Source organism: Streptomyces sp. NPDC005576, assembly GCF_042871745.1.
Classification (GTDB): Bacteria; Actinomycetota; Actinomycetes; order Streptomycetales; family Streptomycetaceae; genus Streptomyces.
In genome coordinates, this window is sequence record NZ_JBIAJC010000004.1 from 334,604 (window position 1) to 444,170 (window position 109,567).

Annotated in this window: 89 protein-coding genes, 1 tRNA gene and 3 pseudogenes; 37 read left to right on the forward strand and 56 right to left on the reverse strand. The window is 71.0% G+C overall.

The window, feature by feature from the left end; all coding sequences use genetic code 11:
• Positions 1 to 26: 26 nt before the first annotated feature.
• The gene (locus ACFYPN_RS09565; protein WP_358758476.1) at positions 27 to 641 is read right to left on the reverse strand and encodes a TetR/AcrR family transcriptional regulator; all 615 of its coding nucleotides are present in this window, start codon (positions 639 to 641) and stop codon (positions 27 to 29) included.
• 179 nt (positions 642 to 820) lie between these two features.
• On the opposite strand from ACFYPN_RS09565, the gene ACFYPN_RS09570 reads away from it, so the two are divergent.
• A complete protein-coding gene (locus tag ACFYPN_RS09570; protein ID WP_358758474.1) occupies positions 821 to 4,444 on the forward strand; it encodes a S41 family peptidase in 3,624 nt (1,207 codons plus the stop codon).
• A gap of 194 nt (positions 4,445 to 4,638) precedes the next feature.
• On the opposite strand, the gene ACFYPN_RS09575 is transcribed toward ACFYPN_RS09570, so the two are convergent.
• The 4 genes from ACFYPN_RS09575 to ACFYPN_RS09590 all read right to left on the reverse strand — a co-directional run bounded on the left by ACFYPN_RS09575 (position 4,639) and on the right by ACFYPN_RS09590 (position 8,530).
• A complete protein-coding gene (locus ACFYPN_RS09575; RefSeq protein WP_358758472.1) occupies positions 4,639 to 4,830 on the reverse strand; it encodes a hypothetical protein in 192 nt (63 codons plus the stop codon).
• Positions 4,831 to 5,043: 213 nt separating this feature from the next.
• Positions 5,044 to 5,928, reverse strand: coding sequence for an SDR family oxidoreductase (locus ACFYPN_RS09580; RefSeq protein WP_358758470.1), 885 nt, complete (start codon positions 5,926 to 5,928; stop codon positions 5,044 to 5,046).
• On the reverse strand, positions 5,925 to 6,890 hold the full coding sequence (locus ACFYPN_RS09585; protein ID WP_358758468.1) for an alpha/beta fold hydrolase: 966 nt from the start codon (positions 6,888 to 6,890) through the stop codon (positions 5,925 to 5,927). Before ACFYPN_RS09585 ends, ACFYPN_RS09580 begins: the two co-directional genes overlap by 4 nt.
• Positions 6,887 to 8,530, reverse strand: a complete 1,644-nt coding sequence (locus tag ACFYPN_RS09590; RefSeq protein ID WP_358758467.1) for an NAD(P)/FAD-dependent oxidoreductase — start codon at positions 8,528 to 8,530, stop codon at positions 6,887 to 6,889. The genes ACFYPN_RS09585 and ACFYPN_RS09590 overlap by 4 nt, the downstream gene beginning before the upstream one ends.
• Positions 8,531 to 8,697: 167 nt before the next feature.
• Here ACFYPN_RS09590 and ACFYPN_RS09595 point away from each other — a divergent pair, with 167 nt between their 5' ends.
• Together ACFYPN_RS09595 and ACFYPN_RS09600 are read left to right on the forward strand one after the other, a co-directional pair.
• Positions 8,698 to 9,348, forward strand: coding sequence for a MerR family transcriptional regulator (locus tag ACFYPN_RS09595; protein WP_358758574.1), 651 nt, complete (start codon positions 8,698 to 8,700; stop codon positions 9,346 to 9,348).
• Positions 9,349 to 9,357: 9 nt separating this feature from the next.
• Positions 9,358 to 10,128, forward strand: coding sequence for an MBL fold metallo-hydrolase (locus ACFYPN_RS09600; protein ID WP_358758465.1), 771 nt, complete (start codon positions 9,358 to 9,360; stop codon positions 10,126 to 10,128).
• Positions 10,129 to 10,139: 11 nt separating this feature from the next.
• On the opposite strand, the gene ACFYPN_RS09605 is transcribed toward ACFYPN_RS09600, so the two are convergent.
• Together ACFYPN_RS09605 and ACFYPN_RS09610 are read right to left on the reverse strand one after the other, a co-directional pair.
• The gene (locus ACFYPN_RS09605) at positions 10,140 to 10,610 is read right to left on the reverse strand and encodes an NUDIX domain-containing protein (RefSeq protein ID WP_358758463.1); all 471 of its coding nucleotides are present in this window, start codon (positions 10,608 to 10,610) and stop codon (positions 10,140 to 10,142) included.
• 13 nt (positions 10,611 to 10,623) lie between these two features.
• Positions 10,624 to 11,439, reverse strand: a complete 816-nt coding sequence (locus ACFYPN_RS09610; protein ID WP_358758461.1) for an exodeoxyribonuclease III — start codon at positions 11,437 to 11,439, stop codon at positions 10,624 to 10,626.
• A gap of 49 nt (positions 11,440 to 11,488) precedes the next feature.
• Between ACFYPN_RS09610 and ACFYPN_RS09615 the strand changes: the two genes are divergently transcribed.
• On the forward strand, positions 11,489 to 11,974 hold the full coding sequence (locus ACFYPN_RS09615) for a GNAT family N-acetyltransferase (protein ID WP_358758459.1): 486 nt from the start codon (positions 11,489 to 11,491) through the stop codon (positions 11,972 to 11,974).
• A 52-nt stretch (positions 11,975 to 12,026) separates the two neighbouring features.
• Here the strand turns inward: ACFYPN_RS09615 and ACFYPN_RS09620 are convergent, their stop codons facing one another.
• On the reverse strand, positions 12,027 to 12,929 hold the full coding sequence (locus ACFYPN_RS09620; RefSeq protein WP_358758457.1) for an RNA polymerase sigma-70 factor: 903 nt from the start codon (positions 12,927 to 12,929) through the stop codon (positions 12,027 to 12,029).
• A 373-nt stretch (positions 12,930 to 13,302) separates the two neighbouring features.
• Positions 13,303 to 13,788, reverse strand: a complete 486-nt coding sequence (locus tag ACFYPN_RS09625) for a very short patch repair endonuclease (RefSeq protein WP_389297523.1) — start codon at positions 13,786 to 13,788, stop codon at positions 13,303 to 13,305.
• A 575-nt stretch (positions 13,789 to 14,363) separates the two neighbouring features.
• Here ACFYPN_RS09625 and ACFYPN_RS09630 point away from each other — a divergent pair.
• Positions 14,364 to 15,755, forward strand: a complete 1,392-nt coding sequence (locus tag ACFYPN_RS09630; RefSeq protein WP_389297524.1) for a hypothetical protein — start codon at positions 14,364 to 14,366, stop codon at positions 15,753 to 15,755.
• A gap of 109 nt (positions 15,756 to 15,864) precedes the next feature.
• A complete protein-coding gene (locus ACFYPN_RS09635; protein WP_389297526.1) occupies positions 15,865 to 18,414 on the forward strand; it encodes a hypothetical protein in 2,550 nt (849 codons plus the stop codon).
• Between the two features lie 46 nt (positions 18,415 to 18,460).
• Here ACFYPN_RS09635 and ACFYPN_RS09640 read toward each other — a convergent pair whose 3' ends face one another.
• On the reverse strand, positions 18,461 to 19,303 hold the full coding sequence (locus ACFYPN_RS09640; RefSeq protein ID WP_389297527.1) for a hypothetical protein: 843 nt from the start codon (positions 19,301 to 19,303) through the stop codon (positions 18,461 to 18,463).
• Between the two features lie 141 nt (positions 19,304 to 19,444).
• A complete protein-coding gene (locus ACFYPN_RS09645; protein WP_389297529.1) occupies positions 19,445 to 19,975 on the reverse strand; it encodes a hypothetical protein in 531 nt (176 codons plus the stop codon).
• Between the two features lie 323 nt (positions 19,976 to 20,298).
• Here ACFYPN_RS09645 and ACFYPN_RS09650 point away from each other — a divergent pair, with 323 nt between their 5' ends.
• Complete coding sequence (locus ACFYPN_RS09650) at positions 20,299 to 20,712, forward strand: hypothetical protein (RefSeq protein WP_389297531.1); 414 nt, start codon at positions 20,299 to 20,301, stop codon at positions 20,710 to 20,712.
• A gap of 24 nt (positions 20,713 to 20,736) precedes the next feature.
• Here ACFYPN_RS09650 and ACFYPN_RS09655 read toward each other — a convergent pair whose 3' ends face one another.
• The 4 genes from ACFYPN_RS09655 to ACFYPN_RS09670 are packed head-to-tail and all read right to left on the reverse strand — an operon-like array spanning position 20,737 to position 30,837.
• On the reverse strand, positions 20,737 to 22,884 hold the full coding sequence (locus ACFYPN_RS09655) for a DEAD/DEAH box helicase (RefSeq protein WP_389297533.1): 2,148 nt from the start codon (positions 22,882 to 22,884) through the stop codon (positions 20,737 to 20,739).
• On the reverse strand, positions 22,881 to 24,218 hold the full coding sequence (brxD, locus tag ACFYPN_RS09660; protein ID WP_389297535.1) for a BREX system ATP-binding protein BrxD: 1,338 nt from the start codon (positions 24,216 to 24,218) through the stop codon (positions 22,881 to 22,883). Before brxD ends, ACFYPN_RS09655 begins: the two co-directional genes overlap by 4 nt.
• Complete coding sequence (gene pglZ / locus ACFYPN_RS09665; protein WP_389297536.1) at positions 24,215 to 26,947, reverse strand: BREX-2 system phosphatase PglZ; 2,733 nt, start codon at positions 26,945 to 26,947, stop codon at positions 24,215 to 24,217. Before pglZ ends, brxD begins: the two co-directional genes overlap by 4 nt.
• On the reverse strand, positions 26,947 to 30,837 hold the full coding sequence (locus tag ACFYPN_RS09670) for a hypothetical protein (protein ID WP_389297538.1): 3,891 nt from the start codon (positions 30,835 to 30,837) through the stop codon (positions 26,947 to 26,949). Before ACFYPN_RS09670 ends, pglZ begins: the two co-directional genes overlap by 1 nt.
• 557 nt (positions 30,838 to 31,394) lie before the next feature.
• On the opposite strand from ACFYPN_RS09670, the gene ACFYPN_RS09675 reads away from it, so the two are divergent.
• Positions 31,395 to 31,517, forward strand: a complete 123-nt coding sequence (locus ACFYPN_RS09675) for a hypothetical protein (RefSeq protein ID WP_389297540.1) — start codon at positions 31,395 to 31,397, stop codon at positions 31,515 to 31,517.
• Between the two features lie 68 nt (positions 31,518 to 31,585).
• On the opposite strand, the gene ACFYPN_RS09680 is transcribed toward ACFYPN_RS09675, so the two are convergent.
• From ACFYPN_RS09680 to ACFYPN_RS09710, 7 genes are all read right to left on the reverse strand, one after another.
• Entirely contained in the window at positions 31,586 to 32,038 is a 453-nt protein-coding gene (locus ACFYPN_RS09680; RefSeq protein WP_389297542.1) for a hypothetical protein, read from the reverse strand.
• A complete protein-coding gene (locus ACFYPN_RS09685; RefSeq protein WP_389297543.1) occupies positions 32,035 to 32,772 on the reverse strand; it encodes a DUF433 domain-containing protein in 738 nt (245 codons plus the stop codon). Before ACFYPN_RS09685 ends, ACFYPN_RS09680 begins: the two co-directional genes overlap by 4 nt.
• A 149-nt stretch (positions 32,773 to 32,921) precedes the next feature.
• The gene (locus ACFYPN_RS09690; protein ID WP_389297545.1) at positions 32,922 to 33,221 is read right to left on the reverse strand and encodes an ATP-binding protein; all 300 of its coding nucleotides are present in this window, start codon (positions 33,219 to 33,221) and stop codon (positions 32,922 to 32,924) included.
• Between the two features lie 586 nt (positions 33,222 to 33,807).
• Entirely contained in the window at positions 33,808 to 34,152 is a 345-nt protein-coding gene (locus ACFYPN_RS09695; protein WP_389297547.1) for a hypothetical protein, read from the reverse strand.
• The gene (locus ACFYPN_RS09700) at positions 34,149 to 35,357 is read right to left on the reverse strand and encodes a hypothetical protein (protein WP_389297549.1); all 1,209 of its coding nucleotides are present in this window, start codon (positions 35,355 to 35,357) and stop codon (positions 34,149 to 34,151) included. Before ACFYPN_RS09700 ends, ACFYPN_RS09695 begins: the two co-directional genes overlap by 4 nt.
• 179 nt (positions 35,358 to 35,536) lie before the next feature.
• On the reverse strand, positions 35,537 to 35,740 hold the full coding sequence (locus ACFYPN_RS09705) for a hypothetical protein (protein ID WP_389297551.1): 204 nt from the start codon (positions 35,738 to 35,740) through the stop codon (positions 35,537 to 35,539).
• On the reverse strand, positions 35,737 to 35,904 hold the full coding sequence (locus tag ACFYPN_RS09710; RefSeq protein ID WP_389297626.1) for a hypothetical protein: 168 nt from the start codon (positions 35,902 to 35,904) through the stop codon (positions 35,737 to 35,739). Before ACFYPN_RS09710 ends, ACFYPN_RS09705 begins: the two co-directional genes overlap by 4 nt.
• Positions 35,905 to 35,912: 8 nt before the next feature.
• Here ACFYPN_RS09710 and ACFYPN_RS09715 point away from each other — a divergent pair, with 8 nt between their 5' ends.
• Positions 35,913 to 36,029, forward strand: a complete 117-nt coding sequence (locus tag ACFYPN_RS09715) for a DUF397 domain-containing protein (protein WP_389297620.1) — start codon at positions 35,913 to 35,915, stop codon at positions 36,027 to 36,029.
• A gap of 63 nt (positions 36,030 to 36,092) precedes the next feature.
• Here the strand turns inward: ACFYPN_RS09715 and pglX are convergent, their stop codons facing one another.
• From pglX to galU, 12 genes are all read right to left on the reverse strand, one after another.
• Positions 36,093 to 39,866 (reverse strand): BREX-2 system adenine-specific DNA-methyltransferase PglX, encoded by a 3,774-nt coding sequence (gene pglX, locus ACFYPN_RS09720; protein WP_389297553.1) that lies wholly within the window; start codon positions 39,864 to 39,866, stop codon positions 36,093 to 36,095.
• Positions 39,867 to 39,989: 123 nt separating this feature from the next.
• Positions 39,990 to 41,456, reverse strand: a complete 1,467-nt coding sequence (locus ACFYPN_RS09725; RefSeq protein WP_389297555.1) for a hypothetical protein — start codon at positions 41,454 to 41,456, stop codon at positions 39,990 to 39,992.
• The gene (locus ACFYPN_RS09730) at positions 41,453 to 42,847 is read right to left on the reverse strand and encodes a KGGVGR-motif variant AAA ATPase (protein ID WP_389297557.1); all 1,395 of its coding nucleotides are present in this window, start codon (positions 42,845 to 42,847) and stop codon (positions 41,453 to 41,455) included. Before ACFYPN_RS09730 ends, ACFYPN_RS09725 begins: the two co-directional genes overlap by 4 nt.
• Positions 42,844 to 43,326, reverse strand: a complete 483-nt coding sequence (locus ACFYPN_RS09735; RefSeq protein WP_267065192.1) for a hypothetical protein — start codon at positions 43,324 to 43,326, stop codon at positions 42,844 to 42,846. Before ACFYPN_RS09735 ends, ACFYPN_RS09730 begins: the two co-directional genes overlap by 4 nt.
• A gap of 259 nt (positions 43,327 to 43,585) precedes the next feature.
• Entirely contained in the window at positions 43,586 to 48,055 is a 4,470-nt protein-coding gene (pglW, locus tag ACFYPN_RS09740; RefSeq protein ID WP_389297560.1) for a BREX system serine/threonine kinase PglW, read from the reverse strand.
• A gap of 469 nt (positions 48,056 to 48,524) precedes the next feature.
• A tRNA-Ala gene (locus ACFYPN_RS09745) sits at positions 48,525 to 48,598 on the reverse strand.
• 97 nt (positions 48,599 to 48,695) lie between these two features.
• A complete protein-coding gene (gene glpR / locus ACFYPN_RS09750; RefSeq protein WP_389297562.1) occupies positions 48,696 to 49,982 on the reverse strand; it encodes a gephyrin-like molybdotransferase receptor GlpR in 1,287 nt (428 codons plus the stop codon).
• A 132-nt stretch (positions 49,983 to 50,114) separates the two neighbouring features.
• Positions 50,115 to 50,726: a GNAT family protein gene (locus ACFYPN_RS09755; RefSeq protein WP_358758453.1), complete on the reverse strand. Its 612-nt coding sequence runs from the start codon at positions 50,724 to 50,726 to the stop codon at positions 50,115 to 50,117.
• Positions 50,727 to 50,743: 17 nt separating this feature from the next.
• Positions 50,744 to 51,217, reverse strand: a complete 474-nt coding sequence (locus ACFYPN_RS09760) for a MogA/MoaB family molybdenum cofactor biosynthesis protein (protein ID WP_358758573.1) — start codon at positions 51,215 to 51,217, stop codon at positions 50,744 to 50,746.
• 77 nt (positions 51,218 to 51,294) lie between these two features.
• Positions 51,295 to 51,795, reverse strand: coding sequence for a cyclic pyranopterin monophosphate synthase MoaC (gene moaC / locus ACFYPN_RS09765; RefSeq protein WP_358758451.1), 501 nt, complete (start codon positions 51,793 to 51,795; stop codon positions 51,295 to 51,297).
• 119 nt (positions 51,796 to 51,914) lie between these two features.
• The gene (glp, locus tag ACFYPN_RS09770; RefSeq protein WP_358758449.1) at positions 51,915 to 53,225 is read right to left on the reverse strand and encodes a gephyrin-like molybdotransferase Glp; all 1,311 of its coding nucleotides are present in this window, start codon (positions 53,223 to 53,225) and stop codon (positions 51,915 to 51,917) included.
• A gap of 4 nt (positions 53,226 to 53,229) precedes the next feature.
• Entirely contained in the window at positions 53,230 to 54,132 is a 903-nt protein-coding gene (galU, locus tag ACFYPN_RS09775) for a UTP--glucose-1-phosphate uridylyltransferase GalU (protein ID WP_358758448.1), read from the reverse strand.
• 94 nt (positions 54,133 to 54,226) lie between these two features.
• Here galU and ACFYPN_RS09780 point away from each other — a divergent pair, with 94 nt between their 5' ends.
• Positions 54,227 to 54,844, forward strand: a complete 618-nt coding sequence (locus ACFYPN_RS09780) for a 5-formyltetrahydrofolate cyclo-ligase (RefSeq protein ID WP_358758446.1) — start codon at positions 54,227 to 54,229, stop codon at positions 54,842 to 54,844.
• Positions 54,845 to 54,871: 27 nt separating this feature from the next.
• On the opposite strand, the gene ACFYPN_RS09785 is transcribed toward ACFYPN_RS09780, so the two are convergent.
• Complete coding sequence (locus ACFYPN_RS09785; RefSeq protein ID WP_358758444.1) at positions 54,872 to 57,631, reverse strand: penicillin acylase family protein; 2,760 nt, start codon at positions 57,629 to 57,631, stop codon at positions 54,872 to 54,874.
• Between the two features lie 277 nt (positions 57,632 to 57,908).
• Here ACFYPN_RS09785 and ACFYPN_RS09790 point away from each other — a divergent pair.
• From ACFYPN_RS09790 to ACFYPN_RS09810, 5 genes and pseudogenes are all read left to right on the forward strand, one after another.
• Positions 57,909 to 59,337, forward strand: a pseudogene (locus tag ACFYPN_RS09790) (potassium/proton antiporter); the annotation flags it as partial.
• Between the two features lie 826 nt (positions 59,338 to 60,163).
• Positions 60,164 to 61,444 (forward strand): MFS transporter, encoded by a 1,281-nt coding sequence (locus tag ACFYPN_RS09795; RefSeq protein WP_358758442.1) that lies wholly within the window; start codon positions 60,164 to 60,166, stop codon positions 61,442 to 61,444.
• A gap of 66 nt (positions 61,445 to 61,510) precedes the next feature.
• Positions 61,511 to 61,870: an FmdB family zinc ribbon protein gene (locus ACFYPN_RS09800; protein WP_358758440.1), complete on the forward strand. Its 360-nt coding sequence runs from the start codon at positions 61,511 to 61,513 to the stop codon at positions 61,868 to 61,870.
• 202 nt (positions 61,871 to 62,072) lie between these two features.
• Positions 62,073 to 62,969 carry an S-methyl-5'-thioadenosine phosphorylase gene (locus ACFYPN_RS09805; protein ID WP_358758438.1) on the forward strand — a complete coding sequence of 299 codons (897 nt, stop codon included), beginning with the start codon at positions 62,073 to 62,075 and terminating at the stop codon, positions 62,967 to 62,969.
• A 413-nt stretch (positions 62,970 to 63,382) separates the two neighbouring features.
• A complete protein-coding gene (locus ACFYPN_RS09810) occupies positions 63,383 to 63,943 on the forward strand; it encodes a hypothetical protein (protein ID WP_389297622.1) in 561 nt (186 codons plus the stop codon).
• Positions 63,944 to 64,008: 65 nt separating this feature from the next.
• Here ACFYPN_RS09810 and ACFYPN_RS09815 read toward each other — a convergent pair whose 3' ends face one another.
• From ACFYPN_RS09815 to ACFYPN_RS09840, 6 genes are read right to left on the reverse strand one after another with little or no spacing between them, the layout of a single operon-like run.
• Positions 64,009 to 64,239, reverse strand: a complete 231-nt coding sequence (locus ACFYPN_RS09815; protein WP_358758435.1) for a hypothetical protein — start codon at positions 64,237 to 64,239, stop codon at positions 64,009 to 64,011.
• Between the two features lie 44 nt (positions 64,240 to 64,283).
• Positions 64,284 to 64,667 carry a hypothetical protein gene (locus ACFYPN_RS09820; RefSeq protein WP_389297566.1) on the reverse strand — a complete coding sequence of 128 codons (384 nt, stop codon included), beginning with the start codon at positions 64,665 to 64,667 and terminating at the stop codon, positions 64,284 to 64,286.
• The gene (locus ACFYPN_RS09825; RefSeq protein WP_389297568.1) at positions 64,664 to 65,401 is read right to left on the reverse strand and encodes a Rieske (2Fe-2S) protein; all 738 of its coding nucleotides are present in this window, start codon (positions 65,399 to 65,401) and stop codon (positions 64,664 to 64,666) included. Before ACFYPN_RS09825 ends, ACFYPN_RS09820 begins: the two co-directional genes overlap by 4 nt.
• A complete protein-coding gene (locus tag ACFYPN_RS09830) occupies positions 65,398 to 66,000 on the reverse strand; it encodes a 4Fe-4S dicluster domain-containing protein (protein ID WP_358758430.1) in 603 nt (200 codons plus the stop codon). Before ACFYPN_RS09830 ends, ACFYPN_RS09825 begins: the two co-directional genes overlap by 4 nt.
• Positions 65,997 to 68,378 carry a molybdopterin oxidoreductase family protein gene (locus ACFYPN_RS09835; RefSeq protein ID WP_358758428.1) on the reverse strand — a complete coding sequence of 794 codons (2,382 nt, stop codon included), beginning with the start codon at positions 68,376 to 68,378 and terminating at the stop codon, positions 65,997 to 65,999. Before ACFYPN_RS09835 ends, ACFYPN_RS09830 begins: the two co-directional genes overlap by 4 nt.
• The gene (locus ACFYPN_RS09840; protein ID WP_358758426.1) at positions 68,375 to 69,550 is read right to left on the reverse strand and encodes an MFS transporter; all 1,176 of its coding nucleotides are present in this window, start codon (positions 69,548 to 69,550) and stop codon (positions 68,375 to 68,377) included. Before ACFYPN_RS09840 ends, ACFYPN_RS09835 begins: the two co-directional genes overlap by 4 nt.
• Before the next feature lie 780 nt (positions 69,551 to 70,330).
• Here ACFYPN_RS09840 and ACFYPN_RS09845 point away from each other — a divergent pair.
• The gene (locus tag ACFYPN_RS09845) at positions 70,331 to 71,077 is read left to right on the forward strand and encodes a DUF6227 family protein (RefSeq protein ID WP_389297571.1); all 747 of its coding nucleotides are present in this window, start codon (positions 70,331 to 70,333) and stop codon (positions 71,075 to 71,077) included.
• A 197-nt stretch (positions 71,078 to 71,274) separates the two neighbouring features.
• Here ACFYPN_RS09845 and ACFYPN_RS09850 read toward each other — a convergent pair whose 3' ends face one another.
• The gene (locus ACFYPN_RS09850) at positions 71,275 to 72,273 is read right to left on the reverse strand and encodes a sigma-70 family RNA polymerase sigma factor (RefSeq protein ID WP_358758423.1); all 999 of its coding nucleotides are present in this window, start codon (positions 72,271 to 72,273) and stop codon (positions 71,275 to 71,277) included.
• A 148-nt stretch (positions 72,274 to 72,421) separates the two neighbouring features.
• Here ACFYPN_RS09850 and ACFYPN_RS09855 point away from each other — a divergent pair, with 148 nt between their 5' ends.
• Entirely contained in the window at positions 72,422 to 72,982 is a 561-nt protein-coding gene (locus ACFYPN_RS09855) for a GNAT family N-acetyltransferase (RefSeq protein WP_389297573.1), read from the forward strand.
• A 22-nt stretch (positions 72,983 to 73,004) separates the two neighbouring features.
• On the opposite strand, the gene ACFYPN_RS09860 is transcribed toward ACFYPN_RS09855, so the two are convergent.
• Entirely contained in the window at positions 73,005 to 73,787 is a 783-nt protein-coding gene (locus ACFYPN_RS09860; RefSeq protein ID WP_358758421.1) for a class III extradiol ring-cleavage dioxygenase, read from the reverse strand.
• A 170-nt stretch (positions 73,788 to 73,957) separates the two neighbouring features.
• Here ACFYPN_RS09860 and ACFYPN_RS09865 point away from each other — a divergent pair, with 170 nt between their 5' ends.
• Positions 73,958 to 74,461 carry a MarR family transcriptional regulator gene (locus tag ACFYPN_RS09865; protein WP_358758419.1) on the forward strand — a complete coding sequence of 168 codons (504 nt, stop codon included), beginning with the start codon at positions 73,958 to 73,960 and terminating at the stop codon, positions 74,459 to 74,461.
• A gap of 127 nt (positions 74,462 to 74,588) precedes the next feature.
• On the opposite strand, the gene ACFYPN_RS09870 is transcribed toward ACFYPN_RS09865, so the two are convergent.
• Positions 74,589 to 76,124 carry an MFS transporter gene (locus tag ACFYPN_RS09870; RefSeq protein WP_358758417.1) on the reverse strand — a complete coding sequence of 512 codons (1,536 nt, stop codon included), beginning with the start codon at positions 76,122 to 76,124 and terminating at the stop codon, positions 74,589 to 74,591.
• A gap of 460 nt (positions 76,125 to 76,584) precedes the next feature.
• On the reverse strand, positions 76,585 to 77,241 hold the full coding sequence (locus tag ACFYPN_RS09875; RefSeq protein ID WP_358758415.1) for a TetR/AcrR family transcriptional regulator: 657 nt from the start codon (positions 77,239 to 77,241) through the stop codon (positions 76,585 to 76,587).
• Between the two features lie 276 nt (positions 77,242 to 77,517).
• On the opposite strand from ACFYPN_RS09875, the gene ACFYPN_RS09880 reads away from it, so the two are divergent.
• Positions 77,518 to 78,795, forward strand: a complete 1,278-nt coding sequence (locus ACFYPN_RS09880) for a M6 family metalloprotease domain-containing protein (RefSeq protein WP_358758414.1) — start codon at positions 77,518 to 77,520, stop codon at positions 78,793 to 78,795.
• A 33-nt stretch (positions 78,796 to 78,828) separates the two neighbouring features.
• On the opposite strand, the gene ACFYPN_RS09885 is transcribed toward ACFYPN_RS09880, so the two are convergent.
• Positions 78,829 to 80,160 (reverse strand): aromatic acid/H+ symport family MFS transporter, encoded by a 1,332-nt coding sequence (locus tag ACFYPN_RS09885; protein WP_358758412.1) that lies wholly within the window; start codon positions 80,158 to 80,160, stop codon positions 78,829 to 78,831.
• Positions 80,161 to 80,593: 433 nt separating this feature from the next.
• Here ACFYPN_RS09885 and ACFYPN_RS09890 point away from each other — a divergent pair.
• The 4 genes and pseudogenes from ACFYPN_RS09890 to ACFYPN_RS09905 form a co-directional block, all read left to right on the forward strand.
• Positions 80,594 to 81,067, forward strand: a pseudogene (locus tag ACFYPN_RS09890) (site-specific integrase); the annotation flags it as partial.
• A gap of 305 nt (positions 81,068 to 81,372) precedes the next feature.
• Positions 81,373 to 82,500 (forward strand): ABC transporter permease, encoded by a 1,128-nt coding sequence (locus tag ACFYPN_RS09895; RefSeq protein ID WP_358758411.1) that lies wholly within the window; start codon positions 81,373 to 81,375, stop codon positions 82,498 to 82,500.
• Positions 82,497 to 83,210 carry an ABC transporter ATP-binding protein gene (locus ACFYPN_RS09900; protein ID WP_389297576.1) on the forward strand — a complete coding sequence of 238 codons (714 nt, stop codon included), beginning with the start codon at positions 82,497 to 82,499 and terminating at the stop codon, positions 83,208 to 83,210. Before ACFYPN_RS09895 ends, ACFYPN_RS09900 begins: the two co-directional genes overlap by 4 nt.
• Before the next feature lie 63 nt (positions 83,211 to 83,273).
• A complete protein-coding gene (locus ACFYPN_RS09905; protein WP_389297578.1) occupies positions 83,274 to 83,885 on the forward strand; it encodes a TetR/AcrR family transcriptional regulator in 612 nt (203 codons plus the stop codon).
• A gap of 51 nt (positions 83,886 to 83,936) precedes the next feature.
• On the opposite strand, the pseudogene ACFYPN_RS09910 reads toward ACFYPN_RS09905, so the two are convergent.
• The 6 genes and pseudogenes from ACFYPN_RS09910 to ACFYPN_RS09935 form a co-directional block, all read right to left on the reverse strand.
• A pseudogene (locus tag ACFYPN_RS09910) lies at positions 83,937 to 86,502 on the reverse strand (Tn3 family transposase).
• 74 nt (positions 86,503 to 86,576) lie between these two features.
• Positions 86,577 to 87,527 (reverse strand): catechol 2,3-dioxygenase, encoded by a 951-nt coding sequence (locus ACFYPN_RS09915; protein WP_358758406.1) that lies wholly within the window; start codon positions 87,525 to 87,527, stop codon positions 86,577 to 86,579.
• Positions 87,524 to 88,708 (reverse strand): 4-oxalomesaconate tautomerase, encoded by a 1,185-nt coding sequence (locus ACFYPN_RS09920; protein WP_358758567.1) that lies wholly within the window; start codon positions 88,706 to 88,708, stop codon positions 87,524 to 87,526. Before ACFYPN_RS09920 ends, ACFYPN_RS09915 begins: the two co-directional genes overlap by 4 nt.
• A gap of 47 nt (positions 88,709 to 88,755) precedes the next feature.
• On the reverse strand, positions 88,756 to 89,466 hold the full coding sequence (locus tag ACFYPN_RS09925; protein ID WP_358758404.1) for a 4-carboxy-4-hydroxy-2-oxoadipate aldolase/oxaloacetate decarboxylase: 711 nt from the start codon (positions 89,464 to 89,466) through the stop codon (positions 88,756 to 88,758).
• Positions 89,463 to 90,212 carry a PIG-L deacetylase family protein gene (locus ACFYPN_RS09930; protein ID WP_389297580.1) on the reverse strand — a complete coding sequence of 250 codons (750 nt, stop codon included), beginning with the start codon at positions 90,210 to 90,212 and terminating at the stop codon, positions 89,463 to 89,465. The genes ACFYPN_RS09925 and ACFYPN_RS09930 overlap by 4 nt, the downstream gene beginning before the upstream one ends.
• A 51-nt stretch (positions 90,213 to 90,263) precedes the next feature.
• Complete coding sequence (locus ACFYPN_RS09935; protein ID WP_389297582.1) at positions 90,264 to 90,914, reverse strand: GntR family transcriptional regulator; 651 nt, start codon at positions 90,912 to 90,914, stop codon at positions 90,264 to 90,266.
• Positions 90,915 to 91,320: 406 nt separating this feature from the next.
• Here ACFYPN_RS09935 and ACFYPN_RS09940 point away from each other — a divergent pair, with 406 nt between their 5' ends.
• The 13 genes from ACFYPN_RS09940 (at position 91,321) to ACFYPN_RS10000 (ending at position 104,732) form a co-directional block, all read left to right on the forward strand.
• A complete protein-coding gene (locus ACFYPN_RS09940; RefSeq protein ID WP_358758399.1) occupies positions 91,321 to 92,301 on the forward strand; it encodes an LLM class flavin-dependent oxidoreductase in 981 nt (326 codons plus the stop codon).
• The gene (gene mpaB, locus ACFYPN_RS09945) at positions 92,294 to 93,430 is read left to right on the forward strand and encodes a daptide biosynthesis RiPP recognition protein (protein ID WP_358758398.1); all 1,137 of its coding nucleotides are present in this window, start codon (positions 92,294 to 92,296) and stop codon (positions 93,428 to 93,430) included. Before ACFYPN_RS09940 ends, mpaB begins: the two co-directional genes overlap by 8 nt.
• Positions 93,427 to 94,257 carry a daptide-type RiPP biosynthesis methyltransferase gene (mpaM, locus tag ACFYPN_RS09950; protein ID WP_358758396.1) on the forward strand — a complete coding sequence of 277 codons (831 nt, stop codon included), beginning with the start codon at positions 93,427 to 93,429 and terminating at the stop codon, positions 94,255 to 94,257. The genes mpaB and mpaM overlap by 4 nt, the downstream gene beginning before the upstream one ends.
• Entirely contained in the window at positions 94,257 to 95,552 is a 1,296-nt protein-coding gene (mpaD, locus tag ACFYPN_RS09955; RefSeq protein ID WP_389297585.1) for a daptide-type RiPP biosynthesis aminotransferase, read from the forward strand. Before mpaM ends, mpaD begins: the two co-directional genes overlap by 1 nt.
• Positions 95,552 to 96,757: a daptide-type RiPP biosynthesis dehydogenase gene (gene mpaC / locus ACFYPN_RS09960; RefSeq protein ID WP_358758392.1), complete on the forward strand. Its 1,206-nt coding sequence runs from the start codon at positions 95,552 to 95,554 to the stop codon at positions 96,755 to 96,757. The genes mpaD and mpaC overlap by 1 nt, the downstream gene beginning before the upstream one ends.
• A 117-nt stretch (positions 96,758 to 96,874) precedes the next feature.
• Entirely contained in the window at positions 96,875 to 97,063 is a 189-nt protein-coding gene (locus ACFYPN_RS09965; protein WP_358758390.1) for a daptide-type RiPP, read from the forward strand.
• Positions 97,064 to 97,161: 98 nt separating this feature from the next.
• The gene (locus ACFYPN_RS09970) at positions 97,162 to 97,341 is read left to right on the forward strand and encodes a daptide-type RiPP (protein WP_358758388.1); all 180 of its coding nucleotides are present in this window, start codon (positions 97,162 to 97,164) and stop codon (positions 97,339 to 97,341) included.
• 257 nt (positions 97,342 to 97,598) lie between these two features.
• Complete coding sequence (locus ACFYPN_RS09975; RefSeq protein WP_358758386.1) at positions 97,599 to 97,796, forward strand: hypothetical protein; 198 nt, start codon at positions 97,599 to 97,601, stop codon at positions 97,794 to 97,796.
• A gap of 2 nt (positions 97,797 to 97,798) precedes the next feature.
• Positions 97,799 to 98,527, forward strand: a complete 729-nt coding sequence (locus ACFYPN_RS09980; protein ID WP_389297588.1) for an ABC transporter ATP-binding protein — start codon at positions 97,799 to 97,801, stop codon at positions 98,525 to 98,527.
• Positions 98,520 to 99,263, forward strand: a complete 744-nt coding sequence (locus ACFYPN_RS09985; protein WP_389297589.1) for an ABC transporter permease — start codon at positions 98,520 to 98,522, stop codon at positions 99,261 to 99,263. Before ACFYPN_RS09980 ends, ACFYPN_RS09985 begins: the two co-directional genes overlap by 8 nt.
• The gene (gene mpaP, locus ACFYPN_RS09990) at positions 99,260 to 100,924 is read left to right on the forward strand and encodes a daptide biosynthesis intramembrane metalloprotease (RefSeq protein WP_389297591.1); all 1,665 of its coding nucleotides are present in this window, start codon (positions 99,260 to 99,262) and stop codon (positions 100,922 to 100,924) included. Before ACFYPN_RS09985 ends, mpaP begins: the two co-directional genes overlap by 4 nt.
• An 83-nt stretch (positions 100,925 to 101,007) precedes the next feature.
• Positions 101,008 to 103,566 (forward strand): class III lanthionine synthetase LanKC, encoded by a 2,559-nt coding sequence (gene lanKC / locus ACFYPN_RS09995; protein ID WP_389297593.1) that lies wholly within the window; start codon positions 101,008 to 101,010, stop codon positions 103,564 to 103,566.
• Between the two features lie 44 nt (positions 103,567 to 103,610).
• Positions 103,611 to 104,732 carry a glycosyltransferase family 2 protein gene (locus ACFYPN_RS10000; RefSeq protein ID WP_389297595.1) on the forward strand — a complete coding sequence of 374 codons (1,122 nt, stop codon included), beginning with the start codon at positions 103,611 to 103,613 and terminating at the stop codon, positions 104,730 to 104,732.
• 47 nt (positions 104,733 to 104,779) lie between these two features.
• Here the strand turns inward: ACFYPN_RS10000 and ACFYPN_RS10005 are convergent, their stop codons facing one another.
• Complete coding sequence (locus ACFYPN_RS10005; RefSeq protein WP_358758374.1) at positions 104,780 to 105,769, reverse strand: helix-turn-helix transcriptional regulator; 990 nt, start codon at positions 105,767 to 105,769, stop codon at positions 104,780 to 104,782.
• 388 nt (positions 105,770 to 106,157) lie between these two features.
• Between ACFYPN_RS10005 and ACFYPN_RS10010 the strand changes: the two genes are divergently transcribed.
• On the forward strand, positions 106,158 to 106,811 hold the full coding sequence (locus ACFYPN_RS10010) for a GPP34 family phosphoprotein (protein ID WP_358758372.1): 654 nt from the start codon (positions 106,158 to 106,160) through the stop codon (positions 106,809 to 106,811).
• Between the two features lie 72 nt (positions 106,812 to 106,883).
• Here ACFYPN_RS10010 and ACFYPN_RS10015 read toward each other — a convergent pair whose 3' ends face one another.
• The 3 genes from ACFYPN_RS10015 to ACFYPN_RS10025 form a co-directional block, all read right to left on the reverse strand.
• Positions 106,884 to 107,843: an LLM class flavin-dependent oxidoreductase gene (locus ACFYPN_RS10015; RefSeq protein ID WP_358766323.1), complete on the reverse strand. Its 960-nt coding sequence runs from the start codon at positions 107,841 to 107,843 to the stop codon at positions 106,884 to 106,886.
• Between the two features lie 11 nt (positions 107,844 to 107,854).
• Positions 107,855 to 108,418 (reverse strand): hypothetical protein, encoded by a 564-nt coding sequence (locus tag ACFYPN_RS10020; protein WP_358766325.1) that lies wholly within the window; start codon positions 108,416 to 108,418, stop codon positions 107,855 to 107,857.
• 65 nt (positions 108,419 to 108,483) lie between these two features.
• Positions 108,484 to 109,329, reverse strand: a complete 846-nt coding sequence (locus tag ACFYPN_RS10025; protein WP_389297599.1) for an alpha/beta hydrolase fold domain-containing protein — start codon at positions 109,327 to 109,329, stop codon at positions 108,484 to 108,486.
• Positions 109,330 to 109,567 lie beyond the last annotated feature (238 nt).

The following is a 109,567-nucleotide window of genomic DNA, read 5'->3' on the forward strand; positions in this document are numbered from 1 at the left end:
GAGGTCGGACGCCGGTGTCCGAGGGGTCAGGCTGGGACGGGGCTCACAGCCCCGGCCGTGGTCCGCCCGGCAACACCGAGGGCGGGGAGCACCACGGAGTCGACGTATTCGAGGAGGAACTCCTGGTCGACGGGGCGGCCGTCGACCAGGTGCCGGACGCCGAGGGCGCCCATCAGCATGTGGGGTACGTACTTGAGCGCCGGATTGTCCGGGTTCAGCTCACCCCGCTCGACACCCCTGCGCAGCAGCAGGGCGAGTCCGGAGAGCTCCGGCTCGACCAGCAGATCACGCAGGGCCTGGTGCAGATCGGGGTTGTCGTGGACGGCACGGCTCAGGCCCCGCATCAGCGCGGTGTCCTGTTCCATGCGGCAGTCGTCGGTACGGGTCACGACGGCGTGGAAGTCTCCACGCACCGATCCCGTGTCGATGTCGGCGAGGCTCACCGGCTTGTTGTGCCGCAGGGCCGTCACCACCAGCTCGGGCTTGCTCCTCCACTGGCGGTAGAGGGTGGCCTTGCTGGAGTGGGTGCGGGCGGCGACGGCGTCCATGGTCAGGGCGTCGTAGCCGACTTCTCGGAGCAGGTCGAGGACGGCGGCGAACAGCTCGCTCTCGCGTTCAGGCGTGAGCCTGGTGCGTGCCATGGGCGCCGACCCCCTTCCGTACTCCGGTCCACGGCTCGCTCACAGGAACGAAACCGTTTCGTACAGGTGAGCCTACGTCCGCCTCCAAGCGAAACGGGACCGTTTCGCTTGTGGGGTAGGCCACATGTTTCCCGCGTCACGAGTTGCCCCCGGACCCACCCACCGAAAGCATGGGTGGGGTGAGTGACGACGTCGCGTATCTCCGTTTCCCCCACCTCCACCAGGACTTGCTCTGCTTCGCGGCCGAGGACGATCTCTGGGTCGCTCCCCTCGCCGCCGCCGGGCACCGGCCGGGCCGCGCGTGGCGACTGACCGCCGACCGCACCCGGGTCAGCCACCCGCGCTTCTCCCCCGACGGCAGCACCCTCGCCTACACGACCTGGCGCACCCTCGACCCCGAGATCCACCTCGCCCCCGTCGACGGCGGACCGGCGCGCCGCCTCACCCACTGGGGGTCGACCGATGCCCGGGTCTGCGGCTGGACCCCCGACACCGGTGAGGGCGCGCAGATCCTGGCCGTCTCCTCGCACGGCCAGCCGTTCTCGTACTTCTCCTGGGCCTACAGCGTGCCCACCGACGGCTCCCCCGGCGGGCGCCTCCCCTGGGGCCCGGTCTCCGACATCGCCGTCGCCGACATCGACGGCGAACGCCGCACCCTGCTGCTCACCGGGACACCGCCGCACGAGCCGGCCGCCTGGAAGCGGTACCGGGGGGGCGCGACCGGGCGGCTCTGGCTGCACGGCCGACGGCTGCTGCCGGGCATCGGGGGCCACCTCGACGCCCCGATGTTCGTGGGCCGGCGGATCGCGTTCCTCTCCGACCACGAGGGCGTCGGCAACCTCTACTCCTGCCTGATGGACGGCACCGACCTGCGCCGTCACACCGACCACGACGCCTTCTACGCCCGCCACGCCTCCAGCGACGGCACCCGCGTCGTCTACCAGTGCGCCGGTGAGCTCTGGCTCGCCGGGGATCTGGAGGACCCGGCCGCCACCCCCCGGAAGCTGGAAGTGCGGCTCGGCGGCCCGCGCTCGGGACGCCGTACGTACCAGGTACCGGCCGCCAGCCACGTCGGCTCGCTCTCGGTGGACGAGACGGGCCGGGCGAGCGCCGTCAACGTGCGCGGCTCGCTCTACTGGCTCACCCACCGCGACGGCCCCGCCCGCACCATCACCGACACCCCGGGCGTACGGGTCCGGCTGCCGGAGATGCTCGGCAGCGGCGGCCAGGTCGCCTACGTCACCGACGCGGACGGCGAGGACGCCGTCGAGATCGCCGCCCTGCCTCGCGCCACCGGCGACCGCCCCACCCGGCGGCTCGCCTCCGGACAGCTGGGGCGGGTGCTGGACATGATCTCCGACCCGGAGGGCGAACGCCTCGCCATCGCCTCGGACGACGGGCGGCTGCTGCTCCTGGACACCACGGACCAGGAAACGGCGGACGCGACGGCGGGCGGCTTCGGGGGCGCTTCGGCGGACTCTTCCGCGGGGCCGGCCACGGCCTCCTTCGTGGGCTCCTTCGTGGGCGCCGAGCCGCCGGGGTCGGGGCCCGGCGGCTCCACCCGGGCGGAGGTCTTCCGCGCGCGGGCCGAGGGAGTCGCCGAGAGGGCCGAGGCGGTCGAGGAAACGGCGGTGGCCGCACTCGCCGAGACCGCCGGGGGTGCGGCGGAGGGAGAGCCGGCGGACGCGACCACGGCGGAGACGGGCGAAGGGGTGGGAGCCGGAGCCCGAGCCGGCGACGACAGTGCCGCACCACCGCCCCCCGGCCGGGTCACCGAACTCATCCGTTCCGTCAACGGCCCCGTGCGCGACCTGGCGTTCTCGCCGGACGGCGCCTGGCTCACCTGGTCGCACCCGGGCATCGGCCGTTCGTTGCGGCAGATCAAGCTGGCCCGGATCTCCGGACCGGGGGCGCCGGTGATCGTCGATGTCACCAACGGCCGCTTCGAGGACGAGAATCCCGTCTTCACCGAGGACGGCCGGTACCTCGCCTTCCTCTCCTGGCGCGGCTTCGACCCGGTGTACGACGTGCACACCGGCGACCTCTCCTTCCCGCTGGGCTGCCGCCCGTACCTGGTGCCCCTCTCCTCCGCGACGCCGTCGCCGTTCGCGCTCTCACCCGACGGCCGCCCGGCGGCGGGCGGGCTCGACCCGCTGGACCTCCCGGACACCGGTACGGCCGAGGGGACCGCGCCGGTCACCGTCGAGTTCGAGGGGCTGGAGAACCGGGTGGCGCCGTTCCCGGTCGCCGCCTCGAAGTACTCCGCCCTGCAACCGGTCAGCGGGGGTGGCCTGGTCTGGCTGCGGTGGCCGATCTCCGGCGCGCTCGGCGAGACCTTCGCCAACCCGGCGGACATGTCGGGCCGCCCGACGCTGGAGCACTTCAACATCACCAAGGCCCGCAAAACGGAACTCGTCGACCACCTCGACTGGTTCGCGGTCAGCGGCGACGCGACCCGGCTCGTCGTCATGGACGAAGGGGAGTTGCGGGCCGTCCCCTCCAACGAGCCCGGCGACAGCGACTCCACCACCTATCTCGACCTGCGTCGCATCCTGCACGAGGTGGACCCGGCGGCCGAGTGGCGGCAGGCGTACGCCGAAGCGGGGCGCATCATCCGCTCCTACTTCTGGGAACCGGACATGTGCGGGATCGACTGGTCGGGAGTGCTCGACCAGTACCGCCCACTCGTCGAACGCGTCTCCTCGCCCGACGAGTTCGCCGACCTGCTCCGCGAAGTCCTGGGCGAACTGGGCACGTCGCACGCGTACGTCACCCCCGCCCGCCGCAACGAGGGCCCCCCGCACTACCAGCGGGCGATCGGCCTGCTCGGTGCCAACCTCGTCTGCCGGGACGGGGCGTGGACCGTCCGGCGCGTCCTGCCCGGCGACTCCTCCGACTCCAAGGCCCGCTCCCCGCTCGCCGGAACGGGCATCCGGGAGGGTGCCGTCCTCACCCACGTGGACGGCCGCCCCGTCGATCCGCTCACCGGCCCGTACCCCCTGCTGACGGCGGCGGGCGGCACGACGGTCGAGCTGACGTTCCTCCCGCCGGGCGGCCAGGGGCGCCCGCGCCGTGTCGCGATCATGCCGCTGGTGGACGAACGGCCGCTGCGCTACCAGGACTGGGTGGCCAAACGGCGTGAGGTCGTACGGGAGTTGAGCGGCGGCAAGTGCGGCTATCTGCACATCCCGGACCTCGGCGGCTCCGGCTGGGCCCAGTTCAACCGGGACCTCCGGATGGAGGTGTCCCGGCCCGCCCTCATCGTGGACGTACGCGGCAACGCGGGCGGCCACATCAGCGAGCTGGTGGTGGAGAAGCTGACCCGCAAGATCCTCGGCTGGGACCTGACCCGGAACGCGCAGGCCGTCTCGTACGCATCGAACGCGCCGCGCGGGCCGGTGGTGGCCCTCGCGGACGAGGCCACCTCCTCGGACGGCGACATGATCACCGCCGCGTTCCGACTGCTGAAACTGGGCCCGGTGGTGGGGCAGCGCACCTGGGGCGGGGTGGTCGGCATGACCGGACGCCACCGGCTGGGCGACGGCACGGTGATCACGGTGCCGATGAACGCCGCCTGGTTCGACACGTACGGCTGGTCGGTCGAGAACCACGGCGTCGAGCCGGACATCGAGGTGCTGCGCACCCCGCTGGACTGGGCGGAGGGCCGGCACGCGGTACTGGACGACGCGGTGCGCCTCGCGCTGGAGCTGCTGGAGGAGCAGCCGGCGGCGACCCCGCCGACGTTGGACGCGGTACCGGACCGGCGCAGGCCGCCACTGCCCCCGAGGCTGCCCCCGGGGTGAGGGGCCGGTGCAGGGGAGCCCGGGGCCGCACGGGCTCGGGCTCCCCTGCACCGCTCTCCACGCCGGGGGGCTCCGCGCCGGGGAGGGGGCCGCACCGCGCAGGCGCCGCGCACGCCGAAGAGGCGCATCCTGTCGTCCGGATGCGCCTCTTCCCGACGGACCTCCGGCCCGGGGCCGGTCAGGACCTCAGGCCGTCAACGGTCAAAGCGCTCGCGGGCCTTGTCGGCCGCGTCGTCGGCGCGGTCGCGCATGCCCGACTTCTCGTCGCCCCGGTCGCCGGCGCCCTTGGCACGCTCGCTCGCGGCGTCCTTGCCCTTGCCCGGCTTCTGCTTGGCCTGGTCGGCGAGTTCCTGCGCCTTGTCCTTGAACTGGTCTGCGATACCCATGCTGTTCACTCCTGGGGGATGCGTGGGGCCTGGGGGGACCGCCCCGTGAGGAGCGGCCTCGCTCAGCCTCGCACGGCCGGACATACCGCGCATTTTGATCAATGACGCAGTGTGCCGACCGGCGTGTCGCCCCGTGTGCAGCCCGCACGCCGACCGTGTGCCGCCTCGTACGTCGACGCTGTGCCGCCCCCGTACCGCCCGTGTGCCGGGCGGTCAACGACGGGGCGTACGGACCTGCGTGTCCGCGGCACCGCCGGCTCCGACCAGCCCCTTGGGGATGGCGTCGAGCCGAGAGGCGAACCGTTTCATCTCGCGGGCCCCCACCGTGCCGATGAGCATGGGCAGGTAGCCGCGCACCGACTGCATGCCGCGCAGCCACCCCTGGGCGTAGACGTGCGAGGAGCGCCGCTCGATGCCGGCCACGATCCGGTCGACCGCCGGACCGAGCGGGTAGGTCCGGTTGGTGGGCCAGGGCAGCCGGCCCCGCAACTCCCGCATGACCTCGTCCTGGTCGGCGCCGCGCACCATGTCGGTGTCGGTCCAGGAGAGGTAACCGACGCCGACCCGCACGCCCCGGTAGCCGACCTCGGCCCGCAGACTGTGTGCGAAGGCCTCGACGCCCGACTTCGACGCGCAGTACGCGCTCATCATCGGCGCCGGGGTCATCGCGGCGAGTGAAGCTATCTGGAGGAAGTAGCCCCGGCTCTCCATCAGTACCGGCAGGAACGCCCGGCCGGTGACCGCGCTGCCGATGAGGTTGACCTCGATGACCCGGCGCCAGGCCACCGGGTCGGAGTCCACGAACGGCCCTCCCGTGGCGACCCCGGCGTTGGCGACGACCACGTCCACCTTGCCGAAGCGGTCCTTGACCTCCTGAGCCACCTGCGTCATCGCCTCGTGGTCGGTGACGTCCGCGTACCAGTGGGCGCTCTCCCCGTAGAGGCGCTCCGAGACCTGCTTCAGCTCCTCCGGTTCCAGGCCGACCAGGGCCAGCGTGGCGCCGCGCGCCGACAGTTTGCGCGCGAGCAGTTCGCCCACACCGCGGGCCGCGCCGGTGACGACGACGACCTGTCCTTCGAGACTCCGGGCGGCGCTCATACAACGTCCTCCTTCTCGGTCGTGGTGGTCCCGGTGAGGTGACCGGCGACAAGTTCGCGGATCTTCGCGCTGACGGCTTCCGGTGCTTCGAGCGGCGTCATGTGCCCCATTCCGGGCAGCGCGGTGAGACCGAGGAAGTCCGGCAGGGCGGCCGCCAGCGCGCGGGAGTGCACGGGCGGGGTCATCCGGTCCTCCCGTCCCACCAGCACCGCGGTCGGCACCCGCAGCTCGGCCACGTCGAGGTCCAGATCGAGGCCGGAGAGCACCTGCCCCCAGGCGGCGCGGGCCTTACGGGGGCAGGCATGCACGATGCGCGCACAGGTCTCCACCCGCTCGGGCGACGAACCGGGCCCCATCGTCGCGAACTTGAGCAGGCTCCGGGTGAGGGGCGTGACCGGCCCCAGCGGGAGGGACGCCCGCAGGAGCGCCCGGGTCCCGCCGGTCCGCACGACCCCCTTCGGCAGCGTGAGCACCCGGGCCTGCGACGCCAGCCGCCCGCTGCCGGTGCTGCAGAGCAGTACGGCGGCGGCGTGCTCCCGGAACCGGGGGCGGCGGGCGGCGGCCATCAGCGTCATCCCACCCATGGAGTGACCCGCGAGCACCGCCTTCCGGCCGGGCGCGAGGGTGGCGGCGAGCACCGCCTCCAGGTCGTCGGCGAGGGCGTCGGTGCTGTGCCCGCCGGGGCCGACGTCCGGGCTGCCGCCGTGCCCGCGCTGGTCGTAGGCGATGACCCGGTGGTCGGCGGCGAGGTCGGCGATCTGGGCCGCCCAGAACCGGGTGCTGCACGTCCAGCCGTGCACGAGGACGACGGCGGGCGCCTCCTCGGGACCGTGCACTTCGACGTGGACGCGCGAGCCGTCGGCGGAGACGGCGAAGAGCGTCCGCTCGGGTACGGGCGCCTCGGGTACGGACCCGGGGTCCCCGGGCCGCTGTCGTGGGCTCCGCGGGCTTCGCGCTCTCATCGGGTGGCCTCCTCGGTCACGGGCCGGTCCGGTCCGGCGAGCTTGGCGTTCGGTACTGCTGTCGGGGCCACCGGGTCCTTCGCGGCCTTCCCGCCATGGGGAGCCGGGGAGGGCTTCCCGGACCCGCCGGACCTCTGGGCGACCACCGTAGGGGGCCGAACGGTCGCGGAGGCGCGGATCACGTCGTACTCCGCCAGATCGACTGACCTGGTGGCGCGGCGGAAGTCGGCCGTGGTACCGGGCCAGACGGTGGTGTTGCGGCCGTTCTCGTCCAGGTACCAGCTGGTGCAGCCGCCGGTGTTCCAGACGGTGCGCTCCATCCTCCGCTGGACACGGTCGTTCCACCCGTCCACCGCTGCCGGGCGCGCGGCGAGCGCGGTGCCGGTACCGAGCACCTTCAACTGCTTCAGGTAGTCGGCCATGTAGTTCAGCTGGGACTCGATCATGAGGATCATCGAGGAGTTCCCGAGCCCGGTGTTCGGGCCGATGATGGTCATCCAGTTGGGGAATCCGGCGGCGGTGGCGCCGCGCAGCGACCGCATGCCGGTCTTCCAGCTCTCGGCGAGGGTGATGCCCTCCGCGCCGACGACCCGTTCGGCGATCGGCATGTCGGTGACGTGGAAGCCGGTGCCGAAGATGATGGCGTCCGCCTCGGTCTCCGTACCGTCCGAGGCGACGAGCGTCGATCCGCGCACCTCGGCCAGGCCGGAGGCCACCACGTCGACGTTGGGCCGGGCGAGCGCCGGATAGTAGGTGCTGGAGAGCAGGATGCGCTTGCACCCGATGCGGTACGACGGGGTGAGCTTGGCGCGCAGCGCCGGGTCCTTGATGGCCCGCGCCATGCCTGCCTTCGCCAGGGACTCGATCAGCCCGAGCCCGTCCGGGTACTTCGTGAAGGCGCTGACCTGCAACTCCCTTATGCCCCACAGCAGTCCGCGCCGAGCGGTGCCGGTGGCGGGGACCGTGCGGTGCAGCCACCGCTCGGCACGGCCGATGGCCCGGTCGACGCGCGGCATCACCCAGGGCGGGGTGCGCTGGAAGAGCGTCAGCCGGTCCACCCGGGGCTGGATGGCGGGCACGATCTGGATGGCGGAGGCGCCGGTGCCGATCATCGCGACGCGCTTGCCGGCCAGGTCGTAGTCGTGGTTCCAGCGGGCGGAGTGGAAGACCTCGCCCGGGAAGGTGTCGAGGCCGGGGATGTCCGGCATCTTCGGGTCGGAGAGCGGCCCGGTCGCGGAGACCACGACGTCCGCGACGATCGTGGTGCCGTTGGCCGACTCGATCACCCAGTTGAGCGCCTCCGTGTCCCAACGCATCACGGTGACTTCGTGGTTGAGCCTGAGGTGCGGCCGGATGCCGAAGGTGTCGGCCACCCGCTCCAGGTACGCACGTATGTGCTCCTGGCCGGAGAAGGTGCGCGGCCACTCGGAGTTGGGCGCGAAGGAGAAGGAGTACAGGTGCGAAGGCACGTCGCAGGCGCACCCGGGGTAGGTGTTGTCGCGCCAGGTTCCCCCCACGGAGCCGGCCCGCTCCAGGACGACGAAATCGGTGATGCCTTCGCGGCGCAGCCGGACCGCGGCCCCGAGGCCCCCGAATCCGGATCCGATCACCGCCACCCTTACGTGTTCGTGCTGGGCCATGCCGCCGCCTCCCGCGGTAGTCACACGACGCTGCCAGCAATCACTGGCACCTTTCGGAGGGTAGAGCAGGCCCGTACTGATGGGTAGAGGGCAGGACGAGGAAGTTACCGGCGGTACGACATAAGGTTCGCTCTGTGGCCGAAGGACATGAGCAACGCGAATACCGCATGGAGGAGCTGGCCCAGGAGGCCGGCATCACCGTGCGGACCCTCCGCTTCTACCGCGAGCGCGGACTCATCCCGCCGCCCCGCCGCGAGGGACGCATCACCTGGTACGACAGCCATCACCTGGCACGACTGCGCACGATCACCGGCCTGTTGGAGCGCGGCCACACCCTCACCGGCATCGCCGACCTCGCCGCCACCTTCGAGAGCGGACGCGATGTCGCCGAGGTACTGGGCCTGGGCGAGCCCACCGAGGAGACCCCGGTCCGGCTGACTCCGGAGCAACTCGCCGACTATTTCGAGGGCGAAGTCACCCCGGAGAACCTCGCCACCGCCCTCGATCTGGGCTACCTCGCCACGGACGGCGAGGAGATCGTGCACATCAGCCGTCGCCTGTTGGAGGTATCGGCCGAACTGGTGCGCGAGGGCGTTCCGCTCGCCACCGTGCTGTCCACCGGCCGCCGCATCCGCGAGCACGCCGAGTCGCTGGCCGAGATCTTCGTACGCGTCATCCAGGTGCACGCGGCGGACAGCCCCATCGACAAGCTCCGCCCCCTGGCCCGCGCGGTCGTGGACGCGGAGCTCTCGATGGCCCTGGACCGGCGGCTGCGGGAAACGGACGACAGCCCTGGGCGCTCCGGACCTCGCGCGTAGGGTTTCCGGATGATCGACGACACCCTCCGCCTCACGGTTCTCGGCAGCTCGACGCCCTACGCGAGCACCGACAACCCCTGCTCCGGCTACCTCGTGTCGGGCGGCGGCACCCGCGTGTGGGTGGATGCCGGCAGCGGCACGCTGGCCGCCCTGCAACGGCACGTGCGACTGGACGAGTTGGACGCGATCTGGATCTCGCACCTGCACGCGGACCACAGTGCGGACCTGCTGACCGCCTACTACGCCGCCGTCTTCTCCGACATCGAACTCGCCTCCCCCATCCCCCTGTTCGGGCCGCCGGGGATCGCCGACCGACTCGTCCACTTCCTCACCAACGGTGACACCCCCAGCCCCGTCGAATCCGCCTTCGCCATTGAGGAGTTGAGCGACGGGCACGCCGTCCGGACCGGCGCGCTCACGCTGACCGCCCGCACGGTGGCCCACGGCATGCCCGCCTTCGCACTGCGCGTGGAGCACGCCGGGCGGTCCCTGGTGTACTCCGGCGACACGGCCCCCTGCCCCGCCCTGACGGACCTGGCCGAGGGGTGCGACGTCCTGCTCTGCGAGGCGGAGAGCGACCGGGTTCCGGAGAGCGGGGAACAGGTGCACCACACCCCGGAGGACACCGGCGAGACCGCACGCTCGGCGGGCGCCGGGCGGCTGATCGTGACCCACGTCGGCCCGTTCCTCGACCCCACGCAGGCGGTGTCCCGCGCCGCGACCCGGTACGCCGGCCCTGTCGAGTACGCGGCCCCAGGAGCAACCTTCACCGTGGGGTGAAGGCCCTTTCCCTACCCCAGGTACGGGACCGCGCGCCGCTCCAGGAAGTGCCCGATCCGTAGCCGCTGGGTGTGGTGCATGGGGAGCGAGTCGAGATCTTCGAGTGCCACGAAACGGAGTTCGGTCGACTCTTCCGAGATGGCCAGAGCGCCGCCGACGACCCGGGCGGTGAAGCAGACATTGAACTGCCGGCGCACCTCTCCGTCGCCGTACGCGATGACATGACGTGGGTCGGTGTACGTACCGACGAGCCCCGTGATCTCCACGTCCAGACCGGTCTCCTCCTTGACCTCCCACACGGCCGTGCCGGGCAGGGAATCGCCCATGTCCATCGCCCCGCCAGGCAGCGCCCACAGGTTGTTGTCCCGGCGCCGCTGGAGAAGCAGACGGCCGTCCGCGTCGGTGGCGACGGCGGAGGCCGCCACGACCAGGCTGTTCGGCTGAGGGGCGTGCGGGTCGTCGTAGTACTCGGTACGGGCCATGCGGCCCCGCCCCCTACCGCTCGTACGTCACCGTCACCGGCGCGTGGTCGCTCCAGCGCTCCGGGTGGGTCTCCGCGCGCTCGACCCATGCCTTGACCGCGCGGGCCGCGAGGCCGGGCGTCGCCACCTGGTAGTCGATCCGCCATCCCGCGTCGTTGTCGAAGGCGCGGCCCCGGTAGGACCACCAGGAGTAGGGGCCCTCCTGGTCCGGGTGGAGGGCGCGCACCACGTCCACGTACGCGGCCTCCTCGAAGACCCGGGTCAGCCACTCCCGCTCCTCGGGGAGGAAGCCGGAGTTCTTCTGGTTCGACTTCCAGTTCTTGAGGTCGGCGGGCTGGTGGGCGATGTTCCAGTCGCCACAGACGACGACCTCGCGCCCCTCGGCGGCGGCCCGATCCTTCAGCCCCGCCAGATACGGGAGGAAGGCCGACATGAAGCGCTCCTTCTCGTCCTGCCGCTCCGTACCGACCTCGCCGGAGGGGAGGTAGAGGCTGGCGACGGTGACGCCCGGGAGGTCGATCTCGGCGTACCGGCCGCTCAGGTCGAACTCCTCCGCGCCCTCGATCCCGAACCCGCCGAAGCCGATCTGTACGCGCTCCGGCGCACGCCGCGAGTACAGGGATACGCCCGCACGCCCCTTGGCGGCGGCCGGCGCGTGCACCACGTGCCAGCCCTCGGGATGCCGCACCTCCTCGGGGAGCTGAGCCGCCTCGGCACGTACCTCCTGGAGGCAGACGACCTCGGCCGAGGTCCCGGCGAGCCAGGGGACGAAGCCCTTCTTCGCGGCGGCGCGGAGCCCATTCACGTTGACGCTGGTGACGGTAAGCACCCCGGAACAGTACCCAAAGACAGGCCCGCACATATGTACGCTTACCTGCGTGAATATCCAGCGCCGGTCGTACGACCACCCTGACGCCGTCAAGCTCAACGATCAGGTTCAGCTCGAATACGTGGAGCGGTACCAGGACGGCGGCGACGCCACCTTCCTCGACCCGACCATGTTCGAGCCGCCCAACGGTCTGTACCTCCTCGCCTACGACGAGCGCGAGCGCCCGGTGGCGACCGGCGGCTGGCGCGCCATGGAGGAGAACGAAGAGGGTTACCGCGACGGCGACGCCGAGCTCAAGCGGATGTTCGTGATACCCGAAGGACGTGGCCAGGGTCTCGCCCGCCGCATCCTCGGCCTGCTGGAGGACGACGCCCGCGCCGCCGGCCGTGCGCGCATGGTCCTGGAGACCGGCGACAAGCAGCCGGAGGCCATCGGGCTGTACACGTCGAGCGGCTACACGGTCTGCGAGAAGTTCGGCCACTACCGGACGTACGAGAACAGCATCTGCATGGCCAAGCCGCTCCAGCAGTCCTGACCTCCGCGTCCGCCACCCCGCTCGGCTCGCGCCGCTCTCCGCCTCCGGGCTCTCAGCCGCGCGGCTGGAACGGCCGGTCCGGCAGGGGCACCCGCTCCAGCTTGTCGGGGTTGCGGACCACCCGGATGCCGACGATGCCGGCCGGGCCCGTCTCCAGTACGAGGACGTCGTCGGTCACCCCCGCCACCGTGACCAGGAGTCCGGGCTCGCCGTTCACGTCGACCCGGTGGTACGCGGTGTCGGGGAGCGGCGCGGACATCACGCCCAGCAGCCAGCGGGCCACCTTGTCCGCGCCGTGGATCGGCCGCAGCGCCGCGTGGGCCTTGCCCCCGCCGTCCGACCAGACGGTCACGTCGGGCGCCAGCATCTCCAGCACCGGGTTCAGGTCACCGCCCAGGCAGGCCGCCATGAACTCGTCGGTGACCTTGCGGCGCACCTCCGGTGGCGCCTCGTAACGCGGCCGGCGCGCCCGGACGTGCGAGCGCGCCCTGCTGCCGGCCTGCCGCACCGCCGGTTCCGTACGGTCGACCATCGCGGCGATCTCCGCGTACGGGTAGCCGAAGACCTCCTTGAGGACGAAGACCGCCCGCTCCAGCGGCGACAACGACTCCAGCACCACCAGCATCGCCAGCGAGATCGCCTCCGCCCGCTCCACCGCGTCGCTCGCGTCGGGCGTGGTGACCAGTGGCTCGGGCAGCCACGGGCCGACGTACGCCTCCCGCCGTGCGGTCGCCGAGGTCAGCCGGTTGAGCGAGAGGTTGGTGATCGTGCGGGCGAGATAGGCGCCTGGACTGTCGACGCGGGCGTGGTCGACCTTGCTCCAGGCCAGCCAGGTGTCCTGGAGCAGGTCCTCGGCGTCCGCCGCGCTGCCGAGCATCCGGTAGGCGATGCCGAACAGCGACGCGTGGTGCTCCTGGAACTGCGCGAGTGCCTCGTCGGACGGTACGCGGGCCATGACGGGTGCCTCCCGGATCGTGGGGTGTCTCCGCAGGAGTGACAGGACAGCGCCGCGCGATGTGACATGCCCCGCACGGCACGCCGAAGAGCGCTCGCCCGCGAGCGCTTGGGCGACGAGAGGGGAGGGGCGGAAGGCGGGTTGTCACCTACCCACGCACTCAGGATGGGGCGACGCCCTCCACGAACGCCAAGATCCCGCCCGGTCTTCCGACCGGACGGGATCTTGTGACGTCCACGAGAGCCACTCGCGAACTGTCGTCTGTGGGCCGTTCACGGGTGGGTCTGACCTGCACCTACGGAGGATCCGTGCTGGCCTTTCCCAACCATTCGAAGATCATTTCCCGACCATGTGTACGGCACACCTAGGAGGTCTACACGCTCGTCGGCGCTGCAGCGCCCAGGATCCGCAGCGCCCGCGGATGCCCCTGTTCACCGAGGGCACGCACCACCTTGCCAACCGCTGCGTCGATGACCTCGTGTTCCCAGATCCGTAAGGGCACCCACCCCATCCGGACGAGGCGCGTGTCCGTATCGGTGTCCCGTCGAACGTTGCCCTCGAACTTCTCCCGCCACCACTCCGCGTTGTGCACCGGCGCATGCATGTGCTGCGGACAGGCATGCCAGAAGCACCCCTGCACGAACACCACGGTGCGCCACCTCACGAACGTCAGGTCCGAACGCCGACGGCGCATGCCCGGCAGCGGCAGGTCAACGCGATAGCGGAAGCCCAGCGCGTGCAGCGTCCGTCTCAGCGCCATCTCCGGAGCGGTGTTCCGACTGCGCTGGGCCAACATCACACGGCGTACGTTGGCATCCCTCGGCGCAGGAACACCCTGTCGGCACACTCCGTCTCTCATACGTGCACCAACTCCAGCACCGCGGAGTTCGTCACCATCCCTCACGGTGGCACGTGCCTCACAGGACATCGGCAGCAGTTTCACCTGTGGCCGCAGGCTGGCCGGAGCGCGGAGACGTACTAACTACGAGGCGCTGTACTGGACCACACCCGGCTCATCCGCTACCCGTACGGTCCGGCTGGACCGACGCGCAGCCGGACCGGATCACGGTAGGTAGAACCCCACGAACTCGGGCTCCATTGCGCCAGATTAGGGAGCAAGGACCTTTATAAGCACGGAAGATGCGTAAGAATGGCGGCCCGCGATCACGGCTCGTTGAACGGTATTGGGGCGGAGCATGCGAGGAGATTTCGCGACGGACCGGGTGAGCCGATGCTTCCCGGCCGACGACCGCTGGGAGTCGATCGTCGCGTGCGGCGCCAAACCCCCCTCAGGCTCATCGAGGTTCCGTGCCTGAGTCGGTGGCGGCCCCAGCAGCAGATTCTGCCCCCAGAGCGGTCGGGGGCCCGGCATGGAGCAGTTCAGGCCTGGATGTCGCCGCGGGCCGATATCCGCTTTCGGTGGAGCGGCACGTCATGCGCATGGTTGATCACTTGGTACCCGGCGTCACTGCGGTAACACCCCATGCGCGGTACTACGCCCTTCACGGCCTGGTCGCGGCGCACGCCGACGCAGCGGGGCTGTCTGCCCCAGCAACTCAGGAGCTGCTGCGCCGATCCGAGGTCGCCCTCGCCGCCGTGTCCTTCGCCCACCATCCCCAGGGCCTGGAATGGATGCCACGCGCTCACGGCGTCGATGCCCTGTCCCAGAGGCTCCGCTCCGGTGCAATTTCGATAGCTGAGTCTGCGGCTGTGGGCAAGGAAGGGTACGTGGGCAACCCCTGGGGCTTTTGGGGGCCGTACGCAGGGTCCGAAACCGCCTTGGGCATCCTCGGCCCCGGAAGGATGCCCCTGCCCGGACCTCGACTCGACGCGTCGGCGGTACGCTCCGGCCTGGGCGAATTGCTCGAGCTGGCCGCCGAGGACACGTTGCACGTTGGCGACCTGGCCTCGCTGGGAACGAAGTTGTGCGTATGTGCCGGTGGTGAGCACCCTGACGGACATTGGCTGGCCGACCTCATCTGCGGGCCGGACGCATCTGGTGTCGACCCGCGGTCGAGGGCTCGACAGGAAACTATCCAATTGATGGTACGAATCGTCTCCGAACACACGGTCGTGCGCTTCACCCGGGACGTCGGCCGTGTGCTGGCATTCGGCGATTTCCTGACCACGGACTGCGTGACCAGGGACATCGACACGGCGCCCGTGTGGCGGGGGGTGGCCCTGCGGAACTACTCCGTCGGTGCCTGGCGCCGTCTGTGGTCCTGGCTCGTCGAGCACGTCGAAGGGATGATCACGACAGAGGAGCTGGCCGACCGCTTTGCCGATCAACTACCACCACAGACCGTGGACGAGTTCCTGTCATCCCTTCCTGCGACGCAAAGCACAACTGGAGCGCCGCTGCCGGCCGAGCTCTGCCTCCGGGAAGCGGACACGCCCTTGCCTCTCAACGAACTGCGCGTGCTGGCCGTCGGAGCACGCCGCGTGGATGAGCTCTCGGGGCGGGTCCGTGACGCGTTCCTCGGGCAGCGCGGTATCGAGCTCGGACCGGAATGGGTCGGGTGGAGACTGGAGGAAGCCCGCTCTGCGCCTCTGCGTGACACGGCACGCCGACTGGTCCACGACATGGTGGCGCGGTCCCAGCGCATCGCGCTGGCCAAGGCTCGGCGCCGTCCCGACGGTTCGCTCTGGCTGCCCACACGTCTGCACGAACGGAGCGGCCTGCTGTACAGGACCAGCCAGGAGGGCCGCGGCGACGTGGGCCTACGCCTGGACCAACTGGGCACCGTCCTGGCGACCTGTGGCGTGCTGCACCGCTGCAAACAGCGTTGGTCGGTGACCACCAGGGGGGAGGATCTCGTTGCCTAACAGCGGACCGGCCCCGAGTACCGAGCCGTCATCAACGATTGCATCGCCGCTCACGCTCATTCTTGATGAGACCCGAAACGGCGGTCAGAGTCTCGAAGAAGCACTGTTCTTGAGCTTCACCGCGGACTTCGGTTTCTTCGAGGAGGTCGCCCTCGGCGTCACCCAGTCGACGGGAGCTCGTGTCACCGTGGTCGGGGACGTCGGCATAGCGAGGTCTGATCCCAGAGCCGTTCGTCGAGCAGGGCGCAGCTACCTGGCAGGGCTCGCATACGCGGGTGGACCCGCGTTCCACCCGAAGGTGGTGGTCTTGGCTGGACAGGAGCACGCCACCATCGCGCTCGGCTCGGGCAACACCACTCTGGCCGGCTGGCAGAGCAACGCCGAGTTGTGGACAGTGCTTCGCGTACTCGACGACCGGAGTCCGGCCGCGGTCCTGGAACTGGCAGCGTGGTTGCGTGACCTGCCCGACGAGGTGAAGTTCTCGGCCCACGTCCCCCAGGCGCTGCGGAGGGTCGCAGCCCTGCTGGAACGACTCCACCGTGACAGGACCCCAGTCGACCGGGAGACGCGTGTCGTCAGCAGCCTCCACTCGCCCATCCTCAGCCAACTGCCCAACGGGCCGGTCGATGAGTTGGCCGTCTTCGCACCGTTCCACGACCGGCAGGGCCGGGCCCTGGGACACCTGCTCGATCGCCTCCGTCCGAGCCGGTTCACCCTCGCCTACCAACCAGGCATCACCGATCTCGACGGACAGTCGGTCGCTGGGCTGGTCCAGCAGTACGGCGGCCGGATCATCAGTGACGACGGGCAGCGATACCGCCACGGCAAACTCGTCGAGTGGGTGGCGGAAGGGCGGCGCTGGGCCCTGACCGGCAGCCCGAACCTCTCCTCTGCCGCCCTACTGCTCCAGCAGGGCCAGGGCGGCAACTGCGAGCTCGGGATCATCACCCCCAGCTCCGCCTCCCTCCTCCCCGACGGTACGGAAGAGCCGGTCACGCGGCTCCGTGCGGCGCCGTCCCTGCCCCGCCCCCAGACCCGCAGCGGACCGCTCCTGCTCGGTGCCGTCCGCGGAGCCGACGGACTTGAGATCAGTCTCGCCCGGCCGCTGCCCGTCATCAGCCATGTGGAGCTGTCGGCAGCCGAGGCGCCGCCAGAGCAATGGGAGCGCATCTCGGACCTCGCCCCGGGGCAGGCCACGACCACCGTGCCGGTCTTGGCGGACGGGGGCAGCCGCGTACGGCTGGTGACCGTCGACGATTCGGGTGTCCCCAACCTCGGCAACATCGTCTTCGTAGTCGATGTCGAACGCGTCCTGCGCCGGTCGGCCCCGGCCCCGTCCCAGGTCCCCAGTACCCAGCCGCTGGACCTGTTCACGGATATTCGGCTCGCGGAGCGTTTCCTGAGCGACCTGGAATCCTTGCGGACGGTACTGCAGTCGGCATCGACGACGGCCCCTGCGGTCACGAGTACTCCGAGTACGACAGTCCCGACGCGTACACCGGACGACGAGGAGGGCTGGGAGCGCTACCTGGACGAATGCGCCGGACGTATCGGAACTCCGCTCGTCCGTTTCGCGCTCGGCCTCCCACTGCCCGCCGGTGTGGAAGAGCCCTTTCAGGACCTGTTGATGGTGGCCTGGGACGAGCGCTTCACCGACGACATCGAGGCGGGCCTCGACGAGGACGACGCCGAGTCGGTGGCGGCGGAGCACGACACCGAGCCACTCGACAGTGCTCAGGGTTCGCTGCTGGTTCCCGATCTCCGACAGGCCGGAAAGGTCATCTGCCGCAAGTACCAGCGCTGGGTCGAGGACCTCGTCACCCCGAAACCCCAAAAGACACCGCTCGAGCGGATGCTGGCGGTGCGCCTGACCCTCTGGACCGTGGCTGCGGGCGCGTGGCCACCGACCGATACCCGCTGGCTGCCCTTGCTGGCCGGTGCGGTGCGCGCCATGGACGGACGGGACGTTCCCACCCGGATCGAGCCGGAGGTCGGAAGTCTCGCCGCAGTCGCCCTCGCCGTGCTCCGGAGTTGCGCTCCCCGTTACGAGGTGACATCGGAGACCCTCATCTTCAACGAGACGGCCGCAACGGTAGGCCACCTCCTTCCAGCAGCGGACGCCGCCTACATCGCCGAGTACGCGTCCCTGCTGGGCAACGCCTTCGGCCTCACCGTGGCCCCGGAGAACGTGCTCTCCGTGGCGGGCGACATCGTTCAGGACGATCCCCTCGACGACGCGGTCTCGGCCCTCGCCGAAAGGGGCCGCGACGTGCACCGCCATGGGCGGCTCATGCTGCACGCCGTCGGACGTTTCAGTAACCCCGCACTCGTGGCCCTGGAAGCGATCGGCGCCGCCGAGGAGGAGCCCCTGGTGGGGGCTTGGGCCACTGGTGGTCCCGATGGCGAGCGTTGGGCCCTGGCCATCTGGCGCCGGCCGGATCTCGTCATCGTTGACGCGGCGAAGGCCGTACCCCTGTGGCGCCACTACCGGCTGGCTGGCCTGGTGGGGCCCAGAGCCCTGGCTGCGCAACGGAGCTTCGAGTCCGCCGTGTCCGTCCCGCACGGCCCCCGCAACCAGTCCTTCGACCTCGCGAGCCAAGTCCTCGCGGAGCTGGGACTATCCGAAGGCCAGCCGCCTCGTTGCGGGCCAGGTGTATGAAGCCGCGCGGGTTGCGCCCTGCACTCTCCCTGCCCACAACCGGTCGTCAGTCCCGCGCGCTGCGGAGGACGGGGTCACTCGCCTCAATGGCGATGTAGGTCTCCGCGGTCGCGCCCTCCAACAGGCCCGTGCGGCGCCAGTCCACCACCGGCTCGCGGTCACCCAAGAGCATCCTCCAGGACATGCTGTCCGACTGCTCAAAACCATCCCGAACGGCCTCCCGCCGCTCCCTGGGCTGCTGTCGCTCGCGGTAAACCAGCTGCTCACCACGAGTCACCGCGTACAGGGCCTCATCGTCCCAGACGACATGCGACTCGATCGGCAGCGGAACCGCACTTGCTTCGGCCTCGCGCGCTGCCCGTACTTGCAACACGTCCAAGTTCTGGCACGCGGCAAAAAGCCGACGCGACATGCCCACGTGTGTCCCGGTCCCCGGAATGCGACCAGCTATGAAGTCGGCTACACCTCGTCGGCCACGCATGTGCTGTTCGGTTGCGGGAGGGTCGTCGTCGAGACGGTGGCGCACGACCTGCGTTTCTTCGTCCTCCTCGATGCACGACAGAGAGCCGGCACTACTGCGGTGACGCTCCCCACGGGCTGAGCTGAGAGGGACAATGCGCAGGTCGTCCACCACACCATGAGCAAGGGCACGGTAGACCAGCATCTGCGACTGCGCAGTCAGGAGCAGTGCGTTGTCGTCCTCAGCGATGTGCGCTTCCGAGCCGCTGCCAGACGGATCCGCTGGCGAAGGAGTGGCCTTCCCGGGCCACGCGGGCGGTTCTGCGACTTTCATGGCGTCCACGGACAGGAAGACGTGGTCCTGCTCCCACTTCTGAGGCGCAGGCAGTGAGGTACCGCAGAGAACTTGCATGTGGGGCTGCCCGTGCATCAGAGCGCTCCCTCCCTGAAGCTGCTCCAGCCCCTCCCTGAGATCGCCGAGTCCTATGAGCTGGCGCGCCTTGGCCTCGACGAGCCAGTGCTGGGGTCCGGCAGGGTGGGTACCCCACAGGTCCGGCAGCGAGGTGGACGCCTACAGGAAGCCGGGGTCGCCGTTGGGACCACCAGTCTCGATGTGCTGAGTGGGGCCCAGCCCCATCATGCCCGCACATATCCATTGGGCCATCGTCATGCCGAAGTGGTAGCCGAAGGCCGATTGCGCGCTGCGCTCGGTACCGTGCCGGTAGACGGCGTTGACGAACAAGCGGCGCCCTGCTGCACTGGGGGCTGCAGCCTCGACCTTCCTCAGGCAGAGGTACGCGTGCAACGGGGAGATGCGGGAAACCAGCTCGCTGATCGCCAGGTTCGGCGTGAGCGCGAGCCAGGGTTCGATGTCCCGGCCGACTTCGGTCGCCGCTTTGACGATCTGCCGCCAGGTCGTCGTGGCTAGGTACCACCCGTTCTCAGGGACCCCGACCACCCCGGGCCAGGGTCGTTCGGCGCCCTCCCACTGTTTCCTGCTGGGACGACGCTCCGGCCCTCCACGAAGCAGGACTGGGACGTCCAAGCGGTCGGACAGGTGAAACGTGTGATCCTCGGCGCCTTGCGGTGGTTGCTTATCCACCCCATGAAGGGTGCCACGGCCTGATCGCCGACTGGTGAAGTTCTCCGAACTCGCCGCTCCCAGGTACTCAGGCCCTATCCGAAATCCTTTGGTGCGCGTGGCCGCCGAGTGCCCACAGGGGAACGGCCATCCCCAACCCGACCCCCGAGCGGCCCAGCCCGCGTGAGCGGGTTAGAGCCTCATCCCATAGCCTTCCGCCCCTGGCTGGGTTCGGGCTACGCCCCCCGAGGGCCAGATCAGCGAATGAGACGTTTCCTCAGGGCTCGCCTCCCGCGGTCCGGATTGTGCACTTTCCTCGGCGGGCCGCCCTCAACCTCGATAGCTTGGTGGCCGCTTCCGCTGTTTCGGCGACGGCAACCGCGAAGGAGAAGGGCGCTGCCATGGCCAAGGGAGACAAGCCGTGGATCTCTGCTAGCGATCACGCATTCTGGATGGATCGGGTCATGTTCTGGCAGAAGCGCTACGAGGGTGTCGTCAGCTGGTACCCCGAGAAGGCTGCCGAGTACAGGAAGAACGGTCTGGGGTGTCTTCGCCTGACTCAGTATCTCGATCCAGCCACTCGGAGGCTTACTCCGCGCACGATCGTTGACGATGCCGACCTCGATCGCCGAGGACCGGAGCTGGAACTGCAGTACGAGGAGAGCAAGGTTCTGGCGCAGGCACGACGGAAGACCAAAGGCCCAGGTTACGTCGCGGTATATAACGCAGGGCTGCCCACTCTCGGAAGGCGTCGGTGACCGACGAACGGCCCCTGCTCAGCACTACTCATTGGTGAGCGTGACAAAGCGTGCAGGCTCCCGCAGAACCTTGCTGGCGCCCTCCTCGTCCGCAGTGCGCGCGGCGAGAGTGGCTTCGGCCAGGCGGGGCGGGAGAGCTTCTGCGAACTTGAGGCCACGAACCGCCCGGCTGTCGACTTCGGGAAGGCACAGACCCGCGCCGCTGTCCGCGCGGGCAGCCTGCCAGGCCTGAAGCGTGAGGTCGTCGCGGAGCCGAATCCACTGGTCACCGACGCGCCGGCGCGGAGTCACCACCGAAGAGAGTGACGCTGCCAGGGTGGCGTTGGCGCGGTGGCCGGCCCAGGTCCACCAGCGGACATCACCGTCGGAAGTCCGGGTGACGACCGTGCCGCCGGGGTGGACGGTATGCAGGTGCGCCTCGCGGGCCTCGGTGAGCTGTGCCGTGGCCCTATTGGTCAGGCGGACCGGTGGGTCATCGCCCAGGAGAACGTCCCGGGCAGCGCGAGCGAGGGCGAACGAACGGATGCGCTCCGCGCCGAATCCACTCCATCTGGCACGCCCTCCCGCGTCGGCGGGTTCCACGAAGCAGCGCTTGCGGGTCCAGTCGATGTACGTCACCAGCCAGTTGCGGCCGGCCAGCAGCAGTTTGCGCGGGCCCTCGATCTCTTCGGTGAGCAGGTCGGGGTCGGTACGCCCGATCTCTGTGCGGCCGTTGAGGACGGTGAACTCGGGCGGGGCGGTGAAGACCGCAGTCAGGTTCATGAAGTGGCGGTGCCCGTATCGGCGTTCGGCTTCCGGGCCGACGAACAGCAGTCCGCCGTCGTGGTCCAGGTATCCCTGCTCCACGAGGTGGCGCACGACGGGGGCGGCTCCCGGCCCGAAGGGCCCGATGCCGCCCCACCACTCCTGCCACAGGTTCTCGCCCACCCGGTGCTCCTGCAGGCACAGGGCCAGGAGTTGCTGGGCGACCAAGTGGCGTGGCTCGGGAGGAGCGACGACCGTTTCCACCCAGCCGCGGGACCACTGCAGGAGGAGCGCGGCCGACGAGAGCAGGCCCTCGGCGTCGAGTGCGAGGAAGAGGCAGTTGCGTGCGGTGCCGTGGCGGCGGCCGGTACGCCCGAGACGCTGGAGGAAGGAGGCGACGGTTGCCGGAGCGTCGAGCTGGACAACGCGGTCGAGGTCTCCGACGTCGATGCCCAGTTCCAGCGTGCTGGTGGAGACGATCACGCAGTCACGTGCTTCGGCGAACGCGGTTTCGGCCCGCCGCCGCTCGTCCACGGAGAGCGAAGCGTGGGACAGGAATGTCGTCACGCCCTTCAGTCGCAGTTTCTCGCCCAGCTCCTCGACGGTGCGGCGGCTCTCGCAGAAGACCAGCCGCTTCTCGCCCCGGTGCAGGGCCGCGATGACGGTGGCGGCGTTCGCGACGGATCCGACGTAGTCGAGTTCGATGTCGCCGGGGGGTGGTGCGGTGGGTGCCGCTCCGTCCAACGGCTGTTCACGAAGATGGGGCGCGACGACCCGGGCGGGACGGCGACCGTGTCCGGAGCCCTGGAGCCACGCCAGCAGTTCGTCGGGGTTGCCGACCGTCGCGGACAGGCCGACCCGCTGGAGAGGGTGGCCGACGACGCGACTGAGGCGCTCCAGTACCGCCAGCAGGTGCCAGCCCCGGTCGTCACCCGCGAAGGCGTGCACCTCGTCGACCACGACAGCGTTCAGCCCCGAGAAGAAGGCCTCGTGGTCGACGTGCGTGCTGACCAGCATCGATTCCAGCGACTCGGGAGTGGTGAGCAGGATGTCCGGGCGCTGCGCGAGGATGCGGCGCCGTTTGCCGGCGGTGATGTCGCCGTGCCAGAGCGAGGCCGTGCGGCCCAGCCAGCCCGCGTACGTCTCCAGGCGGGGGTGGAGGTTGTTGAGCAGGGCCTTGAGTGGGCACACGTAGAGCACACTGGTGCCCTTCCAGCCGCGCCGGTTCATACGGGTGAGCAGCGGGAAGGCGGCGGCTTCGGTCTTTCCGCCTGCGGTGGGTGCCAGCAACACCGCGTCCTCGCCCCTGAGGAGCGGTTCGACGGCCTCTTCCTGCAGGGCGCGCAGGGAGCGCCAGCCGAGGGAGTTGACGATGTGGTGGCCGAGAACAGGGTCGAGGAGATCGAAGGGGTCGGCCGCGTCCGTCATGGCAGGTCCAGTTCCAGTTCGATGTCTCCCGCGCCGGTGGCCGCGCTGCGTTCGGTCTCGTTCAGCTCAGAACTGTTCAGAGTGAGGGCGTAGTGGGCGCGGGGATCGAAGTCCTCGAACTCGTCGACCCTGTCCATCACATCGGCGACGAGTTTGCGCAGGTACAGGCGCGGGGCGATGCCCACCTTCCCGCCGAGCGAACCGGTGACCGCACGTGCCAGTTCCGCGAGATAGGCGTCATCGACGCGCGCGGCCAGCCGTTCGGGGTGGCGAGCCACTCCTGTGTAGACGTCGCGCACCTTGGCACCCAGTTCGGTCAGTGACTCCAGGTCGAAGCCAGCCAGGCGCAGTTGCACGGCGCGCGGGGAGTCGAAGCGGGGATCGGTGGTGAAGTCCGTGGCGAGGCGCTGGGCGAGGGGCGCGAGGCGTTGGACGCCCTGCTGTCCGTCGTAGAAGGCGGGGGTGCCGGTGATGACGAGGAAGAGGCCCGGGAAGCGTCCCGCGTCGATCTCGTCGAGGAGTTGACGGAGCGCGTTGAGGGACTTCTCGCGTACGTCGCCACGCACTCGTTGCAGGGTCTCGACTTCGTCGAGTACGAGCAGGAGACCAGGGTGTCCGCAGTCCCGCAGGACGGTGAGGAGCCCCTGGAGGAACCCGAGGGCGCCGAAGTGGTCCAGGTCGCCCCGGATGCCTGCGGCGCGCTTCGCCGAGGCTGCCACGGACTTCTGGCCCCCGAGCCACGCGATGAGTGCTTCGGCCCGGGCGCCGTCGCCCGCGGCGACGGCCTGACGGTAACCGCGCAGAGCGGCGGAGAAGGCCGGGGTGGTGCGGGCGACATCGGCGAGACGGCGCTCCAGGAGTTCGTCGACGGCCGCGGCCAACGCGTCCTCGTCGTCCTCCGAGATGTCCCCTGACGCCAGGACTTCCTCTTCCAGCGCGTAGAACCAGGAGTCGATCACCGACCGGAGGGCCGAGGGCTGGTGGGTGGCGGTGGTGAGGCGTTCGGTGAGCCGGCGGTAGACGGTCTCCAGCCGGTGCAACGGGGTCTCGGTCTCGGAGATCTGCACTTCGCTGACGGCCAGACCGCGCCGCTTGGCGCGTTCGGAGAGCCAGCGGGCGAAGAAGGTCTTGCCGGAGCCGTACTCGCCGCGCAGGGCGTGGAAGGCTGAGCCTCCGCGCGCCACGGTGTCCAGGTCGTCGTCGAGAGTGGCTTCGAAGCGGTTCAGCCCCACGGCGAACAGTCCGAGCCCGGCTCGTGGCACCGTTCCGCGCCGCAGGGCGTCGATCACGTCGCGCCGGCGTGCCGTGCTGATCTCCGAGGACCCGGTGGTCATGCGGCGCCTCCGAGGAACTGCTGCTGGAGCAGGGACTTGTCGAGCTGGACTGTCCGTCCGGATTCGATGAGCTGGAGTACGGGGTATCCGTCGATGTTCAGCAGCCGCTCCAGCACGGTGGCGAAGCGCTCGGGGTTGCGCTGCGACTTGCCGGTGGCGGCCTGCGCGGCGGCGGCGACCGCGCCCGGGGAGAGCTTTCCGCCTGCGGAGAGCAGGGCGTCGAGAACTGCGGCGACGGCCTTCTCGGTCGGGGCGAGACGGACGAACTCACGCTGTGCCTTGAACAGGGGCGACTGCACGGCCTGTTCGCCGAGCGTGCCCCGCCCGGGCAGCATGAAGATGCCTTCGCCTTCCGGGGTCGGCGCCGCCTTCCTGCCGCGCGGCTTTTCTGCGAGAGGTGCGGAGCCGGCCCTCATGGGCGCGGCATCGCCGCCTCGCCACCAGCGCGGAGCGGTGCTCTCCGCGGGCAGCAGGGTCCAGCCGGCCGGGATCAGATCGGCGGACGGGACGACGGTGATCACGGGAACGGTGACCTCTGCCGGAGCGGCACCGCCGTGGTATCCGGCCTGTCTGCCGGTGTAGCGCAGGTCGTCCCGCCAGGCGGCGATGATCTGCCCGCCGCCCGCGAGGACACGGGGGCCCGCCAGTGCGATCTCCCCCTCCTGCGGGGTGCCGGTGCGCCAGCGTGCGCCTCCCACCCCTTCCGCATCCGTCTGCTGGTGGCCGCGCGGGGTGCGGTCCAGGACATGCCCGTGGTCGGAGACGAGGACGACGGGGCGGCCGTAGTCGCGTGCCGCGTTGAGCAGGTCGGAGAGTTTGGAGATGTCGCCGATGTTCCATCGGCCGCGGGCGCCCTCGCGGCCGTCTGCCAGCGCGTCGTCGATGGTGTTGACGACGACGGCGACGACGTCGTCGGACGCGAGGGTGTCCAGCAGTTCGGGGGCCAAGCGGTGTCCCGGCGGCCCTTCGTAGCCGCCCTTGTGGAAGAGGTGGGCGTCACGGTGGCGCTTGCGCCAGAACGTGGTGAAACCGGCCCGTTCCACGCTCTGCCCGCCTTGGGCCGGTTCACCGCTCAGGAGTGATGCCCTGCTGATAGTGGTGAGGGACGGCAGCATGGATACGGCCGCCTGGCGGGCCGCTTCCTTGCCGGGGCGTGGCTTGGGGATCACCTCGGTCCACACCTTGCGGTCCAGTTCACCGGCGAGCTGGACCGCGATGTCCGCACTCATGCCGTCGAGCACGAGGATGAGGGGCCGGCCTCCGTCGCGGGCGAGCGGCGCCGCTGCTTCGGCGAGTACGTTCTCGATGAGGAGCGCGCCGCCCGTCGCCTGCTGGGACGCGGTCTCCGTCCAGTCGGCGAGGGTGCGGGCGAATGCCTCGTCGAGCCGGGCGCGACGCTCGCGCACCGCTCCTATCAGCCGGTAGTAGGCCTCGCCGACGGCGGTGTCGAGCGAGGTGTCGCCCTCGGAGAGGATGCCGACGGCCAGGTCGGCCCAGCCCGCCGACGCCAGGTGGTCCTGCACGGCCTGACCCGTCGACGCCGTCTTCGGCATGGGGGCGTTGAGCCAGCGCACCAGGCGCACGGCGGTGCGTGCCATGTCCGTGGATTCGGCGTTCAGCTCGGCGAGCTGGTGTTCGGCGAGTTCGCGCAGGGCGGCCTCCGCGTGTGCGACATCGCCGTCAAGGGTGGCCGCGAGTGCGCGCAGCCTGGCGCGGTAGCCGGAGGGCAGCATACGGTCGGTGCCGATGAGCGGGCTGAGCCGGGCGTCCGCGGCCAGCTGATCGGCCCGGTCGAGGACCGCAAGGACGCGGCTGCGCGCCTCGTTCCCGTGCGGACCGCTTCCTTCGGCCTGCGCGATCCAGCGGGTGACGACTCCGGTAGCGGCGTCGGCGAAGGGCCGCAGAGCATCGAAGGAGGCGAGGGCGGAGCCGTACAGAGTGCCCAGGGCGAATCCGGCGGCCTCCGCCGAGGAGGCGGCGAGCGCGGCCGATGCGAGGGCACCCAGCGGAAGGGCGTCGGCACCTCGCTGGTCGGCAGCCAGCGCGAGGAGGGTAGGCGCAGCAGGCCCGACGGTCCTCTCCAGCCACTCGCTGAGACCTGCCCGTTCGGCGGCGGGAAGTGCGGCGAACAGGGCGGGGCCCGCTCCGGTCCGGGTCCAGGCGAACAGGGTGTCGGCGTCGAAGTCCAGTGTGTCGGACGTGGTGTCGCCGAGTCCGAGCCGGGCGGCGAGCAGGGCCCGTACGGCACGGTCACGCGTGAGCACGGCTCCGCTGCGCGGCCAGTGGTCCGCGGGCTCGGCTTCGAGCAGGGCGTCCAGGAGCCATTTCTCGCCGGCCATCCGGGCGTCGAGGTCCGCGGCGCCGAAGAGCTGCTTGACGATGTCCGCCGGATCGACGGCGAGGGAACGCCTGCGGACGGCGTGGGCGCGCAGGTCCCAGCCGAGCTGGTCGGCGGGGACCGCCCCGGTGACGACGAGGACGCTGTCGCCGTCCGGGTCCTCCTGGGACCGGTGGCGCTGCCAGGCGTCGACGATGCCTAGGGGGGAGTTCTGTTCGGTGATGCGTACGCGGCGCTTGCGGCCGTTGATCCGGACGGTGAACTCGGTCTCCCGGTCCCCTCCTTCGTAGGTGGCGTCGACCAGGACCAGGCGCCGGTCCTCGGCGTGAGGGAGTTCGCTCTCCAGGAGTACTTCGATGGCGCGGCGGCCGGCGGCGGGGCGTACGGCCATCAGTTGCCCTCTTCCGCGTCTCGCTCGTCGTCGCTCTTCACCGCACGCCAGATGATCTCCACCGGAGTGTCCGGGTGGGCGGCGCGGAACTGTTCGATCTCCCCGCGGACGGCTTCCAGTTCGTCACTGAGTAGCGACTCCAGCGGGGAGAGACCGGACGCGATGACCCGCCTGGCGGACTGTGTGCTCGTGTCGGCTCCTCCCTTTGGCTGCTGGGGCTTCGGCAGCAGCGGGGAGGGTGCGGGGTCGGAGGGCACGGGCGGGTTCCCGTGCTGCGAAAGGCGAATGAGGTCCGGCCCGGGGGCAGGAGACGGCGGCTGCGGGGCTGCCTGCTCCACGTGCAGGGCCGCCTCCACGATGGCCATGCCGGTCTCCGGGACGCCGCCGAGCACGGGCACCAGGGAGCGCTCGAACTCGGAGGCCCGGGCCGTCTCGGCGACCTGGGTCAGCAGCCGGCGTGCCCGGTCGCCCAGGCTGTCGTCGCGGTCGCTGAGGCGCCGGACGTTCTTGAGTACCCGCCAGGCCGCGTCGGCGTCGTCCAGGGCCTGGAGCACCGCTTCCGCGGTGGTCATGGCGTGGGCCAGGTCCCGGTCCGGGGTCTCGTAGGAGAGACCGGAGAGTTCCCGGACGAGGGCGGTCGCATCACTGCCGTGACGGCTGAGCCGGGCGAGCACACCGGCGGCCTCACGCAGGATCGCCGTACGCGCGGCGGGGGCGTCTCCGTCGAGGCCGAGCAGTGCCGCGTGCTGGTCCAGTGAGGCGCGGACGCCCGTCACGAAGGTCTCGTACTCCGCCGCCTTGTCCCGGACCTCTTCGGCGAGCTTGTTGACGTTGCGGGCGAACAGGGCGGGTTTGGCGCGGGCCCCGAAGAGCCGCCCGGCACGGTCCCGGGCACGGGCGTACTCGTCCTCGCTGGGCAGCGGCTGGGACCGCAGCGCCCAGCCGGGGCCGATCGCGGCGATCTCGGGTGCGGCGGTCTCCGGGCCCGAGTGATAGACCCAGGCGCGGTCGTCGAGCAGGGCGTACGCGGCGATCAGGAGGTTCGTCGTCTGTTTGTCGAGGCCGTCGTAGCCGAGGTCCTTGGTGATCCAGCCCCGGATGTCCTCGACGTTGAGCGGCCCGCGTTCCTTATGCTGGGCCGCGGCCTGCTTGATCCGCGTACGCCAGTCGGCGCGCAGCACGAGCGGCCCGTCGTGAACGGTGCCGAGCTCCAGGGGTTCCACGATGCGCTTGACGGTCTTCAGCTGGTGGCTGTCGACCTCCGCCCGGCCGCCCTCGTCCATGGCCCGGGTGATCCACTCCAGGGCTGTCCGCAGCTCACCCGTGGTGACGGCCTTGTTCTGGCCGCTGTGGTGCCGGCCGAAGTCGGGGTGCTTGGGGTACAGCGCGGCGAGGAGTCCCCCGGCGAGGTGCAGCGCGTTGTCGGCGAAGGACTTCCCGCCCTCCGGCTGGGGACGCGGGAAGCGGGGGTCCAGGCACAGGACGTGGCGGCCCTCCACCACTTCGGCGGCCCTGGTGCCGTCCTTGGCCTCGGCGATCCCGTACACCTCGGCGAGTGAGCCGGTGAGGGTCCGGGTGAGGGTCTCGCGGCCGACCTCCAGCTGCCGGCGGGCCTTGGCCCGGTCGTCCGGCGGGTAGTTCCGGGTGTAGTCGGCGAGCCGGTCGCGCTCCAGCAGGAAGTTGATCCGCATGAGCCGGCCGAGCTGGGCCTTGCGCTGTTCGGAGAAGAAGTCGGGCAGCCAGACGAGGGTGGGGGCGCTGTACCCGTCCCTGATGAGTTCGACCACGCGCTGGTAGTCGTCGGTGGGGTAGTTGCCGTCGTCGTCGAAGGGGTAGTCGACGACGAAGCGGATGTTGCCCGGAGTGGCCGGCGTGAACTGTTCGTCCGGCAGGTCGCGCGGGTCGCGTACGTTGCCGAACACGAACTCCGCGGTGCGCCGGGTCCCGTGCCAGATGATCTCCTTCTCGGGGACGAGCTGGCCTTCCTTGACTCCGAGTTCCTCCCACAGCCGGTCCCGCAGCCATACGCGGCGTCCGCCCGACCGGTCCTCACCGGCGACGGCGTCGAGGAGGGGTTCGACGTCCAGGTCGGACAGGTGCAGCGAGAAGACGGGGTCGGTGTCTCCCTCGGCCCGCAGTTCGGTGGGGTACTCGCCCTGCAGGGCGCGCATCCGGTCGATGACCTTCTGTCCGACGGGCACGGTCCGCGACCGTACGGAGCCGTGGTTGAGGGCGGCGAGCCGTGCCCCGGTGAGGCGGCGCAGCGCGGGCACGTCGGGGGCGAGCGCGGCCAGCAGCAGGGTCTTGACGAAGCGGTCGTCGGCGAGGAAGTCGGGGTGGTCGTCCCGTCCGTACTTCTCCAGCAGGTGGAGACGGGCCTTGGCGTGGAACCGCTGGGCCGCCTCAGACTCGTGCTTCAGCTTGTCGGTGAAGGCCGCCCCGGTCCCGTCGATCAGGACGTCCCACAGGTCGCCGAGGGGGATCAGCTGACCGAGCTGGGCGTCGGCGTTCTTCTCCAGGAGCTGCTGGACGAGCTTGAGGCCGGTGCGTTCGCGCTGGAGGGCGCCGGAGAGGGCGACGAGCACGTTCAGCAGGGCGGGTGACAGCGGGTAGACGGTGCGGAAGTCCTCCCAGCCCGCGTGGGTGGCACCGCCGTCGTCCAGCAGGACGTCCTTCACCAGCGGGCTGAACCGGTCGACCCCCTCGAAGGCGGCGTCCAGCACGTGCTCCTGCCCGGCCCTCGGCTTGAGCACCCGCTCCTTGATGATCTCCGGGAGGTTGCGGTCCTCCAGGTCGACGACGGTGACGCGCTCCTTGAGGTACTCCAGCGCCTGCTCCATGTTCTGCACGTCGGAGCCGAGGATGTCGGAGCCGACGAGCTGGGAGAGGTCGCGCTGGCGTGAGATGAAGGAGACGATCGGAACCGGCCGGTTCGGGTTGCTGGACTCGATCAGCTTGACGAGTTTCTGGATCTCGTCGTTGACGAAGGTCCGCTCCCGCATCCGGGCCTGCAGCCACAGGATCAGTTCGTCGAGGAAGAGCACCACGCCGTCGTAGCCGAGCGACTGGGCGTGCACGCTCATGGCGCTGAGACCGTCGTCCAGGGACACATACGCAGCCGCGTCGCCCCGGATGCTGTCCGCGTACGCCTTCATGGGACCGCTGACCAGGGCAGACACCAGCCGCTCGCGCCGCTCGTCCCCGTCGGGTGCGGCAAAGGCCGCGTCGAGCTCCGCGGAGGTCCACGCGGTGTGGGCGACGGCTCCGATCGGGCTCAGCCCATCCTCGTCGTCTGCGTCGTCGTCCGCCGCGGCCCCAGGAGCGGCATTGGCGGTGGGCAGAAGCTTGGAGAACGCGTCGTCCCCGAGGGAGGCCCGCAGGTTGCGTGCGTCGGACAGCAACGAGTCCGCCTTGAAGACCAGCGGCGTGGGTGCCTCGGGGTGCCGCTCGCGCACCGTCTTGACGTATCCCCCGAGCAGCGCCGAGTCCAGGTTGGCGGCCCCGACCAGGTGGTAGGGGACCATGAGGAACTTCTTCCCGCGCAGCCACTCGTCGTGCTCGGCGACCACCTCGCGCAACCGGGGCTTGGTGCGGGTGGCGGGCTCACCGTTGAGCACGGCGTGCAGCACGCTCAGGAAGTGGCTCTTACCGGCACCGAACGAACCGTGCAGGTAGGCGGCGTACGAGCTGTTCTTCCGCATGGCACCGCGGATCAGCTTCAGCGCGGTGTCGAACTGCTCCCGCAGCTGCGGGGTGACGACGTACTCGTCGACGGTGCCGGCGGAGGACCCGGTGAAGCCTTTCGACAGTTCGATCTTGAAGTCGCCGGCGTGGACGTCCTCCTTGATGTCGAGGACGTCCCTCAGCACGATGTCACTGCCCCTGGCCATCAGCCACTCCCGCTCCCCAAGACGTCCCCGCCCGGCCGCCGCGGCCGGACACACAGCGGAGTCACGCTGTCACTCGCGTCTCGCACGTATATCCCTCCATCCTGCCAGCTTGCCCCCGACCCCGGGCGACCCGCACGGTCGCCCCATGGGCCCAGAGCCACGAGGTCGCCCCCGGCCATGAGCGACGGTCCACGAGGTGGCTCTGCACGGGCGCCGCTTGGACACGTCCTGACCTGCCATCGGCCCCCGTGTGCCCCGGAGTACGGACAGGCGGGGTGACCGGAATGGGCGTAGCGTTTTCCCATGTCAACAGCCTCGGAACATACGCCTGCTGAGGAGGCGTCTGCTGCTGAGTACCGCACCGACCCCCGCCTGGGGGCCTCCCGGTGAAGAGCATCCGCCGAGCGCCCGCATCAACGGAAAACACCACCGGATCTTCCTCTGGATCTTCCTGGCGGTCCAGGCGCTCTTCCTCTTCTGGATCATCGCCGGCGTCAACGGCAACGCCCACGCTTCCTGCGAGGGAATGGTCGGCGACGCGCTCACCACGTGTCAGAGTGCCCGGCGACGCTGGCACCGCGATCGGAGTGGGTCTCGTCATCGCCGTGTGGGTGGCCGTGGACATCATTTTGGGCATCACCTACGGCGTCTGCCGGCTCACCCGCAGGCAACGCGTGTAACGCGCTGCGCCGACCGAGCAGGTACGGCATCGGCGGTGAGTGACCTTGCGCCTGCCGGGTCGAAGCGGTTAAGGATGTGCACGCCGTCGGGCGGCCGCCAGGCGCTGCACGAGGACCTCTCCCGAGGTGTGGTTCAGTCCGCCTGCCGTCAGCTTGTGCACCCAGGGCCCCGGCTCGGCCGCCGCGCTCACGATGGCGTCATGAAGGCCGTCGAAGCGCGCGATCTGCTCCGCTACCCTCATGTTGCCGTTGGGGAAGAGAAAGAAGCGCGCGGAGCACTCCACGACTGCTGCGAGCTCCAGCACGTTGGACACGATGCGGATGTCGGAGCCGATGCAGATCCGACCCTCGCCAGTTGCGTCGCGGATCCAATCGACGTCAGGCACTCCCTCAGCAGCCGCCACGCCGTAGCGTTCCCCGATGGTGACCGTGTCGGGGAACAGGCGCTTGACCGCCTCGGCGAACCGCTTCCCGTTGGTGCTCCGATCGAGGAAGAGCTTGATCCCCCCGGGTTCTGTCACGAGGCCGCCCTGAGGCCCATCCGGTCGGACACTTCGGTCACCTCGTCGACGGGCAGATCGAAGTCGTACGCGATGTCTTCGGACGCCTCCCCTGCCTTCAGGAGTCCCTGAACCACGTGGAGCGGGGTCCCGGTCCGGGTGAAATATGGTCGTCCGAAGTTGACCCCCGGCTGCACGCTCAGATCGGCGACCTCGTAACCGGGCAGCACCAGCTTGGTGGCGTACCCGTCGGCATTGCCCTCGTCGTACTCGATCCGTTTCATGTTCCGCTCGACTACCTCGCGGAACACGTACTGACTGTCGCGCAGGACGACCAGCTTCTTGGCAGCGTCCTGCCGGTCGCGGTCGCCCAGGTCGTCCACCACCTCGTACAGCAGTTCCGCGCCTGAGACGAAGAACCGGCGGGACGCCAGTGCGTACTCCACACCGAACCGTTGTCGCACCAGCTCCAGCGCCGGGCGGATCCGCTGCATCGGCATGTCCGCCTGTCGCAGGGCTGCCAGGAACATGCCCTCGGCCAGGCCGATGAAAGGAATCGAGGGCTGCACGGGGGTAGGCCGTCCGAGGGACGTGATCATGGGGGCCCCCACCACGTCGGCACGGTCGGGGAAGTGATTGCGGTATCCGCGCGCCCATGCCCGGAAGGTCGACGGTGCCATGCCCAGGTACTGCGCGGCCTCCGCCTGCGTGTACAGCGGAACGCTGAACCGCACGTCGTCGCGCTCGTCCGACATGCTCACCACCTCCACATTTCTCAGTGTCCCAGCAGACGCGGGGAAACAGTATCCGCAGAGACGGATCCGCATCCTTCTTCGGCGCCGGGGAGACGCTCGCCTGGAGCGGGCGGTACGTGGGACCGTTTTCCGGCCGGAGGCGGTCCGGTTCATGCCGTCACCGTCGCCACCACCGCCCAGACCGTCTTACCCGGGGCGCCCTTGCGCTCGTCCACGCCCCACTCCCGGCACAGCGCTGCGACCAGCACCAGCCCGCGCGCCGCCTCCTCGTCGCACGCGGTCGCCCGTACGGCGGACATCCGCTCCCCCCGTGTGTCGGTAACCTCCACCCACAACCGCTCGCCGGTCACCCACACCAGCCGCAGCTGGGCGTCCCGGCCGGGGACCAGCCCGTGGGTGACGGCGTTCGCGGCCAGCTCGCCCACGATCAGGCTCACCGTGTCATTCACCTCGGTGCCGTAGCGGTGGCCCCAGATGTGGACGCGGTGCGATGCCAGCCGCCGCGCCAGGCGTGCGCCGCGCGCGGTGGAGGAGAAGCACAGCTAGAAGAGGTCGTCGGTGGGCGGCGCGGGGAGGTCGGTCGTCGTCATGCCAGAAGTCTTGAGGCGTCCGTCCCGCCCCCACCAGCAGTGACACCCCTACAGAGAGAGCCTGTCGGGAGCGGGCTCCCGGCTGTCAGGGCCCGTTCGGGCAGGCATGTCACGGCCGCCGGGGGGCCGGGGTGTCGGTGAGTGCGGCAGGTGGCTCGGCCCGGCTGAGCCTGCGGAGCGGGTCGATCGTCGCCCAGTCCGTCGTCCGGTGTCCGACTCGGTTCTCCTGTCCCCGACTTGGGCACCCGATGACCATGGACCAGCCGGTCCGGGCTGCGCTGCCCGGCCGGCGGCAGCCTCCCGCACCGTGTGGCCTCCCGTGCCGGACGACTTCGTTCCGGGCATCACGTACAGCGGCAGCCGCCTCGCTCCAGGCAGCGAACGTGACGCGGCGTGCCGGAACAGAGGCCTCCAGGGCGCCGCCGCGAGGATTGTGTCGCCGCCGTCACTTGTCGGCCGAGGGCGGCTCGGGCAGTTCCCAGACCCGCGCGAATACGTCGGCGACTTGCGGCCAGACCAACTGACGAGCGGCATCGGCCGAGTCGACCTCGTCGACCAAGGATCCGAGGACGACGAACTCATGGGGGATGACTCTGCCGGCCCTGTCCTTCCGTCCCAGAGGATCGGGGAAACGCAGTGCCCCCTTCTCCGCGACGCGCCGCCAGACTTCCGGTTGGTCCCCGACACCGGAGAAGGCTTCGTCATAGACCCGGAGCGGATCTGTGAATCCGCCGTCACGGAGGAACCTGAAACCCCAGGTCCGCCCACGGGTGGCCCAGATGAGGCTCACTTCGCGCTCCTCAGAAGGACCTTCTCCTCTTCACCCCTGTCCAAGTCCATCCGGAATCGGGTCAATGTTGCTGTGAGATAGTTTTGTTTGGCCATTGCTTCGGAGTTGATGTTCTTGAGTTTATCTCCCGTCACCTTGACCGCCTCGTTCAGGACTTCCTTCGAGAGCACGAGACTGACGAGATTACGCAAAACACCTGCGGGGCCGGCCAGCTTGATCTTGTTTCCGAGCAGCACCTCGGACAGAGCCCCGGCACCGGCCAGCAGACTCTCGGCTACCTTCACAGGCATATTCTTCAACTGGGCCCACCGGACGTGGCGCTCGAAAGGAAGCATGGCGGCCAACGGGAGGATCAACTCCAGGCCGACGCGCTTGGTCACCTCAATGCTTTCCGCACCGAACTGCGCCGAAGAAAGCAGCACGAAGTCCTCGCCCACGGACAGTGCATCGCCGGCCTCCACCAGCCCTGCGATCACCTCCCGGAATTCAACCAGGTCGTCACCGACCTTCTCCACGAGGAGATCCCTGAACCCGAACACGTCCATGTCCGGCAACAGATCGGACTTCGACAGCGCCATGATCCAGATACGCGGAAAGTCGACGAGAGGCTTTCCGTCCTTCAGCAGGTCACCCTTGAGCGACAGCAATCCGTTGCGGAAATTGGCCAGCAGAGACTTCAGGTACCGCTCTTCCTGTCCGGCGTTGTCCAGCAATCGCTGACCGTCCACCAACAGGAGAGCGACATCAGAGCTCAGCAGGGAGATGAAAGCGTCAACTCTGCGTTGGGCTTCCTCGGGCCCGCTGACACCCTCCTCGAACCACTCTCCCGGATAGTCGTGCCAGACAAGCCGCAGGACATCGAAAGGTCTAGCCTTGTTCGCCTTGGCGTCTGAGCCGTCCTTCAGCCTCACTGAGAAAGAGTAGGACGTGGAGGCAAAACGAGTGGCTGCGGGCAGTCGCGCAGACTCTCTCATGCCGAGGTAATTCCGATGAAGCCGAGTCCCCTGACCCATGTCGTCCGCTACGACGTGGAACAGGCTTTTCTGCACGTGCTGAGACTCCTGCGTAGCCCCATAAAAGGAGGACAGCATGACGGTCTTGCCGCTGCCGCTCTCACCAAAGACGGCGATGTGCTGCTCAAGCGCTTTTTTTGTTACTTGCATATGAGGATCATACGGACGCTCCCCTCGTGTCGTGAAGACCATGACCACAGGGGAATTCGGTCAGTCGGCGACGGAAACAGGTGAAACCCGGCGCACAGCTTCATGGCTCGGGCCGGTCCGCGCGGCGATGTCGGCAAGCGAATCAACCTGTTCGTCGACTCGCTCCACAGAGGCCTGCGGCAGCACGCGTCCGACACAGACTACTGCGGCCGTAGCAGTAGTCACTGGCACGCGCGACGTGGTGAAAACGTTGCGACTACCTGCCCGCCGGTCTCGTGGCACGCGAAATCGGCCAGGTCAAGGGCGAGTTGCTCGACCATCTCATCGAGAACGACGCTGCGGATGATCAGCGGGACGTGCGTCTCGATGGAGTGCTCGCCCGGTGCGGGAGCCACGCGGCCTCCGGCCGGAGGGGGCCAGTTCATGGCGTCACCGTCACCACCACAGCCCAGACCGTCTTCCCCTGCGCCCCCTTGCGGTCGCTCAGGCCCCACTCCTGGCACAGCGCCGCGACCAGCACCAGTCCGCGCCCTGACACCTCATCGCCCGAGGGCGGGACCGCGCGCACCGCCGGCATCTGCTCGCCCACGGCTGGAGATTGCGGCTGTCCACACGTCTGTGTACATCCGAGACTCCAAGCAGGCGGACAGGCCGGTCCTGAGTGTCGGAAGTGCTGGATGGGCGCGATTCGTGCGGATGGCCGCGCGCGGCTGAAGCGCCTTACGCGGAGGTGGGCGGGACCGGCTTCCGGTCCCGCCCACCTCCGTGCGTACGGGCCTACTCGGCGGCCTTCTTGCGGCCGCCCCGCTTCTTCTCCGGGCGCCAGGCGCGCAGGTCGGCTTCGGACAGGTGGCGCTCGGTACGGCCCAGGTTGAGCGCGCTCTGCAACTCCTCAGCCGGGTTGCCGTCCCACTCGGCGTCGAACTCGTCGTACCACTGGTGCACCCAAGGCAGGGCCTCCTGGAGACCGGCAAGAAGCGGCACGAAGCGGGGGTCCTCCTTCGGCCAGCCGTCCTTCTCCACGCGGTCGTGGACGAGGTTGGACAGCGCCTCCGCCTGTTCACGGTGGTTCCAGCCGGCCCAGCCGAGCAGAAGCGACTGGTCGTTGTCGGTCGACGCGTCCGGGTAGGAGATGAACCGCTCCTTGGGTACGTCGAGCTTGCCTCGGTTCGACCAGTAGGAGTGCTTGAGGAAGTCGGCGCCCGTGTACTTCGGCGGGACCGTGATGTCGAGCCGCTGCCCGGTACGGTCCTCCTCGCGCTGCTGCTCCCAGACGTGCTCCCACTGCACGCGCTTGCGGAGACCGGTCTCCTTGTAGCGCAGGACACTGAGGTACGGGACATGCTCGGGCTCGATCACGGCAGCGAGCACGGTCGCCAGGGAGGCGTCGCGCTTGCCGAGGTGGTCGGCCGCGTAGAGGGCAGCGACGGACTGGACGTCCTCGTCGTGGCGGAGGGCGTCGGCGAGCTGACTCACGGTGAGTGGGCGTGGGGACGTGAACTCGTTGCGCTCCTCGAACCACAGGCCCTTGCGCTCGGCAGCATCGAGCAGCCAGGCGCGGAGGGCAGCCGCCTCACGGTCCTCCCAAAGATCGGCTTTCCAGCGGCGCTTGTACTCGGGGCGCTCGATGAGTCGGATGTCTTTGTTGGACTCGATGAGGTCGAGACGGGCCTGAACGACCTTCTTGTAGGCGTCGGGCCATTCAGCGGGGATCTCGGTGATCGGCGTGGAGCGGTGCCGACTGAACCATGCGGTCTCGGCCTCCTCATCTCGCACTCTGCGCGCTAGGGCGATCTCGAATGCGCGCTGTCCGAGGGCTAGTTGCGGCACGTCGGCATCAGCCAGCTCAGCGGGTTCACCCGGGAGCGTGGTCCGCGCGACATCTGCCGGGGTGAGCAGTCCGTAAGCCCCGTAGACAGTCCAGTCCAGCTCGTCCTGGAGCGCGATCATCCGAGCGCGGATGCGGTCTTGCGCGTCGCGCGCTTGCTCAAAGACGGCACGGGTCGGAACGGCGTCAGTCGTGAGGACTGAGGGCTCGTATTCGGCTTGCTTCTGAGCAAGCACGTCGAGTTCGTAGCCGTAAGTCAGTGGAAGCGCAGCGGGGAGCGGATACTCCTGCAGTTTGGTGCCAGTGAACTCGTAGCGCTCCTCCCACTCCTCGTCCTGTAGGCCTCGCCCGAGGCCGCTGCCGCCCTTGCCCTGACTCACCTGCTTCAACCAGAAGCACGCCACCGAGGAGTTCAGCACCCCCAGCAACTCCAGGTGCTGCTCCTCGCTGGCCCCCTCCGGCAACTTGATGACCGGCGCGGACTGCTTGAACACCTTCCCGCCCCGGTCCAACACGAAGTGGTTGTGCGTAGCGACGAAGGCGAATGTGATGGACAGCGGCGTGCGCAATTTACTCTTCGTCAGTCGACCGTACTCTGACCACTTCAGTCCGCCTTCGATTTTCGTCTTCCTGCCGAACAAAATGTTGTTGGCAACAGTGGTCCGACTCGGCCACATCAGACGATGAAGGGACTCAACACCCTCTACCTCAATCGGCACGAAGTCGGAACTATAAGGGAAGAGCGCCAAGTCGAAATCTCCACCTTCCCAATCACGCAAGAGGTCACCGGTGACCATGGACCGGGTCCACTGGGGTGGGATTCCAACAGTGCGTGCGGCTCGACCAGGGAGGAGGAACAGGTCGTCTTCAAGGGTGAAACAAGTGATCCCCAAGGACTCAGCTACCACCCCCAGTCGCGTCTGCGCTGCCGATTCGACCCGTTCCGAGACCTCGCCAGCCCCACCCCCACTCAACGACCAGGGGTGCTCAGCAAATCGTGCGCGCTCACCGTCTTCGACGCTGACCCACTCGGACTCGCTCCCCGGCCTGATCACCTGCCCCTTGATCGCCGCCCACACATGCCCCTTCGCCGGATCTTCAGGCTGGTCCGGCTCCCCCCGCACTCCCAGCACCGCCCTTATCGGCTGCCCTTGACGCGCCACCTGATTCCGCCCGGCAAGAATCACCGTCGGCGTTCCGTGTCCCGGAATGAAGGCCCCCGACGTGTCGATGATGTGCGAGAGCTCCACCCCCGGGAAGTACGCCTTTCGCTTCGTCCTCGGGTCCTTGTAGGGGCCACCGTGGAAGTACGACTCGATCAGCACGTTTCCGAATTCCCGCTTCATGAAGGAATTCGCGGTGATCTGCCCCGTGTAGCCGCCGTCCCGGTGGTCGCCCCCGGCCCGTACCGCCAGCTCGAAGATCCGCTGGGCGAACGGCACCGACAGCGCGTACTTGCCCGCGCAGGCCCAGTACTTGTCCCGGTAGTTCTGGTTCTCCTGCTTGTCCTTCACCGTGATGTACGGCGGGTTCGCCACCACAACGTGGTACGTCCCCCGGCCCAGCAGGTCCACCTCGCGCGCGTACTCCTGCGCGTCCTCCGTGCGGTAGTAGAAGGTCTCCCGCTCCTCGAACAGCGACTCCGTAACACCCTCCGCCCCGCGCCCGTGCAGCAGCGAGTCCCCCACCGCCACGCGTATCGGCATCTCCGGGGCCCCGCGCAACTCCCGTACGCCGCACTCCTTGAGTGCCGCCACCAGCAGGCGGAACCGGGCGATCGACGCCGCGAACGGGTTCTTGTCCGCCCCGTGGACCGACTCCAGGGCGCGGCGGATGAGCACCCAGTCGTCCGTGCCGGGCTCCAGCTCGCGCCAGCGCGCCAGGATGCGCGTGAACAGGCCGAGCAGGAAGTGGCCCGAGCCGCACGCGGGGTCGATGCAGCGCAGGCCGCGCACCTCGCCGTCCGTGAGCTCGCCGCGCCAGCCGTCCGGCGTGTGCTTCCAGACCGGATCGAGGCCGAACTCCTCGATCGCCGGGTCCAGCGTCAGGTCGAGGATGAACTCCTCGACGAAAACCGGGGTCTGGAGCAGGGCGTACGTCTTACGGGCATGCTCGGAGAGGTCCTGGTACAGGTCGCCGAGGAAGCGGGTGTTCAGCTCGGGGTCGGAGAAGTCGTAGCGGACCTCACCGTCCGCCCCGCGTTCGCGCCAGAACGCCAGCAGGCGGGTCGCCGCCTCGTAGGACGGGGTGACCTCCCACAGCGGGTTGTGACGGCGGTCGAAGAGGCCGGCCGCCGTCGTGTGGGCGTCGGCGAGGGCGTCGAAGGACTCCGTCAGCCAGTCGCGGTCGTTCAGCTCGGGGCTGCGTCGGAAGAAGTCGTCGTGGCGGTCCTGCGCCTCCGCCAGGCGCTCACCGGGGCCGGAGAGCCACGCGTCGGCGATCAGTCCGTTGTCCTCGCTGAAGCGGACGAAGACGCACGCCAGGATCCAGGCGGCCGCGATCTGCACCACGCGCTCGTCGCGCCACGTCTCGTACGGGGAGCCGGTGCGCTCGGACAGCAGGGCGCGGTCGTACTCGGCGTGCAGGGCCGTCGCGTACTCATGCTCCGACTCTGTGCGCTCCCGGAGATCCTCCTGCAGAAGCACGACCTGTCGTTGCAGGTCCTTGAGCAGGGCACCCTGATCGAGCGATGCAGCCTTCGTACGGTCTTCCTCGGACGACACCGGCGGAACCTCTCCCATTTCCCTGGCAAGCCTGCCGTGACTCACGGCGCACGCGCATGCATGCATGCACACCGCCATCCTGCCAGCCCGGACGGGCCCTCCGGGAGCCGCAGCCCGCAGCGGTCATCCCGCCGACATCGGCACCCCGCCCCGCCGTCCCACCCGGAACGCGATCCGGTACACGTCGGGCAGGTCCAGGCGCAGGTCGCTGCGGCGGCGCATAACGCCCAGGTCGATGAGTTCCTCGATCAGGCGGGGCAGGTCGTCGGGGTGGCGGGGGCCGGTGCGGATGTGTTCGGGTCCGTCGGCCTGCGCGTACCGGGCTGCCTCGTCACGCAGGGCCTCGGGGAGCCCCTGCTCCTTCCAGAGCCTGATCACCGTGGCTTCCTCGATAGGAACCTGGCAGCCGCTGAGCGGCTCTATGGCGGCCTTCACCCACGGGGTGTCCTCGCTGACCTCGTACACCCGGATCTCCGAGGCCGCCTGCACGCCCTTACGAATGGCCTCGTGGTGCAGGGCGCGGTCGTGGGACGGGCGCTCGGAGCGGGTCGATTCGGCGGCAATGGACAGGGCGTGCAGGAAGCTGCGGGGGCTGACCTGCTCGCGGCCGTCCATGAGGTGGTTCGGGAGCCAGGTGTAGGGCCGGCCCTTGCGGAAGTTCGCGCCCATGTAGGGGTCGGCGATCTGCTCGAACAGCTCAGTCTGCGCCCGCTCCTCGTTGCGGAGGGCCATCGGCGGGACGTACCGCAGCCCGTCGACGTCCTCCCAGCCTCCGGTGAGTCCGCGGAAGCGGGCCGAGGGCTCGCCCTCCTCGTTGCCCAGGCAGTGGAAGAGGAGGCCGAACAGGTCGGTCTGCGACCACTCCAGCCGGGCCGCGTTGCCGGAGAGCTTGGAGGCGTCGGGGAAGTGGTGCTTCGCGCCGTCGAACATGTCCGGCCGGATGAACACCTTGAAGCGGATGTTCCGCGTGCCGAACCGCATCTGGAGGGCGAGCTGGAGGATGCCGGCGACCAGCCGGTCGGCCTGCTCCCGCTCGCCGTGCAGGTGCTCCAGGGAGTCGAAGAGGAGCAGGTGCACGGTGTTTTCCTCGTGCGCCTGCTGGTCCGCCCGCTCGATGGTGCGCTGGGCCACACCCGCGTTGGCCCGCACCCAGGCGACCTTGTCCTCCCACTCGGACCGGTCCGCCAGCTCCGGCTGGCCCAGGGCGGTCAGCAGCACCGTGTACCAGATCTCGTACGGCGGTGTACCGGCCTCGACCAGGGAGCGGAGGACGAACTGGCCTGGATAGCGAGCGGAGTTCAGGTCCATGCCGTGACCGGGGGCGACGTTCAGCCGTCGCAGGCGTGCGATGCGGTACTCGTCGGCCGCGAAGCCCCGCAGGTCGCCGTCGAGCAGCGAGCGGTACCAGAACGTCTTACCGACGCCCCGTCCGCCCTGCACCACGGTGTTGTCGACGTAGAGGGCGGTGCGGTGCGCGTCCGGCATGAACAGGGTGTGCGCGGTCGGCCGCCGGGTGTCGGCCTCCGTGGCGTCCCGCAACGCGTCCGACAGCAGGTCGCGGTACTCGCTCGCGGTGAGCGGCTCGGTCATCGCGTCCCTTCCTCGTCGCCGGGGCCGGCCGTGATCAGCTGGGTGGCGGTATCCAGGAACTCACCGTACGCGGCCTTGACGAACGCGCGGTCCTGCCAGTTGCGGGCGTCACCCGCGCCCAGTCCCACCAGGCCGGGCTCGAAGAGGATGGGGATCGGGTGGTGCGGGGCCGAGTCGTCCTTCTCGCTCGGCGCGAACGCGTAGCGGGCGGTCACGTCCGCCGCGCACGAAGGGGACTCCCCCGGTGCTAGCTCGTCGTAGAGCGCGGCGAAGCACTCGTACGAGCGGGCCGTGAAGGCGCCTAGGTAGTCGTCCTTGGAGTGGTGGACGGTGTCCGGCACCATCGAGGCGACCATGCGGAGCTTCTCGCGGATGGCGGGGGCCCTGCCCGAGGAGTGCCAGGCCGCGAAGAGGTCGCCGTAGCCCGCCCAGGTCTGGGCGTTGTCCGCGCCGAAGAGGAGCGCGAGGTCGCACAGGCGGGAGATGGTGACGGCGGCCACGTCGTGAATGCCGGCCCGGCTGTCCAGGAGCACCACGTCGGGGCGCAGTCCGCTGTCCCCGAGCGCCACCGCGTTCTCGCAGGCCTCGACCGCGTCGGCCAGCCGGTCCGCGAAGGAGGAACCGGGGAGATCGGCGTAGACACGGTTGAGCTTGTCGACGTAGGCGTACGGGACTCCATCCGTCCCCCGCCCGCGCGCGGGTGCCACCCACAGTTCGCCCCTGCGGCTGCGCGGAACGTAATCGGTACGGGTCACGAGCTCCAGCCCGTCGGCGTTGCCAACGGCGGCCTCGACGAGGTGGTCCACGATTCCGTTACGGGGCAGCCCTTCCAGCCCTGCGAGTAGCGGGCCCGCCCCCGGGGACTCCAGGTCGAGGTCGACGACCAGCACGATGTGGCCGTCGTCGGCCAGTCGGCGGGCCAGCATCGCGGTCGCCGTCGTGCGGCCCACACCGCCCTTGAAGCCGTACAGGGCGGTGCGATGCGTACGGGAGCCGTCGGCCTCGGGGCCGGGTGTGGACACCTTGGCCCAGTCCTCGCCGACCACGGTGTTGTCGAGGAGCCTGACGCTACCCGCGCCACCGGAGGGGCGCAGGGTGTCGGGAGACGCGCGCGGGGAGTTCAGCAGGGCGTCGGCAGTGATCATCTGAGAGGCGAGGGTGAGCGGGCGGCCCGTGACGTAGGGCGTGAGCTGCTCGGTGAGGTCGTTGTGCCAGTGTTCCCGCAGCTCGTCGTCCACCGGCTGATCGCGGTCGTCGACGATCAGGGTGAAGCGTCCCCGTACGTCCCTCACGAGCAGCACCGCGTACCCCTCGTCGGCCACGGAGCGGGCGAGAGAGAGGGCGAGTGGCCGGGCTTCGTCGAAGCGGACGGGGGTGGTGCGGGGGCTCATGACAGGCTTCCGTTGATCAGGGCGTTCTGGTGCAGGGTGACGATGGCAAGAGTTGCTTCGTGGAGCGCCGCAACGGTCTCCTCGGTGATGTGCTCGCAGTGCAGGTAGCGGTCCTGCTCGCTCCAGTTCCCGAAGGCGTCGAGGTGGTCCTCCAGCGCGACGAGCAGTTGACTACCCAGTTGACCGTGTGCCAGCACCGCCAAGTCGGTCTCGCTCCAGGGCAGATGTTTGTACTCCTGTGTTCCCCCAGTCGCCTTGCGTATCCATGGCATCTTGGCCTGCCCACCGTTCGGCTTAGTCTCCATGCTCGCTTCGGTGAACTGCAGCAGCAGGCTCTTGAGAGCACACTCCGCGGCGAAGCCGAGATGGTGATCCGCGTTGGGCCACCTACCGTCCTCCTGGAGGTACTCCGCATCATGGAAATGGCGCTCTGCGGCGCTGGCGAAGTGCTTCTGCTGCTCTTCCGAACGGGTCAACACTCTGTGGATCATAAGGTGATCCCCCCGCCTCAGGGCAGGGGTTCAGCGCATCTTCAGCTGCTCGCGGAGCCGTCGCACGTGGCCCTGGACGTGGCACCCGGCGCCGGAATCCTCTTCGGGTGCCGGATCGGCGGCTGGGCCGTGGGCGCTGCGGAGGCAGAGGCCGCACAGAGGGAAGAGAACCCTCCCGGAACTCGCACCCCGAGCCCCGAGCCCCGGGCTCCGGGAAGCGACCCGCGCCGGTAAAGGCGCGCGCCCCCTACGCCGCGGTCTCCGCCCGCAACTCCTTCAGCGACAGCCCGTCCAGTACGGCCCACTCACTCGCCCGGTCCACGACATCGACCGTGCGTCCGTCCAGCGCCGGTGTCGCGTGCGCGTCCTCCGCCGGTACGAGCAGCCACAGGCCGTGCGGGGCGTCCGCGGGACGCCGGGCGGCCTCCTGCAACGCGACGAGGAGACCGCGGCCTCCGGCCTCCCAGTAGCGGGCGGCCAGACCGGCCTGATGAGCCAGGAGCACCGTGCGCGGGCCCGTCTGCTCGGCGAGCGCGGTGACCCGTTCGGTGACGCGCTCCGCCGCGAGACGGGTGTAGGACGCGAGCGCCGGACCGATGACCCCGCCGGCCGCGAACTTCGCGTCCGCCTTCAACAGCGCGGGCCACCGCACCCCCTGCTCCTCGGCCAGTTCACGCATCGCGGTGAGGAACAGCTCATCGAGCGAGACCGGAACCACTCCGTAGCGAACGGCCAACCTGTTCGCCAGGCCCGGGAGTTCCGCGCCCTTGAACGTCAGCGCCAAGAAGCCGCCTCGCCTGCGAGCGGTGTCCAGCCGTGCGGCGAGCACCTGGCGGGGGTCCCTGCCCCTAGCCAGTTCGCCCTGCGCGGCGGTGAGCAGCGCGCCCGTGCTGGTGAGCGCCGACACCGACACCTCGTGACGACTCCCACGAGGCTCCGGGACGCGCGGCAGGAAACGCTTGCGCTGCGCCACGTACTCCAGGGGGAAGTCCGCCTGCGTCAGCGCCTCCGCCAGCTCGACGTACGTGGTGTCGGCCAGGACCGCCAGACCGGGGAACCGGGAGCGGACCCGGGCCAGCAGATCGGCGGTGGAGATGCCGACGTGGGCCCGAACCCCGGCAGGCGCCTGCGAGATCCGCAGGGCACGCGGCAGATCGAGATCCAGCGGAAAGAGCTCCAGCCGTGGGGAGAAACCGACACCACGGGCCATGGCCGCGGCAAGCTCCACCAAACGTGTATCGGCTGGCGGCACTATTCCGTCAGGCGCCTTCACCGCGCGCAGCTCACGCAACACGGTCGCCCGGCCCGGCAGCGGGTCCCGGTACGCCACCGTCGTCGCGGTCTCGCCGAGGCGTGCCGCGTACTCGGCCAACTCGACCGGCGTCGGGTCATCGGCGCCCGGTTGGTCCTCCAGCGCCAGGACGACGCGCCCCGCACGCCGTAGCACGGCCAGCCTGGCCGGGGCCTCGACCGTGGCACCACCCGCGTCATCGGGCCGCCTGCGGGCCTCGGTCTCGGCCGCCGCACGGACCACGGCGAGCGCCATGCCCAGGGTGCCGGCGGGACCGGCGTCCCCCGCACCGTGCCGGGCACGCAGCTCGGTCGCCAGTTCCTCGGCCGTCATGACCCTGCCCTGCTCGGCCAGGATGGTCACCAGCTCGTCGCGGATACGGCCGAGCCACGGCAGGAGCGCCCACTGCTCGATCGCGGCGAGCTGGTTCTTCGACACCGTGGTCTGGCTGACACCCAGCGCCTTCGCGATGACGGACTGGGCGGGCCAGGGTTCCAGCAGCTCGGCGTCCGGAAGCTGAAGGGTGGTACGTACGACATCGGGCCGCGGCTTGGTACGGCTGTTGCCCCGCGCCGGAGTGAGGCGGGCCGCCAGCGTGTCCACCGACTCCAGCGCGACCTCGGGCGCGTCCGCGGCGACCGGGGCGAGTGCCTTGGGCGCGGGCTTCCTGCGCAGGTCGTGCGTCCACTGACGGTGACGCCGGTTGAGTTCCTTACGGATCACGTTGCCCGCACCACGGGCGCGGGAGATCGTGTGGGGCGGGATGTCCAGCAGCGCGTCAACCGTGGCCGCGCCCAGCCCGGCCGCGACGGAGACGGCCCGCGGCGACAGGCCGGCGGCCTCCAGCGGAGTCGTCAGGCCCGCAGCGGCGGCTGCCTGTTCGCGTGCGTCCTCGACGTCCTCGGCGTTCACACCGACGGTGGCCGGAGTGGTCGCCGGACGGGCCGAGTCCGCCGCCCGGAACAGCTGCCGCCATGCCTCGGTCATCTGGCGCAGGCTGTCGTAGCGCTCCTCGACGTCCCGGTGCAGGGCGCGCTCGAAGAAGGCGGTCAGCCCGTCGCTGAGTGCCGGATCGAACAGTTCACGCGCCACGTACAGCGTGGCGTCGAGGACGGTGCGCGGGTCACCCTGGCCATCCCCCCACACCGGGCGTTCACCGGATGCCATCTCGTGCAGTGTCACGGCGGCGGCGTACCACTCGGCGTGATCGTCGTAACGGGCCCGGCGGCTGTCACCCAGGAACGGATCGAGATAGCCGCGCGTGCCCGCGTGGATGTCCTGGTCGGGGGCGTTCGCCAGCGAGAAGTCGAACAGCATCAGCTGCCAGGAACCGTCACTGCGTTTGAACAGCCCCAGGTTGTCCGGCTTGATGTCCCGGTGGCGCACCCCACGGGCGGCGAGACTGTCCAGCGCGTCGAGGAGGTCGTTCCCGAACCGCTCCAGTTGGTCGTACCCCAGCGCCCCCTGACCGCGCAGTCGGGAACCGAGACTGACCGGGTCCTGGTCACCCGGTGGGCGGAATCCACCGGCGTACTCGATCTCCAGGACGGTACGGCCGGCCACCTCGCGGGGCTCCGCGAGCAGCTTCGCGATGTGGCCACCACCCACCTCCTTGAGCGCCTCCGCCTCAGCGAACAGGCGGGAGCCCTTCTCATGGTCCAGGGCGACCTTGAAGACACGCGGGAAATCCTGATCGGCCGGCCCGTCGGCCTCCGTGCGCCGCACGAGCAGCGCACGTGCGGTGGCTCCGGTGCCCAGCACCCGGGTGACCGTCCAGGTGCCGTCCAGCGGCTGACCGGGCTGCACGGTCAGCGGATCCTCGACCACACCCCCCGGCTGGTCGGCCGGTGCCGCATCGGCCTCCGCGGCATCCAGGAGGCGCAAGAAGTCGTCGGGCGATGAGAGCCGCTCCTGCAGGTCGGCGGCGGTCGCCTGGAAGACCACCTCGTCCAGGGCGGCCGAGACGCTGTCCGCCACGGCGTACGGGTGCAGTCCGCCCTCGGCGGCCAGCCGGTCGACCAGGGTGCTGCGCCGGTCCGCGGGCGGGCGGCCGGTCAGCAGGAGATAGGCGAGGCTGCCCAGGCCGAAGACGTCGAGGTCAACAGGATCGGCGAACTCCTGATCCGTCTCGGGGGCGAGGTACACCTGGGCGATGTCCGCGATCAGGCCGGCATCCAGCGGTGTGTCCCCGAGCGACCGGTGCAGAGACGTCTCGAAGTCGCGGGCCGCGGTCTGCCAGTCCGCAATGCGCAGGACCGGTTCGCTGCCGTCCTCCCGCACGGATACGTACACCGAGCGGGCGGAGAGGGCACGGTGGTAGAGCGACCGGTTGTGGGCGTAGCGCACGGCCTCGGCCAGCTGCCGCACCAGGTCCAGGCGGACCGACGGAGTGAGCCGGCCCCCGTACGCATCCAAGTAGGCGTCCAGACGCAGATCCGTCTCACGGTGCCGGAACAGGATCGCCGGGCCGCCCTGGTGCTCGTGGATCTGAACGGCCTGCACGATGCCACGGTGGTTGATGCCCTGCAGCACCTGGTACTCGCGGCGGGCCGCCCGGTCAACGCGGCGCCGCTGCTGCCCTGACGCGGCCTCGCCGGCCAGATAGATCCTGACCCGGCCGCCTTCCTGGACCAGGCCGTCGTCGCGTACAGCGAGCCGGTCCTCCCATCCGGGCCCGGCATCCAGGGCCCGCGGCTCCAGGCGCCAGCCGTCCCCAAAGCGGAGATGAGCCGTCGACTGACTGACGCCGATGCGCTTCATCAGCTTCTCGAGCAACTGGCTGTCCTGCGGGGTGACCCGCCAGCTCTCCCGCTCGGGCGGCAGGGCCAGCAGACCGTCCCAGATGCCCGGCAGCCCGCTCGCACCGTCGTTGCGCCCGAAGACCGCCGTGCGCTGGAACTCATCCAGCTCGCTCACCAGGTCCGCGTCATGGAGGAAGACCGCAGGCTTGATGTACGGAATGCGCTTCGGGTCCTCCTTCATGGCACGCGCGGCCCGCTCCAGCCGGCCCTTGAGCTCCTTGGCCTTGAGATCGGTGAGATGCAACGGGTTCTTCAAGGTCCGCACCCGGTCGGCGTGGAACTGCCACGTGTCCCCGTGGTTCACCACCCGCCCCGGGTGCCCCTTCAGCTCCACTAGATACAGGCCGCCCGGCACGGCGATCAGCAGGTCGCACTCATTGACCCGGCCGGAGTCCGCCGTGAACTGAAACGTTGCCCACGCCCGGTACGGCTCGGCCCTCGGCATCAGCTGCCGGACGTGATCAAGCCCTTCCTGCTCCCACCGGAAGCCGGAACGGCGTGGCTGGTACCAGTGCTCACGTGGCGCAGGAGGACCCGGCTTCGGAGCGGGCGGCCGCGGAGCTGACGTCACCGGAAAACCTCCTGGGGTCTGATGGGCGTGGGCGCGAACAGGGGCGGAAAACACCTTCGACGCGGTCAGCCTTCGTACGGCGCGGCGGGCCCCACCACGCACATCCCCTCGGCGCCCCGACCGGCATCCTAGTCGTCCGACCACACAGTTCAGGAGTCCTCGGCGGACTGCCGAGGACCGCTGGGTACGGCACGGAGCCGGGGCCCCTGGCGCAGGCCCTTCATGGCGCACAGGACCGTCGGCCGAGGGCGGCATTCCAGAGCCCAAAGCGCCTACGCGAACCAGCATGGGGCGAGGGAATCACCAAGCCGGCTGTCCCAGGTCGATGAGCCCGCTTCCCCATCTCTCCGGAGAGCCGGTGGCGTGCGCGAACATCCCCATGGCGCCGCGCTTCCCGGCGGCCCGGCAGGCTGGCTTTCACACAGGCAGGAGCTCAAACGACGAGATCCCGGTCAGACGGTGACCGTCTGACCGGGATCTCGTGAACCGTTATGGGGTAAACCCATTAACGGCCCTTTGTCTGTGGACCTGTGGGGATTTGAACCCCAGACCCCCTCGATGCGAACGAGGTGCGCTACCAGACTGCGCCACAGGCCCTTGCGACGAGTGAAACTCTAGCACCCTCCAGGGGGTGCTTGGAAATCCGTTCCCCCCAGGTCAGGGGCGTCGGGTCTCCGGGGTCCTCCCCCGGCCGTCATTCGTTGGCGGCACGGGGTCGGTCCTCCTCGTCGTCGTACTGGTCGAAGAGAGGGGTGCGGCCCCGGTCGCGGGTTCGACGGGCGTCGGGCCGGTGGCGGGGGGCCTGGTCCACGTCGGGGACGGCCGGGTCCGGCAGGGCGGGTTCCGCGGTGCTGGAGCGGGCGGCGCTCCAGGTCTCCGGGTCGTTGACCTCGACGCCGCCGGAGGCGCGCGGGGCGACCGGGGCGGTGACGTACGTCGGCAGGGGTACGGGGACCGGCTCCCAGCTGTCGCCCTGGATCCGGCCGCGTTCGCGTTGCTGGTCCACCCACTCCGCGTGGTCCGTCTGCTCGACGAGCGCCCGGCGGCCGGCCTCCTGCGGGGAGACCGTCGGTACGGGAACCGGGTCGGCCGGGTGGTGTGCTTCGGGTTCCTCACCGGGCTCGACCGCGGGCGCCGTCCCCTGCTGGTGGCGGCGGGGGCGGTTCTCGCGCAGGCGCTGGGCCGCATCCTCGGCCCGGCGGCGGTCCATGGTGAAGGCGAACCGCCTCCGCTCCTGGGCTCGCAGATGCACGATGTAGGCGCTGAGCATCACCGCGGGTGCGGCGGGGGCCCAGAGGAAGGCGAGGCCGCCGACCGCCGCGACGATCGCGCCGGCGGTGAAGGCGAGGAAGAGAACGCTGATGGTGCGCCGTCGCCGGGCCAGCACCTGGGAGCGCTGGGCCCGCCGGACGCGTTCGGCGTCCTCGGCCCCGCTCCGGGCGCGCTGCGCGAAGGGCGCGGGCGGCGCGAGGCGCTGCCCGGGAGGCCGCCCGGCGGGCGGGCGGTGCGCCGCGGCGCCGTTCCGGGCGTCGATCCGCTCCTGCGCGGAGGGGGCGTGGGGTGCCGGGTGGGCCTGGGGTGCCGGGTGGGCCTGGTGCTGCACCGCCGGGCGTCCGGACTCGCGCTCGGGAGCGTGCGCCGGATCGAAGATCCTGGCTTCGGTGTGCGCTCCGGGCGCGGCGAAGGCCCGGACGTCGACGGACTCCATTCGGTCCGTCTCGGCGTCCGGGGAGACGACCGGTTCCGCCCCCTCGGCGTCACGCTCCCGCAACTCCTTGGCGTAACGACGCTCCATCGCCGCCCGTCCGGACAGCAGCCGGATGGCGGTGCTGAAGCGTTCCGTCGGACGCGCTTCGTTGAGTTCGTCCTGCCTTCGGAGCCACATCGGCACCAAGTAGGCGGCCCAGGCCCCCACGATGACTGCGTAGATGAGGCCGCTGCTGCTCACGCTCACACCGTAGAGGGGTTTGCACGGCGGCATCCGCCAATTGCCACGGTGTGTCGCACGATCAGGCTGATACCACGGGCCTTTTTTGTGATTGTTCAGACCAACGAGTGACGGGGCCGGTGCTTAATGCGACGAGAAGGCGTTTATTTCGAACACGCATTTGATTTATGGGGGCGGCCGGTGCGCTCCCGGTCTCGACCGGTGCCAGCGCCGGAGCAGCCCGTCCGCGGCCTCCTCCGACGTGAGCGCGTAGATGAGGTGGTCCCGCCAGGCGCCGTCGATGTGCAGATAGCGGGGCCGCAGCCCTTCTTCGCGGAATCCGAGTTTCTCCACGACCCGGCGGCTCGGCCGGTTCTCGGGGCGAATGCAGATCTCGATGCGGTGCAGACCGACCCGGCGGAAACAATGGTCGGCGGCGAGAGCCACGGCGGTGGGCATGACACCGCGGCCCGCGACTTCCCGGTCGACCCAGTAGCCGACGTGCGCCGCACACATCGAGCCCCAGGTGATGCCCGCGACGGTCAACTGGCCGACGAGACGGCCCTGGTACTCGATCGCGAACGGCAGCATCCGGCCGGCTCTCGCCTCGGCACGCAGATGCCGGACCATCTGCCGGTACGTGGGCCGTCTGATCATCGGCCCCCCGGGAACGGGCGGCGGGACGGTGGCCTCCCACGGGCGGAGCCACTCGCGGTTGCGGCGATTGACCTCGCGCCAGACGTTCTGGTCCCGCAGGCGTATCGGCCGCAGCGTCACCTCACCGTCCCTCAGGAGCACCGGCCAGAGCGGCGCGTTCAGGACGGGCTCCCGGGCAGGGGGTGGTCGCCGCCGCGCAGCTGGTCGACGGCGTGCACCACGATCCGGCCGAGGACGGCGAGCCCGTCGCGCACCCCGCCGGTCGAACCGGGCAGGTTCACGATCAGCGTGCGCCCGGCGACCCCGGCGAGCCCCCGGGAGAGCGCGGCGGTCGGTACGGCGGCACGGTTCTCGGCGCGGATCGCCTCCGGGATGCCGGGCACCTCGTGGTCCAGCACCCGGCGGGTCATCTCCGGGGTGAGGTCGGTCGGCGAGATGCCGGTGCCGCCGGTGGTCAGGATGACGTCGTACCCGGTGGCGACCCCGGCGCGCAGCGACCGCTCCACCGGCTCGCCGTCCGGCACGACCAGCGGTCCGTCCGTGGCGAAACCGAGGCCGGTGAGCCCGTCCACGAGGATCGGGCCGCCCTTGTCGGCGTAGACGCCCGCGGCGGCGCGGTTGGAGGCGGTGATGACGAGCGCGGTGTACGGGGCGGCTCCGGGGCCCGCGGAGGCCGCGCCGTGCGGCCCCCCGCCGGAGGAGGAGGCGCTCACGCGTCCGCTCCCGTGCCGGCCGGGCGTACCCAGTCGCCGGACTTGCCGCCGGACTTGGCCTCGACCCGTACGTCGGTGACGACCGCGGCCTTGTCGACCGCCTTCACCATGTCGATCACGGTGAGCGCGGCGACCGCGACCGCCGTCAGCGCCTCCATCTCGACGCCGGTGCGGTCCGTGGTCTTCACCGTGGCGCTGATCTCGACGGCGTCGTCGGCCACGCTCAGGTCGACCTCGACGCCGGAGACGGCGAGCGGGTGGCAGAGCGGGATGAGGTCGGGGGTGCGCTTGGCCCCCATGATCCCGGCGATACGGGCGGTGGCGAGGGCGTCGCCCTTGGGGACTCCCTCGCCACGGAGCAGCTCGATCACCCGCGGCGAGACGAGGACCCGGCCGGTGGCCCGGGCGACGCGCGCCGTGACGTCCTTCGCCGACACGTCGACCATGCGGGCCGCGCCCGCCTCGTCGATGTGCGTCAGCCTGTTCTGCGTACTCAACTCACTCCGCCTAGCGGTAGGGCGCCGTTCGCCCGTTCGAACCCGGGGTGCGGGCCGGGGGCCCGGGGTGGGTCCCCCGGTGAGGCAGCGGCAGACACCGTACCGCCACCGTGGCCGTCTCAGCGGAGCAGGACCACTTCGGTCTCCGTGCCGGGCTCCACGGAGGTGACGTCCTCGGGCACCACGATCAGCGCGTCCGCCCGTGCCAGCGCGGCGATCAGGTGCGAGCCGGAGCCGCCCACCGGGACGACGGTGCCCGACACCTCGTCGTAGACACCGCGCAGGAACTGGCGCTTCCCGGCCGGGGAGGAGAGCGCCCCGGCCGTGGTGAGGGCGGCGCGGACGGTGGGCCGGTGCACCTCTTCGAGGCCCATCAGCGCACGGATCGCCGGGCGGACGAAGAGTTCGAAGGAGACGTAGGCGGAGACGGGGTTGCCCGGGAGGGCCAGCAGCGGGGTGTGCTCGGGGCCGATGGAGCCGAACCCCTGGGGCTTGCCGGGCTGCATGGCGAGCGTGCGGAAGTCGATGCCGCTCCCCGGCTCGTCCTCGTCGCCGACCGGGGCGAGCGCCTCCTTGACGACGTCGTACGCGCCGACGCTGACGCCTCCCGTGGTGACCACCAGGTCGGCCCGGATGAGCTGGTCCTCGATGGTGGCGCGGAGCGTCTCGGCGTCGTCGGTGACCGCGCCCACGCGGTAGGCGATGGCGCCGGCTTCGCGGGCGGCGGCGGTGAGCGCGTAGCTGTTGGAGTCGTAGATCCGGCCACCCGTCAGCTTCTCGCCGGGCTGTACGAGTTCGCTGCCGGTGGAGACCACGACCACGCGGGGTCGGGGGCGGACCTTGACCGTGGCACAGCCGATCGCGGCGAGCAGGCCGATCTGCGGCGCGCCGACGACCGATCCGGCCGCGAGGGCCAGGTCGCCCGGCTTCACGTCGCTGCCGGAGGCCCGGACGTGGGCGCGGGCCCCGGCCGCGCGGTACACCCTGACCTCACCGCTCGCGCCCTCCGGGGCGTCCCGGTGGGCGCGCATGGTGGCGGCGGGGCCCTCACCGGTGCCGCCGTCCGTCCACTCGACGGGGACGACGGTCTCGGCGCCCTCGGGCAGCGGGGCGCCGGTCATGATGCGGGCGGCCTGGCCGGGGCCGACCACTCCGCCGTCGGGGAGCCCGTCGCTGCCGGCCGCCACGTCGCCGACGACGGTGAGCACCGAGGGGAACTCCTCGCTCGCCCCGGTGATGTCGGCGACCCGGACCGCGTAGCCGTCCATGGAGCTGTTGTCGAAGGGGGGCAGCGCGATCCGCACCACGACGTCCTCGACCGACACGCACCCGTGGGCGTCGGCCAGTTGCAGCTCGATGGGTTCGAGCGGCTTCACCGCGTCGAGGATGTCGGCGAGGTGCTCGTCGACCGACCAGATCGTGCTGCTCAAGGTGCTACATCTCCTCGGATACGTAACTGCGGAGCCAGGTACGGAAGTCCGGGCCCAGGTCCTCGCGTTCGCACGCGAGACGGACGATGGCACGGAGGTAGTCGCCCCGGTCGCCGGTGTCGTAGCGGCGCCCCTTGAAGACGACTCCGTGCACGGGACCGCCGATCCCCTCGTCGGCGGCGAGCAGTTGGAGGGCGTCGGTGAGCTGGATCTCGCCGCCCCGGCCGGGCTCGGTCCGTCGGAGTATGCCGAAGACGGCGGGGTCGAGCACGTACCGGCCGATGATGGCGAGATTGCTGGGCGCGTCGGCCGGGTCGGGCTTCTCCACCAGGCCGGTGATGCGGACGACGCCGTCGTCGGCGGTGTCCTCCACCGCGGCGCAGCCGTACATGTGGATCTGCGCCGGGTCGACCTCCATCAGTGCGATGACGCTGCCGCCCTCGCGCTCCTGGATCTCCACCATCCGCGCCAGCAGGGCGTCGCGCGGGTCGATCAGGTCGTCGCCGAGGAGGACCGCGAACGGCTGGTCGCCGACGTGCGGGGCGGCGCACAGCACGGCGTGGCCGAGGCCGCGGGGGTCGCCCTGGCGGACGTAGTGCATGGTGGCGAGGTCGCTGGACTCCTGTACCTTCTGGAGACGTTCGGCATCCCCCTTGCGGGTGAGCGCGGACTCCAGCTCGTAGTTCCGGTCGAAGTGGTCCTCCAGCGGACGCTTGTTCCTTCCGGTGATCATCAGTACGTCGGAGAGGCCCGCAGCGACTGCTTCTTCGACGACGTACTGGATGGCCGGCTTGTCGACGACGGGCAGCATCTCCTTGGGAGTGGCCTTCGTAGCCGGCAGGAAGCGGGTGCCGAGACCTGCGGCCGGAATGACGGCCTTGCTGATCCTGGGCGTCGACTCAGTCATGCGCAGAACCATAACGGCTGCGCAAGAACGGTTGATGATCCACTGGTTAACTTTGTACTCATATGCGCCCGTATGCGAAAAGTGTGAGCTTCCTATGATCCCTGAGCCTGCCGACGTGGCGCCCGACGCCCCGGCCCTGAAGGTCTCGCTGCGGCGCGAACTCCTCGCCGCGCGCGCGGCCCTGACCCCCGAGGAGCTGGCCGGCTCCGCCGCCGCGCTGGCCCGTCACGCGCTCACACTGCCCGAGCTCTCCGGCGCCCGGACCGTCGCCGCCTATGTGTCGGTGGGGCGCGAGCCGGGGACCCGCGCGCTGCTCGACGCGCTGCGCGCCGGGGGCGTACGCGTCCTGCTGCCGGTACTGCTGCCCGACAACGACCTGGACTGGGCGGTGTACGAGGGCCCGGACCGGCTGCTGAGCGCGGGGCGCGGGCTGCTCGAACCGGACGGCCCCCGGCTCGGCCCTCCTGCCGTCCTCGACGCCGACACGGTGCTGCTCCCCGGCCTCGCGGCCGACACCCGCGGCATGCGGCTCGGCCGCGGCGGCGGCAGTTACGACCGGGTGCTGGCCCGGCTCGCCGAGGCGGGGGCGCACCCGGCGCTGGTGGTCCTGCTGTACGGCCACGAGGTGGTCGCGCGGGTTCCGGCGGAACCGCACGACCACCCCGTGGACGCCGTCGTCACTCCGGCCGGGACGCGCCGCTTCGGCCGGTGACCGGCCGCCGCACGCTCCGGCCCGCGGTCAGCCGGTGGCCGCCGCCGGCTTGAGGGTCAGCGTGTCGACCGTCGAGCCGGTGACCGCGTCGGCGCCGAAGGACCAGTCGAGCAGTTCGCCGTCGACCCACTTGTCCGTCTGGTCGGTGTAGTGCGCGCTGTACGCGTGCCCCGAGGCGCCGGTGAGGTTGATCCAGCGGGACTTGTCCCAGTCGCCGACGTTCAGGACCATCCGCATCGACGGCACCCAGATGACGTCGTAGCCGCCGGCCGCGTTCCAGCCGGTGGCGTCGACCGCCGCCTCGCCGCCGCCGAGGTTCCACGGCCCGCGGTTCAGCGCCCGCTGGAGCAGGCCGGGACCGGAGGTGCCGAGGGTCTGGTTCTTCAGCGTCAGCTGGTGCAGCCGGCCCCAGCTCCAGGTGGTGATGTCCTTGCCGAGCTTGGCGGTCAGCTCCCAGCGGGCGTCGTCCATGGCGCGGGCGAAGAGCTGGTCGCGGTTGTTGATCGCGGTCTCGCGACCCTGGGCCGGCACCTTCCACCAGGCGTTGTCCTCGTCGTCCAGGATCTTGGAGACGACCTCGTTCCAGCGGTCACCGCCGTCCGGCTGCGCCGAGTCCGCGTCGCGCTGACCGCACTCCCGTACGAGCTTGTTCTGCTCGTCGACGGGCCCGGTGGAGTCGGCCCGGGTGACGTAGATGCAGTCGCCCTTGACGCGCATCTCCTTGGGGAGCTTGTCGCCGAAGGCCAGCATCAGGATGTTGCGCCAGACGCCGTTGAAGTACGCGGCGGCGGCCGAGTCGGAGTCCTGGGTGTAGTCCCAGCCCTCCAGCAGCTTCTGCGCCTCGCGGACGTCCTTGTCGGCGATGTTGATGCTCAGCAGCTTGGGCACCAGCAGCGCGGCGATCTCGCTGGTGTTGTCCATCTGCATCTTCTGCATGTCGTCGGTCGAGATCTTCTCGCCGCCCTTGATCTTCGACGCGATGAGGTCGTTGATGCGCTGGCTGCGGGTGCCGTAGCCCCAGTCCTTGGTGAGCAGCTCGGGGTACTTCTCGTCGACGACCGCCTGGTTCGCGGTGACGATGTAGCCGCGCTCCGGGTTGTACTCGTACGGCAGCTCGCTGAAGGGGATCGGGTCCTTCTTCCAGCCGTACTTCGACGACCAGCCGGGCATCGGCATGGTGCCGTCGCCGGACTCGCGGACCGGGATCCAGCCGGGCGCCTGGTAGCCGATGTTGCCCTTGGTGTCGGCGTAGACGAGGTTCTGCGAGGGCACCTCGAAGTGCGCGGCGGCCTTGCGGAAGGACGCGAAGTCGTCGGCGCGGTCCAGTTCGAGGACGGCGTCCATGGAGTGGCCGGGCTGGAGCGCGGTCCACTTCAGCGAGACGGCGTACCCGGAGGCGCGGTCGGGGGCGGCGCCGTCGACCGGGGCCTTCTGGCCGACCTTCTCCAGCTCGCCGCTGCGGTCGGAGACCAGCGGGCCGTTGTTGGTCTCGCGGACGGTGATCTTCCGGCTGTGCCCGCCGGCGACCTTGATGGTCTCCTCGCGGGTGGTGAAGGGGACCGTCTTGCCGTCGTAGAGGTAGCCGTCGGCGGAGACCTTCTCCAGGAAGAGGTCGGTCACATCGGCGCCGAGGTTGGTGAGCCCCCAGGCGATGTCCTGGTTGTGACCGATGATCACACCGGGCATGCCCGAGAAGGTGTACCCGGCGGTGTCGTACTGGCACTTCGCCGAGACCTCACGGCAGTGCAGCCCCATCTGGTACCAGAGTGAGGGCAGCATCGGCGCCAGGTGCGGATCGTTCGCCAGCAGCGGCTTGCCGGTGGTGGTGTGGGAGCCGGAGACGACCCACGAGTTCGACCCGATGCCGTTGCCGTTCGGGCCGAGCAGCGCCGGGATCTCGTCCAGGGTGTCGGAGAGCGCGCCGAGCTGGGTGTCGAGCCCCTCGGTGGCACCGGCGACGGTGTCCCCGTCCACGGTGGGGTCGCTCGCTTCGGCGTCCGGGTCGTACTCACCGGTGAGGCCGGAGACCGCGCCCTCGCCGACGATCGTCTCGTGCTTGTCGTACGGGTACTCGGGGTACAGGTCCGCGATCTGCTTCGTCGTGAGCCTGCTGGTCATCAGCGAGCGGTCGATCTCGTCCTGCATGTTGCCGCGCAGGTCCCAGGCCATCGCCTTCAGCCACGCGACCGAGTCGACCGGGGTCCAGTCGGTGGGCTTGTAGTCGTTGGTGAGGTTCAGCGCCGCGTACTCGACGGAGATGTCCTTGCCGTCCTTGCCCTTCAGGTACGCGTTGACGCCCTCGGCGTACGCCTGGAGGTTCTTCTTGGTGTCGGCGCTGAGGACCTTGTCGTACTCCTCCTGCGCGACCTTCCGCCAGCCGAGCGTGCGGAGGAAGGAGTCGGTCTCGACCTGGCTGGATCCGAACATCTCGGAGAGCCGGCCGGCCGTCATGTGACGGCGGACGTCCATCTCGTAGAAGCGGTCCTGCGCCTGGACGAAGCCCTGGGCGCGGAAGAGGTCGGCGTCGGTGTCCGCGTAGACCTGGGGGATGCCGTAGTCGTCGCGCTTGACCTCGACGTCTCCGGTCAGGCCCTGGAGCGGAAGCGTTCCGGTGGTCTGCGGGTACGAGGCCCGGACCGTGGCGACGGACCAGTACGCGCCGTACCCGACACCCGCGACCAGCGCCAGGACCAGAACGATCACGAGCAGGCGGCCGCGCCGCCCCTTCTTCCTGCCGGATTTCTTCGCAGCGGAAGGACCGGCAGAGACGGTTGTGTTGGCGGGCATCGCTGTCCTTCGCGGGGCAGGGTGGTCCTGGAAGTGCAAGGGCAACCATAGGCGCAGCGCCGATCCGACTCGGACGCGGTGGGGGGCTGCGGCCATCCGCACACAGGTCGTACACATAATCGATGGCGTCAAGGAAGCGTAAAAGATTAGGTAAGGTAACGAAGTACCTGTCCGTCGGGAACCTGCCCGCGGACGTGTGCGGGGAAGGAATCCGGCCCTGACTGTCCACACGCTCAACGAACTCCTGCTGGTCTCGTCGCTCGTCCTGCTCGTCGCGGTGGCGGCGGTCCGGATCTCCTCGCGCAGCGGGCTGCCCAGCCTGCTCCTGTACCTCGGCATCGGCATCGCGCTCGGGCAGGACGGCATCTTCGACGTCAAGTTCGACAACGCGGAACTCACCCAGGTGATCGGCTACGCCGCCCTGGTCGTGATCCTCGCCGAGGGCGGACTGGGCACGAAGTGGGGAGAGGTCAGACCCGCGCTGCCGGCGGCGGCCGTGCTCTCGACCGTGGGTGTGGGCATCAGCGTGGGCGTCACCGCGGCGGGGGCGCACTACCTCGTCGGGCTGGAGTGGAAGCAGGCGCTCATCATCGGCGCGGTCGTCTCCTCGACGGACGCGGCCGCCGTCTTCTCCGTACTCCGCAGAGTGCCGCTGCCCTCCCGGATCACCGGCGTGCTGGAGGCGGAGTCCGGCTTCAACGACGCCCCGGTGGTCATCCTCGTCATCGCGTTCTCCACGACCGGCCCGGTGGAGCACTGGTACGTCCTGATCGGCGAGATAGCGCTGGAACTCGCCATCGGCGCGGCCATCGGCCTCGCCGCCGGCTGGCTCGGCGCCTACGCGCTCCGCCATGTCGCCCTGCCCGCCTCCGGCCTCTACCCGATCGCCGTGATGGCCATCGCGGTCACGGCGTACGCCGAGGGCGCCCTCGCGCACGGCAGCGGCTTCCTCGCCGTCTACCTGGCCGCCATGGTGCTCGGCAACTCCAAACTGCCGCACTGGCCGGCCACCCGGGGCTTCGCCGACGGGCTCGGCTGGCTCGCGCAGATCGGCATGTTCGTCCTGCTCGGCCTGCTCGTCACCCCGCACGACCTGCTCGACGACTTCTGGCCCGCGGTGGTCGTGGGCCTGGTGCTCACCGTGGTGGCCCGGCCGCTGTCGGTCTTCCTGAGCCTGGCGCCCTTCGGGCTGCCCAAGCGCGAGAAGACCCTCATGTCCTGGGCGGGACTGCGCGGCGCCGTCCCCATCATCCTCGCCACCATCCCGATGGTGGCAGGCATCGACGGCTCCACCCGCGTCTTCAACATCGTCTTCGTGCTGGTCATCGTCTACACGCTGATCCAGGGACCGACACTGCCCTGGCTCGCCAGGGCACTGAAGATCGCCGAGGACCCGTCCGACGCGGCCGACCTGGGCATCGAGTCCGCGCCCCTGGAGCGGCTGCGCGGGCACCTGCTCTCCGTCGCGATCCCGGCGAAGTCGAGGATGCACGGCGTGGAGGTGGGCGAGCTGCGCCTCCCCGCCGGCTCCGCCGTCACGCTGGTGGTCCGGGACGGTACGAGCTTCGTACCCGCCCCCGCGACCGTGCTGCGGCGCGGCGACGAACTCCTGGTGGTCGCCACCGACCCGGTGCGCGACGCGACCGAGGCCCGGCTGCGGGCGGTCGGCGAGGGCGGCAAGCTGGCCGGCTGGCTGGGCGCGGGGCAGCGTGCGGGTGGCGCGGCGGACGGCGATGCCGTGGCCCGGCTCGCCCGCGCCACCCACCTGGACCGGCTCGCCCACACGATGCAGCGGCTCAGCGGCGCGGCGGACGGGCCCGAGCCCGCACCGAAGGCCCGGCACGGCAGCGCCGCTGCGGCCCGCGCGGCAGGGGCCGGACGCGCCGCGGACGGTCCGGGCCGGACGGCGAAGGACGGGCGGCAGGAGGAGAGCCCGCGCATGGAGAAGGCGGGGCGGCCGGAGACGACGGGCGGACGCACCGCGCAGGGCGGACGGGCCTCCTCGAAGGACGCGCCCGCGCACGACCGCAAGCACCCTGAGCGCGCTGAGCACCCGGAACGTCCTGAGCACTCGGAGCGCCGCGGGGGCGGGGACCGGCCGGGGGCGGGCGACCGCTCGGAGGGGCCGAACGCACGCCGGTGACGGGGTGCGGGTGGCCGGGTACGGGTGCCGCGGCCCGACACTGCCCGTGCGCGACGGGGCCGTATACGAAAGGGCCTTGGCCCGGTGCGGCCCGCGCTCACCGGAGGTACGTCGTGCCCGCCCGTACGCCGCCCTCACTTCCGTACCGCTTCCCCTCACCCCTGGCCGCTACGTCTTCCGGCTGTAACATGAGGGCGACCTGATCGACCAACTCTGTCTGATGCAGAGCTGGCGCGACCGTATGGCGGTCGTGGCGTCGCTCCGCACTCCTTGAGCGGGACGCCCGGCATCTACCGCAGTTCCGCGCGAAGAGGACAGCTCTCGGCAGCCCCCGTACGCCTCGACGGCGTCCCGGGCGCGGTGCCACCAGGCGGCAGAAAGGCATGGCCGTGGCGTCCACGGTCCCCGTCCGTCCCGGATACGGGCAACTGCTGCGCACCCCCGGTGCGTGGACCTTCCTGCTCCCGGGCTTCGCCGCCCGGCAGCCCTTCGCGATGCTGACCATCGGCATCGTCCTGCTCGTCCAGCACACCACCGGCTCCTACGGCAGCGCGGGAGCCGTCGCGGCCGTCTCGGGCGTCTCGATGGCCCTGTTCGGGCCACAGAGCGGCCGACTGGCGGACCGGTTCGGGCAGCGGACCGTGCTGCTGCCCGGCGTACTGGTGCACGCGGTGTCGGTGGGCGCGTTGACGGCGCTCGCGCTGGCGCACGCGCCCCTCTGGGCGCTCTTCGCCGCGGCCGTACCGACCGGTGCCTCGATCCCGCAGATCGGGCCCATGGTGCGCGCCCGCTGGGCGGCGCTGCTGGGGGCTGCGCCCGGCCGCCCGGCCTCCCCGCTGATGGCGATCGCCGCCGCGTTCGAGTCGGTGACGGACGAGTTCACCTTCGTCCTGGGGCCGGTCCTCACCACGGCGCTCTGCACCGGTGTGCACCCGGCGGCCGGGCTGGTCACCGAGGCGGCGCTGACGCTGCTCGGCGGGGTGCTCTTCGCGGCGCAGAGCTCCACGCAGCCCGTTCCGCACGCGCCCGCCGCCGGCTCCCCACCCCGCACCTCCGCCCTCGCCGTCCCCGGGGTCAGGGTGCTCGCGGTCACCTTCCTGGGCATCGGCGCGGTCTTCGGCGGGATGCAGGTCTCGCTCGCCGCGTTCACCGAGGAGATCGGCCATCCCGGGATGAACGGCCTGCTGTACGGGGTCTTCGCCTCCGGCAACATGGTGGCCGGGATCGTCTGCGGCGCCGTCGCGTGGAAGCGCGGACCCCGCCGACGGCTGATCATCGGGTACACGGCCCTGACCCTGACCGCTTCCGTGCTCTGGGCGGTGCACTCCGCGCCCCTGATGGCCGGGCTCGGCTTCCTGGTCGGGCTCTCCATCGCGCCCGCGCTGATCAGCGGCTACACCCTGGTCGACGCGTTGGTCCCGGCCTCCGCACGGACCGAGGCGTTCACCTGGCTGACCGGCGCGGTGGCCCTGGGGCAGGCGGCGGCCGTCACGGTGGCCGGCCGGCTGGCCGACGAGCGGGGCGCGAGCAGCGGATTCGTCGTGCCGCTGGTCGCCACGGTGCTGGCGCTGGCGACCCTGCTGGCGCTGCGTTCGCGGCTCCTTCCGGCAGCGTCCGGACGGGCCGTGGCACGTGGGATCGGTCACCGGGAGCCGGTCACGGTGGACTGATCCCACGGAATACGTCAGTATGGAACGTCGTTAGCACTCACTGAGTGAGAGTGCCAGGAGGAGCAAGTGCCGACCTACCAGTACCAGTGCACCGAATGTGGCGAAGGCCTCGAGGCGGTGCAGAAGTTCACCGATGACGCCCTGACCGTGTGCCCGAACTGCAATGGACGCCTCAAGAAGGTGTTCTCCGCGGTCGGCATCGTCTTCAAGGGTTCCGGTTTCTACCGGAACGACAGCCGTGGATCGTCGTCGAGCAGCACGCCTGCTTCGCCGCCCGCCAAGTCGTCCGACTCCGCGAAGTCGAGCTCCTCGTCGGGCTCCGACTCGGGCTCGTCGTCAGCGGCATCGTCATCGGCTTCCACCGCGTCGGCCTCGTCGTCGTCCGGTTCGTCGTCCGCCGCCGCGTCGAGCGGCTCGGCCGCCTGAGCCAGGCAGCACGCCGCACGCCGCATCCAGCAGGTCATCGCGTCCAGCTTCACCGTATTCCAGCCGCACCGTGTACACGGCTTCACCCGGACTCCGCCGATCACCTCGGCGGAGTCCTCGTGCTGTCCCCCGATAACCTGACCGGCATGGTGAACGCAGGCACGATCACGGACGCGGGTACGCGCGGGACCGGGGGGACGTCATGAGCGCTGGTACGGGTACGGGTGCTGGGCCGGTCGCGGCAGCGGACACGGGTACGGCCTCCGGGCCGCGCGCGGAGATCGGGGTCATCGGGGGCTCGGGCTTCTACTCCTTCCTGGACGACGTCACCGAGGTCGAGGTGAAGACGCCGTACGGGGCCCCCAGCGACTCCCTCTTCCTCGGCGAGATCGCCGGCCGCCGGGTCGCCTTCCTCCCCCGTCACGGCCGCGGCCACCATCTCCCGCCGCACCGCATCAACTACCGCGCCAATCTCTGGGCGCTGCGCTCCCTCGGCGTGAGCCAGGTGCTCGGGCCCTGCGCGGTCGGCGGGCTGCGGCCCGAGTACGGACCGGGCACGCTGCTCGTCCCGGACCAGCTGGTCGACCGCACCAAGGCGCGCACCCAGACCTACTACGACGGCGAACCGCTGCCCGACGGCACGGTGCCGAACGTGGTGCACCTCGGATTCGCCGACCCGTACTGCCCCCGGGGACGCGCTGCCGCGCTCGCGGCGGCGCGGGGACGGGAGTGGGAGGCGGTGGACGGCGGCACGCTCGTGGTGGTCGAGGGGCCACGCTTCTCGACCCGCGCCGAATCGCGCTGGCACGCGGCGATGGGCTGGTCGGTGGTGGGTATGACGGGCCACCCCGAGGCCGTGCTCGCCCGCGAACTGGGTCTCTGCTACTCCACGATGACCCTGGTCACGGACCTGGACGCGGGGGCCGAGGCGGGCGAGGGGGTCTCCCACGAGGAGGTGCTCCGGGTCTTCGCCCAGAACGTGGACCGGCTGCGTTCGGTGCTCTTCGACGCGGTGGCGCAGCTGCCCTCCGAGGAGAGCCGCGACTGCGTGTGCGCCCGCGCGCTGGACGGGGTCGACACGGGGATCACGCTGCCGTAGGGGGATCCCTGCCGCAGCCGTGCCTCAGCTTTGCAGCAGCCCTGCTGCGGCTCTGCTGCGGCTCTGCTGCGGCTCTGCTGCGGCTCTGCCTGAGCGGTGATTCACCCCTGCGGGTGGCGGAGTTGTCCACACCCTGTGGGCCGTCCACAGGCGTCGGCGGGATCACGGCGCACGGGGGATCGTGAGGGGGTCCGACCGGGACGTCCGGCGGACTTCCGCACGCAGATCCAGGTGGCGCCATGTTCCCGAACACGACGACCCGGCCGTCCTCAGCTCCCCCGGCCGCGCACCCCCGCTCCCCCGTCCCCCCCGTCTCCCCCTTCTCTCCCGTCTCCCCCGTCTCCCCCGTCTTCCCCGCCGGGGCTGCGCCCGTGCGGACCGCCCCCGGGTGGGCACGTCCCGGGGGGACCGCCCTGCTCCCGTCGCCCGCGCCGCCCCGGTGGCAGGTCCCCGACTTCGCGCCGCTGCGGGTGCGGGGCGGTGGTGGGGCGCTGCGTCTCCGGCGCGCGCTGTACGGCCGGCCCCGCGCCCTGGCGGCCGGCTTCGCGCTGGCCGCCGCCGCGCTCGCCGCGTCGGGCCTCGGCGCCGCGGAGGGCAGGGCGGCGGACGTACCGGGCCCGGAGCGCTCCCGGCACCCGGTGCGCCTGGTGTCCGCGCCGGTACGGATCGCGGACGCGGCGACGGTCCGGCTGCTGCGCCCCGGCGACCGGGTGGACGTGATCTCCGCTCCGGCGTCCGGGGACGAGGCGGCGGTGGTGGCACGCGATGTACGCGTCCGCCGCCTGCCAGGGGCGTCCGGAGAGGCTTCGCGGGGGCTGCCGGACGCGGGGCGGGCCGACTGGCCCCCGTCCTCCGGAGCGGGAGACGGCGAGGGGGGCGCGCTGGTGATGCTGGCGGTGACCCGCGAGACGGCGGTGGCGCTGGCCGGAGCCCACGCGTCGGGCGAGCTGCTGGTGGCGGTGTCCGATGGGTGACGGCCCGCCCCCCGCCCCGGCACGGCCCGGGACCGTACGGCCCGGGACTCCGCGGGGACGGTGGCTCAGATGTGGTGCGGGGGCTTCTCGTCCAGGAAGCGGGCGAGGTCGGCGGCGCTGTTGCCGGTCGCGGGCCGTTCTCCCCAGCCTCGGTCCGTGTCGTCGGACGACTGCTGGTCCAGCGGATCGCCGAAGTGCAGCTTCGGCCGCTGCGTGGCCCGAGCGGGCTTCGGCCGCGCCGACTCGGCTTCTTCCGGCTGCGGCTCGCTGGGTCCGGGGGCGGGGGCGGTGCTCATGCCTCCAGGGTACGGCGGCGGGAGCACCGGCCCCGTCGGCCCGGTCAGCGGTCCTTCGGGTCCAGCCACCAGAGCCCGAGGACCACCAGGAACGACAGGCAGAGGAATCCGGCGCCCCACCATGCGGTCCCGGTGTTGCCCTGCATCCACTCGTCAACGATCACCAGCAGGCCCCAGAGCTGGCCGACGACCACGGTCATGGCGAGCACCAGGCGGGCGGTCAGCCTGGCGGACCGCTCCGGCTCCTGGTCGGTGCCCGCCCCGGGCCCCGGTCCGGTGTGCCGGACCCGGGGGTCGGCGTAACCGCTGGTGGGCCGGATCTGCGGGTAGCGCTCCTGGACGGGCCGGTTCAGTTCGGGCCGGGCGCTCCCGGGGTGGTAGTCGGGGTACGCCGGGCCCCCGGAGGACCGCGGCTGTTCCTCGGTCATGCCCGCCCGCCCCCCGCCGCGCTGCCCGGTCCGCGGTGCGCGGACGCCATGCCGGGGTGCGGCGGGGCGCCGGAGCCTCCGCTGCGGCCCGGTGCCTCGACGCCGTCGGTCGTACCGGGGCAGTCGAGGCGCCCGGCGAGGCCGGGGTTGGTCTCCTTGAGCTGGCGGCAGACGCCTTCCTCGATGGACTCGCCCGACCGGGTCGTGCCGATCGCCCAGACGCTCCCGTCCGCGTCCTCGGTGACGACCACCTTCGGCAGCCCGCGCGGTGGCGGTCCGGCGGTGACCTCGCCGGTGCGCGCGTCGAAGACGCCCTCGTGGCAGGGGCAGTACAGCTCGCCCGCGACACCCCGGTCCTTCCGCCACAGCACGGCGCAGGCGAGGTGGGTGCAGATCGCGGAGTAGCCGACGAGGGTGCCGTCGTCGAGCCGTACGGCGACCGCGCGGTCCTCGGCGCCCGGGTAGCGGAAGGCGAGGGACTCGCCGGGAAGCAGCCGGTCGGCGATCCGCCGGGGCTGGGCCGGTTTCCCGTCGTCGGTGTCGCCGTGGCGGTGGAGGATGCCCGCGGCCACCCCGATACCGCCGACGGCCAGTCCACCGGAGACGGTGGTGACGATCCGGAGGTAGTCGCGGCGGGTGGTGAGGGCGTCGGCGGAGATCCGGTCGTGCAGGGCCTCGCGGGGGTCGTTCCCTGCGGGCCGTTCGTTGCCCGGTGGCTGTTCGGTGACGCTCATCGGCGGACGTCCTTACCGTTGATCTCGACGACGGGCAGCCCGCCGGGTACGGGCCACTGGACCTTGTCCGCGGGGACGACCATGGCGACTCCGGTGCGCACCTCGGTCTCGCCGAACACGAAGGTGTCGGCGACCTGGACCCCGGGCCGCTCCGCCTGGAGCTCCTCGACGGTTCCGTAGAAGAGGGCTCCGGTGGGGCAGACGGTGGCGCACATGGGGGCGAGTCCGTAGGCGGTGCGGTCGTAGCAGAGGTTGCACTTCAGCTGGAGCTTCGCGCCGAGGTCGATCTTGGGTACGCCGAAGGGGCAGGCGTTGACGCAGTTCGCGCAGCCGATGCAACGGGTCGTGTCGGCCTGCTGCACCACGCCGTCGGCCGTCACGAGGATGGCGTCGGCGGGACAGACCTCGGCGCACGGGGCGACGGGGTCCTCACAGTGCATGCAGACGGTGGGGAGGGAGGCGACACTCTGGCCCTCGTCGGTGTAGTCGAGGTGGATCATCGACTTGCCGCGGTGCGAGTCGCATTCGCGGCAGGCGGAGACGCATGCCTGGCAGCCGATGCAGCGGCCGGGATCGATGAAGATCGTTCTGCCCATCACGGGGCGTCAGCTCCCTCCGAGGTGCCACGCCCCTGGGGGGACGTGGGGGGCGACGGGTCGGTCCGGGAGACCTGGGTCTCGGGGTACGCGACGTGGCCGGGGGCCATGGGCGGCGAAGGCACCAGATCGAGTTCCCCGGCGTGCTCGATGCGGCAGGCGCACACCTTGTACTCGGGGATCTTCGAGCGGGGGTCGAGCGCGTCGATGGTGAGGGCGTTGGCGGCGGTGGGGACGGGCCAGTGGTACGGCACGAAGACGGTGTCCGGCCGGATCGCCTCGGTGACGAGGGCGGGGAAGACCTCGCTGCCGCGCCGGGTGGTGACCCGGACGGGTTCGCCGGTGCGGAAGCCGTGGGACGGATGGACCTCCACCCAGGGGCGGGGCGTCTGTTCCACGAGGGCGCCGAGCCGGCGGGTCTGGTTGCCGGAGAGGAAGTGCGCGACGGTGCGCCCGGTGGTGAGGGACATCGGGAACTCGTCGCTGTACGGGTCCACCGGCAGGTGCCACTCGACGGCCTGGAGATGGATCCTGCCGTCGTCGTGGTAGGTCCGGCCGTCCTCGAAGAGGCGTGGCGTGCCGGGGTGGTCGGTGGTGGGGCAGGGCCAGGCGATCCCGCCGGTCTCCTCCAGCCGCTCGTAGGTGATGCCGTAGTAGTCGATGACGGTGCCCCGGGAGGCGACCCGCAGTTCGTCGAAGACCTCGCGGGAGTCGGCGAAGGCGAACTTGTCGCCGACGCCGAGGCGCCGGGCGAGTTCGCACATCACCCAGGTGTCGGTCCGGACGCCGGGCGGCGGTTCCTGCGCCTTGTTGTGCTTGACGACGCGGGCCTCCGCGTTGGCCATCACGCCGTCGTCCTCGGCCCAGGTGGTGACGGGGAAGACCACGTGGGCGTTGGCGGCGGTCTCGGAGAGGAAGAAGTCGAACTGGGCGTGGAACTCGGTGGCGTCGTACCCCTCCTTGACCACCCGGTAGTTCGGGAGGGAGACGAAGGGGTTGTTGCAGATGCCGATCAGCCCGCGGATCTCGCGGCGCTGCATCTGCCAGACCATCTCCACCATGGAGGTTCCGGCGGTGGGGAGTTCGGACTCCTCGATGCCCCAGATCTCACAGATCTGGCGGCGGTGCTCCTCGTTGAGGATGGAGCGTCCGCCGGGCAGCAGGTCGGCCTTCTGGCCGTGCTCGCGGCCGCCCTGGCCGTTGCCCTGGCCGGTGAGGGTTCCGTATCCGGCACCGGGTTTGCCGATGTGGCCGGTGGCGGCGCAGAGGTTGATCACGGTGAGGCAGTTCTCGACGCCCTGCGAGTGGTGCTCGATGCCCCGGGCGTGCCAGGCCATGGCCTTGGGGGCGCGGGCGAAGGTGCGGGCCACCTGCACGATCTGTTCGGCCGGAACGCCGCAGATCCCGGCCGCGCGGGACGGGGGGTACGCGGCCGCCTTCGCCTTCACCTCCTCCCAGCCGGTGGTGTGCTCGGCGAGGTACGTCTCGTCGGTGAGTCCCTCCTCGACGATCACGCTGAGCACGGAGTTGAAGAACGCCGAGTCGGTGCCGGGCTTGAGCGCCACGTGGATGTCCGCGGTCCGGGCGACGGCGGTCTCGCGCGGGTCGATGACGATCAGGGTGGCGCCCCGGTCCCGTGCTCCCCAGACGTACTGGGTCAGCACCGGGAAGCACTCCCCGAGGTTGGAGCCCGCGATGAGCAGGCAGTCGGTGAGCAGGATGTCGGAGAAGGGGTTGCCGGCCCGGTCGATGCCGAAGGCGAGCTTGTTGGCCCCGGCGGCGCTGACCATGCAGAGGCGGCCGTTGTAGTCGACGTGCTTCGTCCTGAGGGCCACCCGGGCGAACTTGCCGACCAGGTAGGTCTTCTCGGAGAAGAGGCTGGCGCCGCCGAGGAGGCCGAACGCGTCCTTTCCGTACATCTCCTGGATGCGGCGGATCTCGGAGACGGTGAAGTCGAGCGCCTCGTCCCAGGAGACCTCGGCGAACTCCTCGTCGCGCGAGCGGCGCATCAGCGGGGCGGTGAGCCGGTCGGGGTGGTTGACCTGCTGGTAGGCGTTGATGCCCTTGGGGCAGAGCCGCATCCGGTTGATGTCGTGGTTGCGGGGTTCGACGCCGAAGACCTTGCCTGCGCGGTTCACCCGGAGGTACATCCCGCACTGGATGCCGCAGAAGCAGCAGTGGGTGGGGACGAGCGTCTCGCCGTTCTGGTCGGCGTGCCACTGGTCGGCGGGGATGCCGCCGGCGTCGCGGAAGGCGCGGGTGCCGGGCGGGGCGAGGGAGGGGTCCAGGGGAACGGCGGCCCTGCGGCCGGACGGCCCGGGAGGACCGGCCGCCGCACCGTGGTCGGCGTCGGGAGGGTTCGCTCGCGGGCTCGCAGTCATTTGAACCCCTTCTTCACCTGGTGGAGGTAGGCGCTGCCGCGCAGCACCCGCTTGCAGCGCGGGCAGTACTCGGCCCACTCGTCGAAGTCGAGCCGGAGGTCGCGCATGGTGCCGCGCAGGTTCTCGACGTACGGCCCGGTGTCGATGTCCTGTCCGCAGCGGCGGCAGGCGAAGATCTCGTCGTCCTGGCGGGCGGTGTACTTGAACAGCTGCATGCCGACGGCGGCCGGGCGCTGGACGATGTGGAAGAACTTCCCGAACGGGATGTAGATGAGCGTGAAGACCACGGCCACCATGTGGAGGACGGCGAGGAACTCGTAGCCTCCGCCGTGCAGGAAGATCGACGAGAAGGTGAGCAGCAGTCCGGTGACGGAGATGGTGATCAGCGCGATCAGCGGGATCAGGTCGTAGCCGAAGCGCTGTCCGGTGGAAGCGCCGCGGTCCTTCATCCGGCGCCAGAGGAAGTAACAGGCACCCGGGATGACGAGGACGGCCGCGAGGTCCAAGCCGTGGAACATCACCCAGCCGATGAAGCCGAGCGAGTCGAAGCCGAGGATCTTGAAGCCCCAGATCCGCATCTCGTAGCCGGGGCCCGATCCGGAGCCCGAGGTGAAGGTGAACCAGCCCCAGGTCAGCGGGAAGGTGATCAGGGCGGCCAGGATGCAGCCCCAGAAGATCAGCTGGTGGGCGGCCCAGCGGGCGTGCGAGCGGGCACCGAGGAACTTCTGGAATCCGAGGTAGGTGGCGATCATCCTCGGCAGGGCCGTGGGGGCCTGACGGAAGTTGTCGGCGGAGAAGAGGCTGCTCCAGCCCTGCTTGAAGAGGCGTGCGGCGCCGGGGGCGGAGATCCAGACCACGTAGCGGTAGGTGACGCCGAAGGCCAGGAAGACGCTGGCGACGGCGTAGGGGAGCAGGGCGGAGTCGAAGTTCAGCAGCAGTCGGCTGCCGAGGACGATCGCGAGGATCAACAGGGCCGAGACGGCCGCCCCCGCCATGGCCGCCCGCGCGTCGACGGACCGGGGAAGGGCAGCCGCCGCCTTGCGCAGACCGCTGCCGGGACCGGACGGGGCCGGCTCCTCGGTGGTCACCCGCGCCGAGACGCCGGACGAGGAGGTGGGGTCGCCGGGTGGGGGCGGTTCGGCCGCTGCGGAGGCTTCAGGTGGCTCGGTCACCCGACCACCGTAAGTACCTATGGGTAGGTTTACCCTGTTTTACGCCCTTCGGAGGTGAGCACATCCCCTGCATGGCGGCGCCCAGTATGCCTGGGACGGCACGGGGTGGACGGTCCTGCCCAGGGAGCCCGCCCCGGACGGAGGCGCCCGGGCGCGGGTACGGGGTGGGGCGCGCGACGCCGGGGTTCGGGGGACGACACCCGGCGCCGCGCGGTTCGGGGGCTCGACCGGACCCGGCGCGGGCCGGGACGGGCGGGCGGCGCGGTCGGAGCACGCCGCGGGGGGTGCGGGTCGATCAGGCCGGGCCGCTGCTCACGTGTCGGCCGCACGGCGTCGACGGCACGGACGGGGGCCGGCACGGACGGGGGCCGGCACGGACGGGGGCCGGCACGGCCGACTGCGGGTGGCGCCGGTCCGTCCCCTCCGTCGCACACTCCATTGCACAGGAGAATCGCGGCCGACGGGGGCCGCATTGGACCCCTGTGACGGGGCGAAGGTCCCGACGGTCGGTGGGGCGGGTCCAGGACGCGCCGCCCGGCCTGCGGAAAGGGGCGGGGCCTGGGCCGGTGAAAGTCTTCCCGAGTCGGCCCGGGGCCTGCCCTCCGCCGACTCGCCCCGGCCGGTGCGGAGTTCGGCGGAACTCCCGGGCGAACTCCCGGGCGTGGCGGGAACTTTCCGCTGCCATCCCACGTTTTTTCCAACCCCGGTGACGATGTCGGAGCCAGGGACTACGTTAAGCACGCACCACGTCACATGCGGCAACGGCCTGGAGAAAGCACCTTGAGCGATCCGTACGAGACAACCGAGCAGCACCTCGACCGACTCCTGCGACAGGCTCTCAACTCCTTCGACCTGCCCGACAGCACGGTCGAGCGGCTCGGCACGGCTCTCGCGCACAGCAGCACCCTGCACTCCTCCCACCACAGCGCGGAGGTGCACCGCGAGACGTACCGCCACACCTATCTGCTCACCGACGGCAGCGCGCTCAGCCTCTGGGAGCTGGTGCACGGCGGCGGCCGGGACGCACCCACCGCCCGGGAGCACGAGCTGTACGACGACGAGGCGGACGCGCACGTCGCCGCCGTGCGGGTCACCGGCGCACCCTCGGACGCCCCGGCGTTCGCCGAGGAGGTGCCGGTCACCGACATGGACGCCTTGAACGCGCTGATGGCGGCTCCCGCTCGGCCGCACCCCCGGATGTACGCCCCGGACAACAGCGCCGACCACGCCCGCCGGGTGTTGCGCCGCGCGGAGAACCCGGACCGGCCGGGCAGGTCCACGGCCCGGCTGCTGCAGTCGGCCTTCGCCCACCACATCACCCAGATCTTCGGCCGGCAGTTCCGGGTGGGAGACCACGACGCCGGGTTCACGCTCTACGAGCACGCGTTCCTGCTGCTCGACGGCACCGAGACCAGCCTCTGGGAGGTCGAGCACACGGCGACCGAGGACGGCCGTCACATGTGCGAGGTCTACACCGACGAGCAGACGGCACGCGACGCGATGGAACACCGCACCCGCATCTGCTGAACCCGCCGGACGGCCCTCTCCGGTCCCTGCGGGGCGACGCCTTCCGGGTGGGGCACCGGGACCCCGCCCGCCCCGGACATGAGCGAGCCCCGACGCCGGGGGGGGTGGGCGCCGGGACTCGGTTCAGGGGACCGGTGCGAGCACCGGTCGTCGGGCCGGTGCGAACCGGCTTGATGGGGAGATTACGGGTTATTGGCTCACGCCGCAGCGTCAAAGCCCGTGTCGCGCGCCATTCGCTTCAATTCGACCAACGCGTGCTTCTCGATCTGGCGGATCCGCTCGCGGGTCAGACCGTGTTCCTTGCCCACTTCGGTCAGCGTCCGCTCACGGCCGTCCTCGATGCCGTACCGCATCCGGATGATGGAGGCGGTGCGGTTGTCGAGCTTGCCGATCAGCTCCTCCAGCTCCTCGCTGCGCAGCAGTGACATCACCGACTGCTCGGGCGAGACGGCGGAGGTGTCCTCCAGCAGGTCGCCGAATTGCGTGTCGCCGTTGTCGTCGACCGGCATGTTGAGGCTGACCGGGTCGCGGGCCCAGTCCAGGACGTTGCCCACCCGCTCGGCGTTGGAGTCCAGCTCCGCGGCGATCTCCGCGTGCTCCGGGTCGCGCCCGTGCTCGCGGTTGAACTCGCGCTGGACCCGGCGGATGCGGCCCAGCTCCTCCACCAGGTGGACGGGGAGGCGGATCGTGCGGGACTGGTCCGCTATCGAACGGGTGATGGCCTGGCGGATCCACCAGGTGGCGTAGGTGGAGAACTTGAAGCCCTTGGCGTAGTCGAACTTCTCGACCGCGCGCACCAGGCCGGCGTTCCCCTCCTGGATCAGGTCGAGCAGCGGCAGACCCGCGCGCGGGTAGCGACGGGCCACGGCGACGACGAGACGGAGGTTGGAGCGGATGAAGACGTCCTTGGCGCGCTCGCTCTCGGCGAACAGCGCTTCCAGCTCCTCGGGCTTCGCCCCACCGGCATCGCTCTCGACCTCGCCGTCGAGGATCTTGCGGGCATAGACACCCGCCTCGATGGCCTGCGACAGCTCGACTTCCTTGGCGGCGTCGAGCAGAGGCGTTCGCGCGATCTCGTCGAGGTACATGCCGACCAGGTCGCGGTCGGCGATCTCCCCGCTTCCACCGCGAACACTGCGGGCCCGGTCGGTCCCACCGGTGGGTGACGAACGACGGGCGACGGCACGGGTTGCCATGCGTGCTCCCTTGCTGAGTAGGTCGCGACACCCTTTCGGGTGCCCTGCATCCGATGGAAACAACGACTGGAATCCGGACAGAATTCCCCAGCACCGGCTACAGTTTCGCGATCATGCAGTACCCTGTCGGCCGCCGACAGGAGGACAGGTGTCACGCATACCCACGGACACGCAGGTCAGACCAGGTACGGAGGGTGACCTGGGGGCCCTCACGGACATTTACAACCATTACGTCCGTGAGACCGCGCTCACATTCGACGTGACGTCCTTCACCCCCGAGGAGCGCCTGCCCTGGCTGCTCGCCCACCCGGACCGCGGCCCGCACCGCTTGCTCGTGGCCGAGGACACCGGTAGGGCGGGGGTCGACGGCGGCGGGTCGCCGGCGGGCGGCGGCAGGGTGCTGGGATACGCCACCAGCAGCGCGTTCCGCCCCAAGGCGGCGTACGGGACCTCGGTGGAGGTCAGCGTCTACTGCGCCCCGGACGCCACGGGCCGGGGCATCGGGACGCTGCTGTACACGGCGCTCTTCGAGGCGCTGGCCGGTGAGGACCTGCACCGCGCCTACGCGGGCATCGCCCAGCCGAACGAGCCGTCCGGGCGTCTCCACGCGGCCTTCGGCTTCCGCCCGCTCGGCACGTACACCGAGGTGGGGCGGAAGTTCGGGCGGTACTGGGACGTGAGCTGGTTCGAGAAGCCGCTCGGCCCCTGAGCGCCGGCCCATGGCGGGGCGCTCAGCCGAACTGGACCGAGCGTTTCGCCAGTCCCAGCCAGAAACCGTCGATCACGCTGCGCCCCCGGTCGAGCTCGCCCTCGGAGGCGCCCAGCGTCACGAAGAGTGGCGCGAAGTGCTCGGTACGGGGGTGGGCGAGGCGGCCGGCCGGGGACTTGCGCTCGAAGTCGAGCAGCGCGTCCACGTCCTGTGCTTGCAGGGCCCGGTGCCCCCAGTCGTCGAACTCCGCCGACCAGCCCGGGACGCCGCCCCCGGTGTGGCGGAGCGCGGCGAGGTTGTGGGTGAAGAAGCCACTGCCGACGATCAGAACGCCCTCGTCCCGCAGCGGGGCGAGCTTGCGCCCGATGTCCATCAGCTTCCGCGGGTCGAGGGTGGGCATGGAGATCTGGAGGACCGGGATGTCGGCGCCGGGGAACATCTCCACCAGCGGGACGTACGCACCGTGGTCGAGGCCGCGCTCCGGGATGTCCTGGACCGGGGTGCCGGCGGCGCGCAGCAGTTTGCGGACGTCCTCGGCCAGCTTCGGGGCGCCCGGGGCGGCGTACCGCACCTGGTAGTAGTGCTCGGGAAATCCCCAGAAGTCGTAGACGAGGGGGACCGTGGTGGTGGCGCCGATCGCGAGGGGGGCCTCCTCCCAGTGGGCGGAGACGACCAGGATCGCGCGCGGGCGGGGCAGCTGGGCGGACCAGGCGGCCAGCTCACCGGTCCAGACCGGGTCGTCGGCGAGTGGTGGGGCTCCGTGGGAGAGGTAGAGAGCGGGCATGCGCTCGGCGGTGTCGGTCATGACGCTCCCCATCCGCTGCGACGGGTGACGGTTCACGGTTCTGTCCGGTGGACCTGCTCCGGAGTGGCGAGAACCCTCCCGTGCGACAGCTTCTTGAATGTTCAAGTTCCTATCCGGCGAGCGTAACCCCATCTAGTTCAACTTTCAAGGAAAGGTCGTACAGTGGACTCATGACCACGGCACCCACGACCGGCACACGGTGGCTCACCGACGGAGAACAGGACGTCTGGCGCGCCTACCTCCAGACGACCACGCTGCTGGAAGACCATCTCGACCGCCAGTTGCAGCGGGACGCGGGCATGTCGCACCTCTATTACGGGCTGCTCGTCCAGCTCTCCCAGTCGCCCGGTGGGCAGCTGAGGATGACCGAGCTGGCGAAGGACGCCAAGATCACCCGCTCCCGGCTCTCGCACGCCATCACCCGGCTGGAGAAGAACGGCTGGGTCCGCCGCGAGGACTGCCCGACCGACAGGCGCGGCCAGAACGCGGTCCTCACCGAGGAGGGGCGCGAGATGCTGCGGCGCTCGGCGCCCGGCCACGTCGCCGCCGTCCGCCAGGCGATGTTCGACCGGCTCACGCCCGAGCAGGTGGCCCGGCTCGGCGAGATCATGCGGACGCTGGCGGAGGGACTCCAGCCCGACCACGCGGACGCGGACCTGCCCTGGCTCCGCTGACCCGAGCGGGCCGGAAGCGACGGAGGCGGCCGGTCCGCAGGCGGCGCGGGAGCGGGCATGGAGCTGCCCCGGCCCCGCCGGAGGAAGCGGCGGAACCGGGGCAGAGGTAGAGCAGAGGTACGGCTGATCAGTGCGCGATCACCGGCACCCTGAGCTCGTCCTCCTCGGCGTCACGCGTGCCGCCGCCCTGGGCCGTCGGACCGGTGTTGGGCTTGCCGGCGTTGATCGCGAGGAACGCGATGGCGGAAGCGACCACGAGGATGCCGACGGCCCACCAGATCGCACTGGTGAAACCGTTCACCATGGCCTGGAGCTGGAGCAGCTTCGGGTCGGTGGCGCCCGCCGCGTGGTCGGCGATGAACGCGGTGGTGGCGCTGGCGGCGATGGTGTTCAGCAGCGCGGTACCGATGGCGCCGCCGACCTGCTGCGAGGTGTTGACCATCGCGGAGGCGACGCCCGCGTCACGCGGCTCGATGCCGTGGGTGGCCATGGACATGGCCGGCATGAACGCGGTGCCCATGCCGAGGCCGAGCAGGACCATGCCCGGCAGGATGACGGAGGCGTACGAGGAGTCGATCTCCAGCCGCGTCAGCAGCAGCATGCCGACCGCGGCGAGCAGGAAGCCCGGCCCCATCAGCAGGCGCGGCGGCACACGGGTCATCAGGCGGGCGCCGATCTGGGTGGAGCCCGTGATCATGCCCGCGACCATCGGCAGGAAGGCGAAGCCGGTCGAGAGCGAGCTGTACCCCTTGACCACCTGGAGGTAGTAGGTGAGGAAGAGGAAGAGGCCGAACATGCCGATGACGGCGAGACCCAGCGAGGCGTAGATGCCGCCGCGGTTGCGGTCGGCGAGCACGCGGAGCGGCAGCAGCGGCGACTTCACGCGGGACTCGACCAGGATGAAGGCGGCGAGCAGCACGACGGCGGCGACGAAGGAACCGATGGTCAACGAGTCCGACCAGCCGGCCGACTCGGCGCGGGTGAAGCCGTAGACGAGCGAGACCAGGCCGATGGTGGAGAGCAGCACGCCCGGGATGTCGAGCGAGGAGTTGTTGCGCGTACCGGCACGCTCGTGGACGAAGAAGTACGCGCCGACCGCCGCGATGATCGCGAACGGGATGTTGACGAAGAAGGTCCAGCGCCAGTTGAGCGAGTCGGTGAGGAACCCGCCGAGCAGCAGGCCGACCGCGCCGCCACCACCGGCGATGGCACCGAAGATGCCGAACGCCTTGGCGCGCTCCTTGGCGTCGGTGAACGTCACGGCGAGCAGCGAGAGGGCGGCGGGCGCGAGGAGGGCACCGAAGACGCCCTGGAGGGCGCGGGAGCCGAACATCATCGCCTGGTTGCCGGCCGCGCCACCGAGAGCGGAGGCCAGCGCGAAGCCGATCAGGCCTATGACGAAGGTGCGCTTGCGGCCGAACAGGTCGGAGATCCGGCCGCCGAAGAGCAGCAGCCCGCCGAAGGCGAGGGCGTAGGCCGTGATGACCCACTGCTTGTTGGCGTCGGAGATGCCGAGGTCCAACTGGGCCTTGGGCAGCGCGATGTTCACGATGGTCGCGTCGAGCACGACCATCAGCTGGGCGAGGGCGATGAAGGCCAGTGCCTTCCAGCGCCCGGGGTCGGGAGCCGGGACGCCGGCGTTCTTCGACAGGGTTTCTGACATGGGAGTAGCCACCTAAGGACATGCGCGGGATCGGCGGGACGTCGATCGCGAAGGGTTCGTGCGGTGCACGCGTGGGACGTGGTGGGCGCGCGAGAACGCACCCGTACACGGGTGAAGAAGAAGAATCGTTTCGGGACGGCTGTCGGGACGGGCGCCACGGGACGCGGGGCGGACGGACGGTCGCCCGGTGCGGCGGGCAGGCACGGGGCGGGAGCGGCGCCGCGCGAGCGGGCGCACTCCCCCGGGGCGCGGGCCGTGCGGCCCGGTCCCGTTCACCGGCGACGTTGCCGGTCCCGTGGGAAGTAAAGGGGATACAGGGGGAATACAGGAGGAATGAGAAATTCCGGTAAATACAGGAAAATACGGGGTGAAGCAGGAGGAAAAAGAAAGAAAAGACGATGAGGGGGAGAGCTTCTGACAGCAGCGGGTCCGGGTCAGCGGCCGGAGAGTGCGGGCGGCATCAGCGCCGCCGCAGATCCTCCAGGGTCGCCGCCGTGCCGGGGAGTTGGGATCGGGCCGGAGTGCGCAGTCCGTCCAGGAACAACTGCAGATGGCGGTGGACGAAGTGGTCGATCTCCAGGCACGCGATGCCGGGAAGGGGCCGGGTGAGCTGGGAGAGGGCGATCATCAGGTCACCGACGGCGATGTCGGTGCGCAAGCTCCCGGAAATCATGGCACGCCGTACGACTTCCTCGACGGCCTCTTCGAGGTGGCGGCGTTCGGCGAGCAGCTCGGGGTGGTCCTGGTCGAACGCCCCGGAGAGCAGGGGGCACAGGGCCCCGACCCGTTCGTCTGCGGCAGCGTGCACGAAGCGGCTGAGCGCGTCGAACGGGTCGCTCTCCTCGGCCATGGCCTCCTCGGCCCGGTCGGCGGTGCGTGACAGGACCGCCAGGACGACCTCATGGATCAGCGCGGCGCGGTCGGGGAAGTTCCGGTAGAGCGTGGCGTTGCCGACACCGGCCCGCCGGGCGACGTCGTCGAGTGGCACGTCGGACCCCAGCTCGACGAACAGCTCCCGGGCGGCCGCGACGATCCGTTCGCGGTTGCGCAGCGCGTCGGCCCGCGGGCGGGACGTACGGCGCCGGCAGCCCGGTGCGGCTCGAGCGACGGTCTCCACGATGTGGACCTCTCCGTGTACGAGTACGGGCAGTCCCCCGGAGGTACCGGGGACCGCGTCCCCACTTCGTGAGGACACAGGTTCAAACGGGGAAGGGGTCCCCGGTTATTTCACTCGCACATGTGACCTGCGACACAGCGAGGCGCCCCGGGAGCCCAAGCCGGGAAAACCCTCCGATCGGCTTACCCAACGAGCGGGCCGGGGCGAGCGGACCGAGGCTGACGCCAGAGCGCAGTCCGGGTCCGCCGGCTGCCGCGTACCCCGGAGGCGCGCCCCATGCAGCACCCTCGCCGAGGGATACGCAGCTGTCGCCGCCCGCTCGCTCTCGCGGGGGCGACCGCGCTGGTCATCGCCGCGCTGGCCACCGCGAGCACCGCGCTTCCCGACGCGAACCGGGCGTCGGCCGGTCCGGTATCCCTCAGTCACGAGTCCGCGCTCGGCCCGTGCCGGATATCCGCCGCGCTGGGCGTCCAGATGTCGGAAGGCATGCCGACGCCACCGGGATACGCCCGCTCCACCGGCAGGGTACGAGCCCTGAACCTCATGATCGACTTCCCGGACGCGCAGGGCAGCGGGAGCGCCGCGGACCGGATGGCGGAGTTCTTCCCGCAGACCTCGGACTGGTTCCACCGGAGTTCGTACGGCCGTCTGGTCTATGTGCCGGAGGCGCCGGTGAAGGGCTGGCTGCGGATGCCGATGCCCTTCGCGGAGTACGGGATAGACCGCGGCTCACCGTACGAACCGGGGTACCGGCAGCTGGTTTCCGACATCGTCCGGGCCGCCGACTCGCGGGTGGACTTCTCCGCGTACGACCTGGTCAACGTGCTGGTCACACCGAACGCGGGCCCCTCGGCCCTCGACACCGTGCTCTCCGTGACCTTCCCCGACAACGACGGGGCGCCGCGCGCCGACGGCGTACCGCTGGCCAACACCTCGTTCGTCTACAGCCGCCAGGACGACGGTTCGGGCTCCTACGCCAAGACCGGCTACCGGGTGCTGCCGCACGAGAACGGCCATGTCTTCGGCCTGCCCGACCTCTACACCGCGGAGGGCGGCGGCTCGGTCGGGCACTGGGACATCATGTCCGAGGACTGGGGGGCCAACAACGACTTCCTCGGCTGGCACAAGTGGAAGCTCGGCTGGCTCGACAACGGGCAGATCACCTGCGCGTCGGAGCCCGGCACCAGCGAGCACACCCTCGAACCGCTGGAGACCGGCGGAGGCACCAAGCTCGCGGTCGTCCCGCTGGGCGAGGACTCCGGGTACGTCGTCGAGGTGCGCACCGCCGCCGGGAACGACGAGGCCGTCTGCCGGCCGGGGGTGCTGATCTACCAGGTCGACTCGGGCGTGGAGACGGGCCGGGGGCCGATCGCCGTCGCGGACAGCACCGGTGACAGCGGCGGCTGCACCCGTCGCCCCAATGTGCACGCCGAACTCTCCGACGCGCCGTTCCAGCCGGGCGAGACCTTCACCGACCGGACCAACGGCATCCGGGTCTCCGTGCTCGACGGGGACACGGAGGGCGGGTACCGGGTCCGGATCACGCGTTCCTGACCCGGACCCGCCGCACTGCCGCGTCCGGTGGTGTCAGCTCGTCACGGAGAGCGGCCGGGCGGTGCCGGCGCCGCCGGTGTCCTGCGCGGGGCGCAGGCCGGTCAGGCAGAGCATCACCGTGGCGAAGACCGCGGTGACGGCGAAGGCGGTGAAGCCCCAGTCCTCGTTCCCGTTCGCGACCAGCTGCCCGCCCAGCCACGGGCCGAACACGGCGCCGAAGCGGCCCATACCACTGGTCCAGCCGACGGCGGTGGCGCGGTTGTCGTCGGTGGAGTCGCCCGCGACGGCCGCGTAGACCATGGCCTGGGCGCTGAAGAGGAACAGGCCGGTCAGGAAGACCACGACGTAGGTGAGGGGCAGCGCCATGTGGATGCCGAGGAGGTAGACGCCGACCGCGGTCAGCGCGAACCAGAGGGCGGCGACGCGGAGCGCGCCGAAGCGGTCGGAGAAGCGGCCGGCGACCAGCATGCCGACGATGCCACCGGCGTTGATGATGACCACGAACGAGAGGGAGGAGCCGAGTTCGTAACCGGCGCCGCGCATCATGGTGGGCAGCCAGTTGCTGACGCCGTAGACGAGGAGCAGGCCGCCGAAGGAGGTCAGCCAGTAGAGCAGCGTGCGGCGCCAGAGGTTGCCGCGGAAGAGGGCGACCACCGCGTCCCAGCGCTCACCGGCGGCCGGGCGGGCGCTTCCGGCGGCGGGGACGTCCACGTCGAACCGTCGGGCCAGCTCCGCGGCCTCCTCGGTGCGGCCCTTCGCCAGCAGGAAGCTCATCGACTCCGGCAGGAACTTCCAGACCAGCGGTACGCCGACGAAGAGCGGGACCACGCAGATCCAGTACGCGGTCCGCCAGCCGTTCTCGCCGCCGGTCCACAGGCCGATGAAGCCGGAGACGATGCCGCCGGCCTGGTGGGCGGTCATCAGGGTGCCGACGATGATGGCTCCCCGGCCGCGCGGGGCGTACTCGGAGACCAGCGTGATGGTGACCGGCAGCAGACCGCCGAGTCCCACTCCGGCGACGAAGCGTCCGAGCCCGAAGACCTCGACGGAGCCGGCCACCGCGCAGAGGGCGGAGGCCAGCGAGAAGACCGCCGTGCAGACGATGATCAGCTTCTTGCGGCCGGCCCAGTCGGTGATCGTGCCGGCCGACAGGGCGCCGATCAGCATCCCGAAGGTGGCGTAGCTGCCGAGGTCACCCGCCTGGGAGGGCTCCAGGCCGAGGGCGTGGTGCTCCAGCATGTGGGGCAGCACGGCGCCGTAGACGAACATGTCGAGGCCGTCGAAGAGCACGACCAGCCAGCACAGGCCGACGACCAGCAACGCGAGTTTCCTGCCGCGTGGCGACAGGGCGGTGGAGGAGGACATCGTTGTTCCTCTCGTCCGGAGAGGCGAGAGCCTCCGGAGCTGGGCGGGGGAAGTGGGTCGGTGCGACTCGCGGCGACCCGGATGGCAAGACGGTAGGAACGCGCCCGACGAGTGTCAACGTTTTTGTCAACAATCTCAGGATCAATCGGGCCACGGCCGGATCGCAGGGACCAGGGAGGCCGCAGAGGCCCCTGGGGCGCGCGCCGGGGCACGGTCCTGGGGGGGCCGGTCGAGGGCATGGGTGAGTAGGGGTCTGAGGAACATCGGTGTCAGTTCGTGCGCCAAGCCTCCGTCGCCGCTGGTGGGCAGCTGACGGCGCGTCGGCGGCGGGACCGGTCTCAAGTCATCCCCCGGATAACACCCCCATTTCTGCGGTAGCCTGATCCGTCACCTGCGGTGACGTTCTCCGGTGGCCGCATGAAGCGGCCCTGTCATCTGTGGCACGCTCGTCCAGCTGCCGACCGGGAAGGCGTTGACCGTCCGGACGGCGGCCGACCTGTTCCTCGACTCGCTCGGCAACCCGAACACCGTCCGGAACTACGGCATCGCCGTCGGGAAGACCGCCGAGCGCCTCGGCGAGGGCCGGCCACTCGCCCCGGTGGAGGACGTCGAGACCGGCGAGGCGCTGGAACTGCTGTGGGGCCGCTCGGCGGTGAACACCTGGAACGCTCGCCGCGGCGCCGTGCTGTCGTGGACGAGCTGGTGCTCCGAGCGCGGATACGAGGGCCCGACGGTCCCGGCCTGGGCGAAGCGACTGGCTGTGCCGGACTCCGAGACCCCTGCCCGCTCGAAGATGGCCGTCGACCGGCTGATCGCCCGCCGCGAGGTCCACCTGAGGGAGAAGACCCTGTGGCGGATGCTCTACGAGACCTCGGGCCGGGCAGAGGAGATCCTCGGCGTGAACATCACGGCGGTCTGCTGGTTCACGGGCCGTGACGGCGGTTTCCTCAACACGCTCCGGCGTGATCAGCAGCTCGGTGACCAGGACTCGCGACCGACCAGCGGACCCGGTGCAGACCCCAGGCGAAGCCTGGTCGCACCCGCGCAGGGCGGCCTGGCGGGGAGGGAGCGGGTGGCGCACGCGACACAACATACCGACGGTCGTGTCGGCAACGCCCGATAAGATGCCGACACCTACGTCGTCAACTCTAGGCAAAGAGGCGATGTGGCCAGCCTGTCATGCCCTCATTTCCCTTTCCCTCGGAGAACTCCGTGTTCCTTGCCCTACGCGATCTGCGCTTCGCCCGCGGTCGCTTCGCCCTGATGGGTGCGGTGGTCGCGCTCATCGCCGTACTCGGGGTCCTGCTGTCCGGGCTTGCCTCCGGACTGGCGGATGCCGGCATATCCGGGCTGCGCGCGCTGCCCGTGACCCACATGGCCTTCGACGAGAAGGCGACCAGCGAGCAGTTCTCCCGCTCAGCCGTGGAGCAGGAGGACTGGCAGGCGTGGTCCAAGGCTCCGGGGGTGGAGCGCGCGGAGCCGTTCGGGAACACCCTGGCCAACGCCCAGGTGACCCAGGGCGCCAAGAAGGGCGAGCAGGTCAACCTCGCCGTCTTCGGCATGGCACCGGACTCCCCCCTGGCACCCCGTCCCAGCGACGGTGAGGGCCTGAAGGAGGGCAGTGCGGGCATCGTGATCACCCGGGAGATCGCCGACCTGGGCGTGAAGGTCGGCGATGTGCTGACCGTGGACAAGAGCGGGGGGCAGCTGAAGGTCGTGGGGCTGGTCGACGAGACCATCTCCTACGGCCACATCGGCGTCGCCTACGCCGACCTCGACACGTGGCGGCACCTGCACTACGGCCTGCCCGGCGACCTGCCCGAGGCCGCGAGCCGGCAGGCCACCGCCGTCGCCCTGACCCTGAAGCCGGGCGCCGACATCGCCACGGTGGAAAAGGCAACTGGGACCCTCGCCGAGACCAAGGAGGCCACGTTCAACGCGTCCCCCGGCTACGAGGCCGAGTCGAGCACCATGGCCCTGATCAAGGGCTTCCTGTACGTCATCTCCGCCCTGGTCGTCGGCGCGTTCTTCACCGTCTGGACCGTCCAGCGCAAGCCGGAGATCGCCCTGATGAAGGCGCTGGGCGCCCCCACCCGGTACATCCTGCGCGACGCGCTTGCCCAGGTCGTCGCCGTCCTCGTCGGCGCCACGGCCCTCGGCACCGCCGTCGGCCTGGCCCTGGGCAGCGCGATGATCGGCAAGGCCCCCTTCTCGCTGTCCGCCCCGGCCATCGCCACCTCCTCCGGCCTCCTCATCGTCCTGGGCACCGTGGGCGCCGTCGTCGCCGTACGCCGCATCACCGCCGTCGACCCCCTGACCGCTCTGGGAGCCACCCGATGACCACACCCGCCACCGGCCACCAGGCCGCCGCCACCGACCAGCCCGGCGGGCTGCGCCTGAACGACGTCACCCTCACCCTCGGCGACGGCGATACCGCTGTCACCGCCCTCGACGGCGTCGGCCTGACCGTCGCCCCCGGTGAGTTCGTCGCCGTCGTCGGCCCCTCCGGGTCCGGCAAGTCCAGCCTCCTCGCCGTCGCCGGCGGCCTCCAGCGGCCCACCTCGGGCACCGTGCACATCGCCGGCACCGAGCTGACCGTCCTTTCGGACAAGGAACGCACCGCCACCCGACTTCGCCACATCGGCTTCGTCTTCCAGCAGTCGAACCTGCTGGCCTCCCTCACCGTCAGGGAACAGCTCCTGCTGCCCCTCCACATCGACGGACGCCTCGACACCACTGCCCGGACCCGCGCCGACGAACTCATCGAAGCTGTCGGACTGACCCACCGTGCCGGCTCCCGTCCGCACCAGCTGTCGGGCGGCGAGCGCCAGCGCGCGGGCCTGGCCCGCGCCCTGATGACCTCCCCCGCCGTCCTTCTGGTGGACGAACCCACCTCGGCACTGGACCGTGTGCGTTCGGCCGAGGCGGTGCGGCTGATCGCCGAGCAGACCCATGAACGCGGCACGGCCACGGTCATGGTCACCCACGACACGGCGATAATGGACGCTGCCGACCGGGTGTACGAGATGGTCGACGGCCGCCTGTCCTGACCGGCGGCCGCGGGCCGGTACCGCATTCCCGGCCCCGTCCACCCCTTCAGGAGCCCGCCCCGCATGCCGAAGATCAACGCCTCCACCGTCGCCGAGCACCGTGCCCAGCAACGGGAAGCGCTGATCGGGGCGGCGATCGACATCCTGGTCGACGAGGGCGCCGCCGCCGTCACACCGGCGGCGGTCGGCGCCCGCGCGGGCCTGGCCCGCTCCAGCGTCTACCAGTACTTCGACTCCTCCGCCGCCCTCCTGGCCACCATCACGGAGGAGGCCTTCCGGCGCTCCAACGAGGCACTCACCCGCGCCATGGCCACCGCGAACGGCCCACTGGAACGCGTCGAGGCGTTCTTCGCGGAAAGCCTCCGCCTGGGCGCCGAAGGCGCACACCGGCCCGCCGTCGCCCTCATGAACGCCGGCCTTCCCCCGGCCTGCCAGCAGCGGCTGATGGAACTCCACCTGGAACAGGTCGAACCGTTCCGCGCCGCCGTCCGGGAACTCGGCGCTCCTGAGCCCGCGCTCACGGCCGACCTGATCGCCGGAATGCTGCACACCGCCCTGGCCGCCGTCGAGAACGGCACCCCCCTCGATACGGTCACGCAGCGCACCCTCGCACTCGTGCGCCGCTGCCTTACCCCGGTCGGCAGTACCGCCCGCGCATCGGAGGAAGGGGCCTGAAGCCCTCGCACTGCCGAAGCACCTCGGCCGACCGCAGCTCCTTGCCGGTGTCTACTTGCCGTCAGCCGCGTTCTTGTCGCGCAGGGGCCGTAAGCCACCGGGCAGCTCGGGAAGCTGGAAGGAGTACCGGCCGAGCATGTTGACGTGGTGCCTCACGAACGGCGAAAGTCGCGCGACGTCCTCGTCCCGGACATCGAAGCCGTCGGCGCGGAGCTGGGCGAGGGCGGCGTCCATGTACCGGGTGTTGAAGAGGACCAGGGCGTTGAGGACGAGGCCGAGGGCGCCGAACTGGTCCTCCATGCGGTCCTGGTAGAGCTGCCCGGCCCGGCCGTGGAAGATCTTCCGGGCGAGCGCGTGCCTGCCTTCCTGGAGGTTGGCCTGCACCTTGATCTGGCGGCGGTAACCGGGCTCGTCGGCCAGACGCAGGATGTGCAGGGTCTTCGCGATCCGCCCGTAGTGTGCGATCGCGTCCCCGAGCGGGGTCGGGCGCCCGTCGCGGGAGAGCATCCGGATCACGTCGTAGGCACGGACGGCGCCGGTGTGGATGGAGCCGATGATCCGCAGGATGTCCTCCCAGTGCCGCTCAATGCGGGCGAGGTCGACCCGGCCGCGGGCCGCGTCCTGGAAGGCGCCGTAGTCGGCCGTCCGGTCGATGCGCCACATCTTCTGGTCGGGCAGGTCGGCGAGCTGCGGCGCGTACGCGAACCCCGCGAGGGTGAGCAAGCCGAAGACGATGTCGGAGTACGAGGCGGTGTCGGTGACGATCATCTCTGGGCGCCGTCCGCCGTCGCGGTCGTAGAGGACGTCCAGCACGTACAGGGAGTCGCGCGGGGTGCCGGCCACGACCTTCCCGCCCAGCCCGGCGGCCTGGTCGTTGATCATGTTGAGCCAGGTGGCGCCGCCCCGGCGGCCGAAGTACTTCGGGTTCGGCCGCGCGTACACCGAGGGGACCGGGACGACGAACCGCATCCCGTCGACCGAGGCGACCAGGCCGCCGCCCCACGCCTGCGCGAGGCCGATGGACGCCTGGTGCTCGATCAGGGTGGCATTCGCGGCCCGGTAGGTCGCGAGCCGCAGATACGTCTGGTCGACGTGGGACAGCCGCCCGTACTTCAGCGCGTCCGCCCCGCCGATCACGGGGGTGTAGCCGACGTTGCAGCCGTGCGCGACCAGCAGCGCGGCGATCGTGACGTGCAGGTCCCGAAGGCGGGCCTCGCCACCGGTGACCGAGGTGAACGCCTGGTCAGCGCCGTTCCAGGAGAACACCTCCAGCAGCACCTCGGGCAAGTCCACCCGGGGCAGCATCGAGTTCACCGCCGCCCGCAGATCGAGCAGGGACGCAGGCTCCGGCTCCAGCGCGGCAAAGTGCAGCCGGCCGTCGTCGTCGAAGACGATCTGCGCGTTGTCCGGCAGCCGCCCGGCAACCTCCCGGTACGTGCCGTCCCGCAACGCGGCCCGCGCCGCCAGGTGCTCGCTCGGCCTCCCCGGGCAGACCGAGCGGGGCCAGCACGGTCGGCCGGGCCTGCTCCCCCGCCTCGCCGTCCAGCAGCTTCGCCCGGGGGTCGCCCAACTTCGAGGAGTTCTTCGCGAACACCTGCTTGCTGCGCAGCATCCGGTGCAGCTGCTCCAGCACACAGAACGTGTACGCCTTCCAGTCCACTGTGCCCGGCTCCAGGTGCGGGGCCGAGAGCACCAGGCGCCGCCACGAGCCGGCCAGCAGGCCGGTGTCGATCTCGGCCGGACCGACCTTCTTGCGGCCCATCAGGTCCGGCAGGGACTTGAGCGCGTCCAGCACGGCCTCGCCCTCGGGGGTGGCGCCGAAGTCGACGACCTTGACAAGGAGCCTCGACAGCTCCGCCAGCCGCCGCGGCGGGATCGCCGACACATCGGGGTTGCCCATGCCGAGGCCGGCGATCTCCTCGGCGCGCTGAAGCGCCCACTTCATCTGTGGCCCGGACACGCGCACGGGGCCGCGCCGCAGCCGGTCCAGTTCCGAGACCCGCTCGCCGGGCGGCACGATCAGCAGCGAGTCCAGCACCGCCCGGTGCCCGGTGTTCAGCAGCCCGTACAGCGTGTCCCACAGCCGCTGGTTCGCCGCCTCCCGCACCGTGCCCACCAGCCGGGCCAGACGGCTCGCTCCCGGCAGCAGCACCCGCCCCTCGCGCAGCCAGCCCGCCGCCGCGTCGAACAACGCCTTCGGCCCGTCCCCGGTCGTCCACGCCCGTGCGTCCAGCCAGACCACCAGCTCCTCGCGGACTTCGGCGAAGTCCCGCCAGCCCCCGGACTCCTGGATCTCCCCGGCATGTGTGCGGGCCGTACCGTCCCGCTCGCCGTACAGCTTCAGGCACGAGGCGTCCGCGATCTCCAGCTGCTCGGCCAGGTACTCGGCCACCTCTGCCGGCACCTGCCGCGGGTCCGGCATGAACCGGCCCAGGAACCGCACGCTCGTGAGCTGGACCGCGAACCCGAGCCGGCTGTGGGCCCGGCGCTTGGCCTGCACCGCCTCCCGGTCCGCGTCGTCCAGGAAGAAGTACCGCTCCAGCTCCGCCCGCAAGGCCACCTCGTAAAACGCCCCGTAGCGGGCCGCCTGCTCATCCGTCAGGAACTCGACCGCCACAACAGCTCTCCGAAGATCGACGGCGTACGGCCCCGGACCGGCGGAGCCGTACGCCGTACTCGCCCCGTGGGCCGTCAGGCGACGGGCGGGGTGCCGTGCGTGTGGAAGGACTCGATGGTCTTCAGGCCCCACGCCTGCCCCTTGGCGCGTTCGGCCTCGGTCCAGGTGATCAGCGGCCAGTCGGGGGCGAGGACGAGCCGGGTGAGCGGGTTGCAGAGCTCGATCCGGTTGCCACCGGGCTCGTAGACGTACAGGAAGAAGGTCTGCTGGATGGCGTGCTTGTGCGGGCCGGTCTCGATGAACACGTCGTGGTCGAGGCAGATGTCGGCCGCGCGCAGGATGTCCTCGCGGGTGTCGGTGGCGAAGGCGATGTGGTGCAGCCGGCCGCGGGAGCCCGTCCAGTCGGACGTGTAGACGACGTCGTACGACTTGTTGGTGAACGTCAGCCACTGGGCGGCGAGCCTGCCGCTGTCGAGGACGATCTGCTCGGTGGGCCGGGCGCCGAGGACGTCACGGGTGAAGGCCGCGTTGGCGGCGACGTCGGAGCCGAGGAAGTTGACGTGGTCCAGGCGACGCACCCCCACCCCGTGGGCGGGCTTGGCCTGCGGCTGGTTCTTCAGGCCCGGTTTCAGCTCGGCGGAGGCCACGTAGTGCTCGCTCTCCCAGTACAGGGCGAGTTCGTGGCCGTCCGGGTCGCTGGTCACGTACAGCGGGCCGATGCCGGGCTCGTCCTCGGTCCAGCGTCCGGGGCGCCCTGCGGCCACGAGCGCCTCGACGCGGCGGTCCAGCGCCTCCTGGCTGGAGGTGCGCAGGGCGGTGCGGCGTACGCCCGGCTGTTCGTGGGCGGTGAGGACGAGGCTGTGGTGCTCGTAGTCGTCGAAGGTCCGCAGGTGGACGGAGTCGCCGGAGCGGCCGTTCTCCGTCAGCCCGAGGATGCGGGTGAAGAAGTCGAGGCTGCCGTCGAGGTCCGGGGTGAGCAGCTCGACGTGGCCGAGGTGGGCGATGTCGCCGAGAGGCGGAGTCATCGGTGCCTCCTGAGGGTTGCGGGTGCGGATTCGGGTACGGGGGGTCGGGGTGCGGGGTCGGCGGGCCGGGCGAAGACGGTCCCGTCGAAGATCTTGCGGGCGGTGCGCACCACGGCGGTCCGGCCGGCGACCGGGACCGAGCCACCCCCGCTGATGGTGCTGTCCTTGCCTGTGGTGCCTGTGGTGCCTGTGGTGCCGGTGGTGCCTGTGGAGCCGGTGGTGACCGAGGCCGTCACGTCCAGGAAGCCGGTGGGGTGCTCGATCCGCACCGGGCCGGCGCCCCGGGGAAGTCGGGCGACCGGTTCGCCGACGTTGCCGGGGATCAGCAGCCCGGCGGCGACACTCGCCGCACCCAGCACCCCGATGGAGGTGTGGCAGCGGACCGGGATGAAGGTGCGGGTGGTGACCGCCCCGCCGTCCACCGGTGGAGCGAGCAGGCTGAGTTTGGGCACGGTCGCGGCGGAGACGTCGCCGAGCCCCATGAGAGCGCCGGCCGCGAGCCGGATCTCCTGGAGGCGGCTCGCCAATGCGGTGTTCTCCTCCAGCACGGCCGGGGTCTCGTAGCCGGTGATGCCGGTGATGCCGGTGTCCCGGAGATCACCGACGGCGATCAGGACAGTGGGCATGCCGTTGTCCACGCAGGTGACGGGGGTGCCCGCGACGGTGTCGCGGACCCGCCCGGTGGGCAGTAAGGTCCCTGCGCGGGGCGGGAATTCGACCACCACCGGGGCCGCCGTCCCCGGCACGCCGGAGAGTGCGGTGGAACCGGCGTAGTCGACATGCCCGCCCGGAGTGGCGAAGGTGTCGGTGGCGAGGTCCCCGGTGTTCACCATCCGGATGCGGACCGACGTACGGTCACCTCCGGCCGGGACCAGTCCGCGTTCGACGGCGAACGGGCCGACACCCGCCAACAGGTTCCCGCAGTTCTGACGGTCACTCACCACAGGCTCTTCGATCGACACTTGAAGGAAGAGGTAATCCACGTCCGCGTCCGGGTGGTCCGAGGGCGAGACCACGGCGACCTTGCTGGTCAGCGGATGCGCCCCGCCGAGGCCGTCGATCTGGCGCGGGTCGGGGCTCCCCATGAGGCGCAGCAGCAGGTCGTCCCGCTCGGCGGGTCCGCCCGGGAGGTCACCGGCGAGGAAGTAGGCCCCCTTGGACGTGCCGCCCCGCATCAGCATGCACGGCACCTCCTCGGGGCCGGCCACCGGGCCGGTCGTGGGTCCGGTCACGGGGCCGCTCCGTCGCGGAGGTGGTCCTCGTACGACCGGTACGTCACGCCGAGCCGTTCCAGCGTTCCGCGCAGGCCGTACCGGTCGAGGCCCAACTGCCCCTCGGCGAAGGCCGCCCTGGACGCCTCCTCCTTGGCCGTGCGCGCGGCGGAGGCCTCGACCGCCTCGGCGGCCCGCTCTCGCGGTACGCACATCACCCCGTCGTCGTCGGCGAGGACGACGTCGCCGGGGCGGACGATCCGTCCCTCGATCGCGACGGGCACGTTGACCGATCCGCCGGTCGCCTTCACGGTGCCCTGGGCGCAGACGGCCTTCGACCACACGGGGAAGCCCATCGCACGCAGTTCCGCGGTGTCGCGCACCCCCGTGGTGGTGACCAGACCGCGGACGCCCCGGCGTTGGAGCGCGGTGGCGAACAACTCGCCGAACAGGCCGTCCGTGCAGGGGGAGGTGGTGGTGACGACGAGGATGTCGCCCTCGCCGCACTGCTCCACCGCGGCGTGGACCATGAGGTTGTCGCCGGGCCGGCAGAGTGCCGTCACGGCGGTACCCGCGACCCGTACCCCTTGCTGGACCGGACGGAGGTCCGGGCCGAGGCTGCCGGTGCGGCCGAGCGCCTCGTGCACCGTGGCCACGCCGTACCGCGCCAGCGCGTCGGTGTCCTCCAGGGACGCCTTCGGGGGGTGGGTGACGATCACACCGCTCATGCCAGCTCTCCCGTCACCTGCGGGTACGGGCGCATGTACGCCTCGCCGTACGTGGTCGACGCCAGGCCCAGGTTGGGGCCCGCGTTCCGCTTGAGCTGCACCCCGCGCCGCTTGCCGAGGTCGGAGTAGTACTCCCAGAGGTGGGCCTGCGCCGAGAGGCACTCCATCGCTGCGCGCTTGGTGTCGAAGACCTGGGTGATGTCGAGCAGCACCTCGGGGGTGAAGCCGCACATCTCCGGCTGGTGGGGCTCGAAGAAGAAGACCGGCGGGGCACCGAGCACCTCGCCGGGGGCCGGGTAGCCGATGGCCCCGGCCAGCACCCGGGCGTCGAGCGCCATCCGGGCGGCGGCCGGGTGGTCGCCGTTGTACGGGTCCGTCAGCGGGTGGGTGAGCACCACGTCGGGCTGGGTCTCGCGGTAGATCCCGACGAGCCGGTCCGTGAGTTCGGGGGTGACGAGCAGGGGGTAGTCGCCGGCGTCGAGGAAGCGCACCTCTGCGCCCAGGACGGCGGCGGCACGCTCCGCCTCGTCCCGGCGCATCGCCTTGATCTCGTCCAGCGCCTTGCCCTCGCGCCAGGCCCGCGCCGACTCGCCGCGTTCGCCGTAGGTCAGGCAGGCGATGGTGACCTTCTCGCCGCGCGAGGCGGCCAGGGCGATGGCGCCCCCGGCCCGCCACACGAAGTCTCCGGCGTGCGCGGTGACGACGAGTGTCGACCGGACGGGGGCGGGCGCGTTGGCTGGGGTCATGCTCGGGTCTCCTTGGCTGCGGGTGCGCCACCGGCCCGCCGGATACCCGGGTCAGTCGCGCAACACGTCGATCACACTGCTGAGATGGGCGCGGACGGCCCGCTCGGCCGCCTGCGGTTCACCGGCCACGATCGCCTCGATCATGGCCAGGTGCTCGCTCAGGGACTGCTGGGGACGACCGGGCCGCAAGGCCAACTGGAACTGGTGGCGCACCAGTTGCCCGTTGAGGCGTTCCAGGAGCTCCACGGCGGTCCGCTGACCCGAGAACTCCCTGACGCAGGTGTGCAGTTGATGGTTCAGCTCGGAGTAGGTGAGGGGATCGCCCTCCGCCACCGCCTTGGCCATCGCCTCGCCCAGGGCGGTCAGCTCCTCGCGCTGCGCCCCGGTGGCCAGGACCGCCGCCTTGGCCGCACACAACCCTTCGAGCGCCATGCGGCACTCGGTGATGGCCACCGCCTCCTCCACGGTCACCACGCGCACCCGGGACCCGCGGTTACGGATCCGCTCCACCAGCCCCTCTGCGGCGAGGTCGATCAACGCCGCACGGATGCTGGCCCGTGTCACACCGAACTGCTCGGCGAGTTCGTTCTCCACCAGCCGCTGGGCCGGTGCCATCTCGCCCCGCAGAATCGCCTGCCGGAGCCGGGACAGAGCCAGTTGCTTGGCCTGCTCCCCGCTACCAGGACTGGCTTCCTTCGGCATTCGTGCCCTCCCTGAGTGAGTGCTTGTCGACGCTAAATCTAGGCCAACAGGATTGTCAACAATATTGTCTCCGATTTTGCGGGAGTGATCGCGGTGCGCGTGCCCGCGCGGGGTCCGGCCTCACCCACGCGGGACCGGACGCCATCCCCCGCACGCCCTCCCGTGCACCCGGCGGACCCCCCGCGATGCGCGGCGGGCGGCAGCCCTCGGGTGCCGCCGCGGACACCCCCTTCGGAAACCGCCTCGCCGGGCGCTCAACAGGGCCTCTGATCAGCGGCAAAACCACCCGGGAAGGGAATGCAGCTTGCTGCAGCCGTGCGGTGCATGAAGCTGCAGCAATCCCCCCTCCCCGGAACCACCGACTCCGTGAAACTATCCAGCACATTACGAAGGGGGGCGAGAAGACGTGGACTATTCCGTACTGATTCCTTTTCTGCCGCGCCGCACCGAGCAGGTACTTCCCTATGCGGCCCTGGTCGAATGGACAGGGGCCCGGAGACTCTGGCAGGGACAGAGCCTTCTGATGGAGCCTTTCCAGACCTTCTCCGCCGTGGCAGGGGCGGGATTCCGGGTTCCCACGGGTCTCGGGGTCACCTTGATGCCCCTGCGGCACCCCTTCGAGGCCGCTCACCAGATCAAGTCCCTGGCGATGGCCACCGGACAGAGCGTGCTGGCCGGCTTCGGGCCCGGCGCGAAGAGCTTCCAGCAGAGCCTGCTGGGCGCGCCGTACGGGAGCCAGCTCACGGCGGTCAGGGAGTACCTGACGATCGTGCGGGAGCTGCTGGGCGGCGGAGTCGTCGAGGCGAAGGGCGACTACTACAGCTGCCATGCCCGGATGGGGCCGGTCATGTCCCCCGAGGTCCAGGTCGGCCTCGGGGTACTGCGGCCCGGCATGGCGCGGCTGGCCGGCGAGATCGCCGACGCGGCGATCACCTGGCTGACGCCCGCGGCCTATCTGGACGCGGTGGTGCGCCCCGCGTTGCGGGAGGGCGCCGCCGCGGCGGGGCGCCCGGAACCGAAGGTGACGGCGATGGTGCCGGTGGCGCTGGAACGCGCCGGCCGCGACGTCTCCGATTTCGTCCTCTCCAGTAATTCCGGGCACATGATGGCCCCGCACTACATCGACATGCTGGGTAGAGCGGGAATCGACTTCTCGAAAATGGATCCTCAATCGGCGGGACGCCTGATGGCCGACGCCGGCGCTTTCCTCCACGGAGACCTTGAGAGCGTGACCAAACAACTCGACGAATACCGTCTCGCCGGGGTCGATGAAATCGTCCTCAATCTGACGGGTGTCGCAAATCTTTATGGCCCGAAGGCCGCCATGGAAGATCTGAAGAGAATTCTCACGGCGGTCGGCGCCGATCGGAGGGAAGCACGTGCATGAGGCCCTGATCAGTCGTGCCGGTCTGCATCTGCGCTCCTGGGTCACCGGGCGTCCACCGCTGGGTGTCGCCCCCGCGGGCGGCGGCACCGCGACCGTCGTCCTGGAGGACGCCGTCCATCTGCCGGCGCTGCTCGCCTCGGACGTCGTGGGTCCCCGGACCCTGGTCCTCGTCCCGGGGGAGCCCTCCGGGGAAGCCCACGAGTCGGGTGCGGCGGTGGTGGGCTTCGAGGGATCGCTCAGCGAGCCCGGCGGTGACGCCTCGATCGGTGGCGCCCTCTTCCTCCAGGTGCAGGACTACGGGACGAGCCCGTACATGTCCCTGCTGGGCACCACGCTCGTCCGGGTCGCCGGCGAGACGGACTACGAGGCGTTCCTCGCGGACGCCGACCGGGCACGGCTGGAGGGCGAGTTCGCCGCCTTCGTGGTGAGCCCCGCGGTCCAGCTCGCGGACCTTCCCGCGCTGGGCAGCGGCGAGACGGGCGACGGTCCGGGCACCCGCCTGTGGGTGGCGGCCGACGGCACCGTGTCGGTGTCCCCGCAGGGCGCCCCGCTGGGCGCCGTGGGAGACCCGGTCGCCGCGCTCGAAGAGCGGTGGGCGGCGCTGACGGCGGAGGACACCACCGGCGCGGCGGTCTCCCTCGCCGCCGCCGTACCGGAGGCCGTACGCACACGGGCCGCGGCGACACGCCCGTGGCTGGCGAGGTACGTGGCGGCGCTGGACGTTCTCCGCGACCTCCAGGTGCACGGGGTCACCGACGTGCGGGTCTCCGGGTTCGGCGGGCGCCTGGTGCCCTCGCTGGAGTCGGTGGAAACGCCCCACGACGCGGAGGACCCTCGCGCGCCCTTCCTCGCCTGGACCCCGGAGGCCGCGTACGTACGGGTACCCGGGCACGACCGGACCTTCCGGCTCGGCCGCCCGGCGGCCGCCGTGGCCGAACGGCTGCTGGTGCACGGCTCGTCCGGGGCCGCACTGGAGCACGCGCGCGCCGAGGCGGGAGAGGACGCCCCGGCCCCGCTGACCGGGGCCACCGTCGCGAAGGTGGTGGCCTTCTTCGCCGAACGGGGCATTCCCCTCGTCCAGGAAGCGCCGCAAGGTACGCCGTCCGTGGCGGAGGTGACCGGCGCGTGACCACGACAGCGACGACCACCGGCCTTCCCCCGGGCCTGGCCGGTGAGGTACTGGCCGGCTACGGCGAGCGGGTGGCCCTGCACGACCTGTACGACGCGGTCGGCGCTCCCGTCTACCACGACCTCGCGGCGGCCGACACCAGCGAGATCCGCGAGGTGCTGCGGGTGGCGCGGGCCGTGACCGGGCCGGTGCTCGAACTCGCCTCCGGTTCCGGCAGGTTGACTCTTCCGCTACTCGCGCTGGGCCGCGAGGTCACCGCCCTGGAGCTCAAGGCCGACATGCTGGACCTGCTGCGGGAGCGTCTCGCAGCCGCCCCGGCCGGGGTGCGGGCGCGCTGCACACCCGTGCAGGGCGACATGGCCGCCTTCGACCTGGGTCGCGCCTTCGGCCTGGTGGTGCTCGGCACCACCTCGGTCTCGCTGCTCGACGACGCGGGCAGGGCCGGACTGTTCGCCTCGGTACGGGCCCATCTCGCGCCCGGCGGCAGGTTCCTGCTCTCCACCGTGGACATGGTGAACCCGGCGGACGGCACCCTCGGCAGCACCGACCTCGACATCGAGGGCCGCGGCGCGAGCGGCCGGCGCTACCGGATGATCGAGCACTGGCCCGAGGGCGCGCCCGCCCGGCGGGTGACGATCCTGCCGCCCGCGGAAGAGGCCGGCGCGACCGGCCGGATCGACGTGCTCACCACGTCGATCCGGGTCCTCCCGGCTCGGCGGCTGGAGCGCGAACTCGCCGGTTCCGGGTTGCGGATCACCGCCCGCCACACCCTTCCGGCGAGCGGCCCGCGCCACCGTGACGTACTGCTGGAAGCGGAGGCGGTGTGATGGGACGCGAACTCTGGCCCTCCCTCCAGGCCCCGGCGCTGCACGGCGACGACGAGCTCTGCACGGTCTCCGCGCACGGAGTGCGGGTCCGCTTCCTGGACGGCCGCGAACTCCTCTGCGGCACCAGCGGTCTGTGGAACGCCAACCTCGGCTACGGCAACGAGGCGGTCGCCGAGGCCTGCGCCGGTGCGCTGCGGGACGCTTCGTACCTCTCGGTCTTCCGGTACGAGAACGTCTACGCCCGGCGCGCCGCACAGGAGTTGGTCGAGGCGGCCGGTGAGGACACCTACGCACGGGTGCTGTTCTCCACTTCCGGTGGCGCCGCCAACGACCTGGTGATGAAGCTCGCCCGGCACCACCACGCGCTGCGCGGCCAGGGGCAGCGCAAGCTGGTGGTGGGGCTCCGCGACAGCTACCACGGCCTGACCTTCGGCGGGTTCGCGCTCACCGGCGAGAATCTGGGGCAGCCGGTGTACGGCGTCGACCAGCGGCTGGTGCGGCACGTGTCGCCGAACTCTGCGGAGGAGATCCGCGCGCTGGCCGCGCGCCAGGGCCCGCAGATCGCCGCCGTGGTGGTCGAGCCGGTCCTCGGCACGGGTGCGGTGGTGCTGACCCCCGAGTACGTCGACACCCTGCTGGAGCTCCGCGAGGAGTACGGATTCCTGTTGGTCGCCGACGAGGTGGCCACCGGTTTCGGGCGCACCGGCGCTCTGTTCGCCTCCCAGCTGTGGTCCGCTCCTCCGGACGTGCTGATCACGTCGAAGGGGCTGACCAACGGTACGAGTGCGGCGGCGGCGGTCCTGGTCTCCGCCCGGGTGGCCGAACCCTTCGATGCCTCCGGGGACGTGCTCGTGCACGGCGAAACCCAGGCGGGCACCCCCGTGACCTGCGCGGCCATCCTCGCCACGCTCGCCGAGATGCGCCGGCTGGACGCGGTCGCCTCGGCCCGTCGGCTCTCCGCACGACTCGACACCGCGCTCGGCGACCTCGTGGCCTCCCACGCACGGGTGAGCGCGACCACCGGCGCGGGCTGCTTCCGTTCGATCCGGCTCTCGGCCGAGGGTGACGCGGGCACCCCGCTGCCGCCGAGCGAGGTCCCCGCCCTGGTGACGGCGATCCGGCGGGCCGGCGCCCTGGTGCACCCCAGTGTGTCCGGGGTGCAGATCCTGCCCGCGCTGACCTACTCGGACGAGGACCTCGACGAACTGCTGATCCGCGTACGGACCGGCATCGACACGTACACGGCGACGGGTGCGTCGCCGGTCCGCGCGGCGGCCGGGACGGGAGCGGTCTGATGGAGACTGTCTGGAGTGTCAGCAGGCACCCGATGACCCGGGTGGCGTACGGCCTGGACGGTCTGTCCGCATGGCTGCCCCAGCACGAGGGCCGGCGGCTGGTCCTCCTGGCGGACTCGGCCGTCGCCGGGGGCGAGGCCGTCGTCCGGGTGCGTGAGCGGGCGGTCTGGGCCGGCTGGGACCCCGAGGACGTCGTCCTCACCGGCCCGGGGGACCTGGGCAGCGTCCAGGAACTCGCGGAGCGGCTGGCCGGCAGCGACCTCGTGGTGGCGGTCGGCGGCGGTTCCCTCCTCGACCAGGCCAAACTCGCGGTGCTGCTGCGCTCCGACCCGAACGTCCGCGAGCGGCTGGCGGTGCGGCACCGCAGCGGCCTCGTCCTGCTGTCGGCGGGTTCGGTCCCCCGCCTCCCGCTCGTCTCCGTCCCGACGACGGTGGGCACCGGCAGCGAGCTGAGCGGTGCCGTCTGCCTCGCCACGCCCACCGGCAAGCGGCTGGTGCTGGGCAACGGGCTCCAGCCCGAGGTGGCGGTCTACGATCCGGCCGCCACCCGCACGCTACCGCCCGAACTCCTCGCGGAAGGGGTGCTGGAGGTCTTCTTCAGGCTCTCCGGGATGTACGCGGGCGACCACCGGGAACTGCCGGTGGAGGACGCCTTCGCCCGGACCCTGCTGGGGCTGCTCGTGAGCTTCGGCGACCGGGTGGCGGCGGCGCGGGAGGCCGGCACCGTGCCCGGGGACGGCCTCCGGCTGGAGATCGCCAAGCTGAGCGGGCTGAGCCATCAGCAGTGGCTCAACCTGGGCCGGGAGCCCGCCGCCTGCAAGGGCTGGTATCTCGCCAACGAGCTCTCCACCGCCCTCGGGGTCCGCAAGATGACGGCCGCCGCCGCACTGTTGCCGCCGCTGTGGCGGCGGATCGCGGACGGCGACACGCGCTGGGGTTCGGCCTCCCGGCTCGCCCGGCTCTGGCGCGCGGTCGCGGACGAACGGTCGGTACCGACGCCGGAGGACCCCGTCGCGGGCATCACGGCCCTGCTGGACGACTGGAACATCGACCGGACGCTCCACGCGACGGCCGAACGGACCGCGGAGGTGGCCCGCGCCACGCTGCGGGCCTGGGGCGACGGGCTGCCACCGCTCGGCGCACTGGCCCTGCCCGACGTCCGGGCGGCGATGGCGGACGCGGTACGGGCCCCCGTCCCCCTTTGAGACCCGGACCCGCGGCGAGGCCCCCTCCCCGGGCGGCCCCCGCACCCACAGACTTCCGCCGGCACCCGCCGGCGGACGCACCACCAGGAGATTCACACCTCGGAAGGAGGAGAACCCATGCAGAACGCGGACATCAAGGCGCCTCTGGAACTGGCTCTGCAGGAGCTGGAGGCCCACGAGCTGGACATGCAGGAGCTGGAGGCGCTCGACGCGCCCTTCGGCTGGAGCGACGTCCTCAGCCTCGTCGGCGGCCTGAGTGTGGGCGGAGTCGTTTCCTACGTCTCCCTCATCACGCTGGCCACCTGATCCACTCCCGGGGCCCCGGTCCTCGCGGCCTACGCCCTCCACGAGCGTGATCACGTCATCGACCGAGCGGTACCCCTATGCGGAAAGAGGTGAAAGCAATGCAGGAGAACACGAACTCGGCCCTCGAACTGGCCATGCAGGAACTGGACATGGAAGAGCTTGAGGGTATGGACGCGCCCGACTGGTGGGACAGCTTCCTGGTGAGCTTCGGAGTGTCGGCGGGCGTCAGCGCCACCTACGCCTCGCTGGTGCTCACGTCGGTCGTCGTCGCGACCTGACCGGTCCGGCACGCCAAGGAGGCCCTGTTCCGGATGCAGGACTGGTGCATCCGGGACAGGGCCCCCGGCAGATGCTACGTGCGGCTCCCACCGCACCGCCGTGCCCGGGGGCGACCCCGGCACGGCGCCTCACCGCTCTCGTACCACCGAGCATGCCCCGAACACGCGGGAGAACTCCGCCCCTGCGACGCACCGCACCGGAGACGGCCCCCTGACCCGAAGCGCAGGACCCCGCACGACCGAAGGAGAGTTTCGTCATGTCCCAGGCTGCTTCCCGCGGCTTCCCCTGGGCCCTCGCGGGCTTCTGGATCGTCGCCGTCATGGCCGCTCCCGGCATCGTCTCGGCGCTCACCGACGGCCGTACCCGGACCGTCGCCCTGCTGGTCTGCGTCGGCGTCGAGCTGCTGATCATCGCGGGCTTCGGCCTCTACCTCCGCGCGCGCGGAAGGACCTGACCATGACCGACGTAGTCGAGATCGAAGGCCTGACCAAGCGGTACGGCGAACTCACGGCGGTGGAGGACGTCTCCTTCCGGGTGGAGCCGGGCCGGGTGGTGGGTCTCCTCGGACGGAACGGCGCCGGCAAGACGACGACCCTGCGCATGCTGCTCGGGCTCGCCAGGCCCACCGCCGGCCGCGCCACCGTCTTCGGCCGGCCGTACGGCGAACTGCCGCGCGCCGCCCACCGCGTGGGCGTCTCCATGGACGGCATCGGCCCCTCCAACGCCGCCACCGGACGGGGCGACCTCCGGGTCTGGGCGACCGCCCTGGGGCTCGGCCGGAAGCGGGTGGACGAGGTCCTGGAGCGCGTGGGCCTGGAGGGCGACGCGCACCGCAAGCTGCGCGGTTACTCCACCGGCATGCGGCAACGCCACGCCCTGGCAACGGCGTTGCTCGCCGATCCGGAGCTCCTCATTCTCGACGAACCGGCCAACGGTCTGGACCCGGACGGCATCCGGTGGCTGCGGGAGTTCCTGCGGTCCCTCGCCGACGAGGGACGGACCGTGCTGCTCTCCAGCCATCTGCTCGCCGAGGTCGAGCAGATAGCCGACGACATCGTCATCCTGCAACGCACCCTGCGGTACAGCGGAACGGCCGCGGATCTCACCCGCGACGGTTCGGTGAGCCTGGAGGACCGCTTCTTCGAACTCGCCGGCACCGCGGGCAAGGAGCCCAGCCATGCGTGATCTCATCGCCTCCGAGTGGCAGAAGGTCTGGACCGGCAGGGCCTGGTGGGTGCTCGCCCTCGCGGCGGCGCTGCTCTGCGTCCTGGCCGACGCCGGCTACCTCACGCAGGCGCTCGACGAGTTGGACCAGGGCACCACCACCGTGGAGCAGCTGACCTCGACGCTGGTGCAGGGCTGGTTCATGGTGGAGCTGGTGGCCGCGCTCGCCACCATGCTCGCGGTGACCCGCGAGTTCTCCAGCGGCTCCATCATGCGGACGACACTGCTCGGCGGCGGCCGTCTGCGGGTGCTCGGAGCGAAACTCCTGGTCGCGGCCGGTACCGGCGCGGTGTTCGCCGTGGGGGCCGGGGTGCTGGCGGCGGTCAGCCCGTGGCTCTTCCTCGCCGGACGGGAGTACCACCCGGAGTGGTCCATGACGGCCACCTGGACGCTGCTCGGGGTGATGGGCGTGATCGTGGCGGGCGCCCTGTGGGGCTGCCTGCTCGGCCTGATTATCCGTCAACAGGTGGTCGCCGTCGTTGTGATGCTGCTGAGCACCTGGCTCGTCAGTGGTGGTCTGCTGCGACTGGTCCCGGACGTGGGCAAGTTCACCATCGACGAGGCGATGGCCTCCATCTACCGCGCGGGCAACGAAGGGCTGCTCTCCATCCCCTGGGCCGTCGTCGTCCTCGCCGCCTGGATCGCCGCCGCCGGCGTGGCCGGCCGCGTCCTGTTCCTCCGCAGGGACCTGCCGTGAAACTGGCCCTGAAGCGCCCGGAGACCGTGGTCCCCGTACTGCCCCCGCTACCGGTGCGCCCGGTACTGGCGGACGAGGTGCTGGTGCACGAGCCGGCGGGCGAGGGCGCCCCGTGGATCGTGCAGTTCGGCGCCGGCCGCTATCTGCGGGTCGGGGCCGGGATGGCACGGCTGCTGCGTTCGGCGGACGGCACCAACACCGCCGAGGACATCGCGGAGCGCCTCGGCCGCCCCTGGACCGCCGAACTGGTGGGCGAGGGTCTGCTGCGGGCGCAGAAGATGGAGCTGCTCCAGGACGCGGCGCGCGAGCCGGTGCGGACCAGGCGGTTCGCGTTCGTACCGCCACTGACCTTCCAGTACACCGTGGTGCGCCCGGACCGTTTCCTCGCCCGCCTCCGGCCGCTGGCCACCCGGCTGGCGCACCGGGCCTGGGCGGTGGCGCTGGTGGCCCTGATGGCCGGCGGTCTGCTGAGCGTCGCCTTCCAACTGCCCGCTGCCACCGACGCGCTGAGCAGCCCGCTGCCGGTGTCGGCGCTGATCGCGCTCGTCGCCGTCACGTACGTGGGGACAGCCCTGCACGAGATGGCGCACGGAGTCGTGCTGAGCCACTACGGCGGCAAGCCCAGCCGCATGGGCGTCATGCTCTTCTACCTGACCCCGGCGTTCTTCTGTGACGTCACGGACGGCTGGCGGTTGCCGAACGGCGCCCAGCGGGTACGCATCGCGCTCGCGGGCATCACCGTGCAGGCGGCCATCGGCGGGGTGGCCGGCCTCTCCTCCGCGGGAGTGGCCCTGGCCGGGGGGAGCGACACGGTCCGCGGGCTGCTGCTCCTGCTGACCGTGACCAGCTTCCTTTCCGGCTTCTTCAACGCCGTCCCGTTCATCAAGCTCGACGGCTACCTCGCGCTCATGAGCCATCTGGACATCTCGCACCTGCGTGACCGGTCGATGACCGACACCCGGCGCTGGTTCGCGAAGGTGCTCTTCGGCGGACGGTACGAGAAGACCCTGCCCGAGGTGGGCTGGGCCCCGCTCTTCGGGCTGGCCTGCATGGTGTTCCCGCTGTACGTCCTCGGCACCGCGTTCACGCTCTGGCGCTCGATGCTGGAGGGCATGGGTCTGGTCGGCGCGGTCGTGGTGTCGCTGGCGCTGCTCGCGCTGCTGGTCCGCTGCTGCACGGGCGTCCTGCGTCTGGGCGTGGAGGCGCTCGCCGCCGGGGCGGCCCGGTGGCGGATCGCGGTCGTCTCGCTGGCCGGTCTCGCCGCGGTCGCCGCCCTCGCCGCCGGGGTGACCCTCCCGTACAGCGTGACCGGCGGCTTCGTGAACCAGAACGGCCGGGTGGTGTTCGTGGCGACCGGTGCGGCCGACCTGGACGCGGTCGCCCCGGGCGCGAAGGTCCGTCTGACGGGCAGCGGGATCGTGCTGCACGAGGAGCTGGGCGAGGCCGAGGTGGCGTCCACCCGGCCCACCGACGTCTCCGCGCCCTTCTCGCTCTTCGCCCCGGTCACCGGGCTGGACGCGATGAGCCTGCCGGCCACGGGTCTCCCGCTGCGGACCGCCGCGCCGCCGTCCGGGACGACCGGACTGGCCGAGATAGAGGCGGGCCGGCGCAGCCTGGGCGAGTGGCTCTACCTCCGGTACCTCGCGCCGTTCTGGCGCTGACGCGGGCCCGGCCCGTACGCACCCCCTCACGGCGACGGCCGCCCGCCGACCGCGCTTCCTCCCAGCTCCCAAGGCGGTTGATCATGGACATACTTCGGCACTTGGCGCACTGCCCGCCCGGCACGCCGTTCTTCGACCGCGACGACGCGGACAGCGCCGCGCAGGACGACTACCCCGCGGTATCGGCGCCGGCGCCGGCGGGATGGACGTCCCACACCGGACCGGACTGGGCGATGCTGACCCCGCCGGACCACCGGCTGCCGCCGCAGGGCTGGAAGATCCACGTGTCGGCGGTCGCCGGGAACGCCGAGGACGTGCTGGACCGCTGCCGGGAGTACCTGGTGCCGCGCGGGATCGCGTTCAAGTTCATCCGGAGCCGGAAGGTGCTGCTGCGCCGGAACGGCAAGTACGGCGACCGCAGCGCCTCGGGCAAGTTCGTCACCGTCTACCCCCGCGACGAGGAGAGCCTCGGACGCGTGCTGGAGGAGTTGGGCACCCTGCTGGACGGTGAGCCGGGCCCCTACATCCTCAGCGATCTGCGCTGGCGCTCCGGACCGCTGTACGTCCGCTACGGCGGGTTCGTCGCGCGGACCATGAAGACGCCCACCGGCGAGACCGTCCACTGCGTCGAGGATCCGGACGGCAACCTGGTCCCCGACAAGCGGCTGCCCACCTTCCGGCCGCCGGAGTGGGTGACGCTGCCTGCGTGCCTGGAGCAGGCGCTGCGGGACCGCAACTCCGGCACCCTGGAGGACTTCCCGTACCGCGCCGAGAAGGCCCTGCACTTCTCCAACGGCGGGGGGGTGTACCGGGGCAGCGACCTGCGGACCGGCGGGCCGGTGCTGTTGCGGGAGGCGCGTCCGCACTCCGGGATCGACACCCACGGCAACGACGCCGTCGCCCGCCTGGAGCAGGAGCACTCCTGTCTGGAGAAGCTCGGCGGGCTGCGCTGGTTCCCCCGGCTGATCGAGGCGCGCAAGGGCCACGAACACCACTTTCTCGTCAGGGAGTTCGTCGAGGGCGAGACGCTGGGAGCCGCCCTCACCCGACGCCTTCCGCAGGCCCCGGAGGCCGACCCGGGGCGGACCGCCGCCTACACCCGGTGGGCGCTGGACGTCCTCGCCGACATCGAGCGGGGTGTCACGGAGATGCACGCGCGGGGCGTCTTCTTCGGCGACCTGCACCCGGGCAACGTCCTGGTGCGCCCCGACGACACCGTCGTCTTCATCGACCTGGAGACGGCGACGACCGATCCGGACACCGCCCAGATCCACGCGGCCCCCGGTTTCGGCGCCCCCGCCGGGCACCGGGGACCGGACATCGACCGGTACGCCCTCGGCTGCCTGCGGGTCGCCCTCTTCGCGCCGCTGACCACGCTCATGGGCTGGGGCCCGCACAAGGTCGAGCAGCTGATCGCCCACATCACCACCCGCTACCCGCTGCCCGAGGACTGGGGCGACCGCATCCGCGCCGACCTCGCCCCGCTCGCCCCGGCCCCCGCCGTCGCAACCCCCCAGCCGCAGCCGGTGCCGCAGGTCGCGTCGGGCTCCGGCGCGGTGGCACGCGCGGCCGTCGCCGAGGGCATCCTGGCGACCGCCACCCCGGACCGGGCGGACCGGCTCTTCCCCGGTGACGCGACGCAGTTCCTGCTGCCCGGCGGCGGGGCGGGCCTCGCCTACGGAGCGGCCGGGGTGTTGTGGGCACTCGCCGGATCCGGCAGGACCGGGTCCGGCGGAGCCGAGGACGGCACGGGCGTCCCCGAGGCGCACGTGGACTGGCTGGAGCGCGCCGCGACCGACACCACCGACGTCCTGCCCGGCCTCTGGACGGGCCTCTCCGGTATCGCCTCCGCGCTGCTGGGGCTGGGCCGGGCGGACGCGGCAGCGGGGCTGCTCGCCCGGGTCCGGGCGATGGACCCGCCCAATGACAGCTACTTCGACGGGCTCGCCGGCATCGCGCTCGCCCAGCTCCACCTGGCCCGCACCACCGGCGACGAGGACGCCCTGAAACACGCGACGGCGGCGGGCGAGCAGCTCTCCGCGCGCGCGGCGGCGACCCCGCCGCGCCGGGGGCAGTCGGGCCTCATGCGCGGCCGGTCCGGCGGTGCGCGGCTGCTGCTCGCCCTGTACGAGCAGACCTCGGACGCGGCCTGGCTGGACTCCGCCCGGGACCTGCTCACCACCGACGTGACGGCTCTCGGCTGGACCGAGGTCCCGGGTACGGGCTCCGAAACCGACACCGAGGGCTGGGCCCCCAACGCCCCGGGCGGCCGACCGCTGTTGGCGGCCGGTGGCGCCGGCACCGCGCTGGTCCTCGCCGACTACCTGGACCACCGCCAGGACCCGCGCTTCACGCTGGTGGCCGACAGGGTGCGGGCGGCGGCCCGGGAGGCCATGCCTCGTACCGCCGGGCTCTTCCACGGGTGGGCCGGGGCCGCTCTCACCCTGCGGCGCCTCGGCGAGGAGCCGTCCGGCCGCCTGCTCGACGTGCTGGACCTCTACCGGGTCGAGTACGCCGGGCGCCCCGCCTTCCTCGGCCACGAGAACCTGCGGCTCTCCACCGACCTGGCGACCGGCGCGGCCGGGGTGGTGCTCGCCCTGGGGCCGGCGGACGACGGTCCCGCCGCCCTGCCCTTCTGGTGACCCCACATTCCACGACGAGCGTGCAGGAAGGAGGCCGGGAGCCCGTGGAACACCGCCGCGTACCCCGGGTGTCCGTGATCTGCCCGACGTACAACCGGTCCGGGGCGATCATCCGGACCATCGACTCGGTCCGGGCCCAGACCGTGCGGGAGTGGGAACTCCTGGTCGTCTCGGACGGTTGCGAGGACGACACCGAGGAGTGGGTGGCGCGGGCCGCCCGGGAGGACCCCCGGGTGCGGCTGCTCCGCCTGGCGCGGACCGGCCATCCGAGCGGCCCGCGCAACGCCGGGCTGGCCGAGGCCCGGGGCGCGTACGTCGCCTACCTCGACCACGACGACACCTGGCACCCTCACCACCTCCGGGTCGTCCTGGAACTGATCTCAGGTGGGGCCGACGTGGCGGCCTCCGGGTGCGAGTACCGTGATGCGACCGGCGGTGTCGCCGCCGAGCTGCCACCGCTCTCCTGCTGCTGGCACCCGCAACTCCAGCTCATGGGGCCGATGTTCGAACCCTCCCGGGTGGCGCACCGGAGCGGACTCGTGGAGTCGGTGGGCGGGTGGCGGCCGGGGGCCGGGCTGGAGGACTGGGACCTCTGGCTGCGCCTCGCCGACGCGGGCCACACCTTCGCCACCGCGCTGGAGCCGACGGCGGTCCTCCTCACGGACGGCGGAACCCGTCGGCACCGAATGGCTCGCCCCCACCGGATACCGCTGGTCCACCTCGCCGACGCGCGCGCCGCCCACGCGCTGCTGCGGGAACTGCGCACGGGACGGCACGACGGGGTGTTCCGGGCGGCCTGCCGTGAGGACATGCGGGAGTGGTACGCGGCCATGGCGCGGGACGGGGGCTTCGTGCGCCCCACGGACTGGCACGGTGATCCGTTGGACGAGATCGACCGGGTGGTCGGGGGGGCGGCCAAGCTCTTCGAGGAACTCGTCCTCGTACCCGACCGGGGCCGCTTCGCCCTCGCCCGCAACCTCCTCTGCGCCCGCACGGAGCACGCCCGGCGGGCCACCGCACTCCTGCCGGCCATCCAGCCCCGTCAGCTGCGGCTGCTGACGGAGCTCGCGGAGGCGGCGGTGCCACCGGAGCCGGCGAACATCACGGTCCGGGAGCCTGCTCGAGCCCTCCGCGGGACGGGCCACGCGCGTCCCCGAGCCGGGTGACCGTGCACCCGTGGGACGGACGCCGCACGTCCGCGGAACGGGCGACCTCAGATCCAGCCTCTGTCCCGGGCCAGCAGCGCGGCCTGGAAGCGGGTCGCCGCGTCCAGACGGTGGAGGAGCCGGGCGACGTGCCCCCGGTAGGTCCGCACCGAGATGCCCAGCTCACGCGCCCCGGCTTCGTCCTTGTCGGTACGGGCCATGATCTGGAGCACCTTCAGCTGCAACTCCTCCAGTTGATCCCGCTCCCCACCGCCGCCCAGCAGCGGCGCGGCGTCGGCCGCGTGGTCCCAGAACCGGTCGAAGAACGACCGGAGCGTCGCCACCAGTCCTTCCTCGCGGATCAGCACCGCCCGCTGGTCCGGCGAGTCGGGGGCCGACTGCACCAGGGCGGTCATCCGGTCGAAGATCAGCACCCGCTCGAACCCGCCGTCCAGCACACGCACGTGGGCCCCGTGTTCCACCAGTTCACGGAAGTGGCCCACGGCGACGGGATCACGGAGCGCCGAGCGGCGCACCAGGGCGCGCACGGTGACGCCACGCCGCAGACAATGCAGGTCGGATTCGCGGGCCATGGCGACGCACTCGGGGGTCAGCGTGCGCGACGGCTGCATCGCCAGCAGCTCCCTGCGAGCGAGGTAGGCGAGCTTCTCGGCCCGCTCGTAGAGCAGACCGGCCCCCTCCAACGTCTCCACCTCCTCGTGGACGCTCTTCTGGTCCTCCCAGTGCAGGACTTGGCGTACGAGCGAGTGACTGGTGGAGAGGATCTCGCGCTGCTCGTCCTGGAGGGCCCGGATGCGCTGCTCGGCGAGCTTGCCCACCCCGATCCCAGGATCGACGGGGAATGCCTCACCGTCCGCGCCGATGTGGATCATGCCCTGCTGGTCGAGCCGCTTCAGGGCGAGGTGGAGATCCTGCTCACCCAGACCGAGTGTCGAACTCAGACCCTCGACAGTGGCACCTGGGCATCGCAACAGCGCCCGGTAGACGGATTCGTCGAGGGGCGGAACTCCCAGTACGGCCAGCTCCGACTCATCCATACGTTCCCCCGTAATGAAGATGATCTCTTACGCACAGCAGGACGGATCCCCACATTTTCCCGCTCACGTCAGTGCCCGTGGGGCCCCTGTGAAGACATTGCCCACTGTGCCCTGCGGGGCAGTTGAGTACTCGCGAAACCGGCGAGTAGCCCACCGGCTGCGCGCCGACAAGGCGGCGCAACCGTCCCTTACCGGATTCACACAGGGCCTCCCCCGATAGAATGCTGACGGGGCAACGGAGTTGAGTACCGGGAACCGGCCGCACGAGTCGGGCGTGATGAGGGAAGACCGGAAGCGCGTCGCGGACGAACAGCGCCCCTCCCGGCATGATGTGCCGATTTGCCCCGGAACGCGGCCTGCTGGACAGCCCTGAGGGAAAGAAGGACCGATGGACACGGAACTGACCGTCGGCGAGCGGATCGCACTGCTCGGACTGGACCAGCGGGACGGCACACCGCGCGACCATCTCCGGGTGGGCGCCGCGATCGCGGCGGCGCCGCTGCTCCGACTCGTACGCTCCGGTGGCGTGGTGGTCCGCGACGGCAGGCTCGTCGCGGCCGACCTGCCGGCACCCCGGGAGCCACTGGCCGCAGCGGTCGTGGCGCAGGTGCGCGAACGCCCTGAGGCCCAACCGCAGGCGTGGCTGCTGGCGGTGCGCGACCAGGCGGTCACCGCCACGTACGACACTCTCCGGACGAAGGGCGTGGTCCACCGGGAGGGCCGCAAGCTGTTCGGCGCCTTCGGCTCCTACCGTTACCCGGTCACCGATCCGGCGGTGCCGCGGGCCGTGCGGAGCGAGCTCGCCGGGGTGGTGCTCGACGGGGCGCCGGCCGGCCCGGAGACCGCCGAGCTGATCACGCTGCTCCACCACGCGGGCCTGCACGCCCGCGCCCTGCCGGACGCCGACCTCGGCGTCGTCAAGGAGCGCATGGGCGAACTGGCCGCCACGACCGGTGCGCCCGGGGCGGTGGGCGAGGCCGTCGCGGCGGCCCTCGCCGCCCTGACCGTGCTGCTGGTGGCCGTCCCGGGCCTCGCGGGCTGACCGGACGGCGGACGGCGGACGGCTTCACTGCCGTCCGCCGTCCGCCACCTCTCGCCCGACGCCCGTCGGCGGTCAGGGCCGGGAGTTGAGCGCTGCCACCGGCTCGGCCCGGGATGCCGCGAGGTCGAAGACCTCGGCCAGCAGCTCGTACGAGCGGTGGCGGTCGGCCGGGTCGGGGGCCAGGGTGTTGATGATCAGCTCGTCCACCCCGTGCGACGAGGCGAGCGCCGTGAGGGTGCGGTGGACCTGCTCGGGGGCGCCGGAGACGAGCGCCGCGCGGTGCGTCTTCGCCCGTTCCAGCTCCGTCCCGGTCCACCGGTGGCGGCGGACGGTCTCGATCGACGGCAGCGGGGCGTCCGCGCCCAGGTCCTTGCGGGCCCGCCAGAGCAGCAGGCTCTGGGCCAGCTCCTCGGCCCGTTCGGCGGTGTCGGCGGTCACCACCCGTACGGCCAGCGCACCGGAGCCGGGTCGCGCGCCGGCTCCACGGTAGTCCTCGAAAGCCGCCGGCCCGCCGTGCGGCGAGAAGAAATGGCCGAACGCGAACTCGGTGCCGAGCGCCCCCGCCAGCCGGGCCGACTCACGCCCCGCGCCCAGCAGCCAGACCTGCGGGAACACCGGGGGACGCGGGACGACCCCGTGCGGCCCCAGCAGCGCGATCAGCTCCTGGATCTTCCGGGGGAAGTCGTGCGCGGGTCCGCCGGCCCGGCCGATGCCGAGGTCCACCCGCCCCGGGTACAGCGAGCCGAGGACCCCGAACACCTCGGCCACCTTGGCCGGGTCGTAGCGGGGCAGCAGCACCCCGCCCGTACCGATCCGCATCCGGCTGGTGCGGGCGAGCAGCGCGCCCGCGAGGATCTCCGGCGCGCTGCCGGCAAAGCCCGGGGAACCGTGGTGCTCGGCCACCCAGTAACGGGTGTAACCGAACTCCTCGGCGGCTCCGGCGAGTTCCACGGAGGCGCGGAGTGCCGCGTCCGGGGTGTGGTCCTCGCCGACCGGGGTCTGGTCCAGCACGGACAGTCGTGTCGTCGTCATGGTGTGTCCTCTCAGTGCTGGTGGGAAGCCGGTTCGCCGGAGGCGCCCGCCATGGTCGCGGGCACGATCCTGAAGTCCCGTTCGAAGACGAGGTTGTGCAGATCGGCTGCGGCGATGGCCCGCAGGGTGGGCAGTTCCCTGGCGGCCTGGGCGTCGTCGAAGACGTTCATCGGCCACTCGGCGACGGTGGCGCCGCGCAGGTGCGGGTGGTGGAAGGTCATGCCGTAGTGGGCGTAGAGCGTGATCGGCGCGATGCCCGCGGTCCGCTGCTCCTCCCACGAGAGGGTCCAGGCGTGGAAGAGGCTTCCGTCCGGCGCCCGTTCGACGCCACTTACCTCCACCGTCCCTTGACCCAAAAGGAGTTCGGCGTTCAGCTCGTCCAACGCCTGCCGTGCGTAGGGGTCGAGGAGGGTGGTGGCGGTACGGAAGTGGCGCTCCTTGGCCTGCCGGGAGACCGCGTCGCCGTGACGTCCGTCCCTCAGGTCGGCGAAGTGCCGCAGCAGGGCGGTGAGATCGGCTTCCTCTGCGCCCGTCTCCGCGGCGGGGCGGGCTGCGGACGGATGGGTGGCGGTCATGGCGACTCCTCGGCTTCTTCTGTGGGGTACGGAGGGGTACGGAGGGGTACGGGGGGCCGGACGGCTCAGTGGTCGTGGTCCGGGGCTGCGAGCCGGCGCAGGGCGAAGCCGAGCCAGCCGCGCAGCGACTCGGCCGAGCCGTGCCCCGCCTGGAGGAACGCCCCGTGGCCGGTTCGCCGGAACTGCTGGAGTACGCGTTCCACCCCGGCCTCCCCGAGCAGCTGCGCGTACCGCACCACGTCGTCGTGGACGGGGTCGAGGTCGCCTCCGGCGAGCACCGCCGGAGCGACACCTCGCAGGTCGCCCGTCTCGAAGGGTGTGCTGTGCAGGCGGGTGCCGTCGGCGGCGACGGGGTGGCCCGGCGCCCGGTAGGCGCGCCAGGCCGCCCGCAGATACTCCGCGTGGGGGAAGGCGCCGGGGTACCGGTGGTACGAGTCCGCCGCGCACTCCGGGTCGAGCGGCGGATAGGCGAGTACCTGGGCAGCCAGGGGAAGCCCGCGGTCCCGGCAGACGAGGGCGGCCGAGGCCGCCAGCGTCCCGCCCGCACTGTCCCCGCCCACGGCCACCAGGGGCCGCACGCAGTCGAGTTCGGCGCGCGAGCGGGCCCAGGCGAGTGCGGCCAGGACGTCTTCGACCATCTCCGGGTGCCGGGCCTCGGGGACGAGGCGGTAGTCGACGCTGACCACCCCGAAACCGGAGGTGAGGGCGAGCTCGGCGGTGGCCTCGTACCAGTCGGCGGAGCTTCCGCCCCGCCAGCTCCCGCCGTGCGCCCAGACCAGCCACCCCAGGGGTGCGGTCGCGGGCAGGAAGGTGCGGGCGGGGACGGGTCCGGCCGGGGAGGGAATCGATACGGCCTCCCCGTGTGCCGGGGCACGGGTCGTGCCGTCGGCGGGGCGTGCGGGCGTTGCCATGAGAGGTTCCTTCCGTCGGTCGGCAGCACTGGGCGCCGTGCCCTCGGCCCACGTTCGCTCCGCGGACCGGCTTGTCACAAGGCGGAGTTGCCTTAGTGGTCCCGCACGCCGGATCAGCTGAGCGCGCCTTCCGCGGCGGGCTGCTTGTTCTTGAGGAAGAGGAAGGAGGTCAGGACTCCGAGGACGACGATCGCGGTGTTCACGATCACGGCCGTCGTGATGCCCTCATGGATGTCCG

Coding starts and splice junctions, on each gene's coding strand:
- ACFYPN_RS09865 (WP_358758419.1), top strand. CDS start 73,958: ATGACCACGGCACCCACGACCGGCACACGGTGGCTCACCGACGGAGAA.
- ACFYPN_RS09930 (WP_389297580.1), bottom strand. CDS start 90,212: ATGACCCCAGCCAACGCGCCCGCCCCCGTCCGGTCGACACTCGTCGTC.
- ACFYPN_RS09685 (WP_389297543.1), bottom strand. CDS start 32,772: ATGTCGGACGAGCGCGACGACGTGCGGTTCAGCGTTCCGCTGTACACG.
- mpaC (WP_358758392.1), top strand. CDS start 95,552: ATGGAGACTGTCTGGAGTGTCAGCAGGCACCCGATGACCCGGGTGGCG.
- ACFYPN_RS09670 (WP_389297538.1), bottom strand. CDS start 30,837: ATGGCCAGGGGCAGTGACATCGTGCTGAGGGACGTCCTCGACATCAAG.
- ACFYPN_RS09885 (WP_358758412.1), bottom strand. CDS start 80,160: ATGTCCTCCTCCACCGCCCTGTCGCCACGCGGCAGGAAACTCGCGTTG.
- mpaD (WP_389297585.1), top strand. CDS start 94,257: ATGGGACGCGAACTCTGGCCCTCCCTCCAGGCCCCGGCGCTGCACGGC.
- ACFYPN_RS10025 (WP_389297599.1), bottom strand. CDS start 109,329: ATGGCAACGCCCGCACGCCCCGCCGACGGCACGACCCGTGCCCCGGCA.
- ACFYPN_RS09725 (WP_389297555.1), bottom strand. CDS start 41,456: ATGACCGAGCCGCTCACCGCGAGCGAGTACCGCGACCTGCTGTCGGAC.
- ACFYPN_RS09575 (WP_358758472.1), bottom strand. CDS start 4,830: ATGGGTATCGCAGACCAGTTCAAGGACAAGGCGCAGGAACTCGCCGAC.
- ACFYPN_RS09805 (WP_358758438.1), top strand. CDS start 62,073: ATGAGCGCTGGTACGGGTACGGGTGCTGGGCCGGTCGCGGCAGCGGAC.
- ACFYPN_RS09700 (WP_389297549.1), bottom strand. CDS start 35,357: ATGGTCTTCACGACACGAGGGGAGCGTCCGTATGATCCTCATATGCAA.
- ACFYPN_RS09980 (WP_389297588.1), top strand. CDS start 97,799: ATGACCGACGTAGTCGAGATCGAAGGCCTGACCAAGCGGTACGGCGAA.
- ACFYPN_RS09860 (WP_358758421.1), bottom strand. CDS start 73,787: ATGACCGACACCGCCGAGCGCATGCCCGCTCTCTACCTCTCCCACGGA.
- ACFYPN_RS09630 (WP_389297524.1), top strand. CDS start 14,364: ATGCGCATGGTTGATCACTTGGTACCCGGCGTCACTGCGGTAACACCC.
- ACFYPN_RS09925 (WP_358758404.1), bottom strand. CDS start 89,466: ATGAGCGGTGTGATCGTCACCCACCCCCCGAAGGCGTCCCTGGAGGAC.
- ACFYPN_RS09655 (WP_389297533.1), bottom strand. CDS start 22,884: ATGACGGACGCGGCCGACCCCTTCGATCTCCTCGACCCTGTTCTCGGC.
- ACFYPN_RS10015 (WP_358766323.1), bottom strand. CDS start 107,843: ATGACGACGACACGACTGTCCGTGCTGGACCAGACCCCGGTCGGCGAG.
- ACFYPN_RS09625 (WP_389297523.1), bottom strand. CDS start 13,788: ATGAGAGACGGAGTGTGCCGACAGGGTGTTCCTGCGCCGAGGGATGCC.
- ACFYPN_RS09585 (WP_358758468.1), bottom strand. CDS start 6,890: ATGAGAGCGCGAAGCCCGCGGAGCCCACGACAGCGGCCCGGGGACCCC.
- ACFYPN_RS09705 (WP_389297551.1), bottom strand. CDS start 35,740: ATGAACTGGCCCCCTCCGGCCGGAGGCCGCGTGGCTCCCGCACCGGGC.
- ACFYPN_RS09730 (WP_389297557.1), bottom strand. CDS start 42,847: ATGAGCCCCCGCACCACCCCCGTCCGCTTCGACGAAGCCCGGCCACTC.
- ACFYPN_RS09915 (WP_358758406.1), bottom strand. CDS start 87,527: ATGACTCCGCCTCTCGGCGACATCGCCCACCTCGGCCACGTCGAGCTG.
- ACFYPN_RS09780 (WP_358758446.1), top strand. CDS start 54,227: ATGATCCCTGAGCCTGCCGACGTGGCGCCCGACGCCCCGGCCCTGAAG.
- ACFYPN_RS09920 (WP_358758567.1), bottom strand. CDS start 88,708: ATGCTGATGCGGGGCGGCACGTCCAAGGGGGCCTACTTCCTCGCCGGT.
- ACFYPN_RS09565 (WP_358758476.1), bottom strand. CDS start 641: ATGGCACGCACCAGGCTCACGCCTGAACGCGAGAGCGAGCTGTTCGCC.
- ACFYPN_RS10020 (WP_358766325.1), bottom strand. CDS start 108,418: ATGACCGCCACCCATCCGTCCGCAGCCCGCCCCGCCGCGGAGACGGGC.
- ACFYPN_RS09975 (WP_358758386.1), top strand. CDS start 97,599: ATGTCCCAGGCTGCTTCCCGCGGCTTCCCCTGGGCCCTCGCGGGCTTC.
- ACFYPN_RS09580 (WP_358758470.1), bottom strand. CDS start 5,928: ATGAGCGCCGCCCGGAGTCTCGAAGGACAGGTCGTCGTCGTCACCGGC.
- ACFYPN_RS10010 (WP_358758372.1), top strand. CDS start 106,158: ATGGACACGGAACTGACCGTCGGCGAGCGGATCGCACTGCTCGGACTG.
- ACFYPN_RS09620 (WP_358758457.1), bottom strand. CDS start 12,929: ATGGCCCGCGTACCGTCCGACGAGGCACTCGCGCAGTTCCAGGAGCAC.
- glpR (WP_389297562.1), bottom strand. CDS start 49,982: ATGCCGCCGTGCAAACCCCTCTACGGTGTGAGCGTGAGCAGCAGCGGC.
- ACFYPN_RS09965 (WP_358758390.1), top strand. CDS start 96,875: ATGCAGAACGCGGACATCAAGGCGCCTCTGGAACTGGCTCTGCAGGAG.
- brxD (WP_389297535.1), bottom strand. CDS start 24,218: ATGACCACCGGGTCCTCGGAGATCAGCACGGCACGCCGGCGCGACGTG.
- ACFYPN_RS09595 (WP_358758574.1), top strand. CDS start 8,698: ATGGAGGAGCTGGCCCAGGAGGCCGGCATCACCGTGCGGACCCTCCGC.
- ACFYPN_RS09640 (WP_389297527.1), bottom strand. CDS start 19,303: ATGCACGGGCAGCCCCACATGCAAGTTCTCTGCGGTACCTCACTGCCT.
- ACFYPN_RS09835 (WP_358758428.1), bottom strand. CDS start 68,378: ATGACTGCGAGCCCGCGAGCGAACCCTCCCGACGCCGACCACGGTGCG.
- ACFYPN_RS09935 (WP_389297582.1), bottom strand. CDS start 90,914: ATGCCGAAGGAAGCCAGTCCTGGTAGCGGGGAGCAGGCCAAGCAACTG.
- ACFYPN_RS09970 (WP_358758388.1), top strand. CDS start 97,162: ATGCAGGAGAACACGAACTCGGCCCTCGAACTGGCCATGCAGGAACTG.
- ACFYPN_RS09905 (WP_389297578.1), top strand. CDS start 83,274: ATGCCGAAGATCAACGCCTCCACCGTCGCCGAGCACCGTGCCCAGCAA.
- pglZ (WP_389297536.1), bottom strand. CDS start 26,947: ATGGCCGTACGCCCCGCCGCCGGCCGCCGCGCCATCGAAGTACTCCTG.
- galU (WP_358758448.1), bottom strand. CDS start 54,132: ATGACTGAGTCGACGCCCAGGATCAGCAAGGCCGTCATTCCGGCCGCA.
- ACFYPN_RS09850 (WP_358758423.1), bottom strand. CDS start 72,273: ATGGCAACCCGTGCCGTCGCCCGTCGTTCGTCACCCACCGGTGGGACC.
- ACFYPN_RS09870 (WP_358758417.1), bottom strand. CDS start 76,124: ATGTCAGAAACCCTGTCGAAGAACGCCGGCGTCCCGGCTCCCGACCCC.
- ACFYPN_RS09985 (WP_389297589.1), top strand. CDS start 98,520: ATGCGTGATCTCATCGCCTCCGAGTGGCAGAAGGTCTGGACCGGCAGG.
- ACFYPN_RS09900 (WP_389297576.1), top strand. CDS start 82,497: ATGACCACACCCGCCACCGGCCACCAGGCCGCCGCCACCGACCAGCCC.
- ACFYPN_RS09590 (WP_358758467.1), bottom strand. CDS start 8,530: ATGGCCCAGCACGAACACGTAAGGGTGGCGGTGATCGGATCCGGATTC.
- ACFYPN_RS09605 (WP_358758463.1), bottom strand. CDS start 10,610: ATGGCCCGTACCGAGTACTACGACGACCCGCACGCCCCTCAGCCGAAC.
- ACFYPN_RS09880 (WP_358758414.1), top strand. CDS start 77,518: ATGCAGCACCCTCGCCGAGGGATACGCAGCTGTCGCCGCCCGCTCGCT.
- ACFYPN_RS09825 (WP_389297568.1), bottom strand. CDS start 65,401: ATGAGCGTCACCGAACAGCCACCGGGCAACGAACGGCCCGCAGGGAAC.
- ACFYPN_RS09600 (WP_358758465.1), top strand. CDS start 9,358: ATGATCGACGACACCCTCCGCCTCACGGTTCTCGGCAGCTCGACGCCC.
- ACFYPN_RS10005 (WP_358758374.1), bottom strand. CDS start 105,769: ATGGATGAGTCGGAGCTGGCCGTACTGGGAGTTCCGCCCCTCGACGAA.
- ACFYPN_RS09815 (WP_358758435.1), bottom strand. CDS start 64,239: ATGAGCACCGCCCCCGCCCCCGGACCCAGCGAGCCGCAGCCGGAAGAA.
- lanKC (WP_389297593.1), top strand. CDS start 101,008: ATGGACATACTTCGGCACTTGGCGCACTGCCCGCCCGGCACGCCGTTC.
- ACFYPN_RS09785 (WP_358758444.1), bottom strand. CDS start 57,631: ATGCCCGCCAACACAACCGTCTCTGCCGGTCCTTCCGCTGCGAAGAAA.
- ACFYPN_RS09820 (WP_389297566.1), bottom strand. CDS start 64,667: ATGACCGAGGAACAGCCGCGGTCCTCCGGGGGCCCGGCGTACCCCGAC.